Source organism: Caloramator fervidus, assembly GCF_900108045.1.
In the GTDB taxonomy this organism is placed as follows: Bacteria; Bacillota; Clostridia; order Clostridiales; family Caloramatoraceae; genus Caloramator; species Caloramator fervidus.
This window is the reverse complement of the sequence record NZ_FNUK01000001.1, coordinates 1-115343: the sequence shown is the minus strand read 5'-3', so window position 1 is coordinate 115343 and position 115343 is coordinate 1. Positions and strand designations below refer to the sequence as shown.

Sequence of the window (115343 nt, the reverse complement as noted above, 5' to 3'; positions counted from 1 at the left end):
TTTCATAAAATTTTCTTAAAGTTGCATCATCAAGGCCTCCAGTTGCTTCCTTTCTATATCTTGCAATAAAGGGAATAGTATTCCCATCATCAATAAGTTTAATAGTATTTTTTACTTGAATCTCTCCTATGTTTAGCTCATTACATAAAATTTTAACAATGTCCATGCAATCACCTCAGATTTAATTATATTTATAATATTGCTTTATAACAATCCCCTCTTAAACTTTTGTTCTAATTAACAAACTAAATGAATAAATACAAACTAGGAGGTGAAATTTATGTTTCCATGCATGTGTTAAACTAGTTGAAGAATATTTACCTGATGCATTTATTTTTGCTATTTTACTAACTATAATTGTTTATATTTTAGCAATCTTTAAAACAGATAAAACTGCTATTGAACTTATTAACTGCTGGGGAAAAGGATTTTGTAGCTAAAACCCCAGCATTAGCTATTATCGGACTTTTAGCTAAGGAACTTGCTCGCAAAGTAAAGGGACTTGATTACAGGCTTAAATGTAAAAACTTTTCCCCTTTTTACTTTCTTAAGTGCAGGATTAATTAATTTATTCATACCATCAGGTGGTGGGCAATGGGTAGCACAAGGTCCTATCGTAGTTAAAGCAGCTCAATCCCTAAACATTCCTTTAGGTAAAGCTGTTATGGCTCTTGCTTGGGGAGATGCTTGGACAAATATGATTCAACCCTTTTGGGCACTACCTATATTAGGCCTTGCTAAACTTAGTGCAAAGGATATAATGGGTTATTGTTTGATTGACCTAATTTATTCAGGAATAATAATAGCTCTAGTTTTCCTTATATTATAAAATATCTACATGAATTCACATAAAACCCACAATATTATCAACAGAGTTATTCACAATCTGTTGATAATATTGTGGATAATGGAATATAATGGTAATATATTTTAAATTTTGGAGTGGTATTTTTGAAAAAAATAGTAGGATTCATCGTTGTTATTTTAATGTTTTTACAAAACATTGCTTTAGCTTATTTTAATCCACAAAATGTGTATAACTTCATAAAAGAACTTTCCAGTGAAAAATATAGAGGAAGACTTTGTGGAGATGTTGGAAACGAACTTGCCTGCGATTTTGTTGCAAAGAAATTTAAAGATGCAAAATTAAATCCTTTAGGAGATAATAACACCTTTTTTCAACACTTTTATGCTTATGTTCCATATATAGAGGGAGAAACTTATTTTAGGGTATACGATAACAATAAACTAATAAAAGAATACAAATACGGAATTGATTTTAAAGAAGTCCCCTTTGGACTTTCAAAAGGAGGATATATAAAGGGTAAAATTTACTCTGATGAAAAAAAGGGAGATATTTTTATATCAATAAATTATCCCTCTGAAACAATCTCTGAATATAATTTTGATAAAAATCTTTTATCTAAAGGCATCAAAGCAGTAATATATATGTATAATTTAAATCCTAACTTTAAAAGCACATATAAATTACAAAATGAATATAAAAAAGGTTTAATTAAAATAGCCCTAAACAGCAAATACTTAGACGAAATAATTAACTTTCAAAAAAAAGGCTATACATTTGAAATAAAAAGTTCTATGGAATTTAAAAAAGTTAAAACTAAAAACGTTATAGCCTATAAAAAAGCTAAAGAAAAAAAATATCCACCAATAATATTTTCAGCCCATATAGACCACGTAGGATATGATGCTAATAAAATTTACCCCGGTGCTTTAGATAATGCTTCTGGCGTATCTTTTTTAATTGAACTTGCAAATCATCTTAAAAATAAACAAACTAATAGGAATATTATATTCATAGCCTTTAATGCTGAAGAAGAAGGACTTTTAGGATCCTATTATTTTGTAAACAACCCTCCGATTTCATTAGAGGGTGCTGAATGTATAAACTTTGATATGATAGGTTCAAAAAAAGAAATACCTTTAACTGCTCTAAAATCCAGCTTGTCTTTAAATAGGCAAGATTCGATAGATGCCTTTTTAAATTCCCATAACCTTAAAAGAAGCTATGAAGATAACAGCGACCACGTTCCCTTTACTTTAAAAGGGATAAGTTCTGTAACCTTAATTCACGATGACCTAGATAAAATCCACACCCCTTATGATACAATAGAAAACATAGATATTAAAAACATTATAAAAGTTTATAAAATAGTTGAAGACTATTTAAGCAAAAAAAATGTTTTTATAGAAGATAATGCCCCTATACTTTACTATGTTATATCTTCAACTTTTATATTAATAATAATTTTTACAATTTATAACAAAAAGTAGATCCGCTTATGGATCTACTTTTTGTTTTCCATCTTTAGATATGCATTTATAAACTCATCTATTTCTCCATCCATAACCGCTTGAATGTTTCCAATTTCAACCCCAGTTCTGTGATCCTTAACAAGGGTATATGGCTGGAATACATACGTTCTTATTTGGTTTCCCCAGCCTATTTCCTTTTGTTCCCCTGTCAAGTCCTCTATTTTTTCCTTTCTTTCTCTTTCCTTAAGTTCTATGAGTTTTGCTTTAAGCATTTTCATTGCCATTTCCCTGTTGGCATGCTGGCTTCTTTCACTTTGGCAGGATACAACAATTCCTGTTGGAATATGGGTAATTCTAACAGCTGATTCTGTTTTATTTACATACTGTCCTCCTGCACCACCTGAACGGAAGGTATCTATTTTTAAATCCTCATCCCTTATCTCTATGTCTTGATTATCCTCAAGTTCTGGTAAAACTTCCACAGAAGCAAAGGATGTATGCCTTTTTCCTGCAGCATCAAAGGGTGAAATTCTAATTAACCTGTGAACTCCCTTTTCTGCTTTTAAATATCCGTAGGCATACTCTCCTTTAATTTCTAAAGTTACGCTTTTTACACCTGCTTCATCTCCGGGTAAAAAGTCAACAGTTTCAACCTTATACCCCTTTGATTCTGCCCATCTTGTATACATTCTAAGAAGCATAGATGCCCAATCACAAGCCTCTGTTCCACCTGCTCCTGCGTGTATGCTTAAAATAGCGTTATTTTTATCATACTCTCCAGAAAGCATAGTCTCAATTCTAAAGGCTTCTATTTTCTTTTCAAGGTCATACCTTTCATTTGCTATTTCATCAAGATGAGAATAATCTTCTTCTTCATCACAAAGCTCAATTAGAACCTGAAGGTCATCCAATCTCTTTAAAAGATTCTCATACTTTTCAATCTTATCCTTTAAGGCCTTTGCCCTTTGAACTATTTTTTGAGCCTTTTCAATATCATTCCAAAAGTCAGGTTCCTGCATTTTATTTTCTAAATCTTCTACTTCCTTTTTAAGCTTAGGGATGTCAAAGAGAAGCCCCCACTTCACTTAATATTTTCTTCATAGGTTCAATGGCTGAGTAATGCTCTTCAAATTGAAGATGCATATTATCCCCTCCTTATGCATTTTTTCCACAACAATTTTTATACTTTTTGCCACTTCCACAAGGACAAGGCTCATTTCTTCCTATTTTTTCTCCTTTTTTTATAGGCTGCTTTTTAGAAGACTCATCATAATTTGTAGATACAGGTTCTGCAACCCTTTCCCTTTCAACCTTGTTTTCTGGTTTTACTCTAAATAAAAGCCTTAAAGTATCTTCTTTTATACTATAAATCATCTCATCAAACATATTCATTCCTTCAATTTGATATTCTTGAACAGGATCTCTATGCCTATAAGCTCTAAGACCTATACCCTGCTTTAGATGTTCCATTGCATCTATATGGTCTATCCACTTAGTATCAACAGTTCTTAAAAGAACTACTCTTTCTATTTCTCTTAAAGTTCCTTCCTCAAATTCTTTTTCTTTATCTTCATATATCCTATCTATTTCATTTATTAAGGTTTCTAATATTTCATCCCTTGATAAAGATTCTAATTTATTTTCATCAGCTTTATACATAAATACATCTTCTATATATCTTACAAGTCCTTTTAAGTCCCACTCTTCTCTATGTCTGTCATCGCTTATGTGGGCATTAACTATAGATGTTACAACATCCTTTATCATCGCCTTTATATTTTCCTTTAAGTTTTCACCTTCTAGTACCTTTCTTCTTTGGCTATATATTATTTCTCTTTGCCTGTTTAAAACATCATCAAATTGAAGTAACATTTTTCTTATTTCAAAATTGTGGGCTTCAACCCTCTTTTGGGCCTGCTCTATAGCATTTGTAACCATCTTGCTTTCAATTGGCTCATCATCTGGAAGTCCAAGCCTTGTTACTATTTCCTTTATCCTATCCGAGCCAAAAAGCCTCATTAAATCATCCTCAAGGGATACATAAAATCTTGAACATCCAGGATCCCCTTGACGTCCTGCACGACCTCTTAACTGGTTATCTATTCTTCTTGACTCATGCCTTTCAGTTCCTATTATCTTAAGTCCCCCAAGCTCTGCAACACCCTCGCCAAGCTTTATATCTGTACCACGGCCTGCCATGTTTGTCGCTATGGTTACCATTCCCTTTTCACCAGCATGAGCAACTATTTCTGCTTCCTTTTCGTGGTACTTTGCATTTAACACCTGATGAGGAATTCCTCTCTTTTTTAGCATATCTGAAAGCATCTCTGATTTTTCAATACTTATGGTTCCAACAAGGACAGGCTGCCCTGTTTTATAAGTTTCAACTATTTCCTCAACTATTGCATTAAATTTTGCCTTTTCAGTTTTATATACAACATCTGGGTAATCTATTCTTCTTACTGGCTTATTTGTAGGAATAACTATAACATCAAGGCCATATATCTCTCTAAACTCTTCCTCTTCTGTTTGGGCTGTTCCTGTCATTCCGGCAATTTTTTCATAAAGCCTAAAATAATTTTGGAAAGTTATTGTAGCTAATGTTTTAGATTCCCTTTCAATCTTTACTCCTTCTTTAGCTTCTATAGCTTGATGCAATCCATCTGAATATCTTCTTCCATACATCAACCTTCCTGTAAATTCATCAACTATTATAACCTCTCCATCTTTAACAACATAATCTATATCCCTTCTCATCAAGGCATGGGCCTTTAAAGCCTGTATTACGTGGTGTTGTATTTCTATATTTTCAGGATCAGCATAATTTTCAAGGTTAAAAAACTTTTCAGCTTTGTCTATACCGCTTTGGGTTAAAGTTACAGCATGTTGTTTTTCATCAACTTCGTAGTCTTCTCCCTTTTTTAAAGTTCTTACAAACTTATCTGCAATTTCATAAAGCTTTGTTGATTTTTCTCCAACTCCTGAAATTATAAGAGGTGTTCTTGCTTCATCTATAAGGATTGAATCCACCTCATCGATTATTGCATAATGGAGACCTCTTTGAACCATCTCCTCTTTGTATATAACCATATTATCCCTTAGATAATCAAAACCAAACTCGTTATTAGTTCCGTAGGTTATGTCGCAATTATACGCCTTTCTTCTTTCTTCAGCATCTAAATCATGGGTAATAACTCCTACAGTAAGGCCTAAAAATTCATAAATCTTTCCCATCCACTCCCTATCACGCTTTGCAAGATAGTCATTAACCGTAACAACATGAACGCCTTTTCCTGTTAAGGCGTTTAAATAAGCAGGCAAAGTTGCAACAAGGGTTTTTCCTTCCCCCGTTTTCATTTCAGCAATTCTTCCCTGATGAAGAACAATTCCACCAAGAAGCTGAACTCTAAAATGTTTCATACCAAGAGTTCTATAGGCGGCTTCCCTTACAACCGCAAAAGCCTCTGGCAAAATATCATCAAGGGTTTCACCTTTTTTTAATCTTTCTTTAAATTCAAAGGTCTTATTTCTCAATTCCTCATCGGAAAGACTTTGCATAACTTTATCTAAGCTTTCTATTTTATCTACTATAGGCATAAGCTTTTTTATTTCTCTTTCGCTATGAGTCCCAAATATTTTTTCTAAAAGTTTCATGCTACCACCTTCCCTTAAGCAATACTAATATATTTTAACATATTTTAATTTATTTAACAACAAAACAATAAGGCACGTTAAAACGTGCCTTAAAATTCAGGTTCTATTATACCATAATTTCCATCTTTTCTTTTATAAACTACGTTAACCTCCTCGGTTTCTGAGTTTCTAAATACAAAGAAGTTATGTCCTAAAAGTTCCATCTCAAGTATAGCTTCTTCAACATCCATAGGCTTTATCGAAAATCTTTTTCTTTTTACTATCTTTCCTTCTTCTTCCTCTTCGTTATATTCTGGAATATCTAAAAGCCTTAAGGTCTCTCCGTTATGAATTCTCTTTTGAAGTTTTGTTTTATGTTTAATTATTTGCTTTTCTATCTTTTCAACAACATTATCTATAGCTGAATACATATCATCCGTTGCTTCTTCCCCTCTTAATATCATTCCATTAAAAGGAATGGTAACTTCAATTATATGCCTATTTTTTTGAACCGATAAAGTTACGTGGGCTTCTTGTTCTTTGTTAAAATACTTTTCAAGTTTGCTTAACTTTTTTTCAACTATATCCTTTAAGGCATCAGTTAAAACAATGTTTTTTCCTGTAATCATGTACTTCATATAAACCTACCCCTTTCAAGTAAGCTAAGGGAAATTCTTATATTAATTTTAATATTTTCTGAAAATTTAATCAAGTATTTTTTGTCAAAATGTGAAAATGTTAATATGTTAATATCTAGTTGTGGATAATGTGGATAAATTTGTGCATAAATTGAAATTCAAGGTTTTTAAATCAACATATGGTGTTAATATCTTTATTTAGTTTATGCAAAAACACAAAAAAAATACAAAAGGATATAGCAGGTTAGCTGACCTGGTCTTTGCCCCCACACTCGCCTGCTGGGAGTTTTGCTTAAGGTGTATACCTCTCACTAATCCTCCTCTCGGTTTTACCGGCAGGACTTACTTCTAAGCCGCACCATGCTCATCAGACTTTTGTCTGACTTACGTGGGTCGTTTCGCCTGCGGCTAGCATCGACTTTCAACCACAGACCTAACCATGCCATATCCTTATGATGCAAAAGTTAAAACTATTACCTTTTTTGCATTACACTCCTTTAATGCACAGGAAACATAATGGGCTGTTGCCCCTGTTGTAAATACATCATCAACAAGTAAAACTGTTTTACCTGTCAAATCCTTTTTACATTTAAAAACTTCCTTTACATTATACCATCTATCAAAGTCATTGAATAGGGTCTGAGACTTTGTATTTTTTATTTTTTCTACACAATCTAAAACAGGAACAAAAGTTAATCTTGATAAATTATCAGCTATAGCTAAGGCTTGATTAAATCCCCTTTTGCTTTTTTTACTTTTAAAAATAGGAACGGGAACTATACAGTCAAATTTTAAATTTAACTCATCTAAAAGCTCCTTCATAAAATATGCAATAACTAAAGAAAGTTCAATTTTTTCTTTATATTTAAGTTTTATTATAATATCCCTTGCCATTTTTTCATATCTAAACACAGAATAAGCTTCATCAAAAGAAACCTTTAAAGGATACTGCCTTAAAATTTTGTTAGTCATCTTATTTTTTAAAACTTCAGCATAACAAAAATTACAAAGCCCAAATCTATATTCTTCAAGTTTTCCACAATATAGGCAAAATTTTTTATCTGGAAATAAAACTTCAATTAAGCAGTTTAAAGCCTCACATATCCTCTTTCCCAAGCCACTTTGTTTAAATTTCTTATAAGTTTTCTTGCTAAAGAAATTCCTTCAGTTTCATAACTTGAAATAAATAAAACCTCCCCTAATTTTTTATCCTTATGAAGAGCTGAAAAGGCTGAAATATAGATTAAAACTTCTTCATTGTAAACATCGCTATTAGCATTTAAAACTATAACGTTTATATTTTCAAATATGTTTTGAGATATCTTAAAATTATCAGTTATATAAATACTTTTATCGCTTTTTAAAAAAGTTAAAAAATCACTACTATCCTCAATATAATTTCTTTTAATACCATTTTTTATAATTTGATTTTTAATACTCCTAATATAAGCTTTATCAACAAAAATCACCGTTTTGGCTCCATCTTGAATTGACCACCTTATCATATCAAGAGCAAGAGAAGTTAAAAAAGGCTCCTCTACTATTCTTTCTACTTCAACCCTTGGTTCAGGAATTAAATAACTTCCATAAACGTAGGGAAGATACATTAAATCACAATTTAAATCTTTATATCCTTCCGGATTTACTGTTACTATTAAAAACTTTGCCTTATCTTTGCAAGCCTTTTTAGCTACTATATTTATAGGTTTTTCTTTGTTAAAAACTTTATACAAATCATTTAATATTACAAAATCAAAAGATTTATAAAACCTTATAAACCTAGATTTATAAGAAATAACAATATCATAATCTCTAAAATCCTCAAATTTATCGTTAATTACACATATTTTGTTTTCTGGAAATAAATCCTTTAAAACCTCTAAAGATTTATAAACATCATGAAAACTAGTTATATATAATATTTTTCCCCCATTTTTTAAAATCTCCATCATAGAAGAATAAAGAATATCTATACTAAAAGAATGCGGTGCACAAAATAATATTGCATTGTTTTTTTTAGATTTTATAAAGTTAAATATATCCCTTGCTACATCCTCTTTAATCTTATCAAGTTTAATCTTTTTATAATTATATCCTCTCTTAAAAGAAAAATTATAATTATCTGCAGCATAAATTAGCAAATCATCTTGATTAAAATCAAACTGACATTCTTTACAAGAGTATTTTTTACAAAAATAGCAGTAATTTTTATCATCAAACACAGGAGTAATCTGAATTCTTCTTTCACAGTATAAAAGCTGAAGTATGTCTAAAAGATAACTAAAATCCATATCCTTAAAAAAATCAAATATCTCAGATAAGGTAAAAACTTTTCCTATGATCTTTCCCTCTACAAGTTCAATATCGTTTTTTAAAGGTAAAACATAATCCTCAAAAACTCTTTTTAACTTCATTTTTATGCCGTGTTTTTTAAATACCCTATTTATTATAGAATCATCATTTTTTATAAGCCTTTTTATAAATACATTAGAATTTACAGACTGAACTATTGATTTTGCTTTTTTTATATCTGTTTTTCCTAATATAGTAAAATTTTCTATATTCCTTGTCCTTTTAAGTATTTCATAATCTACATAAGGGTTAAAAGAAAAATCATATATAACCCCGCCCTTCCCCTTTGCTTTATATATATAAACCTCCATTATATCACCTCTATTTTAAATCAGATATAAACCTTATTATCCTTTCCTTAAGCCCTGAATATCTATCTGAAACTTTATCATTTGAAATCATATAGCCTAAAGCCTGTTTCATTCCTACCAAAACCACAAGTTTTTTAGCCCTTGTAATTGCCGTATAGATTAAATTTCTTGTCATAAGCATAGGTGGTCCAAAACAAACAGGAACAACTATAACAGGAAACTCACTTCCCTGACTTTTATGTATGGTTATAGCATAGGCAAGATCCAGCTCATCTAAGTTTGAAAAATCATAAACAACCTTTTTATCTTCAAAAGCAACAATTACTTTTTGCTCTTCATTATCTATCTTTTCTATATATCCAATATCTCCATTAAAAACTCCAAAGCCCTGTTCAAAAGCTCCAGTCCATTCTAAACTGTAATTGTTTTTAATCTGCATAACCTTATCGCCTTCTCTAAATACAATATCCCTAACTTCCTTTTCAGCTTTAAGGCTTGATGGTGGATTTAGTATCCTTTGAAGCTCTCTGTTAAGGTTTAAAACGCCATTTTCACCTTTTCTCATAGGAGATAAAACCTGTATATCCCTTAAAGGGTCAAAGCCTTCTTTAAAACTTGGAAGACGCCTATCTACAAGATTTAGTATTTCTTCTAAAACGTCCTTAGGGTTGCTTTTTTGTATAAAGAAAAAGTCCTTATCCTTTTCATTAAGATATGGCATTTCCCCTTTATTTATCCTATGAGCATTTATGGCAATAAGACTTTCATTTTTTTGTCTAAAAATTTTATTTAACTTTACAACAGGAACTGATTTACTTTCTATTATATCCCTTAAAACATTACCCGGCCCCACTGATGGAAGCTGGTCAACATCTCCCACGATTATAAGCCTTTTTCCAAAGTCTATTGCCTTTAAAAGACTATTCATAAGAAGAATATCCACCATAGAGGCCTCATCTACTATTATCACATCCTCCTCTAATGGATTATCTTCATTTCTTGCAAAGGAGGGGCCATTTTCTGATTCTAAAAATTCTATTTCAAGGAGCCTGTGAATAGTTTTAGCTTCACTTTGAGTAGCCTCAGTAATCCTTTTTGCTGCCCTTCCTGTTGGAGCACACAAAGCTACCTGTAATCCTTTTTTCTTAAATATTCTAATAATACACTTTATTATAGTCGTCTTTCCCGTTCCAGGACCTCCTGTTATCACACAAACCCCACTGGTTATAGCCTTTATTACAGCTTCCTTTTGCTCTTTTGCAAGCTCTATATTATTTTCCTTTTCAAATTCAGCTATATTTTCTTCAATCCAATTTATATCTTCATTTATAGTTTGAAGGGAAAGCTCTATAAGTTTTGCTGCAACTTTTGTTTCTGCAAAATAATATGGTGCAAGATAATAAGCCTCTTGACCTTCTATCTTATCACATACAACTTCCTTTGATTTGATTAAAGATAAAATTTCATTTTCAATAAGCTCCTTAGGAACGTTTAAAAGATTATAAACCTCCTCTAAAAGTTCAAGTTTTGGAAGATATACATGGCCATTAGATATGCAATTTGCAAGAACATATTTTATTCCTGCTCTAATTCTATAATTTGAATTCAAATCAACTCCTAAACTTCTTGCTATTTTATCTGCCGTTTTAAAGCCTATACCATTTACTTCATCACAAAGCCTATAAGGGTTTTCCTTTACAACTTTTATAGTTTCATTTCCATACCTTTTAAAAATCTTAACCCCAATATTAGTGGAAATACCATAACTTTGAAGAAATATTAAAACATTTCTAAGTTCCCTTTGCTCTATAAAAGCCTCTGCTATCCTTTGAGCTTTTTTTTCTCCTATTCCATCAACCTCTGTAAGCCTTTCAGGATTCATTTCAATTATTTCAAAGGTGTCTTTTCCAAACTTTTCAACTATCTTTTTGGCAGTAACAGGACCTATTCCTGGAATAAGACCAGAGGCCAAATACTTTTCTATGCCATCTGCTGTATTTGGAGTAACTTCTTCATAAGATATAAGCTTTATTTGCTGACCAAAGGTGGGATGTAAAACCCACTGTCCAAATACTTTTATCTTTATGTTTTCGCTTATATAAGGCATTATACCAACAACAGATATTATATCGTTATTATGCCTTAGTTTTATAACGGTATATCCATTTTCTTCATTCCTAAAAATTATGTTTTCTACAACTCCTTCTATTTCTATCATTTCCATCACCTATCTAAAAGTCTTTTAATATCAATTATTTCTTTTAAAAGAAACATTATATCTCCCTTTGTAGCAGGGTCATCTAAATTAAAATAATTTGATTTAATTTTATCACAAAACTCTCTTTCTAAAAGGCTTACCATCTTAATCCTTCTAGAAAGACATCTTTTGCTTTCTAAATAATTAATAACTTGACCATCCTTTAAAATAATCTGTCCATCTTCTATTTTATCAATAAAATAAAAATTAACATAGCCATAAACTTCATCCCTTAAAACTTTAGGTCTTCTTACCTTTACAGGCAAAAGTATTTCCCCATCTCCTATGTAAAGTGGAATTATATTTCTTTGGTTTAAAATTCTCTTGCTTTTTCTTTTAACCTCTCTAAAATCAAGCATCCTTTCCTTTAAAATGCTTTTTAAAAGGTTTGTAATTTTTACACTAACAATTCTTTCTCCCTTTTCATCTTTTATCTTACATCCATCTCCTAAATTTTCTATATAATAGGGTAAAATGTATATCAACATTCTCCCATCCCCTTCCATTAAATTACAAAAAAATTATAATACGAACATTTGTTCGGTGTCAAAGGGTTATTTTTATGTTATAATTTTTCTAGGATGGGGGTGTTATTTTGAAATTTAAAAACAATTTCTTTTTAAATAATCTAAACGGAATTTTACAGGTTATATCAGTAAACCTTGCCACTTCCTTTGCAGGCCTTTTCTTAAAAAGACTTAATGCAAATGATGAACTAGTGTCCCTTTTTAACTCTCTGCCAGCATTTTTTAGTATACTAGCTATATTTTTAGGGGGGATCATTTTAACAAACACAAAGAACAAAAAAAGAACAACCTCCTTATGTTTTCTTGCAACAAGATTTTTTTATCTTACCATGGCTCTTGTCCCTTTTTTGCCTAAAAACACAAGGCCCTTAGCCTTTGTAATACTTTACAGCGCTATGAACTTTCCAAACTCTATAGCAATTTTTCTTTGGCAGTCCTTGATAGCGGATATTTTTCCTCCTGGAGATAGGGAAGCAAGCTTATCTTCAAGAAACAGCATTGCCACATTAGTTGGAACAATAACCACATTAACTACAGGATTTTTGCTTTATAGCATTTCAAAAACAAAATCTCAACTTATATCCCTATACCAAATAGCTTTTATAGTAGCCTTTATATTTGGTGTTTTAGAAGTTATTGTTCTTATTATGCATAGAATACCCAAAAATTTAAAACATGCAGAAGTTTCCAATGAAAACAACAAAATATCAATAGATTTTATTAAAAATCTTCCAAAACATAAAAACTATTTAATATTTATAATCACTATATTTATCTTTCATTTTACATGGCAAATGGCTTGGCCTTTATTTTTAACCTATGAAGTTGACTACCTTAAAACAAATGAGATGTGGACATCAATAATTTCAGCAATAAACGGTCTTGCAATGGCCTTTGGATATAAATTTTGGGGACATTTTTCTAAAAATAAGGGAAATTCCCTTGCTATAACAATAGCATCCCTTGGAATGGCAGTAGCCCCCTTTGCTTATTCAATATCAAATAAAATATACCAAGTTACATATTTTGTCCCGCTAACAGGCCTTAGCACTTCAGGGGTTATGTTACTTCTTTTAAACTCTTTATACGAAGTTTGCCCAAGAGAAAACAGAACATCTTTTATAGCCTTTTACAATCTTATTACCAATATAACCTTAGTAATTTCACCTTGGGTTGGCATGAGACTATATAAAATAACAGATATAAAAACAGCCCTTGTAATAATAGGATTTTTAAGAATATTTTCAGGCCTTATGTTTGTAATAAGACATAAAATAAGTTAAGGCAGGATAACCTGCCTTAACCTTTAAAAGAAGCAATAACCTTAGATAGCTCATTTATGCTTTCAGAAAGTTTTTCTAATTTACCTTCCACCCTAACAAGAAGGTAAATAGATAAAACTATCGGAAAGCCTAAATTGGCTATCTGATTTAAAAGATTATCCATAAAATCCCCCTTACTTTACATCATAATCAGTAACATCCCTTGAAATTACGCTTGCTCCCATTATCCTTACAAGGTCTCCTCCTTGAGAATCAAATATGTTTTTAGATATTATAAGGTTCATAACATTTTTTATATCCTCTGCTGTAATCCCATCTTTAACATAAGGTATGTTTATTGAGACGTTTTTACCTTCACTGTTTTGAAAAACCATCTGTAAAGTTTTCATCTAGATCCCCCCTATGCATTAATCAATTGGGATATATCCTGTCTTGTAACGCTTTGAACTGGTCCTTCTAGAAGGTTGCTTAAGGCTAAAACAACATCAAAAACATCTTGATCCTGTGCATTTGCCTTTATTCTTTTTAAAGTTACGTTTTTTTCAATGTCGTTTCCGTTTTGGTCAACCCCAACCTTAACTTTAAAAATAACATTTGATGTAACCTTTACTGATGTAACTGCCATTTTACCACCCCCTTCACCATATAATTAGGGGAAAATACTAGTTTTTTATACAAAAAAAACTTAGGTGCAAGCACCTAAGTTTACATCATTTCAGCAACTACTTTCTTTATTTCTTCTACCTTATCAAGTCTTTCCCATGGAAGATCAAGATCTGTTCTTCCAAAGTGGCCATATGCTGCAACTTGTCTGTAAATTGGTCTTCTTAGATCAAGTTGCTTTATTATAGCAGCTGGTCTTAAATCAAATACTCTATTTATTATTTCAACAATCTTATCATCTGGAAGTTTTCCTGTTCCAAATGTTTCAACTGTTATTGAAACTGGCTTTGCAACCCCTATAGCATAAGCTATTTCAACTTCAAGCTTATCTGCAAGTCCTGCTGCAACTAAGTTCTTTGCTACCCATCTTGCAGCATAAGCAGCTGAACGGTCAACCTTTGTTGGGTCCTTTCCTGAGAAAGCTCCACCACCGTGTCTTCCATATCCACCGTATGTATCAACTATTATCTTTCTTCCTGTTAATCCTGAGTCTCCATGTGGTCCACCAATTACAAATCTTCCTGTTGGGTTTATAAAATATTTTGTATTTTCATCTAAAAGATGAGCTGGAACAACTTTTCTTATAACATGTTCTATTATATCCCTTTCAATTTGTTCCCTTGTAACTTCTGGGCTGTGTTGTGCTGAAACAACTATTGTATCTATTCTAACTGGCTTATCATCATGATATTCAACAGTAACTTGAGTTTTTCCATCTGGTCTTAAATAATCTAAAGTTCCATTCTTTCTAACTTCAGCAAGCCTTCTTGCAAGTTTGTGGGCAAGGGATATCGGTAGTGGCATATATTCTGGTGTTTCGTTGCATGCAAAACCAAACATCATTCCTTGGTCTCCAGCACCTATAGCTTCTATTGGATCCATTTCTCCTTTTCTTGCTTCTAAAGCTTTATCAACACCCATTGCTATATCTGGTGATTGTTCATCTATTGAAGTTATAACTGCACAGGTATCTGCATCAAAGCCATATTTTGCTCTTGTATATCCTATTTCTTCTATAGTTTTTCTTACTATCTTTGGAATATCAACATAACAATTTGTTGAAATTTCTCCCATAACCAAAACCATACCAGTTGTAACAGCAGTTTCGCAAGCAACCCTTGCGTATGGGTCCTGAGCTAGTATAGCATCAAGTATAGCATCTGAAATTTGGTCGCAAACCTTATCTGGATGTCCTTCTGTTACTGATTCTGATGTAAAAAGCCTTTTAACCATTCTAAACCCTCCTTCATAATATATGATATCCTACATCAGGATTTTATATAAAAACTTTTTTAACTAAACTATAAAAAAAGCCTCTTCTGACAAGAAGAGGCTTAAAATAGTCCTCATCTCCCAGAATGTTTCCATTCTGCAGGAATTGGCACCTTGCTTTCCGCAGGTTGCCGGGTTTCATCGGGCCCGTCCCTCCACCTCTCTTGATAAGGATAACCTTATCGTATTCAATTTTTACTCGTCTAATATTATCATACTATAATTTAATTGTCAATATCTTTATTTTTATATATGAATTTATCTAAACTATCGTTAAGAATTACTATAAGCTTTTCTAAATCGTTTGATATATTTAAAAGCTTTCTTCCTATCTCCTCTTGGTTTTGTATAGCAGATGAACCTTCCTGTGAAGATGCTGAAAGCTGCTCAGCTGCTGCAGATATATTTTGTATTGAAGCATTAAGCTGCTGTATTGCATCCGACTGCTGATGTATTGCTTTGTTTATCTGTTCTGATACTTCTGCTATTTCATATGTCTTATCCATTATATCAGATAAAGCCTTTTCGCTCTTTTGTATAAGATCTACTCCCTCTGTAACTATAGTTTCATTTTCTTTTATTTCACTAGCAAGTTTTTCAATATTTTCGTTTATGCTTTCTACAACTTCAATTATATTTTTAGAAGAACTTTGAGTTTGTTCAGAAAGCGTCCTTATCTCTGAAGCAACTACTGCAAATCCCCTTCCTGCTTCTCCTGCCCTTGCAGCTTCAATTGCAGCGTTTAAAGCTAATAAATTTACCTGATTAGATATGTTTAAAATAATATCTACAATTCCATTTATCTCCTTTGCGTTTTTCTTTAAAGTTTCAATTGATGCAGCTATATTTTTTATAGATTCGTTTATCCTATACATATTTTTCAAAGAGTTATTAACCGCATCAACGCCATTTCTTGATACCGATATTGAAAACTCTGCATTTTCCTTTGCGCTTTGGCTATTTGCACTTATCTCTTCTATTGAAGCTGTTATCTCCTCTAAAGTTGCAGAAGCCTCCTGAATTGTCGCAGACAACTCCTGAGATGCCGATGCAACTTCCTGTATCATAGAAGATATGTTATCTGTATTTTGTGATGAGTAATTTGCTATATCGTTTAACTCCTTTGATTTTTCCTCAACATTGTCAAAGGCCACATTTATGTTAGTTAAAAGTTCCCTCATTAATTTAAACATCCCATTTAACTTATCTATTAAAGTATCCATTCTCTTGTCACTTGTATATTCTACATCCTTTGAAATATCTCCCTTTACAACCATCTCAAGATGATTTTTAACATCCTCTATTGAATTTATAAAACTTCCTATTGAAATCTTATCCTGAACAATGGCATAAACTTCAAACAACGCTAACAATAAAATTGAATATAATAACTTAACCTTCATAAAATACAGAAAAATTCCCATAATCAATAAAAACAAAAGATTAAAAAATAAAAACCTTGTTCTCATCTAAATACCTCCTGTTTTATTTTTTTATTTATAAGCTTTTCAAAGTCCTTTTTAGGCAAAGGCCTACTAAAGTAAAAACCTTGAAAAGCATCACATCCTAATTTTTTTAAAACTTCAAATTGATATTCATTTTCCACCCCCTCTGCTATAACGCTATAACCAAAAGAGTGAGACAGATCTATTATCGTCTTTACAATAATCCTATCTTTATAATCAAACATTAGTGATTCTATAAACTCCCTATCTATTTTAATTGAGTCTAAAGCTAACTTTTTAAAGTAATTTAAAGAAGAATAGCCTGTCCCAAAATCGTCTAAGGATACTGTAATTCCAAGCCCTTTATATAAGTTTAAATTGGTTACCGCCTTTTCAAAGTTTTCTATAATCATATTTTCAGTTATCTCAAACTCAAGCCACCTTGAATCTACACTTTTGCTTTTTATAACTTCAACAACCTCATTAGCCTTACTGTAGGATACAACCTGATTTTCCGTTAAATTTATGGCAATTCTTATAGGCTTATAATTTTTTAACCTCCATTCGTTTATACTTTCACAAACACTTTCTATAACATATAAGTTTATCTTATCTATTAAATTGTTTGCCTTTGCAAAAGTTAGAAACTTTATAGTATCAACCATTTTCCCATTTTTAAACCACCTTATTAAAGCTTCAGCCCCAGCTATTTCACCATCTCCATAGTATTTTGGCTGGTAAAAAACCTCTATTTCTTCATTTTCTATTGCTTTTATTATCTCTTTTTTATACTCATGATTTTTTAAAGTTAAGGATTCAACATTGCTTTCATAAATTTTAAAGTTGTTTCTACCATGACTTTTTATATATAACGCATTGCATCATCTGCCATTTTTACAGCTTCCTCTAAAGAATTTTCAACAAAGGCTATCCCAAGGCTTCCTGATATTATATCAATGTTTACATCAAAAACCTTAAAAGGTTTACTTAGCTCTTTTAAAATCCGTTTTGCTAAGCTTTCAATTTGTCTTTTTTGCCTTTTTTCTCTTAAAAGGATTATAAACTCATCTCCACCTATGTGAATTATAAGCTCTTCCTTTAAAATCTTTAAAAGCTTTTTTGAAACTTTTAAAAGAAGCTCATTTCCCACATTAAAGCCATAGTTGTTATTTACAACCCTAAAGTTGTCAAGGTTTAATACCATCACAGCAAAAAATTCCTTAAAATTTTTAACATAATCATTAAAATAATTAATGTTTGGAAGGCCCGTAATATAGTTTAAAAATTTATTTTCATCCACTCTGTGGCACCTCCACAACCGCAAGTTTAAAAAAAAAAAAAAAGTTAAATTTAATTTTCAATTTAAAATTATAATAACTTTTCACCAAATTTCAACATATTTTTAATGAAAAATTTTGTATTTTTTACTTGATATGCCTAATGCAAAAAATAAAAAAGCGAACGCTTCTGCGTCCGCTTTGGTGGAGCGGGGTGGATTCGAACCACCGAAGGCGTCTGCCAACAGATTTACAGTCTGCCCCCTTTGGCCACTTGGGTACCGCTCCATGTGGAGCCGGCTATAGGACTCGAACCTACAACCTACTGATTACAAGTCAGTTGCTCTACCAATTGAGCTAAGCCGGCACGCTTGGTGGGCACCACAGGGCTCGAACCTGTGACCCTCTGCTTGTAAGGCAGATGCTCTCCCAGCTGAGCTAGGCGCCCACATTTTTTATTTTGTTTTTTCCGTCGCTCACCAGCGACATTATTAAGTATACATAAGAACCTTATTTTTTTCAAAGCCTGTTATAACTTGTATAACTAAATTATCTTAATAATTCTAACTAAATCTTGTTTTTTCTTTTTATATCTTCTTAATTCATCTTATTAAAAATAATTTATTCTTCATAAAATATATGATATATTCTACTAAGAGGTGATACTATGCAAAGAATACTTGGAAGACTTAGAAAATGCATTCAGGAATTTAACATGATTAAAGATAAAGATAAAATAGCTGTAGGATTATCTGGAGGAAAAGACAGCACCCTTCTTTTATATGCACTAGCTTTATATAAAAGGTTTAGTCCTCAAAAATTTGAACTTGGCGCTATAACAATAGATATGGGATTTTACGACACAGACCTTACCCCTTTGATTGAGTTTACTAAAAATATAGAAATTCCTTATAAAATAGTTAAAACAGATATTGCCAAAATAGTTTTTGATATTAAAAAAGAAAAAAATCCCTGCTCTTTATGCGCAAAGCTAAGAAGGGGTGCGCTTTATAATACTGCAAAGGAGCTTGGATATAACAAAGTAGCCCTTGCTCATCACCTAGATGACCTAGTTGAAACTTTTCTTCTTTCTTTGTTTTTTGAAGGTAGAATACACACCTTCTCCCCTGTAACTTATTTTGAAGATAAAGATATGTATGTAATAAGACCCTTTATATATACCTATGAAAAGGAAATAAGAAGCGCCATAAAGAAAAACAATATACCTGTAATTGAAAATCCATGCCCTGCAAACAAAAAAACTCAAAGACAAAAGATGAAGGATTTAATAAAACAGCTTCAAAGGGAAATTCCAGATGTTAAGGATAATTTGTTTAGAGCAATTTATAATGAAAAATTAAAGTAGGGTTATAACCCTACTTAAAATTAATATTTACATTGTAATAATCATCAAATATGTACCCTACATCTTCTTGAATATTGTTATATTCATCATATACGGCTGTATTAACTTTTTTGGTCTTAAAACTAAATATAGCTACAAGCGTCATAAATGTAACTAAAATTACAATTACCATATTTAAATTCTTCCTCAAAATATCACCCCTTAATTTTTTTCTTTTATATTCTTCCTTAAAATAAAAAAAATTATTCAAAGGTTATAAATAAAGTCCCCCTTCTGTATATATGAATTAAGGGGGGTGATTTATTGAAATCTGAGACAATAGGAAAAATTGTAAACTACAAAGATCCTAATGCAAAAAAAATTTTAGCAGAATATATTTCTAGTTTTTTAAGGGAAAATACATTAGTAGTATGTATAGGAACTGATAAATGTATAGGGGATAGTTTAGGTCCACTGGTTGGAACATTTTTAAAAGAAAGTTCTTTTCCTTTACCTGTAATTGGGAACCTACAATCCCCTGCCCATGCTATAAACTTAGAGAAAATAATAAACAATATAAAAAACCAATATCCAAATCACTTTATAATAGCAATCGATGCATGTTTAGGATTTGAAGAAAATATAGGAGATATACAAGTAAAGCTAGGTCCTGTTCACCCTGGAAAGGGAGTTGGAAAAACTCTCCCGTCAATTGGAGATATATCAATTGTTGGAGTTGTAGACTCAATAGATATAAATGAAGGATATTGGCTTAATAATATAAGACTAAGTTTTGTATGGGATATGGCAAGGATAATTTCAGAAAGTTTAATACTTGCTGCAAAACAAAAAGGCATGTAAATCATGCCTTTTTAAATGTTTTTTTATTCTTTTCCTTGTTTAAATAATCCAGATAATCAAGAGATATTCCTGTTCCCTTTGCAACACAAGATATAGGGTCTTCAGCAATTCTTACTGGAACTTTTGTCCTTTCTTCAATATACTTATCAAGCCCCCAAAGCAAAGAGCCTCCCCCTGTCATTAATATCCCATTATCGCTTATATCTGCAGCAAGCTCAGGAGGAGTGTTTTCAAGAACACGATGGGCTGCAGTTGCTATTGCGTCAACAGGTTCCATAAGGGCTTCCCTAATTTCCTCTGACGTTACAAGAATATTTTTAGGAAGACCGCTTATAAGGTCCCTTCCTTTTATCTCCATAGAAAGATCTTCATCCCTTTTATAGGCACATCCTATGTTTATTTTTAAATCCTCAGCAGTTCTTTCGCCTATCATAAGCTTATACTTTTTCTTTAAATACGCCATTATAGCTTCGTCAAACTTATCCCCAGCAACCTTTATAGAGGATCTTACAACTATACCGCTTAAAGATATTACCGCAATATCAGTAGTTCCTCCTCCAATGTCTATAACCATACAACCATTGGGCTTTGATATATCAACTCCTGCACCTAAAGCAGCTGCTATAGGCTCTTCAATTAAATAAACTTCCCTTGCTCCTGCACTATAGGCCGCATCCTTTACAGCTCTTTTTTCAACTTCTGTTGCCTCACAAGGAATACAAACTACAACCCTTGGCCTTATAAGCCTTTTATTCCCATAGGCCTTTTTTATAAAATGTTTCAACATTTTTTCTGTGGTGTCATAATCAGATATAACTCCATCTCTAAGGGGTCTTACTGCTACGATGTTCCCTGGAGTTCTTCCTATCATTTGTCTTGCTTCTTCCCCAACAGCTAATATTTTGTTTGTATTTTTGTCAATGGCTACAACTGAAGGCTCCCTTAAAACTACACCTTTTCCTTTTACATAAACCAATACGCTAGCTGTTCCTAAATCTATCCCTATATCAGTTCCTTTAAACCAAAACATACTTTCACTCCCTACCTTAATTATTGCAATTTAATATATTCGATAAAAATCTACAAAATCCTTCTTGGTAGGGAAAATTTCTACACATTTGCTGATTTATATTTCATTTTGGTAGCTTTTCCACCCCTTATATGTCTTTCAGCCTTATTTATCTCTAAAACCTGCTTAGCTTCCTTAGCAATTTGAGGATTTATCTTAGGAAGTCTTTCGGTTATATCTTTATGGACTGTACTTTTACTAACTCCAAAGGCCTTTGCTGCCTTCCTTATAGTAGACCTTGTTTCTATTATATATCTTGCAACTTCCAAAACCCTTTCTTCTATATAATCCCTCATCTATTAACCTCCCTTTTACAACTTAGTTAAATATATGTCCCATAAAACCTATTTATTTCTAAAAAAAGAGGGCTTGCAAAAGCAATGGCATTCTGCAAAGCCCTTTTTGATTACTTTATAAAATCTAGCGGATTAACTGTTACATATTCTTTTCCTTCCTTTTTAAGAACAGCAAAATGTAGGTGGCTTCCTTCTATGCTGCTTGATTCTCTTATTGAAGTGTCTCCAACAAATCCTATTACATCACCTTTTTTAACCTTATCTCCCTTTTTAACCTTTACATCTTGTGCCAAGTTTCCATAAACTGATTGAATACCATTGCCATGGTCTATTATTACAGTAATTCCATATCCTGTTTTAAGATTTAGCCCTTCAATTATCCTATCATCAGTAATAACATCAACAACTTTACCATCAGCTGCAGCCTTTACTTCTGTTCCTACATCTGCTGCTATGTCTATTCCTTCATGTGTTTCCCATTGTTGTAGTGTTGCTGAATACTGAAGATTTTCCTTGTCAAATGTTTTTGTAACTTCACCATCAACAGGCATAATCATTTTAAAAGCTGCTGTAGAATTGCTGGACTTTGAAGTTGATTTGTCTTGCTTTGCCTGCTCTTTATCTGTTTGCTTACCTTTGTCATTATTTTGAAGGTTGGATTTTGGAAGTTGTGAAACTGGAGTTTCTAAGTTATCTTCCTCAACCAATGTAGGTTCATTGTTAGGTTGAGTAATTCTCTCTTGAGGAGCTTTAGCTAAATCCTTTCCGATTTGAGAATTATTTCTTGAAACATAAACTGCTGCAACTGCAACTAAACACAAACAGACAAAGAGCACAACATAAAATGCCTCTCTTTGAAAAATTCTTTTTAAGTTATCTTTAAATCCCATAACCACACCTCCTGTAAAATAGTTTTGTCCAAATAATCCCATTTTATACATTCAAAAAATAAAAAAATTAGGGCCAAAGCCCTAATTTTTTAAAACTTCATCTATATTTTTTATTTCAACTCCTTTAAAATAATGTTTTATTATCTGATTATAAGTATAGCCTCTTTTACCCATTTCATTAGCTCCCCATTGGCTCATGCCAACACCATGACCATAACCTTTTACAGTAAAAGTAACATTCTTAGAATCTATTTTTATACTAAAAGCTGCACTTTTAAGCCCCATAGCCCATCTTATATCTATCCCTGTAAATTCTTGATCTCCTATTTTTATTTTGTTTACTCTTCCTCCTTCAGTCCAATCTAAAATCTTTATTTGGTTTGCAAGCTTTTTTTCATCTATTTTTATGCTAGGGCTTAATTGTTTTATCCTCCTTACAAACTCTTGTTTAGTCATAACAACCGTTGTTATATAATTTGGTGCCTCTTCTTCATAAGGACTCTCTACACTAACAAGATATGGCTCTTGATATCCAAATACATATCTGCTATCCTCCGTTTTCCCTCCGCTTGTTGAGTGATACTTTACATGCTTTGCTATCTGTCCGTTATAGGTAATTACTAAACCCTTTGTAGAATTTACAGCCTCCATTATTTTATTCCAATTTGAAAGGGCTACTTCAGGGGCCCATAATTTTAATCTTTCTTCTTTAGACAACCACGCTTGACAGTGAACGTCGCTGCAAACATCTGCCCCTTTACATTTTGAACATCCACTTCCTCCCTGCGATATCATATTAGCCAAAACAAAAGTTCTTGCAGCTATGGCCTGAGCCTTTAAAGCTTCTATATGAAAGGATACGGGCATTTCAGCTGAAACAACCCCTGCAACATAATCCTCAAGATTTAGTTCAATTATTTTCCCTTTTTTCACATCATAAACTTTTACTTTTATATCAGAATCTACTTTTTTTACATCCTCCGGCTGATTTAAAAAACTAGGAATCCTATTTATTATAACAGGAAGTTTAAGGCCCTCCCCTACTCCTCCTAAAACAACAACAGGTATAAAAATTATTAAAAAAAATATTAAAAAAATATAATATCCTATGTGTTTCAATTTTCTCCCCCCAAAGCAAACCTAATATATTTTATTTTGGTTAATTAAATTTTATTCAAAAAAATAAACTGCCCTAAGGCAGTTAAATCCTTTCTATTTCAGCTCCTAATTTTTTTAATTTTCCAACCATATCAACATAACCTCTATCTATATGATAAACATCCGAAACTTCAGTAACTCCTTCGGCCGAAAGCCCTGCAAGAACAAGAGCAGCCCCAGCTCTAAGATCTGTTGCCTTAACCTGAGCTCCTGTAAGCTTTTCCACTCCTTCAACTATTGCGCTTCTTCCATCTATTTTTATGTTTGCTCCCATTCTTTTTAACTCGTTTACATGCATAAACCTGTTTTCAAAAACAGTTTCTGTAATTATAGAAACTCCATGAGCTATACTTAAAAGGGCCATAAACTGTGCCTGCATATCCGTTGGAAAACCTGGATAAGGCATAGTTTTTATATCAACCGCATTTATTATTTGACTACCTTTAACCTTTACTTTGTTTTGCTCCTCCTTTACATATATTCCTGCCTCTTGAAGCTTTGCTATTATTGACCTTATATGCTCTGTAATGACGTTTTCTACCGTAACCTCCCCTCCAGTTATTGCTGCTGCTATCATGTAGGTTCCTGCTTCAATCCTATCTGGTATCACCTGATGATTTGTCCCTTTAAGCTCCTTTACCCCTTCTATTTTAATAATATCTGTTCCAGCACCTATTATCCTTGCTCCTAATTTATTTAAAAAGTTTGCAAGATCAACTATCTCCGGCTCCTCTGCCGCATTTTCTATTATAGTTTCTCCTTCTGCTAAAACTGCAGCCATCATTATGTTTTCGGTTGCACCAACTGATGGAAAATCAAGATAAATCTTCGTCCCTTTAAGTTTTTTACACCTTGCCTCAACATATCCATGGCCTAAATTTATATCAGCTCCAAGTTGACTAAGTCCTTTTAAATGCAAATCTATAGGCCTTGAACCTATGTTACAACCTCCCGGCATTGAAATTTTAACTATCCCAAACCTTGCAAGAATAGGCCCCATAACCAAAAAAGATGCCCTCATCCTTCTTACAAGTTCATAGGAAGGTTCAAAGGACTTCAAATCTTCTGCTTTAATATACAAATTCCCTTTATTTTTATCTATAAAAATATTAACTCCTAATGAATCCAAAACGCTTAAAATAACATTTACATCCTCTAAAAAAGGGATATCCTCAAGAATACATTCGTATCCTGTCAGCAGCGATGCTGCAATAATAGGTAAAACTGAATTTTTTGCAGCGCTAATTCTAACTTTTCCACTAAGCTTCCTACCACCTTTTATAATTATTCTGCTCATAATACTCCTCCATTCATTAATACTCAACTGTAATTATAGGATTACCTATAAGAACATATGTACAGCCATCGCTGCCATCCCTTATTGCTATGTTTATATTAAAATTCCTTCCATTTATAGTAAGACTATCTTTAAAATATCTAGAATATCCAATCAAACTTACATATCTTTCATCTTCAATTAAATTTATTTTTTTACCATAAAAAACCTTTAAAATTTTAAAAGCAAGCTCTTTTTTTTCTTGTTTTGATAATTTTCTATTAATCTTTCCTTGTATTAATGTATAAGCAAAGTAATTTCCCAAGGTCTTATCTAATACATCCTTTATATTATCTATAATATTCACATCCTTTAAATGCTGTGAAAAAATATTTAAAACCACTGCATCTTGTTTGTAATAAATCTTTAAATCTGCTTTGTCCTTTATAATATTTTTAATATCCTCCATATTTATTTTTGACTTTAAACTTATATTGTATTCTAAATTAGTTCCTATATATTCTATTTTATTCTCATTAAAAAATCTAATAAGATTAGACATTGCATCAGTATTCTTTGGAAAGTATAAAAAATAAATTGAAATAAAAAATAAAAATAACGCAAAAAATTTTTTCATAATATCACCCCTTATCCTTTAAGTATTACCTTTTAAAACTTGTTTATTCAAAAGAAATAAAAAAAGTGGAGGTTAATCCTCCACTTTTTGGGCAAAAGAAACAAATATTTTACAGTTGTTTTTTTGAAATTCTAATATCCCCTCTGAAACTTTTACTTTTAAAGTTTCATCCTCTGTGTTTATTTTCATTATGCAGGGTTTTATTCCCACAACCGTTTGTATGTGCCTTGGAAGTATTTGAAGACTTCCTGATAATGTGTTTAAAGATATGGAATTTACATTACCTTCAAAAAACTTTTCATAAGGTGTATAAATTTCTAACTTAAAAGCCACCATATCACCTCTTATAATTTCTTTGCCTTTTCTACAGCCTCATCGATAGTTCCAACCATATAAAAGGCAAGTTCTGGAAGGTCATCATGAAGACCATCTAATATTTCCTTAAATCCCCTTACTGTTTCCTTTATTGGAACATATTTACCCTTCATTCCTGTAAATTGTTCCGCAACATGAAGAGGTTGAGATAAAAACTTTTGTATCTTTCTTGCCCTTGAAACAATCAGCTTATCCTCTTCAGAAAGTTCGTCAATTCCAAGGATTGCAATAATATCCTGAAGTTCTTTATATCTTTGAAGTATTCCTTTTACCCTTTGAGCAACTTCATAATGTTCTTCTCCTACAATCCTTGGATCAAGAATTCTAGATGAAGATTCCAGTGGATCAACAGCAGGATAAATACCAAGTTCAGCAATAGATCTTGATAAAACTGTCATTGCATCAAGGTGAGTAAATGTAGTTGCTGGAGCAGGGTCAGTTAAATCGTCTGCAGGAACATAAACTGCTTGAACTGAAGTTATTGAGCCATGTTTTGTTGATGTTATTCTTTCCTGCAAAGCTCCCATTTCATTTGCAAGGGTTGGCTGATATCCCACTGCTGATGGAATTCTTCCAAGAAGCGCTGAAACTTCAGAACCTGCTTGAGAAAATCTAAATATATTGTCTATAAACAAAAGAACGTCATTTCCTTTATCTCTAAAATACTCCGCCATAGTAAGCCCAGTTAATGCAACCCTCATTCTTGCTCCTGGAGGCTCGTTCATCTGTCCAAATACAAGAACAGTTTTATCAAGAACTTTAGATTCAGCCATTTCATAGTAAAGATCGTTTCCTTCCCTTGTTCTTTCTCCAACTCCAACAAATACTGAAAGCCCTCCATGTTCCTTTGCAATATTATTTATAAGCTCTTGAATAAGAACTGTTTTTCCAACTCCTGCTCCTCCAAATAAACCTATCTTCCCACCTTTTTGATATGGACACATAAGGTCTATTACTTTGATACCTGTTTCGAATATTTCAGGTTCCACCGCCTGTTCTTCAAATTTTGGAGCAGGCCTGTGAATTGGATAAAATTCCTTTGCTAAAACTTCTCCTTTGTTATCTATCGGCTGTCCTAAAACATTAAATAATCTTCCTAAAGTTTCTTCTCCTACAGGGACTTTAATAGGTCCTCCTGTATCTATTGCCTCCATCCCTCTTACAAGTCCATCGGTTGAATCCATTGCTACAGTTCTTACAACTTCATCCCCAAGATGTTGCATAACCTCAGCAACTAATATTTTATCCCCTTTTGGAATATGAATGGCGTTATAAATATCAGGAAGTTTCCCAGGTTGAAATCTTATATCTATAACTGGTCCAATTATTTGAACTATTCTCCCTTTATTCATATTTTCACCTTCCGTTAATTTGAATTTAATGCTTCTGCACCGCTTACTATTTCAGTTACCTCTTGAGTTATTATGCTTTGTCTTATTCTGTTAAACTTTATTTGTAGCTTATCTAAAAGCTCTTGTGAATTTCTAGTTGCACTATCCATTGCACTCATTCTAATAGCAAACTCAGAGGCAAGAGAGTTAGATATAGAGTTATATAATAAAACTTCTAAATATATTTTTAAACAAAACTCAAAAACGTTTATTTTACTAGGTTCAAGCAAAATATCAGATTTTGTTTTATTTTTTTTACAAGGAAGTAATTTTAAACATTCAACTTCCTGCTTTACTGAACTTATAAATTTTGTATAAATTAAATAAACATTTTTTACTCTTTGACTTAAATAGTATTCATTTATAACATTCACTATATTCTTTGCATCTTCATAACTTGGAAACTTTGAAGATGGAAGGTTTAAAACTATTTCATATCCTCTTTTTTTAAAAAAATTATATCCTTTATCTCCTATTACAATCAAATAGTCATCCTTTTTTATCTTTTCTTTTGCAAAGTTTATAATATTTGAATTATAACTTCCACAAAGCCCTGTATTTGAAGTAATTATTATATATAAATCCCTGTCCGAATTATTTTCTTTAAAATATACAGAATCAAAAACCTCTTCTAAATAAAGCTTTTCTAAAGTGTTAGAAACCTCTTTAAAATATTCATTAGTATATTCTTGTATCTCCCTTAACCTTTTAAACCTTGCTGTAGCAACAAGTCCCATAGCCTTTGTAATTTTTTGGGTGTTTTTTATGGATTTTATCCTCCTTTTTATTTCTAAAAGTTCCCCTTTAGACATTTAAATCACTCCTCATATTTGAAAGAAGCCAAAAAATCGCTTATAACTTTATCTAATCTACTTTTTACCTCTTCATCAATTTCCTTTTTATCTATTATCATCTTTCTTAGTTCAGCCTCATGGGTTCTTACATATTCTAATAATTCCTTTTCAAATCTTTTTATGTGTTCAACAGGAATATTATTTAAATAGTCATTTACAGCAGCATATAATATTATTATTTGATCCTCAACAGGCATAGGACTGTATTGATCCTGTTTTAAAACCTCCATAAGTCTTTTTCCCTTTTCAATCTTTCGTCTTGTTTCCTTATCAAGATCTGAACTAAATTGTGCAAAGGCTGCAAGCTCTCTATACTGTGCAAGTTCCAATCTAAGCATTCCTGCAACCTGCTTCATAGCTTTAATTTGAGCAGAACCTCCAACTCTTGATACTGAAATACCAGGGTTTATTGCAGGCCTTACCCCTGATGCAAAAAGATCTGCTTCTAAGAAAATTTGCCCATCTGTTATAGAAATAACATTAGTTGGAATGTATGCCGTAACATCACCTGCAAGAGTTTCTATTATAGGAAGAGCTGTCATAGAACCTCCACCAAGCTCATCTGAAAGCTTTGCCGCTCTTTCTAAAAGCTTTGAATGGATATAAAATATATCTCCTGGATAAGCTTCTCTTCCTGGAGGCCTTCTTAAAAGCAAAGACATTGTTCTATAAGCTACTGCATGTTTTGATAAATCATCATAAACTATCAAAACATGTTTGCCATTTTCCATAAATTCTTCTCCCATTGCACATCCAGCATAAGGTGCTAGATATTGAAGCGGAGCTGGATCTGATGCAGTAGCTGATACTACAATCGTATAGTCCATAGCTCCAAACTTTTCAAGGGTATTTACGATTTGTGCAACAGTTGACTGCTTTTGTCCTATGGCAACATATATACAAATCATGTCTTTTCCTTTTTGGTTGATTATAGCATCTATTGCTATTGCTGTCTTTCCTGTTTGTCTATCACCTATTATAAGCTCTCTTTGTCCTTTTCCTATTGGAACCATTGAATCTATTGCCTTTATACCTGTTTGCATAGGTTCTTTAACAGATTTTCTTTCAATAACCCCTGGAGCAACCCTCTCTACCGGTCTTGTCTTTTTAGCATTTATAGGACCTTTACCGTCTATTGGCTGTCCTAAAGGATTTACAACTCTTCCTATAAGTTCTTCTCCTACAGGAACTTCAACTACCCTTTTTGTTCTTACAACTATATCTCCTTCTTTTATACCTTGATCTGGTCCAAATAAAACTGCACCAACGTTATTTTCCTCAAGGTTTAAAGCCATTCCATATATGTTATTTGGAAACTCCAAAAGCTCTCCAGCCATAACATTATAAAGTCCGTATATTCTTGCTATTCCGTCTCCTACTTGAACTACTGTTCCTGTGTCTGCAAGATGGATTTCATTTTTATACTTAGAAAGTTGAGCTTTTATTATTGAACTTATTTCATCTACCTTAACCATGTTATCACCTCTCAGTTAAAGAAGCTTTTTTCATCATATCAAGCTTTGTCTTTAAAGTTCCGTCTAAAACCTCATCCTTTACCCTTACCCAAACTCCCCCTATTATTTCTTTATCTATAACCTCATCAAGTTCTATTTCGCTACCATATCTTTTGGAAAGTTTTTCTATTAAAAGTCTTCTTTCTTCATCTGTAAGTTCAACAGCTGTTTTAACAAGGGCAATCTTTATCCCTTTATGTTCAAGGGCAAGCTTTCTATAATCCTTATAAACATGCCTAAAATCTTCTATCCTGTCATGTTTAACAAGTAAATTTAAAAGCTTTATAATTTCCTCATTTATTCTTCCCCTAAAAACATTGCTTATAAGACTAGTTTTGTTCTGAAAGGGTATTTCAGGATGTTTCAAAAATTCCAAAAGGTCGTAAGAAGTTTTAAAAACTTCTAAAACGCCCTTTAAATCTTCAAGATACTCATCAAGCTTATCTTCCTTTAATGCAACTTCATATAAAGCATAGGCATATTTTAAAGAAGCTATATCCCTCATATTAACTACCTACCTTATCTATAAATTCCATTATTAATTTATGATGAGTTTTTTCATCCAGCTCTTTTTCTAATATTTTTGAAGCTGCCAAGAAAGACAAATCAACAATTTGCCTTTTAATCTCATCCCTTGCCCTTTCTATTTCAAGCTTTGCATCCTTTCTTGCCCTTTCTTTTATAAGTTCAGCTTCCTTTTTAGCTTCGGCTAAAATACTTTCATAAAGCTCATTTGCCCTTCTTTTATAATCCTCCATAAGTTTTTTGCCTTCTTTTTCAATTTCCTTTAATTTTTCTTCATATTCTTTTAAAAGTTCCCTTGATTTTTCTAAATTTAGATTAGCCTCGTTTATTTTATTTTCTATAGAAATCCTTCTATTTTCCATAAAATTGGTAAATCTATCAAAGAAATACTTTTTAAGGACAGCATATAAAATGAGCGTATTTAAAATAGTAAAAAATACTGTCCAAAACTCTATATTCACAATATCACTCCTTTTTTAAAGGCTTGCAAATGCAAGCCTTTAAATTATTTTGCAAATACAAATAGAAGTATTATTGCCACTAAAAGACCGTAAATTGCTGTAGCTTCTGAAAAAGCACAACCAATTATAAGAGTTGATATTATATCGTTTTTAGCTTCTGGTTGCCTTGAAACTGCTTCAACAGCTTTTCCTGTAGCAATACCTGTTCCAATTCCTGCACCAATTCCTGTTAACGCTGCAATTCCAGCGCCGATTGCAATAAGAGCCATTGACATTGACATACAAATTCCTCCTTTTAATGTTCTGATGTTGTTTTAATAAATATCATTGTAAGCATGATAAATATAAGCATTTGTATTAAACCATCAAATATAGAAAAATATATATGGAAAGGAATAGGTAAACCTATTTGTAAGATAGGAATGGATATATTTAAAATTTTTGTTACGTAACCTAAGGCTTTATATAAAAGTTCAACTATAATAACTGCAGCTAAAACATTTCCAAAAAGTCTTAAACTTAAAGATATTGGAACTACTAGTCTTTCAATTATGTTTAAAGGAAGCATAAAACTAAACGGCTTTGCAAAGGCTTTAAAGTAATGTTTTAGCCCATTTTCTTTTATTGCATTAGCTTGAATTAAAACAAAGGACATAATAGCTAAACCTAATGCTACAGAATAATCGGAAGTTGGTGGCCTAAATCCAAATAAATCAAATAAATTCATAAAAGTAAGAAATATAGCTAACGTTCCAATAAAAGGAGCAAACTTAATATACTTTTTACCCATGTTTTCTAAAACTAAATTATTTATAGTCTCAACAACAATCTCCCCAAAAGATTGTAAATTATTGGGGACAGTTCTCAACTTTTTAAACAATACCAAAACAAAGCTTATTATAAAAAGCATTATAATCCATTGGAGGACTATTACCTCATGTATTGGAATTTTTATTCCAAACAGTACAATCTCAAACAATGGTTTTGCATTTTCCATTTCCATCACCCTTTTTTATGCTGTCTATTATGATTGAAACGTAAATAACAGTTATTCCAATAAAAATGCCTATTACATTTGCATTAAATTCTTTAATGTAAATAAATAGTAAAAATGCAATGATAAAATATTTTAAAAAAAAGAAAACATAATATAACTTTATAATTTTTTTACTAAATAATAAATTAATTATAAAAATCTGATTAAAAAAATTAAACAAACCTAAAAAATACCCAAATAAGAAATCCTTTGCAAAGCTTTTTTTAATAAAGTAAATTAGTATAAATAAAAATAAAGCTATAAAAACAGAAAACTTAATTTTTTGTTTTATCAATCACACCACCACTTTAAAAAAATTTAATACCGATATCATAACGATATCGGTATTACATAAACTTATTTTAGCACTTTAATTTTATAATACAAACTTAAAAAAACAATATAATATACAATTTATAATGTTGAACTATAATTTAAGAAAACAAAAGTCATATTTCTTTTATTTCATTAAAAAATCTTTAATTTACACTAAAAGCTTTTATATTCCTCTGGACGTTTTTTAAATATACCAAAGTGATAAAGTATAGAATTTGCAATTCTTTCAGAAGCCTTGCCATCCCCATACGGGTTTATGGCATTGGACATCTTTTTATATTCATCTTTATCGGTTAACAAAGTTTTAATATTCTGATATACATTTTCTGTCTCTGTTCCAATTATTTTTGATGTTCCAGCTTTTACTGCCTCTGGTCTTTCTGTAACATCCCTTAAAACCAAAACTGGTTTTCCAAGATGCGGAGCTTCCTCTTGAAGTCCACCTGAGTCTGTAACCACCATATAGCATCTATCCATTAAATTATGGGTTTCCTTTGTATCTAATGGTGGCAGAAGATGAACCCTTTCAACATCTGAAAGAACTCTATAGGCAACTTCTCTAACAGCTGGATTTAAATGAACAAGATAAACTATTTCAACATCCTCAAATTCTAAAGCAATTCTTTTTAAAGCTTGACAAATATTTTCAAGGGGCTGCCCCCAATTTTCCCTCCTGTGAGCTGTAACCATTATAACTTTTTTATTTTTAAAATCTATAAAATTAAGCTCCTCTGTATAAAAATTATAGTTTTTATCTATTGTAGTTTTCATAGCATCTATTACAGTATTTCCTGTAACAAATATATCTTCTTCTCTTATACCTTCCCTTAGAAGATTTTCTTTTGCTGTTTTTGTAGGAGCAAAATGTAAATCTGCAAGAGCTCCTGTTAATTTTCTATTCATCTCCTCAGGAAATGGAAAATATTTATTAAAAGACCTTAATCCTGCTTCAACATGGCCTATTTTTATTTGATTGTAAAAAGCAGCAAGACTTCCTGCAAAAGTCGTTGTTGTATCCCCATGAACAAGAACTATATCCGGCTGCGCTTTTTTAAATATATTTTCTAAACCTTCCAAAACTCTAGTTGTAATACCTGTTAAAGATTGCCTTTCCTTCATTATATTTAAATCATAATCTGGATTTATTTTAAATAAATCTAAAACCTGATCAAGCATTTCCCTATGCTGAGCAGTAACACAAACTATTGATTCAAATTCTTCTCTTTTTTCAAACTCCTTAACAAGAGGCGCCATTTTTATCGCTTCAGGCCTTGTTCCAAATATCGTCATAACTTTAATCTTTTTCAAATAAATCACCTCATTCCTTACTTAATAATCCAAATTCAATTGCAAAAGCTAAACTTACTGAAAAAATAATTATAAAAACAGATAAAGATTTCCTCGGTGTCAAAATCATAACAAGAACAGATGCTATTCCAAATATAAAGCTTATAAAATACATAACAAGAACAGCTTGTTTTTGACTTAACCCCATATCAAGAAGCTTATGGTGAATATGCCCCTTATCAGCTTCGCTTATAGGCCTTTTATTTATCTTTCTTCTTATAATAGCAAATAATGTATCATATATAGGAAGTGCAAGAATCAATATAGGAACAATTATAACAAAAGCAACAGATTTAATTGCTCCTTGTATAGATATTGCAGAAAGCAAAAAACCCAAAAGCTGAGCACCGCAATCCCCAAGAAATATAGAAGCAGGATTAAAATTATACGGTAAAAAACCAAGGCTTGATCCAGCAAGTATTAACGTTAAAAAAATAGCCGTATATCTTTTGCTAATTATTGATATAAAAAACAAAAACATAGAAGATATAAAACAAATCCCAGCAGCAAGGCCATCAAGCCCATCTATTAAATTCATTGCATTTGTTACCCCAACAACCCAAATAATAGTAAGTAATATCCCAAACTTTCCTATGAATAAAGATTCATTTAAATCAAAAGGAATAGTTATATATTTTATACTAACATCAAAGGCTATCAAAATTAATGCTGCTATAATTTGAAATAATATTTTCTGTTTTGGTGTTAAACTATATAAATCATCTAAAAATCCACCTAAAAATATTATAAAGGCGCCAACTGATATACCTATGATTTGTTTTTGAAACAAAGAAAATATAAATATACAAGCAATAAAAGAAATTAATATAGCCAATCCACCAATCCTTGGAATAGGCTCTTTATGAATCCTTCTCTCATCCTTTGGAATGTCTATTGCATTTATTTTAAAAGCAAACTTCCTTACAAAGGGAGTTAGTATAAATGAAAAAATAAAAGATAGTAAAAATACTAAAAAATATATAATCATAATTTCACTTCCCCTACGTTTTTACACAAATTATATTTTACCAAATAAATTAAAAATAGGCTATCCCATCTAGATAGCCTATTTAATATTTACAATTTCTATACCAGATTCCTTTATCATATCAAGAGAAAATTCATCTGGATATTCTCCTTTATATACTATTCTTTTTATTCCCGAAGCTATTATAAGTTTTGCACAAATTATGCATGGTTGATGAGTTATATAGATTGTTGCCCCCTCTATTGATATTCCATATTTTGCTACTTGAACTATTGCATTTTGCTCTGCATGAAGAGCTCTGCAAAGCTCATGCCTTTGTCCTGAAGGGATATTTAGCTTTTGCCTTAAACACCCTACTTCATCACAATGCTTCATCTTTGGTGGAACGCCATTATAACCTGTTGTAAGTATCCTATTATCTTTAACTATTATAGCGCCAACCTGCCTTCTTAAGCAGGTCGAACGCTTTTTTACTGTTTCTGCAATTTCCATGAAATATTCATCCCATGAAGGCCTCATTGTAACACCTACTTTGTTCCAAAAATTCTATCTCCAGCATCTCCAAGGCCTGGAACTATATATCCATGTTCATTTAACCTTTCATCAACTGCAGCAACAAATATTTCAACATCAGGATGGCTACTTTGAACTGCTTCTATTCCCTCTGGAGCTGCTATAAGACACATAAGTTTTATATTTTTCGCTCCCTTTTCCTTTAAAAGATGTATTGCATCGCAGGCAGAACCTCCTGTTGCAAGCATAGGATCAACTAAAATTATTTCCCTTTCTGAAATATCTGAAGGAAGTTTGCAATAATATTCAACAGGTTTTAAAGTTTCAGGATCTCTATAAAGCCCAATATGTCCAACTTTAGCTGCAGGTATAAGCTTTAAGATTCCATCAACCATTCCAAGCCCTGCTCTTAAAATAGGAACTATAGCAACCTTCTTTCCTGTAAGCATTTTTGCTTTTGTTTTACATATAGGAGTTTCAATTTCAACCTCTTCTAATTGAAAACTTCTTGTAATTTCATAGGTCATAAGCATTGCAATTTCCTCTAAAAGCTCTCTAAAATCCTTTGAACCTGTGTTTTTATCTCTCATTATAGAAAGTTTATGTAAAATTAACGGGTGGTCTATAACTACAACTTTTTTCATAAGTATCCCCCTTATTTCATATATCTATTTTCTATTTCCATTATCTTGTCTATTCTTCTTTGATGCCTTCCTCCTTGGAATTTGGCGCTTAAAAATTCCTCTATTATATCAATTGCAACGCCAGGACCTGTTATTCTCTCGCCAAGCGTTATTATATTTGCATTGTTATGCTCAACACATGCCCTTGCTGAAAAAGTATCAGTAACATGAGCAGCTCTTATTCCTTTAACTTTATTTGCTGCAATTGACATTCCAATTCCTGTTCCACAAACCAATATTCCTTTATCAAATTCTCCTTTTGCTACTGCCTCTGCAACTAAAAGAGCAAAATCTGTATAATCACAAGATTCTTCACTAAATGTTCCAAAATCCTTTACTTCTATTTTTCTCGCTTCAAGATGTTTCTTTATAATATCTTTTAGTTTAAATCCACCATGATCTGATGCTATTGCTATTTTCATATTAACCCTCCTTTGTCTTTATATACAAAAAAGGAAAGCTAAGGCACCAAAAAGTGCCTAACTTTCCTTTATTTTTTCTAATAACCTTTCAATAGCTTGTTTTATTTGATTTGCTGAAAGCCTATAAACCTCTAAGTCCCCTCCAAAGGGATCTTCAATATCTCCGTTATCACCAATATATTCCATCAAAGTGAAAACTTTTTCTGAAAATTGAGGATATTTTGAAAGAATAGCATCTTTGTGTCCTCTAGTCATAGTTAAAACGATATCTGCCTCCTCAAGAAGTTCCTTAGTAAGAGGCCTTGAAAGATGACTTGATATATCAATTTCCAACTCCTTCAAAGCTAATATAGCATTTTCAGAGGCTGCCATACCAAAGGGTGCAAAAACCCCCGCAGATGATATGTCTAAATTTAAGCCTTCCTTCTCAGCTAAGCTCTTTGCAATTCCTTCTGCCATTGCGCTTCTACAGGTGTTACCTGTGCAAACAAATAATATTTTCATGGCAAACCTCCTAAACTTCTACATAGTTATTTCCTGAAGCTTTTTTTAGCCTGTTCATTATAGCAGAAAAAAGCCCATCTTCCTTAAAACCAATTGATAAAATCAAATCAACATTAGTTTTATCAAATTCCCTAAGTTTATCAAAAAGATTAGCAGCAATTATTCCAGGGCTTTTTATAGTTCCTAAGGATATTTTTATATCAGCATCAATTTCATTGATTACCTCATCTACAAGTAAAACTCCAACGGTTTTTCCCTGTCTTTTCATATTATACACGTTTTCCTTTATATATTCAACAACCTTTTCTAAATCACCTATTATAACCTTTAAAGGAGCTTTAGGCGCATAATGTCTATATTTCATGCCAGGAGATTTTGGCTTAAAATTCTCGCTTTTTATAGCAGGATCTAAATATACATTACCTATAACTTCTTGAATATCTTCTTTAGTTATAAAACCTGGTCTTAATATAGTTACAGCATCCTCCGTTACATCAACAACAGTTGATTCAATTCCTACTTTACACCTTTCCCCTCCTATTATCATGTCCACTTTGCCATAAAGATCCTCAATGCAATGCTCAATAGAAGTTGGACTTGGCCTTCCTGATATATTAGCACTTGGGGCTGCAATTGGAACATTTGAAAACTCAATAAGCTTTCTTGCAAGTTTATTCTCTGGCATTCTTATTGCAACGCTGTCAAGCCCTGCAGTAACAAGATCAGGAATTAAATTAGATTTTGGCATTATTATAGTAAGAGGCCCTGGCCAAAAAGCTTCCATAAGCTTTTTAGCATTTTTAGGAATATACTTTACATATTTTGATATATCAAAATCAGCAACATGAACTATTAAAGGATTATCCTGCGGTCTTCCTTTTGCCTCAAATATTTTTTTGCAGGCATTTTCATCAAGGGCATTTGCACCAAGACCATAAACCGTTTCAGTTGGGAAAACCACAAGACCTCCTTTTTTTATAACCTGTGCAGCTTCTTTTATTTTTTCTTCATCCTTTTCATCTATTATATAAACCTTTGTATCCATATATATCCTCCTTAAAAATAAGAAACAAGTAAAAGCCCTAGTATAATGCCTATTAAGGTTGATATAGTTGAAAATATACCCTTAAAAAGCTCCTTGCTCTCTGGAATAAGCTCTCCAACTATTATATAAAGCATAGTTCCTGAAGCAAAACCAAGGCATATGGAAGTAAATATATTAGATATATTCCCAAGTACTGCTCCAAAGAAAGCCCCAAAAGCCGTTGGAAGAGCTGTAAAAGCAGTTAATAAAAGAATTTTCCAAGGCTTTATATTGCTTTGAATCAAGGGCGCTGCAACTGCAGCCCCTTCTGGAATATCATGAAAAGCAATAACTATAGCAAGCTCCATCCCAAATTTTATTTCCTTTGTAAAACCTACTCCTATTGCAAGACCTTCAGGAAAATTATGAGCCGAAAGAGCTAATATAAGCAATATAGCTGTTTTTATATGTTTTCCATATTTTTTAACTATTTCAAAATTAGAAAGAAATGAATCTAAAATAATTGTAAAAACTATACCAATTAAAGTTCCAAAAAGGGCTAAAAAAAGCCCACCAGTCTCTATGGCCTCTGGAATAAGATCAAAAGTTACAACAGAAAGCATAAGACCTGCAGCAACTCCTATTATACCAGCCATTAATATATTATTTGTTTTTTTAAAATTTATTATTATAAAAGCCCCAAGAGTTGTTCCTAAAGCACAAACTAAAGTTCCAATTAAAGTTATGGATAAAATATCCATTATCTCATCCCCTTAAAATATTTTTCTTTAAAAATTTATTTTAAGGAGATGAGATATATTACGATAAATTATACTCTTGTAAAAAAAGTTTAACATACTCCATGGCTTTTCTTGAAAACTCTGCTTCAAAACAATTTTTATAAAGTTTATAAAGATAAAAATACTTTTTAGCTCCTCCATTTTTAACTATATAATAGCAAAATTCATCTTCTCCATATTTTTGATATAAAAAATCATAAGCTTTTTTAAACATTTCATCTTCTTTAGTAAGCCTTATAAAGCGCTTTGCCCTCTTAGATTTTAAAAATATTACTAAATCAAAGCTGTCCTTTTTGCTTAAAACATCAACATATACAACCTTTGAAGTTTGAAAGGTTATAGTTCCTTTAAAGGGTTGATAAATTTTTACTTTATCTAGATCCACTTGAATGGAAAATTTAGATTCAGAATACATCTTTAATATATTTATAAATAGAATAACTTCAATTATAAAAGCATAAAAAATTGTAAAATAAACTTTCCACCCTTCAACAAGATTTAAATTTACAGCAACATAAGTTAAGTATAGAATAAGAATCATTAAAAAATAAGATACAAAATAATTTCTATTTAACTTTGCCTTTTCTTTTTTTAAAGCTTTTTTAATAGAATACATAAAACGGGATTACTCCCCAACCTCCTTTAACTTCTCAGCCTGATCAGCTGTGATTAAAGCATCTATAACTTCATCTATCTCTCCATCTAAAAATGCGTCAAGTTTATAAAGAGTAAGTCCTATTCTATGATCTGTAACCCTTCCTTGAGGGAAATTATATGTTCTAATTCTTTCGCTTCTATCTCCTGTTCCAACTTGGCTTTTTCTTTCAGCTGCTATTTGACTTCTTTGTTTTTCAAGTTCCATTTCATAAATCTTTGCCTTTAATATTTTCATAGCCTTTTCTTTGTTTTTAAGCTGAGACTTTTCATCCTGACAGGATACAACTATTCCTGTTGGAATATGAGTTATTCTAACAGCTGAGTCTGTGGTATTAACATGCTGTCCACCGTGGCCTGATGCTCTAAAAACGTCTATTCTAAGATCATTTGGATTGATTTCAACTTCAATATCTTCAACTTCTGGTAAAACAGCAACAGTTGCTGTAGATGTGTGAATTCTACCTCCAGCTTCAGTTACAGGAACTCTTTGAACTCTGTGAACTCCACTTTCATATTTTAATCTTGAATATGCCCCATGTCCCTTTACCATGAATATAACTTCTTTATAACCTCCAAGATCATTAGGGCTTGCAGAAACAAGCTCTGTTTTAAAATTGTGTCTTTCTGCATATCTTGTATACATTCTATAAAGGTCTGCAGCAAATAAAGCAGCCTCATCTCCTCCTGCTCCTGCTCTTATTTCAATAAATACGTTCTTTTCATCATTAGGATCCTTAGGAAGCAGTAAAAGCTTAAGCTCTTTTTCAACTTTTTCTTTTTGCTCTGCAAGTTCCTTTAGCTCTTCTTCAACTAACTCCTTCATTTCTTTATCTATATCATCTTCTAATAATTCTTTATCTTCTTTAATTCTTTTTAATATTGTTTTATATTCCCTATATTTTAAAACTATTTCTTCAAGATTGCTATGTTCTTTACATAATTTTTGAAACAAAGCGTTATCTGCAATTACTTCAGGATCGCTTATTTTTTTTGAAAGCTCTTCGTACTTTTCCTCAATAAAATCTAGCTTCTCTAGCATATTTCAACCCTCCATAAATAGAATCATGAATTATTATAACAATTTAATTTAAGCATTATCAACTTTTTTTGCTATTACTACTCTATCAAGCCCTGAAAGATCCTTATATATTTTTATATCGTCAAAACCATTGTCAATAAGTATTTTTTTTACATCTTCAGCTTGATTATACCCAATTTCAAAAGCTATAAAACCTCCACTTTTTAAATAAGGTTTAGACTGAAAAGATATTTGCCTATAAAAATAAAGACCATCTTCCCCTCCAGAAAGGGCAAGCCTTGGTTCAAAATCCTTAACTTCAACCATTAAAGATTCAATTTCATCTTCCTTAATATAAGGTGGATTTGAAACTATAATATCAGCTTTACCTAAAAATTCTTCTCCTAAGTTTTTTAATATATCCGATTTTTTTACAATAACTCTATCAGAAACACCATTTATTTTAGCATTTAATTTTGTAATTTCTAAAGGAATATCGTCTATATCAAGAGCTAAAACAGTTGCATCTTCCTTATATTTAGCAATTGAAATTGAAATTGCTCCACTTCCACATCCTATATCAATAACTTTAGGATTTGGAATATTTTTTAAAAGCTCAAGGCATTTTTCAACTAAAATTTCTGTATCTGGCCTTGGTATTAAAACTCCTTCCTTTACTTTAAACTTTAAACCATAAAACTCCCATTCTCCTATAATATACTGAAGGGGCCTTCCCTTAATCCTTTGATTTATAAAATTTAAAAACTCATTCTTAAAATCATCATCAACCTCTAAATCCATATGTGCATGTATATACGTTCTATCTTTTTTTAACATATAAGCTAAAAGTATTTCAGCATCATTTAAAGGCTTATTATACTTTTTCAACTCATCCTTTGCCTTCTTTAAAATCTCAAAAATTTTCATATTATCACCAACCTTTGGGACAGTTCTCAACTATTTTAACTTTACCAACAACTCATAGGCTTGTCCGATTTTACAAATCACAAATATTATAATATAACTTTTTTTGTTTAAAAAGCTTAAACTAAACAACTTTTTCGTTTAAAAATTTTTTAACTAAATTCTTATAAGTCGAATTACAATTTACTAACTCAAACCCAATATTAAACAAAACTGCGACTCTAGATAACGTTATATCACCTAGTACTTTGCAAATTTCGCTATAAGTATATCCACAAAAACATCTTAATAAGTAAACTATTATAGCCCTATATTCTTTAGCTTTTCTACTATGTTTAAGATATATCAAGCTTGTATCTATATCTAAATTCTCTTCAACAAATTTAAAAATCTCCTGCGGAGAACATTGCCTTTTTAAAACTATCCTGTTACTTCTATATTCTCCTTGATAGTCTTCAAATTCAATAAATTTTTTAACCTTAACATCACTACAGGTAAGCACAAACTTATAATACCTCTCCCTTGCTTTTTTAACATTTCTGCTAAACATTGCCATTATAAATCCTTCATCAAGAATTCCAAAGGGATCTTTTCTAATTCCTAAATAAACTGCTAAGCTTGAATATTTATACTTTTCAGGGCATTCCCTATATTCTTTCATAGCTATTGGATTGTTGTGAATATATGCAGATAAAGTAACAAGATATCTATCATCTTTTACTACTATACTTTTAAATCTATCATGAAACAAATGGCCTTTTCTTTTATATTTTCTATTAAAATATTGAGCATAACTTTGATTCACACCATGCATTATTTTAGAAATATCAAATCCGTTGGAATCAATAATGAGGTGAACATGATTTGTCATAAGACAATATGCATAAACTTTAAATTGATATTTTTGTTGATACTTTTTAATATATGCTAAAAACATATCTTTATCGGTATCATTTCTAAAAAGAGGTGTATCACTAATACTTTTGCACATAACATGATAAATTGCATCATTTGTTTTTACTCTTGCACATCTTGGCATACTACTTACCCCTCCTTTTGGTAAGTAGTATGCTCAAGACATGTTTTATCTATACAAATTAATCTTCCCACAAATCCAAGTATTTATCCATTTTATGTTTTCTTAACAAAGTATCTTCTTTATCTATATAAACTTTATCCTTATCAAAAACTACTACATCCCCTTCCTTTGCATCAAGAGGAAGATAATCTTTTTTTATATTTTTAATTTTCCCATCATCAAGAACTATAACAGCATATTCCTCTTCAAATCTATCTATAACGCCTTTCATATAAATCCCTTCTAAGAAGAAAATAGTTGAGAACTGTCCCTACTAATATAAAACTATATGACACTTTCTGCAGCGGGCTTCATAAGCTTCTTTTGCTCCTACCAAAACAACAGGATCAGAATATCTTGCTGGCTTTCCATTTATAAGCCTTTGAGTTCTTGTTGCAGGGTTGCCACAAACAACACAAATAGCTTGAATCTTATCAACAAATTCCGCTACCGCCAAAAGTTTTGGAACAGGTCCAAAAGGCTCTCCTTTAAAATCTAGATCTAATCCTGCACATATAACTCTTTTCCCTTTATCAGCTAGCCTTTTGCATACATCAACAATCTCATCATCAAAAAATTGAACTTCGTCTATAGCAATAACATCAGTATCTTCCTCAACTAAACTTAAAATATCTTTAGCACAATCTACTGAATAAGCTTTTTCCTTTTCTCCATTATGGGAAACGACATCTGTTATACTATATCTATTATCTATGGAAGGCTTAAAAACCTGAACCTTTTGACGCGCTATTTTTGCCCTTTTTATCCTTCTTATTAATTCTTCACTTTTCCCACTATACATAGGACCTACGATCATCTCTATCCAACCATGATCCTTTGGGCCATACATTTTAAAACCTCCCTAAAAGAAAAAGACCGGCATACCGGTCAAAAAAATTATTCTTCTGACATATTGTACTTTTTCATGAACTTTTCTAATCTTCCACCTGCTTCTACTATCATCTTTTGCTTTCCTGTGAAGAATGGGTGGCACTTTGAGCAAATTTCTACCTTAATTTCCTTTTTAACAGAACCTGTTATAAATGTGTTACCGCAAGCACACTTAACAACTGCTTCATGAGTGTATTCTGGATGAATTCCTGGTTTCATTTGTTTCACCTCTTTCTATATTATTTTTATTATTTTCTATTTAACCTTTAAAATTATAACACAGTCAAAATTAAATAGCAACTATTTATTTACATCAGCAATAAGCTTTGGAAATAATTGAACAAATTCTTTATTGTTTTTAGTCTTTAAAAGTGCATGTATAAGCTTTTCTGTTGCCTCTTGAGTGCTTTCAAGAGCTAAAGCTCTCCTTATTGCCATAACTGCATTATACTCTTCCGGCGTTAAAAGCAAATCTTCCCTTCTTGTTCCAGATTTATTTATATCTATAGCAGGGAATATTCTTCTTTCTTGAAGCCTTCTATCTAAATGAATTTCCATGTTTCCTGTTCCTTTAAATTCTTCAAATATTACATCATCCATACGGCTTCCTGTTTCTATTAAAGCAGTTGCAAGTATGGTAAGACTTCCGCCTTCCTCAATATTTCTTGCAGCACCAAAGAATTTTTTAGGCTGAATTAATGCTCCGGGATCTAATCCTCCTGATAATGTTCTACCTGTTGGAGAAATAGTTAAGTTATATGCCCTTGCTAACCTAGTTAAGCTATCAAGAAGTATAACTACATCCTTTTTAAGCTCCACTAATCTTTTTGCCCTTTCAAGAACAAGCTCTGCTACCCTTGTATGATTTTCTGGTTCTTCATCAAAAGTAGAATAAACGACTTCCCCTTGAATTGATCTTTGCATGTCAGTAACTTCTTCAGGACGCTCATCTATTAATAAAACAATTAACTCAACATCTGGATGATTCTTAGTTATAGCATTTGCAATCTTTTTTAAAAGAACCGTTTTTCCTGCTTTAGGCGGTGCAACAATAAGACCTCTTTGTCCTCTTCCTATAGGGGCTAGTATATCTATAAGCCTTGTAGCTAATTCATTTCCTGTTGTCTCTAAAGTCAACCTTTTGGTAGGATATATAGGAGTTAAACTTTCAAAGGACTTTCTTCCTTGAACCTTTTCTGGTGGAAGATCATTTATCTCTTGAAGATATAAAAGAGCTCTATATTTTTCTGACTCGTTTGGAATTCTAGCTTTGCCCTTTACTTTATCCCCTGTTTTTAAATTAAATTTTCTAATTTGTGATGGTGAAACGTATACATCCCTTGGACCTTGTTGATAATTATCTAGTCTTAAAAAGCCATATGATTGATTTTCCACAAGCTCAAATATACCTTCTACAGTATCTGAATCAGCTAAAAGTTCTTGAAGTTTATTTCTTTTTTCCTCATCAACATCATGAAGCTTAATCTCTTCTAGCTCTTTTTCAACCTCTGGAGAAACTGGAGGAACATTATTTTCCTTATCCCTTTCCTCTTGTAACTTAAGTATCTCTTCTATAAGCTCGCTTTTTCTATATTTTGTAACAGACTTAATACCTAGATTTTTCCCAAGCTCTCTTAACTCTTCCAAGGTCCTTGCTTTTAATTCTTCAAAATCCATAAAATACCTCCTAGTATAAAATTTTGCTTTTAAAAGGGGAATTAAAAATTCGAAGTGAAAAATTAAGATGAAATAAAGAAGATGAAGCTTGTGGTAAGTATTATTTTATATAAAAAAAAATTATTTGTAAAGTGTGAAAATACGTAAAAAAGTTGAGAACTGTCCCTAAAAATAAAAAGCTGCAAAAGCAGCTTTTTATTTTTTAGGAACTTTTTCCCAATCTTTTAAGAATCTTTCTATTCCTATATCAGTCAATGGATGTTTTGTCATCTGTTCTAAAACCTTAAATGGAACGGTAGCAATGTGTGCACCAGCAAGGGCAGCCTTTTCCACATGAATAGGATGTCTTATGCTTGCTGCTATAATTTCTGTTTCAATCGCATAATTTTCAAAAATCCTTACTATCTCTTCTATTAGATACATTCCATCATGTCCTATATCGTCCAATCTTCCAAGGAATGGGCTTACGTAAGTTGCTCCTGCTTTTGCCGCAAGAAGAGCCTGAGCTGAAGAGAAAATTAAAGTAACATTTGTTTTTATTCCTTCCTTTGAAAGAACATTAACAGCTTTTAATCCTTCAATTGTCATAGGAATTTTTATAACTATATTCTTATGTATCTTAGCAAGTTCTCTTGCTTCTTTAATCATGCCTTCATGATCAAGGCTTATAACTTCTGCACTTATTGGTCCATCCACTATTTGTGTAATCTCCTTAACAACTTCTACAAAATCCCTTCCTTCCTTTGCTATCAAAGAAGGGTTAGTAGTAACTCCAGAAATTATTCCCCAAGAATTTGCTTCTCTTATTTCATTTACATTAGCTGTATCAATAAAAATCTTCATATCAAAACCTCCTTAAATTAACTTGAATATCAAAACCTAAAAGTTTTAAAAGCTCAATCATATCGCTTTCATACTTACTTATTATATCATCAACACTATTATTTTTTCCAGCAAAAATTATTTCAAAATCTGTAAAAGGACAGTTAATTATTTTTAAAGGTTTTTCAATTATATCTCTTACTTTAAATTTTAATCTATGCTTTTTATTACAAAACACGCAATCGGCTTCTAATATAATATTTGCTCCCTTAATACCATAATTTAAAATATTATTTTTGCAATCACAGTGAAAACTTCCCAATTTTTCCTTAAAAAGATCTATGTCAAATACTTTAAATTTTCCACATTCCTTACACTTTAAAGCAATTTTAAACTTAGGATCTATAAACAACCTAAACACCTCCTTTTAAAAAATATTCAACATAAAATTTAAAAATCCTCTTTAAAAAAATAAAGCGTGCTTTATTTTGCACGCTTATTTTCCAATGCTGCCTTTACAAAATCCCTAAAAAGAGGATGTGGTCTATTTGGTCTTGATTTAAACTCAGGATGGAATTGAACTCCAACAAACCATTTATGATTTTTAATCTCTACTATCTCAACAAGCCTATCATCTGGAGATGTTCCTGCAATAACCAATCCCTTTTCCATAAGCTTTGTTCTATATTCGTTATTAAATTCATATCTATGTCTATGTCTCTCATATATAACTTCATCCTTATAAGCTTCATATGCAAAGGTTCCTTCCTTTACCTTACAAGGATATAAACCAAGCCTCATTGTTCCACCCTTTTCATCTACATCCCTTTGCTCTGGCATAAGGTCTATTACAGGATGCTTAGTTTCAGGATCTATCTCCGAGCTATTTGCATCCTCAAGCCCTAAAACGTTTCTTGCAAATTCAACAACTGCAAGCTGCATTCCAAGGCATATTCCAAGGAATGGAACATTATTTTCCCTTGCATATTTTATAGCTAAAATCTTACCTTCTATTCCTCTATCTCCAAATCCTCCAGGAACAAGTATTCCATCTGCATCCTTTAAATAATCCTTATAATTGTCTAAATCAACATAAGCCGCATTTACCCAATCTATTTCAACTTCACAATCATTAGCAATCCCTGCATGTCTTAAGCTTTCAACAACAGACATGTAAGCATCCTTAAGTTCCACATACTTTCCAACAAGGGCTATTTTAACCTTTTCCTTTGGGGTTTTTAATTTTTCAACCATTGCCCTCCATTCTTTAAGGTCTGCCTCAAGGCATTTTAAATTAAGCTTTTTAACAACAAGCTCATCCAAACCTTCCTCATGTAAAAGTAAAGGCACTTCATATATGCTATCTGCATCTAAATTTTGAATAACAGCATCAGCAGAAACATTACAGAATAACCCTATCTTTTCTTTAAGCTCTAACGTTAGAGGTTTTTCCGTTCTACAAACTATTATATCCGGCTGAATACCAATGCTTCTTAACTCTTTTACGGAATGTTGAGTAGGCTTTGTTTTTAATTCTCCTGACTTACTAAGATATGGCACTAAAGTAACGTGGATAAATAAGACGTTTTCCCTACCTACTTCATATTTAATCTGTCTTATAGCTTCTAAGAAAGGCAAACTTTCAATATCTCCAACAGTTCCTCCAATTTCAGTAATAACAACATCTACTTCTCTTTCCTTTGCAACTCTATAAACCCTTTGTTTTATTTCATTTGTAATGTGGGGAATAACTTGAACTGTTCCTCCAAGATAGTCTCCTCTTCTCTCCTTTTGTATAACAGACCAATATATTTTTCCTGTTGTGACGTTGCTATTTTTAGACAAGTTTTCATCTATGAATCTTTCATAGTGTCCAAGATCAAGATCAGTTTCAGCTCCATCGTCGGTTACGAAAACCTCGCCATGCTGATATGGACTCATAGTCCCTGGATCTATGTTTATATAAGGATCAAACTTTTGAATAGATACCTTAAGCCCTCTAGATTTTAATAACCTTCCTAAGGACGCGGCGGTTATTCCCTTTCCAAGAGATGATGTAACTCCTCCAGTTATGAATATGTATTTTGTTGCCATAATGCCCCTCCTTTGTATTATTAACTTTTTTATTTTACATTAAAATTCAAAATTTATCAACAAAAAATAAAGGCGTAAACCGCCTTTATTTATAATTTAAAACCACAACTTTTAATTCATCTTTATTTAAATCTTCATTTTTTACTTCAAGGACAGGAACCCTTAACCTTTCTACATTTGAATACTTATCTAGAAACTTTTCAACAGAATCTAAATTAAATTTCAAAACATCCGTCTTAAAATGCATAGGAATTACTATCTTAGGATTTAAAAGCTTTACAACAGCATGAGCACCTTCAGCATCTATAGTATAAGTTCCTCCAACAGGAACTAAAAGAACATCAACCCTTCCTATCATTTCAACCTGAGCAGGAGTTAAAATATGCCCTAGATCTCCCAAATGGCAAACTCTAATTCCATCTACATCAAAAACATAAACTATGTTATCTCCTCTTTTTTGTCCTTTTTCCTCATCATGATATGTATGAACTCCAGTTATATTTATGTCTTTTATGTAAAAATTTCCGACTTTATTTAAAACTTCAAAATTTCCTTTAACGCAGTCTATGAAATTATGATCATAATGATTATGGCTTATTGTAACTATATCAGCCTCAACTTGAGGAAGTGGATACCCAACGTTATCATCAAAGGGATCTGTAAGTATTCTAATTCCTTTTGAAGATGTTATTTTAAAACATGCATGGCCAAGCCATTTTATTCTCATACTACCCCTCCTAAAATTAACTTAATATTATTCATATGCCATATTTTTTAATTTTATACTGCAAAGTTTGCCTTGGAATTTTTAAAAAATTAGCAGCTTTTGTTATATTTCCATCATAAATTAAAAGAGCTTCCTTTATTAAATTCTTTTCAAATTCATTAACCATTTCCTCAAGGCCCTTTTTTTCTTTTTTAATGTGCTCTGGAATATCATCTAAAGTAATAAAACCTTCCTCCTTTAAATTTACAACAGCCTCTATTAAATTTTTAAGCTCCCTTATATTTCCAGGCCAATCATAATTTAAAAAATACTCCATAACTTCCTTAGATATTCCCTTTATGTTCTTGTTTAATTTTTTATTAAATAAATCGATAAAATAACTACAAAGCTCCTTTATGTCCTCTTTTCTATCTTTAAGTTCAGGAAGCTTTATGTAAAAAACGCTTAATCTGTAGAAAAGATCCTTCCTTAAAATCCCTTTTTCGATACACTTTTTAGGTTCGACATTAACTGAGGCTATAACTTTAACATCAACTTTAACTTCACTTAAAGAACCTATTCTCCTTACAATTCCATCTTCTAAAACCCTAAGCAGCTTTCCTTGAAGCTCAATTGGCATAGAATTTAATTCATCAAGGTATAAAATACCCCCATCTGCAATTTCAAAAAGCCCCTTTTTATCAGCAGCCTCAGTAAAAGCCCCCTTTACTGTTCCAAACAAAATACTTTCTAAAAGATTCGAAGGAACAGCAGCACAGTTTTGAATTACAAGGGGTTTATTTTTTCTATTTCCTACCTTATGAATATACTTAACCAAAACTTCCTTTCCTGTTCCAGTCTCTCCATATATAAGCAAAGGAGAAGAAGAATTTGCAACAATTTGTGCTAATCTTTTTACCTCTTCAATTTTGCTGCTGCTTCCAACAAAATATTCCATAAATCCCCCTCTTTTTTTCCAATGTTTTTCAAATTATATATTAGCATTATCTTTAAAATTAAACAATGTTAACTTTTGTAGAAAAACATAAAAATATAAATCCTTTATTTTTTTACAAAATATCCTGTTGAAGTAATAAATTGTTAATTATTGTAATAAACTTCAACTTAAACTTTAACTTTAATATAACTTTAAGATAAAAAAATTAAAACACCCAAAAGGGTGTTTTAATTTTTAGGAGTTATCTTAAGTTCTAAAACATTTTCGATAAATCCAGAGTTATTAGTATTTACTTGATACTCAAGTTTTACATTTCCACCATTTTCATCAACGTTGATTTGAACTAAAATAGGCTTTATTGTAATATTTAAAACCCCAAAAGGTGTACTATACAAGCTAAAGGTGGTTTCTCCCTTTTTAAATTCAAGATCGGAATTAGTAGTCCCTCTTCTTATAATACTTACTTTATCCTTTTCAATTTTAAGGGTTGTTTTTGTTCCTTCCATTCCTGATATTTCTGTCTCATCATATTCAGCAATAAAATCCTCTCCAAGTCTATAAAAATCCCCTTCAGTAACAAGCTCTATAACTTCCCTTTCTCCATCTATGTCTTGAACTGTTTTAACTGAAATAATTGCCTTCTTTTTAGTCATGCTATCACCTACTAGTATTTTTCTATGTCTATCTTTTTAATATTAATTATATCATGCTCTAAGAAGTTTCCTCCAACCCTTTTAAATTTTTCAGGATTATCGCTTACATAATATTCATACTGTCCTAAAGCATCCTCTTTGTTTTCAATCCCATTTTGAATTAAAATATTTTTCAATTCTATAGCTGTCTCCCTTGCAGGATTTATAAGCTTAACCTTATGATCTAAAACATCATCAACAACTTTAGTCAAAAGAGGATAATGAGTACATCCCATAACCAAAGAATCAATTAAAGAAGCCTTAAGGGGTTTTAAATATTCCTCAGCAACCATATATGAAACTTTAGTATTAGCCCAACCTTCTTCAACTATTGGAACAAACAAAGGACAAGGATATGCAAAAATTTCTGCATCCGGCAAAAGCCTCTTTATCTCCTTTTCATAGGCTCTGCTGTTTATAGTCCCTTCTGTTCCTATAATACCTATTTTTTTATTTTTTGTAGCTTTAACTGCAGCATTAGCACCAGGGCTTATAACTCCAATTATAGGAACATCAAAGGATTCTTGAAGCATTTTAAGAGCTACTGCAGAAGCTGTATTACAAGCAACAACAATAGCCTTTACATCTTTAGTAAGTAAAAACCTAGTATTTTGAAAAGCAAACCTTATTACAGTTTCTGCTGATTTTGAACCATAAGGAACCCTTGCTGTATCTCCAAAATATACTATATTTTCATTTGGAAGAAATTCCATTATTTCCTTTACTACCGTTAATCCTCCTATTCCAGAATCAAAAACTCCTATAGGCCTTGGATCCAATCTCATCCCCTACCTTTAAATTTTCTATAATAATTATATTCTTTTATAACAAGTAAATAATAAAACAACATAAGGTATTTGTAAAGTAAAAATTAAGCGGGTGCAAAGGCACCCGCTTATCTTTTTTCCTCAACTAACCTTGAGGCATATCTTATCGCTGCCGCAACTAAATTACCACAATCCCTTGAAGTTACTGAACCCCAACCTTCTCTTTGGACTATGTCATAAACTCCAAGTTCTTTTGCAAGCTCGTATTTTAAAGCCTCTGACATAATCCCATGTCTTCTTGACATTTTCATCCCCCCTGTTTTGTTCCTACAATTATGTTTCCCTAAGATTTAAATATTAATCATGTAATATTTTACATTGTAAGCTCACCATTTGGAGTATCTATAATCTTTAAAATTCTTTCTTCTGTTCCATCTATTGCATTTATGTAAACCAAGAATTTTTCTCCCCTGTATGTTCCATAAAACTCATAACAATAAACTTCCCTTAAAGATTCCATAGGTATTATACAAAGCCTTACATTTTTTATATCTAGTTTTTTACTTACATTTTGTCTTGCCTCTTCTACTGAAATCCTAGGCTTTTTTATATCCCTTTGAGTATGGGAAGTTAAATAATGCATAGCCTCTATTCCAACTATATCACCATTATCAAGGGCAACTTTAAGCTTTATTTGATCAGGATAAACAACAACCCTATCCTGAACGTAAACATAATTTATAACAGCTACATTATCATATTTTAAAACATATGTAGGAATCATAGATTTATATCCAATTCTTTCTAAAAACTTAAGTCCTATATCAACTGCTTTATTAATTTTTATAGTTTGTTTTGAAACATCCCTAGGGTCAATCATATAAACTACATTTCCTCCATTTTTGCTAATGTCAATGCTTATGCTATCCTTTCTACCCTTTACCTTTACAGAAAAAGCATAGGTTGGTATTTTATCACTGGTCTTATCGCTGTATATTGATATAGATTCTACCCTATTTTCTCCAATTATTTTTGCTGCTATCTTTTTTGCTTCATCCTGTGAAACTTCCCTTTCATTTAAAATTCTAGGTTTTATATTTAAAACATTTTCAGAAAAAGGTCCATCATATATTAACGTCGGATATTGCTGAAGTTCTTTAGCAATTCTTTCAAATTTCATATCGACAGTTTCAGAAAGATTTCTTCTAAACATAGAAGATCCCTGATTTTTAATTTCAGTCCAATCTATATTTCCTTGGCTTATATCCCTCTCTAAATTGTGAAGTTCCACATTTAAATATCCTGCAAAGTCTGTAAGCTTTTCTATAGTATTAATATCTGCTTCTGAAAGGCTTTGCCCAGAATTTATAGTTTTTAAAAGTGAGTAACAAAAATCTCCAACTTGAGTTAAAAATTTAGTAGTTTGACTAATCGCATTGTGAGGAATTGGTAGAGAATTAAGCTTATCCTGTGCAATACTTGCCTGCCTCCAAATATCGCTAAAAAGTATAAGGGCCTGCTTTGGAGAAGATGTAACTCTAGCCTTTGATAAAGAAACTTGAATTCCTTCAACGCTTGAAATAAGATCATACAAGCTTCTTTGATATTGTCCTTGAAGATAATTTCTAAATTCCTTTCTATCAAGATATAGCAAAAAACTATATGTTGATGTTCCAACAACTATAATTGAAACTATTATAGCAAGAAAAGATCTTTTGTTAAACATAATATCCCTCCTACTTACAAAAAACATGTTTTCCTATTCTTTTTATAACAGGTCTTGACCATATCCATTTATTAGTTGTTTTTGCAGGATTATAATAATAAAGTGCTCCACCTGAAGGATCCCAGCCGTTTAACGCATCGTTAGCAGCTCTTACAGGAGTTTTTTCAAGCTTTGCATTTATCTGACCATCAGATACTGCTGTAAAGGCGCCTGGCTGATAAATAACTCCAGCTATTGTATTTGGAAATCTTGGATCCCTTGTTCTGTTTATTATAACAGCACCAACTGCAACCTGTCCTATATAAGGCTCCCCTCTTGCTTCTCCATTTATAGCCCTTGCAAGAAGGTTGACATCACTTCTTTGAATTTTTGATTTTTTAAAAGATTTATATGATACAGCTTCAGTAGAATTAAATTGCATAATTACTTGAAATATAAAAAATAATATTAAGGACGGAAGGAATATTTGAACTATTCTTTTCATATAATCCCTCCTTTAAAACAACTCTAAAGATATTTTTTACATTTTTTTCATTAATATGTATTTAAATTAAAATTTTTTTAAAGTTTATGTTAATCCTTTGTAATATAAACACTTTATACTTTAAATTAGTATATAATTTAACCTAAGAGGTGATAATATTGAAAATAATTGCCCTTACAGTTTCAGCAGGAAAAGGTCATGAAAAAGCTGCAGAGGCTATAAAAAGATATTATGAAGAAAATAACATAGATGTTGATTTTGAAATAATAGATACTTTAAAATATATAAACCCTATAGTAGATAAGTTAATAATCGGAGGATATTTAAAATCATTAAAAAAGACTCCCAAACTTTATGGGAAGCTTTACTACTATTCCGAAAACGAAGATGCTATATCAGCTATTTCAAACCTAGTCCACGACCTTTTTTCAATAAAACTTAAAAATTTATTAGATGAAAAAAAACCTGATGTGGTTCTTTGCACCCACCCTTTCCCTATAGAAATTATGTCTATATTAAAAAGAAAAGGCAAAACAAACATACCAGCAATTGCAATATTGACAGACTATGCACCGCACCCTTTTTGGATTCACGAACGCATAGATGCATATATAATACCCAATGAAGATTTTGTAGAAGACCTTTTAAATTTTGGCGTAACTAAAGAAAAAATATATCCAATAGGAATTCCTGTATCCCCTGAATTTTTAAATCATATAGACAAATCCTATGCTAGAAAAACCTTGGATCTTGAAGATAAGCTAACCCTTCTTTTAATGGGGGGAGGCCTTGGAATAGGAAATATAAAGGAAATATTTGAAAGATTAATATATAGCGATTTAGATGTTCAAATAATAGCAGTTGCTGGCCACAACACCTTTTTAAAAAATCAACTTATAAATTTAGCAAATAAATCAAATAAAAAAACAAAAATACTAGGCTATACAGAGAATATAAATCTTTTAATGTCAGCAAGCGATATATTAATAACAAAACCCGGAGGCCTTACAATAAGCGAAGCCTTAGTAAAAGGCCTTCCAATTATATTATCAAATCCAATACCCGGCCAAGAGGAAAAAAATACAGAATACCTTTTAAACTGCGGAATAGCAGCCTACGCAAGAAAAGTAGAAAACATACCAATTTTGATAAATCAAATAATCTCAAGCAAAACAAGATTAAAATATATGCAGGATATGGCAAGAGAAAAGGCAAAGCCAAACGCCTCTAAAGATATTGCAAATCTTCTATTAAAAATGGCAAAGAATGAGGCTATCTAGCCCCAATCTTTGCCCTTTTTATAGCCTTTGATATTATTTCTAAACTTTTTAATCTAAACTCTATCTTACTCTTTTTATTTGTTTTAAAAACATCTATGCTGTCTTCATAAAGAGCCTTTTTAAGAATTTCCTCGCTTTCTTTATCAATTTTTCCTCTTGTTATGTCTATAAAACAAAGAGGGGGGAACATTACACACCACCAATTCTTACCTTCTCCTTTTCCAAGAACTACTCTAAGGGCCATATATTCTCCTGGAGGAACTACTAAATCTCCATATTGCTTAGCAGGAAAATTAAACTTTCCAATGTATGCTTTGGCGGTATAATTAAATCCATTTTCCTTTAAAACGCTGTTTGCTATGTCTTCAACCTTTGATATATCCTCCTTTAAAATTTTTAAACTCTCATCATAATCTTTTACATCCTTTAACATAGGGTAAAATTCCTTTAATATTCTATCCCTAACCTTAAGCTTTACGCTTTGATCCTCTATGCTGTCGCTGTTTGCTATGACATGAAATCTTATAATATCCTCCTTATCTTTAAAGCTTCCTATTCCAAATATAAAAACAAACAACACTAAAGATGTTAAAAAAGCTATTATTCTTCTCATACTTTGTCCCCCTCATTTTTATCTTTAGCTTAAAGTATTCCCAAAATTTATTTTTTTATTCATCTTACAACCCCTACTCTTCTTATTTTAACTTCAAAATCAAAATTAAACTTTGCCGTTTTAAAAGCCTCATCCCAATTTTTTTCATATTTTTTATAAAGACTATACTGATGCTTTTTAGTCCAATCCTTTAATTTAAGATAATCATATCCTGTATCTTGAAAATACCTTACCGTCTCATAAAGTTCGTTTTCAAACTGCTCTTTAATGCTTTTTTCGATATTATGAACAATATCAGCCTTTAATAAATCTTCGTTTAAAATAAAATCCTCAATATCTCCCTCCATTTTAACCTTGACATTAAAATTTATTTTGCCATCTTCCTCCTTTGCCTCTAGGCTAGCATGAGAATTTGATATAAGATAAGATAAAACATGATCTTTGTATTTAAATAGTTTTCTTCCTCCCTTTAAAGAATTAGTTAATATAGAATATCCTCTTATATATCTATCATCAACTTCCTTTAAGAGCTTATAATCCTTTATTAAAAACACATTCTTTATAACCCCTTCATCCTTTACTTTATTTATAATAGGTAAAATAGCAACTCCGTTAACCTTAAAATTTGATACAAAACCATTAAAATCAATATTCAATAATGTTGAAACTTCCTCTTGATTTTTTAAGGTTCCAATTATATAAGGAACTAAAAGTTTTTCAAGCTTTGGAGTAATATTTATAATACCTTTTACATCCTTTGTTGCAACAACAAAGCTAGATCTATTTTTTTGAGGATCCCTATCTATCCAATCTACAATTTCTTTTAAGATCTTATCATCCCTTAAAACTGCCTCTCCAAGTATTAAAAGCTTTTCATGACCAAAGAAAAGGTGCCTATTTTGCTTTTTAAAAACCTTTTCTATAGCCTCCGGAATACTTCCTGCCCTTACAGTTATGTTTTCAAAAACATTCTGTTCTCCTGATACAACCTTAGAAGGATTGGGGATTAAAAAAGTAACCTCTATGTTTTCATTTACATATTCATAAAAGGGGCCTTTAGATTTATTCAATTCATTTGAAACCTTATCAATTGCAATCCCATATACAAATATTCTATCTTCAATTTCAATTTTATCCCAGCAACCTGCAAAAATTAGCATAGCCAAAAAAACAAACATCAATCTTTTCATGCTCTCTCCCCCTTTATTTTGGATACTATAAACATAAGGGTAGGGAGGATTAATATAACAAAATAACCTAAGGATTTTATAAGTTTATCAACCAATTCAAAGGTAGATGCAATATTATCCGGCAAAAGCGAAACTATATAAACTGCAGGTAAAAATAAAATTACAATATGTTTTGCTTCTTTTTGTTTTAATAAATCTCCTGCAATCACACTATAAGCAAAAATAAACATAGCAAGCGTAGTAAAAATCAAAACTATCCAAAGGGAAAACAAAAGACCTTCAATTCCCTCTATAAAAGCTCCTGGAACATCTGAAGATTTTATAAGGGATAAAGTTGGATAAAGTAAAGTCTTAGTATAATCAACTCCAAATCTTGCTATACATTGAACAAATATTACAACATAGATAAAAGTAATTAACATGATAGAAATAGCTGAAACTTTAAAAGACTTTTTAGAATCCCTCATAAAAGGAAAAAGCAGTAACAAAACTTCAAAACCAGAAAAGGAAAAGAAGCTGTCCTCAACTCCCTTTAAAAGTTTTAAAGGATGTATTCTTAAAACAGGTAAAAGGTTTGAATAATCGCTTTTTGGAAGGTATAAAAGAAAAACCAAAATAAACGTAATTGCAACTAAATATATAACGGCTTCAAAAAACCTTGCTATAGGCTCTATGCCACACCTTGCTAAAATAATCCCAAGGAAAAGAAATGGAATAATTATATATTCCAAAGGTGTTTTATATAACAAATACATTTTTGTTGTCTCTGCAAATAACCTAACCTCTAAGGCAGAAAAAATTAAAAAATAGATAAAAATTATAACAGCAAAAATAGTTCCTAAAAATTTTCCAAAAAGCTGTTTTAAAACATCTGTAAATTTAGCTGGAGAATATTTTTTAGCGATGCAACATATAAAATAAATTTCCAAAAGACAAACAAGCCCCCCTAATATAAGGCTTAACCAGCCATTTGTTTCAACATCTTTTGCAAGGGTGGAGGGAAGTGTAAATATTCCAACTCCTATAGGAGTTAAAAATACTATAAGGGCTACCTGAAATTGTGATATTTTATCATCATTTGGAACCATCTTCATCACCCTGCCTTATTATATCTTGAGGATCAAAATGTAAAGGCCTTGTTTTTAAGTATTTTAAAGGCAATTTAAAAATAGAATCCTTCATGTCGGTAATATAAAAAGGAGATAAAGGCGCAAGATATGGTGTTCCAAAACTTTTTAAGTTAACAACATATATTAAAGTTCCAATATAAGAAAGAACTATTCCATATAGTCCATAGATTGATGCTGCAATCATAAATATAAACCTTAAAAGCCTTAAAGCAGTTGCAAGCTCATAATTTGTTATGCTAAAACTTGATATAGCAGTTATAGCAACCACTATAACCATAATAGGACTTACTATTCCTGCAGCTACTGCCGCCTGACCTATTACAAGACCTCCAACTATACCTATAGTAGAGCCTATAGGCCTTGGCAGCCTAACTCCAGCCTCCCTTAAAAGTTCAAAGGTAGCCTCCATTATTATTGCCTCAACAAAGGCAGGGAAAGGAACTCCCTCCCTTGTTGCTGCAATTGATAGGGCAAGCTTTGCAGGAATTATTTGAGGATGAAAGGAAGTTATCGCTATATAAAGGGATGGTGCCAATATAGAAAGGGCTCCTGCAATAATTCTTAAAAATCTTATAAAAGTAGAAATCACAGGCCTTGAATAATAATCCTCTCCGGATTGAAAAAAAGCATTTATTGTGACAGGAACAATCAAGGCAAATGGAGAATTATCTACAAGTATCCCAACCCTTCCCTCATAAACTGCAGCTGCAACAACATCAGGCCTTTCGGTTGTTTGGGCTTGGGGAAATATAGAAAACACTTTATCTTCAATAAGCTGCTGAATATATCCGCTGTCTATTATTGCATCTATGTTTATCTTATCAAGCTTTGAATAAAGCTGGTCTAAAACTCTTTTGTCAACTATATCCTCTATGTACATTATTGCAATGTCGGTTTTTGACCTTACTCCTATTCTTTTTTGTTTTATCTTAAACCTTGGATCCCTTATTCTTCTTCTTATCAAAGCAGTGTTTATTCTTATGGTTTCTGTAAATCCATCCCTTGGCCCTCTTATTACTATCTCTGCAGAAGGTTCTGAAACACTCCTTGTTGGAAAAGCTTTTGTGGCTATTAAAAGGACTTTATCAGTATTGCTTATAAAAAGGGCCGTATCACCGCTTAAAACCTCCATAACTATATCTTCTATGATGTCCATTTCTTTAAAGTCAGTTACCACCATGGCATTATCCTTTGTAACCTCATAAAGTTTGTTTTTTATCTGATTAAAATCAGGTGCAACTTCCCTTGATGAAATCATAAGAGGCATTAAAACAAACTCATCTAATAAAAGCTTATCTGCCATTCCATCTACGTAAAATAAAAACATCTTTTCTCCGCCATCTCCACCAACCTCAAATTCCCTAAAAACAACATCATCACAATCTTTAAGCATTGTCTTTATAATTTCTATATTTTCCTCAATGTCTTTGCTAACTTTAGTCTTAGAAGAGGGACTATATGTATATGTAACTTCTTTTTTTCTCTTTAACATAAGCACCACCCTTAAAGTATCTTTACTACGATATAAATAATTATTGTTAAAGCCACTAAAACATAACAGCAAATATTTGAAAACCTTGCTTCAGAGGTTAAACCTTTATTCTTATAATAAAGGCCATCAAAATATAAAAACACAGTTGAAATTATAAAAAGTATAAAGGCATTGGTATTAAAAACATCCTTGATAAAACCAAAAACCTCACTCATGTTACCATCTCCCAACTTTATTTTCCCCAAATTATAAAAAAATATGTAAGCTGAAAATCAGCTTACATATCTTTTTACAAATTCTATATCTTCCGGTTTATCCACATCATTCCCTATCTCTGGGTATTTTGTTAGTATGGCTTTTCCTTTTACTTTAAACATATCACAAATCTTTTTTTCAACTGCATCTAAGCTTAAAATCCCAAGGGCTAATTTTACTAAAAAGTTGACTCCTAGAACCCTTGCCATTTTTAAAGGTTTTTTCCTATAAGCTATAAGCTCCTCTACCTTTTTAGTTGCCCTATCTATAACCTTAGGATTTATGTATGCTAAATTACCTCCTGTAAAGGTTCCTTCCTTTAATTTTACATAAGTTCTTCTAACATCTGGATATTTTTCATCATTAAGTCTTTTATCTATTATAGGATATCCTACATCTAAATTTAGTTTTTGACACTCTAAAACAAACTCTTTAACAGCCTCACCCTTAACTAAAGGAATATCTGACGTACAGGCTAAAACAGGAGTTTCAAAGTCCCCTATAACTTTTATTCCAAATCTTAGATTCTCAAACATCTCACCCTTTGATTTTATAAACCCATCTACTAAATGCCCTATTTTATTATTTAAAATCTCATCTCCTACTACATAAATATTTTTAACAACCCCTGAACTTTTTAAAGCTTCTATAAGAAACTCTATCATATACCTATCTTTTATCTTTATTAATGCCTTAGGAGTTCCATCCTTTCCCCTATCCCCCGCAAGTATTAAAGCATTTACCATAAATTACACCCCTTCATTTACTGTTTTAACTAAAAAAACATCCTTTAAATAATCTCTTAATCTATTATAACAAATTTCAGCTTGTTTTTTGTCTTGAAAAACTCCTATTATGGCTGAACCACTTCCTGTCATTATGCTTCCCTCAGCATTAAACTCAAGCATTATATTTTTAATTTCATTTAATATAGGATACTCAACTAAAGTTACTGTTTCTAAAACATTTACCATATTAGATGCAAGCATTTTATAATTTTTAGCCTTTATATAATTTAAAAGTTTATCTATATCAGGTCTTTTATTTATCTCATCAAGTTTTAATTTAGAATAAACTTCTTTAGTAGATATATTTACTTTAGGCTTTGCAATAACTATATACAAATCCTCTATTTTTTCAATTGGAGTTACCACCTCTCCTATGCCTTCCACAAGGCTTGTTCTATTTACTATACAATAAGGAACATCTGCCCCAACTAAAACTCCTATATTCATCATATCTTCAAGGGACATATTAAGATTAAAAAGTTCCTTCATAGCCTTTATAACGCCTGCCGCATCTGAACTTCCTCCTCCAAGACCAGCACCATAGGGTATATTCTTTTCTATATGTATTTTAACCCCTGAGTCTATTTGAAATTTTTCTAATATACACTTTGCGGCTTTATAACATGTATTTGAAGAATCTAGAGGGATATCATATTTATTTGATGTTACAACTATTCCTTTTTTAAATTTCTCTACCTTAATGTAATCATATAAAGAAACGCTTTGATTTATCATTCTTAAAAGATGATATCCATCCTCTCTTTTTCCTACAACATCTAAAGATAAATTTACTTTTGCAGGACATTTTAAACTTATGCTTTCCACACTATCACCTCTTTCGATTTTAAAAAATTATATATCATTTTATAAGTATATTCAACACAGTTAAAAAGACACCCAAAAGGGTGTCTTATTTCATAAATGTTTTTTTAGGAATTATAAGTTTCATTCCTGGTTCAATGTAATCTGGATTTTCAATATCATTAAGTTTTATTATATCCTCAATCTTAGTTCCATACTTTTTAGCAATCTTCCATAAAGTATCATGGGGTTGAACAGTATATATGACAAGACTTGGCATGTTCTTTATTATATCTGATATATCAACTTCAAATATTGACTTTAGTATTTCTAAATTATCTTTTTTGTATAACTTAACGTGACAAACAATACTTACTTTTAAATCCACTTCTTTGTCAGAAAACTTTTCATAATCTAAAGTTTCAATATCTACATAGCACTTTGAAATCATGTCTATTCTAGCGCCTTCTATATCAAGGGAAAACTTAAAAGGCAATTCATCTTCAAATCCTTCAAGAGCATCTTCTTTATTTAAATAAACAAGCGCATACCTTAAAACTCCTTCACAGGATACTTTATCTTCAAATACTTTAACTTCTGTAATATAAGGCTTTATGCTTACATATTTAACATCTTTTATGTTTTCATCGTCTATAATTATCTTTTCCTTCAAAACTTGTGATTCATAAACTTCATTAAAATATGCAAAACATCTTAAGTTTGACTTTTCAAATTCATATCTAGTATCTGAAGAATATGCATCCTGTATGCTTTGAATTTGTCTTTTAGAATAAACCTTTATATAAACATCTATATTAGCTTCAAGTAAAACCTTCTTTCTCTCTCCCTGATCATTTTCGATTACATCAATATAAACATCTTTAACTTTACAGCTTAAATCTAATTTCATGTTAGGCTTTAAATCTTCAACCTCAATCTCATGACTAAATGGAACATCCTGTTCTAATACTAAATACTTTTCATCTTTTCCTAAAGCTAAAATTCTTACCTTTGCTACTGCATTTAAAAGAACCTTATCATCTACTATTTGAAGCTCTTTTTTATATACAAACACATCTGTTTTTACTATATCCTCAATTTCCTCTAAAGAATCAATCTCTGATTTTACAATAATTCCATCTTTGACTTCCTTTAAGTATTCATCAAAATCCAAATTTTCCCTAAGCATTTGAATGTCTTGACCCTTTATATCAACAATTGTTTCTGCACTTTGCTTTCTAGTTGCATATCCTTTTATGTTTACAACTGCATTTGCCTTTATCTTTTTATTAGTTAATATTTGATAATCTAAATGCTCTACTTGTGCCTCAACATAAGCACTATCCTCATTCCCTACCCCGGGGATTTGAAGATTATGAGTAAAATTAGAAACGCTCTCTGCTTTAAAAATGCTTCTTAAATCATTTGAAGCATAATAAATTCTAAAATTTACCTTTCCCTCTACTATAACCTTATCCTCCACAACTTGACTGTTTAATATATATACATCAGAATCTGCATAAAGAACCTTTGAAACATCTGCCTCCCTTTCAGATATAACTATATCCCCATTAACCATAGTTTGGCTTTGGCCTTCCCCTATAAAATCTTCGTAGTTTATTATATCCTTTACAAACTCAACTGCCAATTTAATCCCTCCCCCTAATTTACCTAATACAGTATATATTCACAAAATTAAAAATATTACTTTTTACTTAAAATATATTGACATACATCTTATTTTTCTTATAATAATTACTTGTTGAAATCCTTGTTTATCCCCCTAAAAATAGCTGCCAAACCCATAACCCCACAGAAAAGCCACCCTAACGGGTGGCTTTTCTGTATAAAAAAAAAGCCCTTTCGGGCCTTTACATTGCTACGTTTTTATTCTTGAATATTATTTGAACGCTTTGCGTCAATATATCTGAATAGCTGTAGGATATCGTCCTTGCTGTGTTGTCGCTGCCTTCTACTCTAACTGTAAAAATATGAGGATAAGTCTTTTCAAGAATGCCTTCTTTTACTATAAACCTTTTTCGACCACTATTGGCTTTAATTACAACCCTTTCACCAACATGCGCATCAATATTTTTTTTGATGGCATTTAAAAGATCTTTTCCCCTCATAAAAACACCCTCTTTCCATTACAATATTTTACACTACAGAGGGTGTTTCGTCAACAAATAATTTAAATATTTTAACAACTATTTTACAAAATGTCAATATATAATTTATATATTAAAATTTACTCCAAAATAGCTACAGATTGCCTTATAAATACTGTTTGCAACCCTCTTATATCCTTCCTCGTTTATAAATTTTTTATCTTCATTTCCTGTTATATAAAAACACTCTAATATAACTCCACTTACTTTAGCTTCTCTTAAAATAAAATAGTCCCCTATCCTTACCCCTCTATTTTTTATATTTAAATCCTTGTTAAGATTCTCAAGAATTAAATTAGAAAGTTCAATAGATTCTTCATCATTTTTGTAACAATAGCTTTCTGCCCCATTTATTGTCTCATTTAAAAATGCATTTTGATGAATTGATATAAAAAAGTCTGGCCTTTCTTTGTTTATAATATTTATTCTATCTTGCAAAGATAAATATTTATCCTCTTCCCTTGTCAGCAATACATTACAAGCCTTATTTTGCAAAAGCTTTTTAAGATATAAGGCTATCTTTAGACTAATATTTTTTTCACACTCAAGTCCTAAATTGCCAAAATCATCTCCTCCATGCCCTGGATCTATTATTATTTTTTTGTTGTTAAAGTAATTTAAAAGATATTGTTTATCTATTTTAACTATATCTATTCCTGTATAATAATATTTTAAAATTTCCTCATAGTTTTTTCCTAATCTTGCCATTTCGTTTGCCCCATCCAAACAAATTCCAAGCCCTAAACCTTCCCCTATCTGCTTTATCCCTACTATATTTTGAATAAAATAAACCCTATTGCTGTTTAAATTTAAAAACTCCACAAAATCTTTTCCACTTAGCTTTTTATCCCTTATAAATAAACTTTTTATCCTTCCTGTCTCGTCCCTTTCGACTTTTTCAAAAATTCCTTGCACATCGTTTTTGTAGGATATATTCATTCCATTTAATTTAAGGTCTAAATAACTTTCTGTTGTCTTTCTTTTGCAAAACTTACATATAACCTTTCTTAAATATCCTATTTTATATCCTAAAACATCTTCCGAGTTTGCTGTCCCTCCTGAACAATTTTTGGTAACATAAAAATCCACTAACTTTTCATTATACTTTGCAATAATTCCTTCTGTTTCATACACAGCCTTTTCTAATTTTTCTTTCTTGTTGCTGTCAAGATTTAAAAAACTTGAATCATCAAGATAAAAATCTAATTTTTCATCTTTTCCTAAATTCCTATTTCCTTTTAGCATTTTGCTTCTTGCAAGGACAGAAAGCGCCTTTAAAACTTCCATCTCATAGTTTAAAATGTCCATACTACTTAAAAAATATAAAGTCGCCTTTTCAAGCTCATAATATTTGTCTTTTATTTTAACCTTTAGATCCATAACATCACCTCTAAATTTTATGGGAAGTTTCCCTAAACTTCCCCCTTGTTTCCAATCCTCCTATTCCTTTATCTCCTGTTATAGTGCTTTTTAAAACCTCTGAAGGAGATAAAAACTTAGTTATGCTTGAAAAGGCTATTTTTTCACAAATAAAAACAGGATCTAAAGCGTGTATTAAAACCCTTGATGGAGAACTTGCAAAATTTGCTCCAGCATCTATTAAAGCCTCATAAAAGGATTGACAGGCTCCTGCAAATATAACTAAATCATCAAAGGAAGGCTCATATTCCCTTGCTCTTTTTACAGCTTCTATAAAATACCTTGAGTTTCTGTAGCTGTTTAAATCCTTTATATCTTTTCCTTTTATTATACCATCGTGCCCTGTAAGAACTAAAATATCAGGCCTTACCTCCCTTAAAAAATCTATGACAACACCAGGCTGGTCCTCCTCTTTTACAAATTTTCCAACAACATTTATGCCAAGTTTTTTATATCCCTTTAAACAAATATTTAAATACTCCTCATCTCCATCTATATGCAAAACCTTGCCTGCTCTCCCCAAAATACTATCCTCGCCCCTATCTTTTTTTATAGGGACTTTTCTGTTTAAAAGTATCTTTTTAATCCTTGCATTGATTTTTCTGTTGAAAATCTCGTTATATTCATTAACTTTATTTAAATCAATCCTTTCTAAATCCTCTCCCTTTGCATCTGCAATTATTCTAAGTTCAATTCCTTTTAAAATGTATATATTTTCCCCATCTTCCCCTTTTATTATTTCGGTTATTTTAAAATAAACATCTTTTCCATAAGATTTCCTTACAACTACATCCCCCACCTTTAATTCTTCCATAATACCATCCTTTGATATTTCTATATTACATAATATGTAGTCAAATAAAATATTGACAAAAAAATCCGGGAAATCCCGGATTAAAAACTTTCTATGAAATTCATATAATTTTCTTTCTCTGCTAATATTTCCTTTATCTTTTTAGTAAAGCTTTGTTCATTCCAGCCTGGCTCTTTATAATAATACCTATTAGCCACTCTCCAAAATCTCTGAGGGAAGGTTAAAAGGGCCTTTAAAACATTCATCTCATCCTTTGTAAGAGGCTTTATTAAATTATAGCTTTCAACTATCAACCTTCCTTTTTCAACATCCCAGTCCACCCTCTTTAACGCCTTTACCATAAGAGTGGATAAATCATAAACCTGTATTTCTTCCTTGCAATAATCAAAATCTACTATATAAACCTCTCCATTTTCCTTTATTAATATATTATGATAAGTAAAATCATGGTGGCAAAGAACCTTATCTTGTAAATCCTTTTGACACACCCTATTATAAGCCTCAAGATCCAAAATTTTTATAGCCCTTTTTGCAAGATCTATATAAAAATCAACGTTTTCAAGATAAAGCATATCAAATTCAGTTTTCTTTTTATTCTTCCTTGCAAGATCCCTCATTTTATTTAAAGTTGAAAGCCTTTTTTCAAAGGTATAAGGAAGTTTACCTATATCGTTCCTTGCCTTTAGATTATCTTCAGGAACAAAATTCCTTGCAGATAAATGAAATCTTGCTAAAGTCTTTGCTGCAGTTTCTAAATCCTTTTCATCCCTAAAATCACATTCTCTTCCATCTATCCATTCTGTAACAACATATATATCATCATTAACAAAAGCATACGGCACTCCATTTAAAGATAACTCATTTTTATCTATCCATGGAAAACCATTGTTTATTATATGCTCTTTAGCTTTATATATATACATTAACTTATGAGGCCCATAATTTACCTTTTTCAAACATTTATTTCCCTTATCAGTTTTTGCAAGATATACTCCTCTTTTAGGTATAAGCTCTTTTATTTCAAATCCAAACTGTGTTGAAATTTCTGTTTCTCTAACCATTCTACCACCCCCTAATAATTTTTATGTTTTCTTAATTTGTTTTATGAGTATTCACAAATCAAAAGTTTTTTTCATATTATAAACTGTATACATTTTAAAAGGTGATTTTATGAATATAGGTATAGACTCAAGGGCAGCGGTTTGGTATAGAGGAACAGGGATAGGAACTTATACCTATCAGCTTATTAAAAACATATCTCTTCTAGATAAAGAGAATAAGTATCTTCTCTTTCTTGAAGGAAGCCTTGACTTTGAGCTTGATGAAAACTTTAAAGTAAAAAATATAGAAAAATACAACAAGGAAACTTTTTGGGAAGAAGTCGATATACCAAACATATTAACAGATACAGGAATTGAAATATACCACGTTCCTCAAAATGGTATCGGACTTCCTTGTGAAAAAAATTGTAAATTCATAATAACCCTTCACGATGTTATACCATATAAAATGCCTGAAACAGTAGGTCCTCAATATCTTAAAATATATCTTCAAGAAGTTCCAAAAATAGTTCCAATGTGCGATGCTATAATAACCGTATCAGAATACTCAAAAAAAGACATAGCAAAAACTTTAGGATATCCTGAAGAAAAAATATATGTAACTTATCTTGCAGCAGAAGATATTTATAAACCCATGAATAAAAATTTATGTAAAGCTAAATTAAAAGAAAAATATGGTATAGAAGATGACTTTATACTTTATGTTGGGGGATTTAGCCCAAGAAAAAACATAAAAGGACTAATACAAGCCTTTAGCATTATTAAAAATAAAATAGGAAACTTCAAACTTGTGATACTTGGAAAAAAAGGGCGTTCTTACTATGATTATAGAGACCTTGCATACAACTTAGGCCTTAAAAACGATGTATTATTCCCTGGATTTATTGAAGTTGAGGATTTACCTTTATTTTACAATGCCGCCTACATGCTTGTGTATCCATCCTTTTATGAAGGATTTGGTCTGCCTCCTCTTGAAGCTATGGCCTGTGGAACTCCAGTTATAGCATCCTTTTCTACATCAATACCTGAGATATTAAAGGAAGATGCTTTATATATAGATCCTAAAAACCCCTATGATATCTCAGAAAAAATGCTTATGCTTATCGAAGATAAAAAACTTTACGAAAATCTTAAACTAAAAGGCCTTTTAAGAAGCTCTTACTATTCATGGAGAAAAACGGCAATAGAAACTATTATGATATATAAACTTTTAAAAAATTAGGTCCCAATAGGGACCTATAACCATATCTTTTTAAAATCCTTTAAAAACTTGTCTATATCCTCTTTATACCCTGCTTTTCTTATAAGCTTATCTAGATATTCTTCCTCATCCCAAAGTTTGGTTTTGAAATAATAATCCCTTGATATATCGTAAAAATCTTTAGGGAAAAGCAAAAGCCCATATAATATGTTTATCTCGTGTTTAGAAAGTTTGTATTCTTTACAATAATTATCTAAAATAATGTTTGCTGTATCAACGGTAAAATTATTGTCCTTTAAAGCTTTGTTTATAATATTTGCAAGATCATGAATTCTTGAATCTAAAATACAAAAGTCAAAATCCACAAAATATACATTATCTTGTTCATCTATCATAACATTATGATGAGCAAGGTCATGATGGCAAAAAACACAATCTTTTAAATTCTTATAATCTGCCCTTTCAAGAAAATCCACAGCTTCCTTTATTTTTTCAATATAATAATCCACATTTTGTAGAAAAATCTCATCAAATCTTGTTTTATTAACATGCATATCTGCAATGTCTTTAAATTTTTCTAAATTTTTTATTCTTAAAGCTAACCTTTCTATCATCTTACCTTTTAAATTTCTTCTTTCATAACTTTCTATATTTTCTCCTGCTTTATGAAATCTTGCAAGGTTAATTGAAACCTTTTTCAAGTCCAAAGGATTTTCAAATAAGGCTTCCCTTGCATTAATGCAATCTAAAACTACATAAACTTCATCATTATAAATCAAATAAGGTTTTTCATCTTTTGTAAGTCTAAAGTTTACAACATAAGCATAATTTTCTCTTATTTTATTTAATGAATTATATATAAACATAAGATCTTCTATATCATATTTTACCCTTTTTAATATCTTAACCCCTTTATCCGTTTCAAGAATAAAAACAGATCTTACAGGAACAGCCTCGGAAACCTTTAAATTAAAAGCATCAAACAATTTATCATCAAGGTAAAAGCAGGAAAGCTCTCTTCTATCTTTGGACATAAAGTCCACCCCTTACACCCCCAAATTACATATATCATCTTTATAGACAGCCTTTTTAAGCTTCTTTAAATCAACTTCTTCACCCTTTAGATATTTTGAAATAATTTTTAGTGTATCATAAGGAAAAGATACATGAGCTTTTATATATTCAACAGAACTTTGACTTAAAGGCCTTACTTTATTATATTCAGATATTATAACATCAAACATATCCTTTTTGCCTGTTTTTTCTATTACCTTTTTTACAAGCTTTGCAATATCCTCCTCTATCATGTTATATCCTGAATTAAATATATCTATGATAATTATTCCTCTTTTAGTTTTTAAAGCTGTATTTTTTGATATTTTATTTAAACATATTTCTTTTCTTTTCATGCTATCTTCAAGGGCCATAAGATAATTTATGCTTCTGAAAATCTTCATTATATCCTTACTTCTTTTCAAAAGACTGTCAACATAAGGTTCTACAGTCTTTTCAAATTCAGTTAAATCTTTTTTGTCCTTTATAATATCTTTAAATTTTTCGAGACTTTTAACAAGTTTCTTATACTTTTCTAAAGTTTTTCCCCATTTTACATTCATCTTAACCCCAGGGGGCTTTGAAAAACCTTCAGAAGCATTATGAAACTCAGCTAAAACCCTTACAAATTCCTTTATGTTTTTATCATTATAAAGCCCCAAAGGTTTTCCATCTATTTTTTCAATTTGTATAAAAAGTTTATTTTGCTTTATAGTATAAAGCTTTCCTTCTTTGTTATACTTTATTTCAATAACTTTTCTAAAACCTCTTTGATACAAATAATCCTGAAGATATTTTGCATAAACTACCTTCCATTCTTTACAATCAATTTCCTTTAACATAACCCCACCCCTAATTCTTTATAAAACTCATCTAAAAAATTAAACCTTTCTTTATGATCCTCCGTAACCCTAAAAAGCCTTTTTAGAAAAACATCTTCCTCCCAAGGCTGATTTTCTACATAATACTGAAGCCCTACCTGCCAAAAATCCTGTGGAAATTCCATAAAGCAGTATATAAGGTAAACTTCTTGATCTTCTATAGGAATAATTCTTGAATAAATCGAAAGTATATACTTTAAAGTATCTATACTCCAATTTCCATATCTTAAACTTCTTATGATTATGCTGGCTAAATCATGAAGATGAGAATCTAAAACACAATAGTCAAAGTCTATTAAATATACGTTTAAAAGATCATCTACTAAAAAATTGTGATTTGCGCTATCGTGATGACAAAATTCATTTAATCTTTTATGCTTTTCAACTATCTCAAAGTATCTTGATTGCTTAAGCTTTTTAATAGAATCTAAACCTTGCTTATAATGAATATCTATGTGCTTTAAATATACTTTATCAAATTCTGTTTTTTCATCCTTTGAAACTATAATTGATTTAAATATCAAAAGTTGATTTAATCTTTTTTCAAACTTATCTATCCATTTTCCATAAAGATTTCGTCCCTTTACTTTTTTATATTGAAAATTTCTAGAGGCTAGATGAAGATTTGCTAAAGTTTCAACCGCCATTTTAAGTTCAACAGGATTTTTAAAATCTAAATGCCTTGATTCAACCCAATCCGTTAAAAAAGCAAAGGAATCATTAAGTTCTATAAAATCCTCACCATCACAAGTTTTAATAATAGGTAGAACATTTTTAAATCCCTTTTTTAAAAGGTGATTTATACAAGCTAAAATAAATTCAAACTCCTCCCTTTGATATCTTGAAACTTTAAGACAGTAATTTTTATCTGAATATATTTTGTAAACATTTTTGTGCTTTTCTATGTTTAAAACTTTAATATTATATTTATTTTCAATTAAACTAATTAATTCCCTCATAGTCTCACTTTTAAAAGCATTCTAATTTATAATATGTAAATCTTTAAATTGTGTGATCAATATGCACAAAAAAGAAATTAAAGTAATATAAATAGAATATAATCAATTTAGGAGTGATAAAATGAAAATTGCTATAGACGCAAGGGGCTTTAATTGGTATTCAGGAACTGGAATTGGAACATATATTCAAAATATACTAAAATATATATCCCTTTTAGATGACGAAAACCAATATCTTCTTTACTGGCAAGGAGACAACTATGATAAAATTGTAAAAAGCAACATAAAGGTATGCATTACATCAAGAAAACATCATAGATTTTTTGAAGAATACTTTATACCTAAAAACCTTGAAAAAAATAAAATAGATTTATATCACCTTCCCCAAAACGGAATAGGTTTCCCTAAAGATAAAAAATGCAAGATGATAACAACAATCCACGATCTTATACCCTATGTTATGCCAGAAACTGTTGGAAAAGGATATTTAAAAAAATTTTTATCCCAAATGCCAAGCATAATCGAAAACTCTGATTTAATAATTACAGTTTCAAATTATTCAAAAAACGATATAATAAGATTTTTTAATGTAGATGAATCAAAAATAAAAGTAACATACCTTGCAGCAGAAAAATATTTTAGACCTCTTGATAAAGAAATATGCAAATTTATATTAAAGAAAAAATATAACATAGATTTTGACTTTCTTCTTTATCTTGGGGGATTTAGCTCAAGAAAAAACGTAAAATCAATAATACTTGCCTATTCAAAATTGATAAAAAATCTAACCAAAGATATAAGGCTTGTTATAGTAGGTCAGATAAAAGATGAAAAAGAAGAGCTTGAAAAAATGTGCCAAAAATTTAATCTAGAAGGAAAGATTATATTTACAGGATATGTCCCCTATGAGATGCTTCCTATATTTTACAACGCCTGCTTAATTTTTATATATCCTTCCCTTTATGAGGGTTTTGGACTTCCTCCTCTTGAAGCTATGTCCTGTAAAACCGCCGTAATAACTTCAAATGTAACATCAATCCCAGAAATAGTTAAAGACGGAGCTATACTTATAGACCCTAAAGATACAGATAAGCTTAAAAACTCAATTGAAGAGCTTATTTCAAATGATAAGCTTAGGGAGGATATTGCAAATAAAGGATATGAAAGAAGTAAATTTTTTTCATGGGAAAAAACAGCAAAAGAAACTCTAGACATATATAAACTTATCCCCCACTTATAAAGGCGGGGGATAAGTTTATTTTTTTTCTAAAATATTTTTTGCATCAAAAATTCCTGACTTTATAACTTTAAACAAAATATCAGAACGATATTCTATTATATCCTCAAGTTTGTCTGCAACCTTCCTCATATCAAAAACTATGTCCAAAAATTCCTCCACTTCATGGGTTTCATTTATAGTGATATTCTTTATTATACTTGCAGTATTGGCAAAATTAACGGATATATATGAAATTTTTAAAAGAATATCCATCAAAGGAGTTAATTCACACTCTAAAAGATTTTTTAAATTATCATATTTTAAAACAAAGCCTGCTTTTTCTAAATTATCTCCCATAATATGCCCCTTATAAATTTTTTATTATATTATATTCAAATATTATATAAATCTTTCTAGTTCTTCTACATTCGAAATCTTTTTTACAAGATCCTTTATACTTTGGCTTCTATCTTTAGGGCATATAAGAACAACATCATCGGTATCAACAATAAGCATATCCTTAACTCCTATTGCTGCAACAAGCCTTTTTTCCCCTATTATCGTAGTATTTTTAACATCCAAAACTGCTGCTTCACAATTTGATATTACATTCCCGTTTTCATCTTTATTTAAAAATCTTTCAAGGGATGTAAAACTTCCTATATCATCCCAAACAAAATTAGTTGGTATTACAACTGCCCTATGGGTCCTTTGCATAACTCCAAAATCTATTGAAATTCCATCTATCTTTTCATACTCTTCTCTAATAACTCTTTCCTCATCAGGAGTTCCTATATATTCATAGATTCTCATAAGGTTCTTATAAAGATCTGGAAGATACTTTTTAATCTCCCTAAGAAGTCTGTCTGCCCTCCATACAAACATTCCGCTATTCCACAAAAAATTTCCCTTTTCTATTAAAGAAGCCGCAACATCAACGTTAGGCTTCTCTATAAAGCGCTTTACCTTATAAACCCCCTCTTCTATGCTATCACCAACTTCTATATATCCATATCCCGACTCTGGCCTTGTTGGAGTAATTCCAAAGGTTACAAGATAGTCTCCATCTTGAGCAACATCTATTGCCTTTATTATAGCTTTTTCAAACTCCTCTTGACCTTGTATAAAATGATCTGAAGGCAAAACAACCATAGTAGCTTCAAAATCCCTTTTTAAAAGTTTAATAGCTGCAAGACCTATGCAGGATGCCGTCTCTCTATTTAAAGGCTCTTTAAATATGTTAGAACTTTTAATTTTTAATATTTCATTTATCTTGTCAACGTAAATATTATTTGTAACAACGCATATCCTATCGTTTGGGATTATATTTGAAATTCTTTCAACAGTGTTTTCAATCATAGTCTTTTCTCCAAGAACCCTTAAAAATTGTTTAGGTAAATTCTTTCTTGACTTTGGCCAAAATCTAAGGCCTAATCCACCGGATAATATAACCGCATATATCATAAAAATCCCCCCGCATATTTTTATAATATGCAGAAGGGATTTTTATGCTACAATTTTTAAGGCCTTATGAACATTTGCGTCCAATAAATCCTCCCTCTTGAATCTTTTGCCGCACCAACTCCTATTTGAGTAAAATTAGGATTTAATATATTTCTTCTGTGGCCTTGTGAATTCATCCACGCAGTTACAACTTCTTTTGGAGTTTTTTGACCCATAGCGATATTCTCCCCTGCTAATGTATATTTTATTCCAAACTTTTTCATCATATCAAAGGGGGAGCCATAGGTTGGAGAATAATGCGAAAAATAACCTTTGCTTGCCATATCCTGAGATTTTAATCTTGCAATTTTGCTAAGCTGTAAGTTTTCCGTCAAAGGCTTTAAACCAACCTTAGCCCTCTCAATATTAACAAGCCTTATTACTTCCTTTTCAAAAGCCCTAAGGTCATTAGGAATAACTATCTTTTGTCCTACATAAATCATAGAAGGATTTTTTATGCCGGGATTAGCTTTTAAAATTTCTGCAATGGATATACCGTATTGCTGAGATATTTTATATAAAGTATCTCCTAATTTTACAGTATAAATTTGATTAGCAAAAGCTTTTTGATTTAAAATCACTAAAACAAGTAAAGCTAATATAAGCCTTTTAAATTTCAAAAAAATCACCTCCACACTTATTTTGTGTAGAGGCATAATTTTTATGCCGACTTTGTAAAGCCTACTCTTTTTATCTTTCCCCAGTTGTGCTTTAATTTTCTATATTTGAATATCCCTTCAAACCTATACAAGCTTGTAAGCTGTCTATAACCAAAGTTTTCAAAAATAGCATAAAGCGTAAGCTTCATAACTTGTCTTAAAGATGGGTATTTATTAAACGTATATTCTTCTAAAAGGATTGCTCCTATTGATAAAATTATTCCATAAAGTATAGACGCTATTAAAAACAGAGTAAAATATTTTAAATTTAAAATTCCAAAAACATAAGACAAAGGAACAAATATATATCCTATTATCTCAATGATAGGCCCCAACATCTCAAAGAATAAAAAGTAAGGGTATGCATAAAGACCTATTATCCCATATTTTGGATTAAAAAGCATGTCCTTGTGTTTAAAAAGAGAATCCATAAGACCTATCTGCCATCTCCTTCTTTGACTTCTCAAGTCTTTAAGACTTTCTGGAGCTTGAGTCCAACAAACAGGATCTGGAATAAACTTTATTTTATATCTTTTTTTGTGCTTCCTCATATGTTTATGAATCCTTACTATTATTTCCATATCCTCTCCAACAGTTCCATTTGCATATCCTCCAATTTCAACTGCCACATCCTTTTTAAAAGCTCCAAAGGCACCAGAGACTATTAAAAGCGAGTTTAAAGCATCCCATCCCATTCTTCCTGTTAAAAAGGCCCTTAAATACTCAACTATTTGAAACATGGCAATTCTATTTTTTGGAAGTTCAACCTTTTTTATTAATCCTCTTTTTATAAAAGATCCATTGGCTATCCTTACTATGCCTCCAACTGCTACAGTTTCTTTATCCTCTATAAAAGGCATTATAACCCTAACTAAAGAATCGCTCTCTAATATAGAATCTGCATCTATTGAAACAAATATAGGATATCTTGAAACATTTATTCCGGCATTTAAAGCATCTGCCTTTCCTCCATTTTCTTTATCTACTACAACAAGGTTTGGTATATCTACATTTTTATATATACCTTTTATATTTTTTGTTTTAATAAGATACCTTACAGGCTGATCTATTTTTTTAAGTGAAAAAGCGTCTATAAGCTTTTTTAGCGTGTTATCCTTAGAGCCGTCGTTTATAACTATTATTTCAAATTCCGGATAGTTAATATATAAAAGATTTCTCACATTATCAACAATAGTTTCTTCCTCATTATGAGCAGGAACTAAAATAGAAACAGGAACCATATTATAAGAAGTTGTGTAATTTTGATAATCAGAATAGCGAACTTTTCTTATATACCCATAAAGGCTTAAAGCTGATAATATAAGTTGAACAAAGTATATAAAATTTATAGCTACAACATAGTAGATTACAAACAAATTAAATTTTAATATTATATCCTTTAAAATTTCCATAACATCACCTTTTATACTTTTTTATAATTTCCTTTATCTTTTCCCTGTTATCTTCTGTAACTTCCAAAAGCTCTATATTTTGAACAGCATAAAGTATTATATCTTTAGCAAATTTATCATTTCCCTGCATTACAATATCTATAGCATCTATACCCTTTGGAATCTTTATAAGGGATGATGCCGCATTATACCTTACAAACCAAACCTTGTCCGACAAAGCCTTAACAAGAGGCATAACAGCCCTTTCATCTTGAAACCTTTCTAAAACCTTTGCTGCAACCGCCCTAACTTCCCAATCTTCATCCTGCAACCTTTCTATTATGTCATCTAAATATCTAACATCAGATAAGTTTCCTATGAACTTTATAGCAGCAATCCTTTTTTCCTTATTAGGATCTTTTAAAAAATTTGCCACAATATCTGAGAGGGAAACATCCATATAGTTTGCGGCAGACTTCATAAATACAGAAGCTAAAAAACTGTTATTTGAATTAAACATTCTTTTATACACTTTAATCTTATCACCTTCAAAATCATCTATTATCTCTATAAGACTTCTTTCAGATAATAAAATCTTATCTTCAAGCTTTTCAAAAGCCTCTATAAAAGCATCTTCATCTCCTATCTTAGAAAGCGCCAAAAGAACATTATACTTAACATCATTGGAATTTATATTCAAAGCCTTTAACAAAGGCTCTATTGCTTTTTTGCTTCTAAACTCTCCAAGCCTTCTTGCTGCTAGAGAAACTATATATAGATTGTCTGATTTTAAATTTCGAATCTCAAAGTCAACAAGACCTACTTCTTCAACAAGTTTTGTAAGCTTTTTTATTATATCCCCGCTGTAGATCATAAAATAATATATTAATCTTTCTTCCACCAATTCTCTTTTTATTCCGCTTTTTATAACTTCCTTTATTTTTATTACATCCTCATCTTTTAAACTTTCCTCTTCTAATTTTAAAATTATCTCATCTATTAACTTAAAAACTGCATCCTCGTTAACTTCTCTAATTTTGCTTTTAATAGCTTCCAACATTTTTTCAACCAAAAGGTAAACATAAAGGGTTAAAATAACAGCTGTAAAAAACACAATAGATGTGTAAACAAACTTTTCCATAATACCACCACTAACCAATTAACTTTTTAATCCTAATATCAAGCTCAACAGGTGAAAAGGGCTTTGTTATATAGTCATCCGCCCCAGCATTTAAAGCCTTTTTAACGTGTTCCTCCGATTTGTGGGCAGATAAAACTATTATCTTTACCTTTTTATTTAAACTTTTTACTTCCTTTGTAAATTCATCTCCCGTCATCCCCGGCATATAAAAGTCTGATATTATTAAATCTATATCTGTATTTTCTTTAAAAACTTCTACTCCTTCTTCTGCATTTGACGCTGTAAACACCATATAGCCTTTATTTGAATATCTCTTGCTTAATATAGAAAGAATTATCTTATCATCATCAACTATTAAGATTTTCTTTTTTGCATCCTTCAAAACCTGTTTTGATGTGTATATTTTTCTTCCCCCTTCTGCTTTTGCTTTTTTTAAGCTTAAATCTGCAAGTTTTACTAAATCCTCTACGCTTTTCATGTTATTATCAAACTCTGCAACACCTGCTGAAAAGCTTAAACTTATTCCATATTTTTTTGAAAGATTTTCAAGTTCTTTTTGCATTTTCTCTGCCAAAGCTAAAACTTCAATTATACTTTTATTAAAGAATAAAATAGCAAACTCATCACCATTTAGCCTATATATTACATCGCTTTCAGGTATTATATTTCTAAAAAGCGCTGCACTTTCTTTTAATACATCATTCCCTTTGCTTTTGCCCAATTTAAGATTTATATTTGCCATTCCATCAAAATCTAAAAGCATATATATTAATTTTATTCCATCATTTTTAGCTTTTAAAAATTCTTTTTTAACTATTAGGTCCCCATAAAACCTTGAATATACGCCTGTAAATATGTCATATATGTTATTTTTAATATAAATATTAGAAAGCCTGTATATATTTTTAAGCTTTAAAACAACCTCATCTAAATCAAAAGGCTTTTGAATATAGTCTATGGCCCCTAAAGAAAGTGCCTTTATTTTATCATCTTTAGATGAACCTAAAACAATAACAGGCATCTTTTTGGCTATTTCCTCATCATCTATTATTTTCATAATAAAAAAACCATGATTTTTAGAATCATTATCTATAAGCAAAGCTTCAGGCCTTTTTGAATAAACATAATCAATTATGTCCCCACTATATCCTTCAATTGCAACTTTAAAACCTTCTAAAGTTAAAACTTTTATAAGGTCATAAAAATCCTCTTTATTTTCTGTTATTAAAAGAAAATTATCCTCTTTTAAAAAGAATTTTGTAATTAAAATTTTTATTTCCTTTAAAACTTCTAAAACCTTTTCTTTGCTGAAATTTTCAAGTAAATTCAAAAGAGGAAAATAAGCTTCAAATATGTTATTATCCTCAAACTCCTTTAAAAATCTATTTAACCTCTCTTTTAAGTTTTGTAAATCTAAACTTTCAAAATGATTTATCAAATAATCTATTTCCTTTAAAACCTCATTAATTTTCATGCTACCACCTTAAAAATAATTTTAATAAATATTATACCCTTAAAAAACAAAAAAGTATAGGAAAATTTCCTATACTTTTACAAAGTCTCAGGATCCTTTTTAAAGTAAACTCTCTTCTCAGGTGCTGCACATTCGTGTATTTTTTCCCTTACCTTTTCTATTTCCTTTGAAATTTCATCAAAAACCTCTTCGTCAACTATATAGTATAAGAATAGATCCTCTAGGTTCCTTGCTGTATCTAATATTTTTTTATTAAGTTCTAAAAATTTTTCAAACTTACCGCTTTCTATTACATTTTTAAACTGTTCAACATCTATTTGTATCATGTTGACAACATCTCTAAGATCTTCAAAAACCCCTGCAATCATAGGATAAGGCTTTACCCTTTGAAGAAAATATTTTTCCTTTGCATTTATATTGTAAGCATAGCTTACTTCATAGCCGTTTATATTAAATTTTACAAAACACTGTTTACCTAAAAAGCAAACAACGTTTGCCCCCATTTGCCTTAAAAGCATTTCATGCATTGTCTCTTTAACATTTATTTGCTTCATACCCACCCCTCTTTTCTACTTTAGCTTAAATATAATAAGATAAATAGATGAAATTAAAATAGAAATAATCATTATTGGAAAACCTACTTTAATAAAATCTTTAAAGGTTATTTTATACCCTTCCTTTTCCATAACCCCTGCAGTAACTACATTAGCAGAAGCTCCTACTAAAGTTCCATTTCCCCCAAGGCAGGCTCCTAAAGAAAGCGCCCACCAAAGAGGCTCTATATTAACTCCTGCTAAAGCTTTAAGACCTTTAATAAGAGGAATCATTGTTGCAACAAAAGGTATATTGTCAAGAAAAGCTGAAAGAAGAGCTGACGCCCAAAGGATAATAATAGTCGTTAAAACTAAATTGCCCTTTGTAAAATCTATAACAAGCTTTGCAAGCATTTTTATTACTCCAACCTTTTCTAAGGTTCCAACTATTATAAACAAAGATATAAAGAAAAATATCGTAGGCCATTCTATTTCAACTAAAATTTCATCAATATCTTCTTTGCTTATAAGAAGAAGAACCGCAGCTCCAGAAAGAGCAACCGTTGAAGATTCATAACCTAAGTGTTCATGTAGGAAAAAACCTAATATTATAAAAAACAAAACTGTTAAACTTTTAACTAATAACTCTTTATCTACTATTGCATTTTTTTCTTCTAATTCCATTATATACTTTTTTAAGTCTTTTTCAACATGCAATTCTTTTCTATATATAAATCTTATTAAAAAAACAGTTACAAAAAGTATAACAAGAATAACAGGTCCTAAATTAAGCAAAAAATCTAAGAATCCAAGTCCTGCTTCTGAACCTATCATAATGTTTGGTGGGTCTCCTATTAAAGTAGCTGTTCCTCCTATATTTGAAGATAAAACCTCTGCCATAATAAAAGGAATAGGGCTTATCTTTAAAAGTTTTGATATAACTAAGGTAACTGGAATCATAAGAAGAACTGTTGTAACGTTATCTAAAAATGCTGATAAAACCGCCGTCATAATTCCAAATAAAATTATTATTTTTGAAGGATCCCCCTTTACCATTTTAGCTACTTTTATAGCAAGGTATTGGAAAAGCCCTGTTCTTTTTATTATAGCAACGACTATCATCATTCCAACCAATACTCCAATGGTAGTATAATCTATAAATTCAGTAGCATTTCCCTGGTCTATTATCCTAACTATAAGAAGCAACATAGCCCCAAGCATTGCAGCAATAGTCCTGTTTATTTTTTCGGTTACTATAAATATAAAAGTAACTAAAAATACAAGTATAGATATTATCTGAACTAAATTCATATAAAATCCTCCCTTTAACATAGATCTCCCTTTACATTATTTTTAACACCTTTGCAAGCCATTTTGCCGAACTTGCTTGTAAAGTTAATGTTATTATAATAGTTGCAAAAGTTACTGCTGAAATTATGTCAGCATGAGGTACTTTCATAGTAAGTAGCATTCCTGAAAGGGCAGCAGGAATAACCCCAGTTTCTCTTACCCACATCATATATATTATCTCCTTAAAATTCCATTCAGCATTTTTATCAAAAATTATAGAGAAAAATACCGAAACCGGCCTTGCAATAAAAATTAAGACCGCAACGACAAGCAAAGCTTCTTTCCAATATTTTAAAAGAAGTGCAAAATTTATATGCGTTCCAAGAAGTATAAAAATCATCATTCTAAGTATAAGCGTCGTAACTTCTTTAAATCTTGTGTGGGTTACATAATATTCATCAGGTATATAAAGGTCAAACATTCTCTTATTTCCACATATCATTCCTATAACAAACACTGCCATAAAACCGCTTACGCCAAGTTTAGTTGCAATAACATAGGCTCCCGCAACAGCCGCAATAGCTATCTCTGATGGGTGTTCTTCAAAATATGCATATTTTTTATGCCCTACAAGGAAAGTTGCTATATATCCTATTATAGCTCCAATTATTATTCCACCCAAAGAGGTTTTTATAAGTTCAAAGGCGCTATGGCCTAAACTAAAAGTGCCCTTTGTAATAATATTTAAAACTGCAAAAGTTATAATAGCTCCTGCTGCATCGTTAAAAGCAGACTCTGAAATTATCGTCTGTTTTAACTTGTCACTTACGTTTAAACTTTTAAATAATGGCACAAGAACAGAAGGGTCAGTTGAAGATATAACAGAACCTAACAATAAAGCATAAATAAAGTCAATTTTAAATATCTTCATTGCAAAAAATCCTGTTAAAAACGCAGAAATGATAACACCGATAGTAGCTAAAGATATTACTGACCACTTAACCTTTCTTAAAACTTTAAAATCTATCTCTCTTCCTCCATCATAAAGTATATATGCCGCTCCAAAGGTTAATATTAATTCGTTACCTAAAGGATACTTATCGATATTAATCAAATTAAGTCCATAAGGCCCTAATATAATTCCAGCCAAAATAAACATAACAACATCGGGCAAATTAACAATTCTACTTAATTTTGTAAAAATAAGTCCTGCAAATATAATGGCTGCAAACATCCCTATAAGGTTTACCGCTTCCATTTTTCTACCCTCCATTTATGTATTACCTTTAACCCTAGGTATTATAACACCTTAAACTTTCCTCATTGTTAATTTTGTGTAAAAAAAATATAAATATTCCATAGCCCAATAAAAATAGGTAGGCCTTGCCTACCTAAACATTTGAACTGTCCAAAATTTCACCATCTATACCAATTGTAACTACCTTTATAGGAATTTTAACACCTGCTCTATCCCTTGCAACCTTTGCTGCCATTGAAATCCCACTGCAGCAGGGAACCTCCATCTTTACAACGGTTATGGATTTTAAATCATTATTTTTAATAATCTCCGTCAGCTTTTCTATATAATAGTCGTTATCATCAAGCTTTGGACACCCAACAACAACAGTTCTATCTTTTATAAAGTCGTTGTGGAAGTTGTCATAGGCATAGGCTGTGCAATCTGCAGCTATTAAAAGGTCTGACCTATATAGATATGGTGCAGATGGTGACACAAGTGCAAGCTGCACAGGCCATTGTCTATTTATTTGCCTAATCATGCTTCCAGGGCATCCCCCTATGTTATGATTTTCATTTTCCATTCTGCTTAGATGTTCTTGAACCGCCTTTTCATCGAATTCATCAGCTTCCCTTTCAATAATCGTTATAGCCCCCTGTGGACAGTAGCCAATGCATGCTCCAAGTCCATCACAAAGGCTTTCTTTAACAAGCTTTGCCTTTCCATCTATTATTTTTAAAGCTCCCTCTGCACAATTTGGAATACAAAGTCCACATCCATTGCACTTTTCCTCGTCTATATGAACTATCTTTCTTATCATTTTCATCCCTCCTTTAGTTAGATTATAATAAACAATTTCAAAAACTTAAGTGATATAAATCACAAAAAATAAAAAATAGCACCAAAGGTGCTATAAAATTTCAAATAAAATCACAATAACAGCAAGAAGTATTCTATAATAAGCAAAAGGTCTTAAGTCTTTTCTTTTTATATATCCCATAAAGAACTTTATAACAAGAAGAGCAACTATAAAGGATACTAAAGTTCCTATAAAAAGCGTAGTCCATTCCACTAAACTAAATGAAAGGCTTGATTTTAAAAGCTTTAAAAAAGATGCTCCAATAAGGGTTGGTATTGCAAGGAAAAAGGAAAATTCCGCTGAAACTTCCCTTGAAAGCCCAATCAAAAGTCCTCCTATTATTGTAGAGGCGGATCTTGACATTCCCGGCCATAAGGCAAGGCATTGAAATATTCCAACTAATAAAGCATCCATATAAGTCATATCATCGGTATCAAAAACCCTAACCCTTTTTAGCTTACTTTCAGCTATTAAAAGAAGAATAGCTCCAAAAATAAGGGCAATGGAAACAGATAAAGGATTAAAAAGATATTTATCTATTTTATCCTCAAATAAAAAACCCAAAACAGCCGCAGGTAAAAATCCTAAAACAACCTTTACCCAAAGATAATAAACCTTCTTTGCCTTTTGTTTGTTGTTAAAACTTGGAAATATCTTATCCCAAAAATAAAATATAACAGCCAAAATAGCTCCAACCTGAATTACAACATCAAATACATTAGCAAACTCCCCAGTAAAATTTATATATTTATTTGCTATTATAAGATGTCCTGTTGAAGATATTGGCAAAAACTCAGTAAGTCCTTCTATTATTCCAAGTATTATAGCTTTTAATATCATAATTATGCCCCTTTCTTTAAGGCTGTATAATACCTTATAACATAAGAATACCCTTTTTTAGTCTTTACCCTTTCAACATAAGCCTTACCGGTTGCAAGTTTTTCTATAATGCTTTTTTTCATTGCAATCCTTACGTATTTTTGATTTGTTCCATCATAGTATTCCTTTATATAGTTATTATTTAAAAGATAAATAAATGCATCATAATACTTTTTATTTTTTAAAAGATTTTTATCTATCTCATAATAGCTATCTCCTATTTTAACCATACAAAAACCTTTTTTAATTTTACTTGACTTTCCTAAAAGCATGTAAGCTATATCAAACTGCATTTGAGAATCCTTAACAAAGATATCAGGCTGTATTCCAACTTTATTTATTTTATTCCCTTTTGGAGAATAAAACCTTTGAATAGTAAGCTTTAAAACTCCTCCATCAGAAAGGCCTAAAAAGGTTTGAACTGTTCCTTTTCCAAAGGTTTTATTTCCTATTATAAGTCCTCTTTTATAATCCTGTATAGCTCCTGTCAAAACCTCTGATGCCGAAGCGCTGTTTTCATTAACTAAAAACACAACCTTCTTGCCCTTTAATATTTCATCATTATCTGATTCATACTCCTGCGTAAAATCTTTTCCCTTTAATAAAACTATAGGTTTTTGCCCAACAAAATATCCCCCTAAATTAACAGCTGTTTGCAAATACCCTCCCGGATTGTTTCTAAGGTCTATTATAAACCCATCTAAAGTTTTATTCTTTTCAACATAGTTTTTAAAATCAACATCCGTAGTCTCACCAAAGCTTAATATCCTAATATAGCCTATATTATTAATCTTTTTAAATTCAACAGTAGGAAACTGTATTTTTTTTCTTGTTACTAAAACTTCAAAGGTAGAATCTCCTCTTTTTATCTTTAAATTAACAGATGTCCCTTCAGCACCCCTTATAAGCTTTATTGCCTTTTCAAGCTGTAAATCCTTAAGGCTTGTCCCATCAGCTTCTATTATAATATCCCCTGCCTTTAAACCTGCCTCCTTTGCAGGCGATGAATCAAAAACCGTCATTATTTTTATTCCCTCAGAAACCTTCTCTATTTGAACTCCAATCCCTGAAAAAGAATTATTTATGCTATTTAAAAAGTCATTAAACTCTTCCCTTGTAAAATACTGAGTATAGGGGTCGTTTAAAGCCTTTAAGGCTTCATCTATGCTATTTGCATCTAAAACCTTCTGAGGAACATCATCAACATAATAATTTTTAAGAATAAATTTTACATCATCAAGGGCATCTGCATAAACATTTAAATTTATACTAAAAATAAAAACAATAAAAAGCAAAAACGCAAAAAACCTTTTTTTCATACAACCATCCCCTTTTGTAAAACTCTATTTTATTTTAGCAAAAATAAAACACATCAGCAATAAAAATAGCCGCAAAAGAGGAAATATCCTCAGCGGCTATTTATAATTTTCAATATCTGCCTCTGGATAAAGAGTTATTACGCTATTTTCATCTCCTGCTCCAATATAAAGTTTGTTTTGTTCATACTTATAATAAAAATCATATAAACTATTCATCTTAGGCTTTAATGAAGAAAAGTTTTCAATATAGTTGTTAAGAAAGCTGATATTTTGAACTTTTGACCAAGAATTTGTCTCTTCTATGCTTTTCCCATCAAGAATAGCTTCTTGAATGGCTACTGCAATATTTTTAGCAGATATTACATCTGCCATTGCTTTTGACTTTTTAATAGACTTTGCAAAATAGGGCGTAGCTATGCTAATAATAAAAGCTATGATACCCATTACAATAATCATCTCTAAAAGGGTAAAGCCCCTTTTTTTCATAATGTCCCTCCTTTAAATCTTTTCCCTTTTAGTATAATGGGTATGTAAAAGTTTATGGGCCTTTTCTCCTCCAATTTCCCCTATATATTCCTTATACATTTGAATAACAGCAGGGTTTTCATGAGATTTTCTCAAGGGCTTACTTTTATCCAATTTATATAAAGCTTCAAGCCTTGCCTTTACTATGTCAAGATTTCCATGATGGTAAGGCTGGCCTCCACCATTTATGCATCCTCCCGGACAAGCCATTATTTCTATAGCATGATAAAACCTTTTCCCATCCCTTATATCCTCAAGAAGTTTCCTTGCATTTCCAAGTCCATTTGCAACACCTATTTTTATGTCCATATCCTTTATTTTTACTGTAGCTTCTTTAAAACCTTTAAGTCCCCTTACCTCATTAAATTCAACATTTCCTAAGCTTTCTCCTGTTATCCACTCGTAAGCTGTTCTTAAAGCTGCCTCTATAACACCACCGGTTGCTCCAAATATAACCGCCGCTCCTGTTGATTCCCCAAGGGGATTGTCAAAATCCTCATCAGGAAGCTTTGTAAAATCTAATCCAGCTTCTCTTATCATCCTTGCAAATTCCCTTGTGGTTATTACATAATCTACATCCTGAAGGTTGCCGTGCTTGAATTCCTTTCTTTGAATTTCATACTTTTTAGCAATGCAGGGCATTATAGATACAACAACTATTTTTTCAGGATCAATATTAAACTTTTCAGCAAAATAAGTCTTAGCAATGGCCCCAAACATCATATGAGGAGATTTGCAGGTGGATGGAATATCTAAAAGCTCTGGGAACTGATGCTCTATAAACTTTACCCAGCTAGGACAACAGCTTGTTAATATTGGAAGTCTTCCTTTTCCATTTAGTCTATCTATAAACTCCTTTGCTTCCTCAACTATTGTCACATCGGCTGCAAAATTAGTGTCAAATACCTTTTTAAACCCTAACCTTCTTAAAGCTGCTACCATCTTTCCTGTTACATTATCTCCAGGATTTAATCCAAATTCTTCACCTAAAGCCACCCTTATTGCAGGAGCTGTTTGAGCTATAACATACTTTTCAGAATCAAAAAGAGCCTCCCAAACTTTGTCAACATAACTTACCTCAGTTAAAGCAGCAGTTGGACAAACTGACACACACTGCCCACAAAACGTGCATTGAGTATCTATCATTGGAAGATTAAAGGCTGGGGCAACAACCGTTTCAAATCCCCTATCAACAGCAGAATAAATGCCACAGGTTTGAACCTCATTACACATGGTCTCACAGCGCCTACACATTATACATTTATCTGGATTTCTATATAATGCTCCGCTTGAGCTATCCTTTGTATACGTTGACTTTTCCCCTTCATAACGAATCTTTCTTATTCCAAGCTCTGCGGCAAGCCTTTGAAGATCACAATTCCCGTTTTTCTCACAAACCAAACAGTCAGTAGGATGGTCAGAAAGCAAAAGCTCAACCATAGTCCTTCTTGCTCTTATTGCCCTTTCTGTATTAGTTTTTACAACCATTCCTTCAAAGCATTCAGTGGCACAAGCTGGTGCAAGATTTCTTCTTCCTTCAACTTCAACAAGACATACCCTACAGGATGCCGTCCTGTTTACCATATTAATATCATGAAGGTTAAGATGACAAAGGGTAGGAATATGTATATTAGCCATCTTGGCAGCATCTAAAATCGTAGTCCCATAAGGAACCTGAAGCTTTATATCGTTTATAGTAATATTAATCATTCTATCCCTCCTTATTAAGTTATTTTCTTGTTATTGCTCCAAACCTACACGTTCTAAAACATTCTCCACACTTTATACATCCTTCCCTATCTATAACATGAACTTTTCTTGGCTCGCCATGTATAACATTTACAGGACAAACTTTAGCACAAGCAGTGCACCCTACACATTTTTCTGGGATTATATAGTATTTAAGCAATGCTGTACAAACTCCAGCAGGACAGGTTTTATCCTTAACATGAGCAACATATTCATCGTAAAAAAACTTCATTGTAGATAAAACTGGATTTGGAGAGGTTTGACCAAGTCCGCACAAAGATGAATCTTTAATAGTCTCTGCAAGCTCCCTTAAAGTTTCTAAATCTTCCATCTCTCCCTTACCTTCTGTTATCTTATTTAAAATCTCAAGCATTCTCTTGTTTCCTATTCTACAAGCTGTGCATCTTCCACAGGATTCATCACAGCTAAACTCAAGATAGAACTTAGCAATATTAACCATACAATCATTTTCATCCATAACAATCATTCCACCAGATCCCATCATAGACCCTAGGGCATTTAAATTGTCATAATCTATTGGTGTATCAAGATATTCATAAGGAATACATCCTCCAGATGGTCCTCCTGTTTGAACTGCCTTAAATTTTTTGCCTCCCTTTATTCCTCCTCCAAGGTCATATATAATCTCCCTTAAGGTTATTCCCATAGGAACTTCAACAAGCCCAACATTATTTACCTTTCCTGCAAGGGCAAATACCTTTGTTCCCTTGCTTTTTTCTGTTCCAATTGAGCTAAACCAATCTGGACCGTTTAAAATAATAGGAGGAATATTAGCAAAGGTTTCTACGTTGTTTATATTAGTTGGCTTTTTCCAAAGTCCAACCTGAGCAGGATATGGAGGTTTTACAGTTGGTTCTCCGCGTCCTCCCTCAATTGAATTTATAAGGGCAGTCTCTTCTCCACAAATAAAAGCACCTGCTCCTATTTTTAAATCAACGTCAAAGGAAAAGTCAGTCCCAAGTATATTTTCCCCTAAAAATCCCCTCTGCCTTGCTTGGGATATGGCAATCTTTAATCTATGTATTGCAAGGGGATACTCTGCTCTTACGTATATATACCCTTGCTTTGCCCCTATTGCATAACCTGCTATTGCCATGCCCTCTAAAACAGAATGGGGGTCCCCCTCTAATATGCTTCTATCCATAAATGCTCCAGGGTCTCCCTCATCGGCATTGCATATTACATACTTTACATCCCCCTTTGACTTTCTTGTAGCCTCCCATTTTAAACCTGTTGGGAATCCTCCACCCCCTCTTCCCCTAAGCCCGCTTCTTTTTACAATATCTATAACCTCCTCTGGGGCCATTTCCTTTAAAACCTTTGCAAGGGCCATATATCCATCAGAAGCTATATACTCATTTATATTTTCTGGATCAATCTTTCCACAGTTTCTCAAAGCAATCCTAATTTGCTTTTTATAAAACGGAATGCTGCTTTGCTCAGGTATTTTTTCTAAAGTTTTTGGATCTTTATATATTTTTTCTTCTACAATCCTTCCCTTTAATACATGTTCTTTAACTATCTTTCTTGCCGAAGCTTCATCTACTTCAACATAAAAAACATTGTCAGGCATTACTTTAACTATGGGGCCTTTTTCACAAAACCCAAAACAGCCTGTCATTATAACCTTAACCTGTTTATCTAAATTTTCTGCCTTCACCTCTTCCTTTAAAACCTCAAAAACCCTATTGCTTTCTGAGGCTTGGCATCCCGTCCCTCCACAAACTAAAATCTCTTTTAACTTTTCTATTGAATTTATCATCTTTAACCCTCCCTTTTTCTGTATTCATCTAGTATTCCCTTAACATCTTCTACCTTAACCCTTCCGTAAACTTTTCCATCCACCATAACAACAGGAGCAAGTCCACAAGCCCCAACACACCTTAAAGTATCAACGCTAAACATTCCATCCTTTGACATATTTCCTTCTTTTATATCAAGCTCCTTTTTAATCTCTTCTAAAATTTTATCCGCACCCTTTACAAAACAAGCAGTTCCCATGCATATGTTTATTACATGCTTTCCGCGAGGCTGCATTGTAAAATAAGAATAAAAGGTTGTAACGCCATAAACCTTTGCAGCAAAAATTCCAAGCTTTCTTGCAATAAAAAGCTGAACATCTTTAGGTAAATATCCAAAAATCTCCTGAGCCTTATAAAGAACAGGGATTAAAGCACCTTCTTTATTAGAAAGGGAATCTATATATTCCTCAAGCTGCCTTAACTTAGCTTCATCAACCTCATATTTTGGCATTTTAACCCTCCTTTAGCTGTAAAATTTACCTAGCTATTATTTTTAACTAAAAATCAAAAATTAATACAAAAAATAAGTGCCAGCCGTTTAAAACATAAATTGGCTGGCACTCATTATTAAATTCGCTACAATTCCTGCAACAAGACCACCTATTGTATGGGCTAAAATTGCTTTATTTGTAAGGTCCCTAGCTTCCAAAGCATCCATCATGGCAACATGGGTTGAAAGATATCCGCTCCAACACATACCCATGGCTGTAAATACTGCAATTTCCCTTGCTCCAATAAGCCCCTGCTGTAAAAGTTTTGGAACAAGCCCAATTGCAGCTCCAACCGCCCCAAGGGCAGTTATAGGAAAGGCTATTGACTCTGGGCTTTTAAATCCTAAAAGGGGTTTTAATATAAAGCTTAACTTTTCTCCTATCCAAGTTAAAACTGGAACTCCTTCATAGGCTGCTCCTGTATATACCCCATCCTTTGGTCCGTTTATAAGCATCATAACAAGGGTGCATATTACTATAACCCCCGGAATTATTGAAAGTCCCATTTCAACTCCTGCTTTTCCACCATCTAAAACAGCTTCAAGGGCCCTTTGGAAGGTGCTTCCACTTCTTATTTCCCTATACTCCGTTATATCAAACTCTGCTTCACCCTCTAAGGCTTTTTCTTCTATGCCATATTTTTTCTTTGTAAAATACATCATAATTCTAACACTTACTATACTTCCTATTATAGCACCTATATTACCAACTATTGCAGCAAAAACAAAACTTTGCCCCTTTGGAGCCTGAGCTATCATAAAGGTTGTTACTATAAGCCCCATACCAAAGGCTGTTCCAAGGTTTGTAAGGGCAGGTACTTGATATTTTTTAAAATATCTTCTAAATCCCTTGTCCTTTGCAAGGGTAATTATAGCAGGATTATCGGAAAGATATGTAGTTAAAACCCCTATGCTTGCTGCACCAGGCATATCATATAAAGGCTTCATAAGGGGAGATAATATTCTGTTTATAAGCGCCACAACTCCAAACTCTGTAAGCAAAGCCCCAAAGGCCCCAGCTAAAACTGCAATGGCCATTATGAAAAATACCGTATTTAATAAAAGGTCGTGGGCTGTCTTCATCATAGTGCTAAACATATTAGCAAGCCCCATAGTTTTTGCTAAAAAGCCAAAAAATAAAATTATGATTCCAAGAAAAATAAAGGACTCCTTATTTATAGCCTTTACCACCTTCTTTTGCATGCTATCCCTCCTATCCATTTTAAAAACTAGTTAGGGTAGGATACCCTACCCTAACTAAATTAATAGCTTAAGTTTATTCTGTAAACTTTTTCTACAACAGCACCATTTTCTTTTCTCTTTACTATAAATCTTAACCTATAGCTTCCAGGAAGGTTGATAACTGATCCATTTGTAATTTCAACTTCCTGTCCACCATTTCTTGATATAAAGGCTTTAACTTCGTTATCATCGTTCCAAGTTAAATTTATAGAATTACTTGCAACATATTCTGTGTTAGTATCAAGGGTATCGCTATTAGCATAAGCTTCAAAGCTTGGAAGAGTTCTATCAATTTCAAATTCTATTTCTTCTGTTTTAGACTTTCCAGTTGACTTTTTAGTGGTTGTAACTTTTATTTTATAGGTTCCATTTAACTTTCTATCATCTGTTATATTTGTAGCACTCTTTATATACTCAACCACATTCATCCCCATAAAGTATGGTATAGGAATTCCTCCATCCTTTATTATAACAGCACTTCTTGTAAATTTATTGCTATCAAAACCATCCCACGTTACCTTGGCTTCATAATATTTTTGAAGGCCTGTATCTCCCCATGGCGTTGCAATCTTTATGTTGGCTGAAGGAATCTCTGAATTATCTATTGTAAACTTAAACTCTTTTGTAATCTTTGCTCCTTCAACTGTAGCTTCAACATAAACAGTGTGTAATCCTTCTTCGGAAATAGCAATATTATTATAATTGCTCTTAATTATTCCATCTACTTTTACTGAAGAAATTTTAGCACTGCTTGGTAAATTGTTATTTAATGCTACACTAATATTAACAACTCCTTCAACAACGCTTCCTTCAGAGATTGTATTTCCATTATTAGTAGCAGTAACAATTATAGGATTTTCCACAAATGGCACAAAGGTATATTTGCTTGGAAGCTTATTTGCATAGGCTTTATACCTTACATATACACCTACTTTACCACTTGTTGCTACATCAGTATAAGGCGCAGAACACATCCTCCAGCTGTCTGTATTTGGATCATAAGTATATTCCATAACTGCATCGGTTCCTAAAATCCTTCTTGAATTAACATCAAAGGCTAAATTTAAAGGCATATCCTGTTTATATAAATACGCTGGTTTTGATAGGCTAGTTCCATCTTGATATTTTACATAAAGCCTTGCTACAGTATCATTTGCATTTACCTTTCCAATAACTCCCATAAAATCATCATATGAAACAGTAAACTTATATAAGTTAGTCTCTCCTTCAACTTGATCTGCTGTAGCCTCATTCCAACTTATTCTACTATCAAGTTCTTTATTATCAAGGCTTATTGTTAAATAAGGCGCAAATCCAAATTTTATATTACTTGAATTTCCTTTATAAACAACCTCAAACTTCTTATCTGCTTCATTATATCCAACGCTTACAATAATTGGAGCTTCAGATGGGTAGTTAATAACCGTTGCCCTGCTTTCTGCCCTATTCGCCCTTTTAACCGTTAAGGCTAAAGTTCCTCCATTGCTATTAAGTTCAAACTTTATGGTTGCAATTCCATTCTTATCAGCCGTTGCCTTTGTAAGGGCTTTTGTCATGTTTTGAGGATCATAAAGGTAAACTATATCTCCACTTTTTAATCCTGTTACCCTTATAAAATCCTGACCCTTATCAGTAGAATTTTCAACATAAATATTCTTTGGATTTATAGACTCTGAATTTAACGCCGCTGCAAAGGATACGCTATTTCCATATCCTACAATTTTACCTTTATATTGATAAATACCATTTTTAACAGAAACTTTATTTAAATCCCAGTTAACCAAAAGCTCCCTTATAGTATTGTCGCTCATTATAGCAGAAACCTTATCCGGCAATACTATACCTGAAGGATCTGATACATTTAAAACAGGCAGAGGATCTATTAAAACAACCTTATCATCAAACTTAATCTTTGCAACAGCCTCTGGCTTTTGATTGTTTGAATTATTCATAGGAATTCTATAAAGCCTGTTTCCTTTTGTATAGTAAATCGAATCCCCTGCTATATTAATATATCCTATGCTATCCTCCACAACCCTTGTTCCATAACCATACATATCAGCCTTATAAAGCCTTCCACCATCATAATAACTTTTATAATAAATTTCATTTAAACTATAAACGTTTACAACAGAAATCTTGTCCCTTACTGGCTTTGTTGAATTTCCACCTTTTTGAGGTATATAGCTTGTTATAGGAATCTCCGATAAGTTTCCACTTTGAATAGAATACTTATAAAGCTTTCCATCTGTTCCTGAGAAAAACAAAGTTCCATCTGATAAAAGGTTTATATACCTTGCGCCAACCCTTGAAAGGGCAGTTTTATTTTTGCCATTTACATCTATTCTATAAAGCCTTCCTTTATCTGAATTGTTAACATAATAAATATAATTTCCAAAAACAGTTAAAAACGAAGCCGAATCACTAGTTATAACCTGTTTTGCTCCAAGCCTTAACCTGCAAATCTTTGCTTTATCGGAATTATTTATATAATAAATATCATCTCCTACAACGTTTATATAAGAGGACATATCGTTGTTCAATCTTTGTCTTCCTGTTCCATCAGTTTTTACCCTATATATTTTTCCTCCATCTGAATAATTGCTGTAATATATATAGTCATCCTGTATGTTTAAATATTTAGCATTATCTTCAACAAGGGGATATTCATCAATTCCTGTTATGCTCTTTTTATATATCTTTCCACCATCTGCAAGATTGCTATAATATATAAAATCATCATCCTGAACAGCAAGCCCTGCATTGCTTAAATTTCCAGGTGTATTGCCTAAAAAACCTGTTGAAGAATAGGATTTTAAAGTAACTGTAAAGGGGATGCTAAAATATGTTTGAGAAGCTAACTTATCTTTAGGAATAGTTACACTACCAGAGCCTAACTCAAGCCCTGCTGCTGTAAATAAATAAATTGTCATATTTAAATTTTCGTTTAAATTTAAAGGTGATATATAAGTATAAGACTCAGTTAGCTTCCTTATATTAGCTTCATTATTTACAGCAAAAGAATAAGCATTTTTAACCCCTTTTATATCTTTAACCCTTACGCTAATAACTTTATACTCAGAAGTTAAACTGCTGCTTATTGTAATATCAGCTACAGCATATCCATAAGAAGTAACATCCTCATTAGCAACATCTTTATAAATTCCTGTGCTATCTGAAATATAAACTTTAACGTTTCCAGATGAATCATAATAAGTCAACTTACTTCCTAATACTTTAGATAGTTGATCCTCTGAAATTACATTTCCACTTTCCATATTTACTATTTTACCTTCATTATCTATAAAATAAATATAGCCTGCATTTTTTATAATCTCTTGATTTACTTCATCAGTATGAGTCTTTACGTATTCAACATCATAAATTTTATTTCCAACTATAATTGAATTTGCAGGAAGCGCAGCTGACACTAAAGGCGTAAAACATAAAAATAAAACTAATAGGGCACTTAAAATCCTTTTCATATACCTAATCCCTCCCCCTTTTAGTTATCGTAAAAAAACAACAAAAATTTATACTTAATTTTTACTTAAAGCTAATTTATAATATAATTAAAAAAGCGAGGGGATACAATGAAAAAGTTAATCATATTAATTTTACTTTTTATAAATTCTACCGTATATGCCTCCTATTTTAAAACTTTTACAAACATAAGTCCAAACAAAATATGGACATTAAAATTTAACACTCAAATTAAATTCTCTAAAGATAGCATAGTTGTAAAAGAAGATAACGGTAAAATAATAAACTGCACCTTTAAAAAAGGTAGCGATGGAAAAAGCATTATAATTTATCCTCCAGATGGGGGGTATGAGCTTAACAAAAAATATATAATAGAAACCAAAAAAAATATAAAATCCCTAGCCGGTAGACCTATAAAACAAGAATATAGAATATTTTTTACAACAATTCCAAAACATAAAGCCATAGTAGACATTAAAATAGGTCAAACCCCTTGGTATAAGGAGATAAAAATAAAGCAAACCTCAATAAATGGAGCTGTAAAGTTTAAATTTGAAAATAGCTCGATTTATTTTAACCTTAATGAAACTGTAAAAATAATAATGCCAGAAGATAACCCAAAAATATACTTTTATAACTCAAAAAACCAACTTTTATACACAGGATATATAAACTTAAAAGAAGAAGCAGAAAATAAAGAAATAGAAATATAAGGTGGGAAAATCCCACCTTATTCTACATCTAAAAGCTCAACATCAACTAAAAATTCTTCAAAATAAGGGTCCTCTAAAATGGAATTTAAAGCTTTAATTTGAGCTATTTGAATATCTTCATAAAACTTTTCATTTTCAAACATATCTGGCAAAATCTTTTTTAAAGTTTCAACCCCTTCATTAAATTTTAATAAAGCTTCAGGGCTATAAAAAGACAAATCATAAAGCCCAAACAATACAAACATATGACTGCTTAAAGTATATTTAGAATTCCTATCAAACATATCATATACACTTTTATTTAAAAGAGGCTTTAAAGAAAGTTTTGCAGCGTTTAAATATTTTTCATCTAACGTTTCTTTATAAAGCCTTATAAATAAAGATATTGCCATCCCTTGAGTCAAGTCGCTTTTCCATTTTTCTTTCATTTCTATATTACCTTCTTTATAATTAAAATCATTTATAAAACTTCCATCCTTTTGCTGATGCAAAATAAGATAATCTGCAGCTGATTTTGCCCCTTTAAAAGCTTCTAAATCTCCATTTTTATAAAACGTAAACTCCTGAAGACCATACTCAGCGCAAAGCAAAGGATTAAACTTTTTTTGGTTTCCTTCATAAACAAAGGGAATACCCTCCATCTTTACATAATTTAAATTTTTAATCCTTTTTATATAATCAAAAAACAAATACTCACCACCGCTATCATAATTAAAATCTTTATCGCTAAAATCAACGTTTGGCATAATCAAACTAAAGGGGCTGTTTAAATAAGTTTTAGCTATCAGCTGCTTAGTTTTAAAGCTGAAACTATATCCTAAAAACTTATTATTAGAATAATCCAAAAAAGCTTCCTTAGGAATATAAACTGTATAAACAGAATCTGGTTTTAAACTTGCCTTTAAAACAACCTCATTTTTAGATAAAGCTATACTAAACCTTTCCCCTTCATTTCCCCTTTTTAAATATATTTTGCTAAAATTTACCCCTTTTCTTATATTTTCACTAAATTTTATCCTTATAGAAACATTTAAATCAACGTTATTTGCTTCATTTGAAGGATAGGTATAGACAACTTTAGGAGGAACTTTATCTTTTATACTACTTAAAATTCTTGTATTCCTTGATTTTGCATTCTTATAATTTTTCCCCTTGCCAAGTAAATCGTATATAGATTTAGTTTTAACATCTTTAGGATAGGCATACTTTAAAAGGTATTCCCTTCCTGCAAATACATCTTGGGTAAAACAAAGCATTATAATTAAAAAAGCCAAAAATCTTTTCACATAAACTCCCCCTATGGTTTGCTACATATATTATATCGTAATTTTTATTTAAAAATAAAGTTTTCCCTAAGCTTATCTAAAGCCCTATCCTTTAGCCTTACAACAGCCATATAGTGGCACCTTTTGTTTTTTGCAATTTCAACTAATGGTTTTCCTTTGAAAAAATGCTCTATTATAACCTCCCTTTGCTTTTTGGTAAGCTTTTTTAAAGCATCATAAAGCCTCTTTATATCCTCCTTTTTAAAATAATCCCCTTCAAGGTCAAAATCCGAAGCAATTATCTCATAAAAGTTTTCCCCATCCTCTGTTACTGCCTCATCTAAACTTTCCATATCTTTAATCTTTCTTGAAAAATCCCTTATAGTGTTTATAACCGCCCTTTTTACATAGGCCTCAAAGGGGACCTTTAAATTTTCATTATAGTTTTCAATACACTTTAAAATAGCAATCCTCCCCTCCTGCATTGCATCTTCAAAATCAGAAAAATTTTTTAAATATATACCGCAGCACTTTTTCAAAAGAGGTTCAAAGGATTTTAAAACCTTCTCCTTATCCATAACATCCCCCTCCCCCTTAAAATTCTAAACAAGGAAGGGGAAAAAACAAAAAGCGGAAAAGCTTTATCCCCTACACTTTTCCGCTTTGAAAAATATTTTTTGGAAGCTGAATGTTATTTTTTCATAAGGAAAATTTTTAAAAGCCAACTGATGTAAAAATCCTTTATAAATTAGCAAGGGCGGGCATCCTAAAATTTGCCCGCCCTAACTATTGACATTGAGTCTTATTTTTTATCTATGATGAATTTCATCATAGCCCAGTTTTTTGGTTGTTTTGGATATTTAAGCTAATTAATATGATATAACAAAAAGTTAAATTTTTCAAGGGGAATTCTTACAATGTATTTTTTTCTAACAATTCCTTTTTGCACTAAAATAGACGATTGTTTCTATGAAAAAGTTCCACAGTTTTAAAAAATTTTTATCAAATTTTTCTTTCCACATATAAAGACTAGAAAGTTATATAAAATGTTCCGAGTTTTTTAGAAAATTTTTCCGACAAATTTAGACAAAAATATTCAGCCTAGGTTGTATATTGCCAATGCACAACCTAGGCTGAATATTACTTAAAACTTATAAAAAACTCCCATTTGTCTTTATAATTTCCTTCAAGCTTATATAAAACCTTTGTGCCTTTATTATCCACAACTGTAATTTCTGCCTCTACTCTATTTCCTGAATATTTTTTTGTGTCTAGTATCATTAAATAGTCATAATTTTTTGTGCTATCTTTCAAAACAACCTTTACTCCATTTTTGTTTATTCCTTCAAATATTTCTTTTATATCAACTGAAGTTAAGTATCTTAAGGTCATGACTTCTTTTTTAAGGTCAACGGCAATTACTGAATCCTTTGCTCCTATTTTTTCTATGATAAGGTTTATAGCTGAAACATAATATTCTGGAACATTTTCATTTTTAGAAACCTTTAAAAGCCTTTTTATAAATTCATCTTCAATGGTGGTTGAAACATTATATAGGTTTCCTTTTTCATCTATTAAGTTTGCAACCTCTTTGTCGTTTATTTTTGCAATATATTTAAAACTAGCAACCCTTTTGTTTCCTGAATAAAAATCAAACACAAAGTCGGGATCAAGATTTGAGTTTATACTTGCCTTATTTGCCCTTATTATTTTATTTTTAAACCTTAAAATTGCTTTTTTATCTATTATGGTATATCTTCCAGCATAGCGGGTGTTTGTTATAACTATTCTTTCTATGTTTTCACTAAGCTCACCTTTTATATCAGGGTTTACCCTCCCACAAGAAGTTAGAAAAAACAAGGATAAAAGTATTAAAAAGCGTCTCACTTAATCCCGTTACAGAAAACTTACAAAACTTTATAAGGTATATATAAAACCTTATAAAGTTTATGTTTCCTTCCTTGTTCATCGTGCCCACTTTCGGTTAACCCTACTTGTGTTTATTTGACACTCCGAAGGCTTAAATTCCCCACTAACGTATGGGTACATAGTGTTATGCTATTGATTTGCCATAATTTTTAAGATTTATACTTGCATTTAAGTCCCTATCTATTTCATATCCACAGTTATCACATACAAAAACCCTTTCTGATAACGATAGATTATCTTTTACACTACTACATCTACTACAAATTTTGCTTGAAGGATAGAATCTATCTGCAAGTATAAACTTAATTCCATTTAAGGCACATTTATATTCCATCTGTCTTTTAAATTCATGGAAAGCTTGTTCTTGTATTGCCTTTGAGAGTTTTCTATTTTTAAGCATTCCACAAGTATTTAAGCTTTCCATTACTACATACTTTGGCTTGGCTCTCACCAAAGATGTAGTTATTTGATGGATATAATTGTGCCTTATATTTTTAAGCCTTCTTCGTGTCTTTAGAACAAGGAATTCTAACTTTTTAATGTTTTTAGTTTTTCTGTAACGGTATTCACCTCCTTCTATTTTAATTTTATTTAGTTCATATTTTTTAGACAATTTCCTTTGCAGTCGTTTAAGCCTCTTTTCAAGTTTTTTTACCTTGCTTGATTTGTTTATATTCTTAAACTTTTGTCCTGTGCTAACTACTGCTAAATCCTTTACTCCTAAATCTATACCAATTCCTTCTGAATATTGGGTATTACCTTGCTGTGTTTCTTCTTCTACTCCTATTGATAACCACCAATTTAAACCATCAAAAGTTATGCGTGGATTAGAGTATTTTATATTTTTACCTATTGGTATTCTTCCTTTTTCAGCCAGTTTAATCCAATTAAATTTTTGTTTATTCTTCTTTTTAGAAGTAGTTAGTTTCTCTAATTTAACATGAGTATCTGTCATAACAATTTTATCTGTGTCTTGATAAAAACTTGGTTTGCTTCTTTTTTTAGACTTAAACTTTGGAAATTTTGCTCTACCTTCAAAGAAATTTTTATATGCTTGACAGGCATCCTTTATCGCTTGTTTTGTAATATTATTTGAATAATCATTAAGCCACTTGTATTCTTCTGTTTGTTTAAGTTGCGTTAATCTCTTTCGTAATGTTTTGTCATCTAAAAATTTTCCACCATTTTTATAGTTATTTTGTTGTTGCTCCAGTGCCCAATTATATGCCCACCTTGCAACACCGGCACATTCAAAGAGTTTTGTTCTTTGTTTATTGTTTGGTAAAAGCATAACTTTGTATGTTTTAATCATTTTCAGTCAGCCCCTTAATCATCTTCTTGGCTTTTGACCTATTAATTTGGCAAACTCAACAATTTTATAATAGTTTTAATAAATATTTTTTAACTGTCTCTTACCCCCCTTAGTCTCTCATAGTTCAATAAAAGTAGTGATAATAAAAATACTATTATGCTTATAAACTGAGAAGTTGAAAAGGGGCCTACATTTCCTCTAAAATCTCCCCTTAAAAATTCTATTAAAAATCTTCCTATGCTGTATAAAAGCATATAAAGGGCTGCAACTTTGCCTTGTTTTCTTTCTTTTTTGGAATAAAGGATTAATATAGTAAAAATTATAAAGTTACCTATGCTGGATATAAGCTGGGTTGGGATAAGTTTTACTCCATTTGGAGCAAAGGGGGAGTTTTTAAAAACAACCCCTATTGGAAGGTCTGTAGGTTTTCCATAGCAACATCCTGCAAAAAAACATCCTAATCTTCCTACACCTTGGGCAAAGGCCATTGATGGAGCTAAAAGGTCAAACATTTTTAAAAAGTTTATTCCTTTAACTTTACAGTATATATACCCTGTTAAAACTCCTCCAATTAAAGCTCCATATACTACAAAACCGCTTGTTAGCATGTATAAAATTTCCTTTGGATTTTTAAATATAGTTTTTGCTTCAGCTATAAAGTAAAGAAGCTTTGCCCCTATAAGCCCTCCTAAAATTCCATAGAAAGATAAATCATATATTATATCTTTTTTTATTCCTATTTTCTCTCCTCTATAAGAAGCTATAATTATTCCTGAAATTATAGCAACCGCCATTAAAAAGCCGTAGGTGTAAATAGTTATAGGACCTATTTTAAAAAGTATGGGATGCATAATTTACCTCCTTAGTAATAAATTTTTTCAACTAAAACAGCAAAAATAAGAATTAATATAGAATAAAGAACTATAAAAACTCCTATCCAAAATCCTTCCCCTTTAAACTCCTCTATGGATTCAAGCTCTGCCCTTTCCGCATAGGGATTGTCAAATATGCTGTAAAATCCAAATAAAGGGTTTTTTCTTCTATACAGGGCAATTTTAGGGTCCTCATCCTTTTTAAAAAAGTAGGGAACAGAAAATATGGAAGAAAAAGCCCCTAAAGCATAAAGAAGGGTATAGGAAAGCTTTAAAAAACTTGTGCCCTTTATAAAAGAAAAGATAAGGGAAACTACTAAAATCAAAACTAAAGATACAAGGCTGTAGATAAAACTTTTCTTTATTCCCTGTAATATAAACCTTCTCATAACCCACCTCTTTTGCAATTTTTCTACCTATAAGTATATATTACAAAACAAAAGGGCACAAGCTTGTGCCCTAAATTATCATTCCAGTCCAAGGATTGTAAACCATAACCCACATGCCTTTATCTTGAAATCCTACCCATCTTCTAAATCCTGTAGCTCCAAAGAAAGGTTGATCCTTTGGGTTGTTTTCTCCTTCTATTCCATAAATAACATAGTCTATTTCTCCATCGTCATCATATTTTATTCCAAAGTAGTAGTATCCACTTTTTCTTGTCCATGTTAGATAATTTATATAAGGATAAGCAAGCAAAAGGTGGTAAATTATGCAGTAATAAGGCATGTATTTAGGTTCAAAATAAGGCCTTTCAAGAGGAATTTTCCACCATCTTGTGTTTTCAAATTCAGTTTCTATTTTAACTTCTTCAAGGTCCTTTAATATATTATGAAATACCTTTGCAAAATCCCCTTCTTTTATTTGTCTTGAAGGTTTTATGTCTTCATCTTCATTTTTAATATCCTCTTTATGCTCTTTTTCTATGTTTTTTATAGCCTCCTTTATGGCTTTTTCGTATTCTTCAAATTTTTTAGCCTCTTGTGTATCTTCTTTTTCCTCCTTCTCCTCTTCTTTTTGTTCTGATTCTTCTCTTTCTAAGTTTAATAATTTTTCCTTCCAGTTTGTATTTTCCCTTCCAACCTGACCTGAAAGTGGGAAAAGGTTTTCTTGTGTTAAAACACAGGCTACGTTAAACCTGTCTATATGGTGCCCGGTATTTGCAATATCATCTTCTCTAAATTCCCACCAAGTCTCTCCCATCCCGTTTTCATTTATGTTTATGTTTCCAAGCTTTGCAACAACAGGAGGATTTTTAGTTGCATCAATAAGGCAAGCAGTATAGGGCCCTTTTTCTACTAAAAGGTTTTGAACATAAAAGGTTACCTTTGACCTTCCATTTTTATTTTCTATTTTTGCATATCCTGTAGGAGGCTTGTCAGATTCAATGGCAAATCCTTTGTCATCTTCTTGGAATATTATAAAATATCTTGAATATGACTTTTTATTAGTCACCCTTTCCCCTCCTAAAAAATTCATCAATATATTATATGCATCATTCCCCTTTTAATTTACTTATATTATTTGCAAGGAGGGCAAATTCTTCTATTGTCAAGGTCTCTCCCCTTCTTTTTGGGTCTATGTTTGACTTATTTAATACATCTAAAAGAAGATTTTCATCTCCTACAACAGGCTTTAAAGCGTTGTATAAGGTTTTTCTTCTCATGTTAAAGGCAGCCTTTATAACGTTAAAAAATAATGTCTCGTCTAAAACATCAACCCTTTTTTTGTCCATAACATCAAGCCTTATAACCATAGATTCTACTTTAGGAGGGGGAACAAAACAGTTAGGGGACACTTTGCATATTTTTTTAACCTCACAGTGATACTGACAAAGGAGGGATAAACTTCCGTATTCATCGGTATTTGGTTTTGCAACTATCCTTTCTGCAACTTCTTTTTGAATCATTATTATCATAGAGCTTACTTTTACTTTTTCATTTAAAAGCTTTGTTATTATTGGAGTTGTTACATAATATGGAAGGTTTGCAACCACCTTTACATTTTCTAAATTTTCCTCTTCAATTATTTTGTTAAAATCAACCTTTAAAGCATCAGCATGGATTATCTTTATGTTGTCAAAGTTTGCTAGGGTTTCATTTAAAATAGGTATAAGGTTTTTATCTATTTCAATTGCAACAACCTTTTTAGCCTTCCTTGCCATCTCTTGAGTTAAAGTTCCAATTCCAGGGCCTATTTCAATTACACAGGTGTTTTCATCAAGCTCTGCTGCATCTATTATTTTCTTTAATATATTTTCATCAACAAGAAAGTTTTGGCCAAGGTTTTTGTTAAACTTAAATTCAAAATATTTAACTATGTCCATTGTTTTACTTCTAAGTCCCATTTACTTTCACCTCTATCTTCTTTAGTGCTTTTTCAAATTCTTCCCTTGTAATTCCATATCTGTTTAATCTCTTTAAGAAGGTTTTAGCATTGCAATAACCTATTCCAAGCTCCCTTCCTAAAAGATCCCTTAAAAGGGATGAATTTTCAAAACCTGTAAGTTTATTTTTATAAAGATCCTCATAGGTAAATTCGCATCTGTCCTCAAAATACTCGGTTTTTACCTTTGAAAGAGCTTCTATTATTGCTTCCTTTGAAGCATTTTCAATCCCTATATCCCCATCCTTTTCAGCGGACTCCCTTGGCAAAAAAGCGTGCTTTGCCTTTGGAAAAAGCTTTGTAAGTTTTTCCCTTATTTTTTCCCCTGAAAAATCTGGGTCTGTAAATATTATTATACCCCTTTTTTCATAGGCATTTTTTATATCTTCAATTATTTTTTTATTAAGCCCAAATCCACTTGTTACTATACAGTCGGCATCAACCGCCCTTTTTACTGCAAGAAGATCTCCTTTTCCTTCTACAATGATTACTTCCTTTATCATCCTTTCCCTCCCTGATAATTAGCTTTATTATAATCTTAATACAAAAGTTTAAATTTTAAAATAATAAAATATAAGGCAGCAAAGCTGCCTTATCTTAGAATATAAACATCAACATATTTTGTTCTCCAGTTTCTAAATTCTTCTGTCCCGGGCTCAAAGTAAAGGTCTATCATATATCCCTTTACTGCTCCCCCTGTATCCTCTGCTATGGCAAAACCATAATCTTCTATATAAAGCCTTGTTCCAAGGGGAATAACATCAGGGTCAACGGCAACAGTTGAAAACCCATTTTTATTTCTTCTTGCTATTGTTCCTGTTGCAGTCCTTCCAAATCCTCTATCCCCCGGGCGCTTGCCGGTACATTCATAGCTTGATGTGTACTTGGTTGCCTTCATGGTAAGTTTTCTTACATAAGCTATAGGTTCCCCTCCTCTTGAGGGAGTAAAAAATCCCAACGTGCCTACGTAAACTATTTTATCTACAGGGCGTTTTTTTATAACCTCTGAAATTTTCTTTGTTGAAATTACCTTTCCATCTTCAAGGACAACCTTTGTTTTTACCTCAAGGATGCCTTCCATCCCTTCTTGGATGACCTTTATACTGCCCTTTAGCATGTCGTTGTTAGGCTTTTTAATAACTTTAAACGGGATTGGTTTTGATAAAACTTCGACTTTTTCTACAACGCGGGTTATTTTAATTTCCATATTTGGCTTTACAATTGAATCTAGACTTGGGAAAACCTTATCCTTTTCGTTTAAATTTATACCTTCGCTTTTTAAAAGTTTTTCAACTGTGCCCTCAGCAGATTTTACTTTTAATACCTTCCCATCCACCTTGATGGTAACAGGAACTGCCCTTTTTATTAAAATAATCATTCCGTCTTTAACTTTAGTATCTATATTAGGTCTTATTATGTCCTTTTCTCCTATGTATATGCCATTTTCCTCAAGCAGCGTCCCTACTGTTTTTGCGCTGGTTGTAATAGTTTTTGTTTTTCCATCGCAAACAACAGTAACCCTTCTTTTAGCTGTGAAGCTTACTGACAAAATTAAAACAATAAACGCCACAGCTAAAATAACAGCCCGGGATTTTAATGTTCCCTTCATATATCTACCTCCTTTCATAGGGCATGGGACTTTTAAGATTATAATTTAATCGACAAATTTTGTCAAATTTTAACTTTTTATTAATAAAATATGAATGATTCCGCTTCCCTCCCCCTTATGAAAAGAGGCAACATATACCCTTTCTATGAATTATTCCCATTTTTTATTATAATATGCTCAAGATTAAAAAATGTTAAAAAGATTTGCTGCGTTTTCAAAAGTTTTTTGCTTTACATTTTCAAAGGTAGTCTCTTTAATTTCTGCTATCTTTTCTATTATAAACCTTAAATAAGAAGAGTCATTCCTCTCTCCCCTATGAGGATGAGGAGCCATGTATGGGCAATCTGTTTCTACTAATATATATTCAAGAGGAACATTTTTTACAACCTCAACAGTCTTTTTAGCGTTTTTAAAGGTAACAACCCCTGTAAAACCTAATAAATATCCAAGCTTTATAAACTCCTTTGCCATCTCTAGGCTGCCTGAAAAACAGTGTAAAACTCCCCTTAAACCTTTAAACTCCTTTAAAACTTTTAAAGTATCTTCATGGGCTTCTCTGTTGTGAATTACAACTGGAAGGTCAAGCTGCCTTGCAAGGTCAAGCTGCTCTTTAAAGGCCTTCATCTGGATATTTCTATCATAATCCCAATAATAATCAAGGCCTATTTCACCTATTGCAACAATCTTTTCATTTTGCGCAAGGTCCCCTATTAAGTTTATATCAACATCCTTTGAAAACTCAGGATGAACTCCTAAAGCACCATAAAAAAAGTCATACTTTTTAACAAGCTCTAAAGTTTTATAACAGGATTCTATGCTTGATGCACAATTCAAAACTGCTTCAACTTTAAAATCCTTAAGCTTTTTTATAACCTCATCCCTATCATTAGAAAAGGCTTTATCATCATAATGGGCATGGGAATCAAACATTTATATCCCTCCTTTGTAAGTAAAAGGGGCTTTTAGCCCCTTACTTTACTTGACTTCCTGTTTCTATGTCATCATCTACAGTTGCAAGAACTAGCTTTTCTTTATCCTCAGTGGATGCTGCAAGAATCATTCCAAAGGATTCTACCCCTCTTAATTTAACAGGTTTTAGATTAGCAACAAGTATAACCTTCTTTCCTATAAGTTTTTCAGGCTCATAATGTTTTGCAATTCCTGAAACTATTTGTCTTTCTTCTCCACCAAGGTCAACCTTAAGTTTTAAAAGCTTATCTGCTCCCTTTATTTTCTCAGCTTCTAAAATCTTTACAACTCTAAGGTCTATCTTGTCAAAATCCTCAATAGTTATCTCAGGCTTTATAGGAACCATCTTTTTATCCTCCTTTTTGCCATACAATCTTTCAAGCTCTTCAAGTTTCTTTTCAACATCTATTCTTGGGAATAGTATTTCTCCTCTTTTAACTTCTGTATTATCTAAAACACCAAACTCTAATATGCTGTCCCAAGTTAAAAATCTTTCTTTAAAATTAAATTGTTTGTTTATCTTTTCTGATGAATCTGGCATAAAGGATGATATAAGAACTGAAATTATTCTTATAGCTTCAGTTAAATTGTATAAAACCGCCTTTAATCTTTCCTTGTTTGCCTCATCCTTTGCTAAAGCCCAAGGCATTGTTTCATCTATGTATTTATTTGCCCTTCTTACAAGACGCCAAATCTCATCAAGGGCTTCAGAAACCTTTAAGTCATCCATGAGTTTTTCAACATTTCTTGGCACTTCAAGGGCAACATTTTTAAGGTCTTTATCATATTCATCTTCTGAAGATGTCTTTTCAATTTTTCCTCCAAAGTATTTTTCAATCATGGTAAGGGTTCTTGATACTAAGTTTCCAAGGTCATTTGCAAGGTCTGAGTTTATTCTTTTTATAAACATTTCGCTACTAAAGTTTCCATCGTTTTCAAAGGTTATTTCCTTTAAAAGATAATATCTTACAGCATCTACTCCAAAATGTTCTGTTAAAACAACAGGGTCCACCACATTCCCCTTTGACTTTGACATCTTTCCTCCATCAACTAAAAGCCAACCATGTCCATAAACCCTCTTAGGAAGAGGCAAATCAAGAGCCATAAGCATTATAGGCCAAATTATAGTGTGGAATCTTACTATATCCTTTCCAACAAGATGAACATCAGCTGGCCAATATTTTTGATAAAGGGAAGTATCGTCGCTTCCATATCCTAGAGCTGTTATATAATTTGAAAGGGCATCTATCCAAACATAAACAACGTGCTTTTCATCAAAGGTTACTGGAATACCCCAAGTAAAGGAGGTTCTTGATACACAAAGGTCTTCAAGGCCTGGTTTTATAAAGTTATTTATCATTTCATTTTTTCTTTTTTCAGGCAAAATAAAATCTGGATGTTCTTCTATATATTTTAATAATCTGTCTTGATACTTTGAAAGCCTAAAAAAGTATGCCTCTTCTTTTGTCCATTCAACTTCTCTTCCGCAGTCTGGACACTTTCCATCAACAAGCTGAGTTTCAGTAAAAAAGGATTCACAAGGAGTGCAATACCATCCTTCATAATATCCTTTATAAATATCTCCTTTTTCATAAAGCTTTTTAAATATAGTTTGAACAGCTTTTATATGATATTCATCGGTGGTTCTTATGAACTTATCATAGGATATATTCATTCTTTTCCAAAGTTCCTTTATTGAAGCTACTATATTATCAACATATTCCTTTGGAGTTACTCCCTTTTTTTCTGCTATTCTTTGAATTTTTTGTCCATGCTCATCGGTTCCTGTCAAGAAAAACACATCGTATCCAGTAAGCCTTTTAAACCTTGCAAGAGCATCTGCAAGGACGGTTGTATATGTATTACCTATATGAAGCTTATCGCTTGGGTAATAAATAGGGGTGGTTATATAATACTTCCCTTTCATTAGCTTCCCTCCTTTTAAGTGCCTAACACCTTAATTAAACCAATGGCACCCCACCCAAAGGGGCAAGGTGCCTCATACCTCCCCAAAATTTACACTTTTCACTTAAACAAAAGTTTATACAAAATATTGTTATATGTCAATAAAATCATATATTTTCAACTGCAACAACATCGTATCCCGCTTCTTCCACCAAGCTTTTTAACCTTTCATAATCTAAATTTTCTCCTTCAACAAGGGCATATTTTTTCTCTAAATTTACCTCTAAAACCTTTACTCCCCCCTCCTCCAATGCATTTTTGACATGATTTTTACAGTGATTGCAGGACATTCCTTCAATATATAACTTCTTTTTCATGATAAAACCTCCCTTTATCTAAACCTTTTAAGCCTTAAAGCATTTATTACAACTGAAACAGAGCTTAAACTCATTGCAGCTGCAGCAATCATAGGGTTTAACTTTGGCCCTCCAAACAAAGTTAAAATTCCTGCTGCAATTGGGATTCCAACTACATTGTAGAAAAAAGCCCAAAATAAATTTTGTTTTATGTTTTTTATAGTAGCTTTACTTAACCTTATGGCCTTTACAACATCTAAAGGATCGTCCTTCATTAAAACTATATCTGCAGACTCTATTGCAATATCTGTTCCCGAGCCTATTGCAATTCCAACATCAGCTTTTGCAAGGGCTGGAGCATCGTTTATTCCATCACCAACCATTGCAACTATTTTTTTATCCCTTTGAAGTTTTTCAATTTCTTTTGCTTTGTCCTTTGGAAGAACCTCTGCTATTACTTTTTCTATTCCAACCTCCTTTGCAATTTTAAGGGCAGTCCTTTTATTATCTCCAGTTATCATTATAACCTCAATTCCCAAGTTTTTAAGCTTTTCAACAGCTTCCTTACTAGTCTTTTTAGGTAAATCTATAACTGCAATAACTCCTATAAGCTTCTTACCCTTTGCAACAAACATAGGAGTTTTTCCTTGGCTTGTGTATTCTTCAAATTTTAATAATCCTTCAGATATGTCAATATTATTTTCCTCTAAAAATTTTTTATTCCCTATAATTACCTCTTTACCTTCAACTAAAGCTTTAACTCCATGTCCCGGAATAGAATAAAATTCTTGTGCATCTTTAAAAGTTAATCCCCTATCCTCTGCCCCCTTTACTATTGCCTTTGCAATAGGATGCTCCGACATTCTTTCAACAGACGCTGCAAGGGATAAAACAGTATCTTCATCTTCACCTAGTGCATATACATCTGAAAGCTTTGGTTTCCCTTCTGTAATTGTTCCTGTTTTATCAAAAACTACCGCTTGAATCTTATTAGCTATTTCTAAAGCCTCCCCTGTTTTTATGAGTATTCCATTTTCTGCCCCTTTACCTGAGGCTACCATTATTGCCGTGGGGGTTGCAAGGCCTAAGGCGCAAGGACAAGCTATTACCAAAACAGATATAAAAGTCGTAATTGAAAATATAAAACCTTTTCCTGCCACCATCCAAGATATAAAGGATATTAAGGCTATTAATATTACAACGGGAACAAAATATCCAGATATTACATCAGCAAGCCTTGCAATAGGAGCTTTGGAAGCTTGAGCTGTCTCAACTAAAGTTATTATTTGAGAAAGAACCGTATCTTTCCCAACACCTGTCGCTTTAATCTTTAAAAAACCGTTTTTATTTATAGTTGCTGCAAAAACCTTATCCCCTTCTTTCTTATCAACAGGCACGCTCTCTCCAGTTAACATGGACTCATCTACGCTAGCATAACCTTCTATAACACATCCATCAACAGGAATTTTCTCTCCGGGTTTTACTAAAACTATATCAGAAATTTGAACATCCTGAGCGGGAATTACGATTTCTTTACCATCTTTTATAACTGTTGCCATTTTAGGTTGGAGATTTAAAAGTTTTTTTATAGCTTCCTTTGTTTTCCCTTTTGTTTTTGCCTCAAGATATTTTCCAAGAAGTATTAAAGTTATTATAGTTGCTGCTGACTCAAAATAAAGATCCATAGAATATTCATGATGTCCTAAAAAAATCATTATAATAGCAAATATTCCATAAAGCATTGCAGCAGATGTTCCTACTGCAATTAAACTATCCATATTTGGCATTCCTTTTACTATATTTCTAAAACCTACTTTATAAAACTTTTTTCCTGCATACAAGGAAGGTAAAGCAAGAACAAATTGAAGCAAAGCAAAATTCAAAGGATTTTTATGGGGATTTATAAAACTAGGAAGTTTTAAACCAAACATATGACCCATAGCTATTATTAAAAGAGGAATAGAAAAAGTTGATGCTAAAATAAAATTTTTTAAAATATCTTTTCCTTGATCCTCTGTTTCCTCCTCTTTAATCTCATATCCTAACTTTTTTACAGTTTCTTTTATCTTTGATAAACTGATCTTTGAAGCATCATATTCTATATATAACTTTTCAGCTGCAAAATTAACCTGTGCCTTTAAAACTCCATCTAACTTTTTTAAAGAACGTTCTATAGCCTTTGCGCAGGCTGCACAAGTCATTCCGCTTACCTTTAAAACCTTTTCCATAACATCCTCCTTATCTTGATAATTTTTCTATAATCTCAATTATTTCTTCTATTTTTTCCTCTGCATTATTTTCAATAAAGGCTAATCTAACACAAGTGTTTAAATGTTTTTTTAAAATAATCATGTTGGCCTTTTTAAGAATAGACTGAGCTGCAAGTATTTGGTTTGAAATATCTATGCAGTATCTTCCCTCTTCTATCATTTTAATTATTCCATCTATTTGTCCCTTTGCAGTTTTTAAATATTTAATGGCCTCTTCTCTGTCCATAACATCCCTCCCTACCATAGCGGGGTATGTAATTATTATAAAAATAAGCTTAAGAAAAATCAAGAAAATCTTCTAAAAAGCTTAAAACTTTATTTAAAAAAATCCCCCACTTTGACATTTTATAAACTTCAACCATATAACCTTGGCCATAAACATCAGAGCTGCCAAAAGCCTTTAATATTATCTCCTCTTTCCCATCACCATCTATATCAACTACATCTTCAACGTTTCTTACATAAAAGGCATATAGCCTTGCCTTTCTTTTTCCAAAGTTTAATATTCTATTTAAATTTAAATCATAATATTCAAGCTTTTGTATATTTCCAATCCTTAAAGACATGTTATTTCTATAAACGCTAGAGGCCAAAAATCCATCATTAAACTTAAATATGTCGTTTATCCCGTTTTTCTTAAGATACTTTTTATACACAAAATAAAATTTTCCATCTTCAAACTTATAATGATAAAACAAGTTTTTGTCGCTAGCATTTGTAATAATATAAATTCCTTCATCAATGTAAAAACATTTAGGTATTATGTCCTCGCCTATTTTTCCACTGTAGACTAATTTTAATCCATTTTCATATTTAAAAACTTGAACATTGCCGTTTCTGTCCAGCAAAACTGCCTCATCAAATTCATCCCCATCAAGCCTTCCACATTTTAACATGAAAATGTCAAACTTAAGTTTATATCTAGATATTATTTTGCCTTTTTCATCTATTAAAACTAAATCCCCCATAGGAGATACTCCCAAAAGCTCGTATTTACCCCTGAAATTTACGCTGTTTATAAACTGCAGGGGGATGTCTACTTTGTATAAAAAATCACCTATAATTTTATCCTTATTAAAGTTTAACTTATAGATTTCACTATATCTTAACTTATTAGAAAGCCTAACAAGGGTTCTTTTTCCTTTTATATCAATGCTTGATGTATATTTTCTTCCTAAGGTTTTTAAATAAAGTTCATCGGAGGATAAGCTTAAAAGGTTATCCCCCTCAAAGCTTTGAAAGTATTCATCAGAAGAGGCTACCCTTTTAAGGCCTATAAGCCCTACATCATTAAGCAAAAATGCTGAGGAAAACTTTAAAAGGGATAAAACTAGCAAAACGTTTATAAATATACTTCCTTTATCCTTAAAATCCTTTTTTTCATATCCTACATAGGTTGAAGAGGCAATATCATGAAGACATCGTGCATCTTTATCTATAAAGGAATATAAATAGCCTAAATAGTAAAAACAAGAAGCAATTCTATAAAATTCCCTTTTTAATACGTTTTTAAAGCTGTTGTTATATATCTTAAGCTTTAAAAGTTTCATCCCAAAGGTGCCACCTAAAAAGGTTAAGGTCAATACCCTATATAAAAATAATATAACGTTAGCAATAATAAAACCTAATACTCCAAGTTTTAATAAAAAATAATATATTATGCCATATAACAAGTAATCTATAACAAAAGAGGCAAATCGGGAAAATATAATGGCTATCTTCATAACATCACCATTATTATTTTTCCCAATTTGCCCTTTTAAATTTCAGATTTTATAATACCTTTATTTTTCCATCTTCCACTAAAATAATAGGAAAGACTTAATGTCATTCCAACTAAAAAACCTATGCCTATTGCATACCAAACCCCAACAAGCCCTATCCTCTTTGATAATATATTTGCAAGGGGAATCCTAACAAACCAAAGCCCCACAAGGGTTATAAGCATTGCAACAAAGGTATCTCCAGCTCCCCTTACAACTCCATTTGCAATAAACATAAAGGTGAAAAAACAGTAAAATAAACCTAAAACTTTAAGATACTGAACTCCAAGCTCTACAACAACTTTATTTTTAGTAAACATAAGAATTAAATACCTTGGAATAAATTGAGTTATGAAAATAGTAAAAATTGAAAGAATAAATCCCATAACCATTGCAGCTTTAAATCCCCGTTTTACCCTATCTATTCTACCTGCTCCAAGGTTTTGTCCTGTAAAGGAGGATACCGATAAAGCTATGCTCATTGTAGGCATGAATATAAAGGACTCAACCCTAGATGCTGCTCCAAAGGCAGCCATAGCATCAGCACCAAACCTATTTATAATCGCATTTAAGAAAACTCCTGCAACAGAAACCAAAGTTTGTTGAATAGCCATAGGAAAACCTATTTTAAATATAAGGAGCATTATATCTTTGTCAAATTTTAGCTGATTATACTTTATTTTGAACATCTCATATCTTTTATAAAGATAAAAAAATCCCATAATAAAAGATACACCTTGAGAAATAACAGTTGCATAAGCTGCCCCTGCAACGCCAAGTTTTAAAACATATATAAATATTGGGTCAAGAATAATATTAACAAAGGTTGCAACTATTAAAAAATATAAAGGAGTTTTTGAGTCCCCCATTCCTCTTAGTATTGCACTAAGGCCATTGTAACCATACATAAAAAGCATTCCCATAAACATTATTTTAAGATAAACATCAGCATTTTCTAATATAACAGGTGGTGTATCTATAAGGATAAGAAGCCTTCTTGATAGTAAGATTCCTGCCAAGGTGGTTATAAAAGATGCCAATAAAAGCATTAAGAATGTATTATTTATAGTCCTTTTTACGTTTTCCAAATCCTTTGCACCATAATATTGAGAAATTATTATAGTAACTCCCATAGTAAGCCCCATAACAAGGGATATTAGCATGAATATTATTGGAAAGCTTACTGCAACAGCAGCAAGGCCATTGCTACCAACTATTTGACCAACCCATATGCTATCAACGGTATTATAAAGCGCTTGAAAAAGGTTCCCAATAAGCATTGGAATTGCAAACAAAAGTATGTGTTTTCCTTCGCTTCCTTTTGTCAAATCCCTCATTGTACCACCTCTTTTGTAGATCATAATTTATTTTATACCACAAACTACATAAACTGCAATTAAGGTGCTTATAAAATGAATGATTAAAGCTACCAAAAGGGTGTGTCTTATTTTTTTTATATCAACAATTCCAAAGTAAAGGCCTAAAGTATAAAATATAGTTTCCGTCGAACCCATCATAACAGAGGCTATTTTAGCCTCTTTAGAATCTATGCCATATTGCCTAGAAATATCCGTCAAAACAGCAATGGCTCCGCTTCCAGATAAAGGTTTTATTAAAAACATAGGTAAAATTTCTCTAGGAATATTAAAAAATTCAGCAAAGGGACCTAAAAGATTGATAAAAAAATCAAGGGCAGAGGAACTTCTAAATATATCTATTGCAAAAATCATAGTCAAAAGATATGGAGCTATCTTATAAACTGTTAAAAAACCGTCTTTGACTCCAAGTATAAATTCATCAAATACATTTACCCCCTTGGCGTATGCAAAAACCATAACAAGAATAAGAAAAAGACTTATAAAAAGCATAATACCTCCTAAAAGGATTACTTAAATCTTTGAAATAATTTATCTAATAAAAGAGCTATGATTATAGAAACAGAACTTGTTATAATTATAGGGGTTATTATGTCATAAGGCTCCTTTGAACCTAAGCTTGCCCTTAAAGATATCAAAGTTGTTGGAATTATTTGCAAAGAAGCTGAATTTATTATTAAAAATGTAACCATATAATCAGAGGCGGTATCCTTTTTAGGATTTATCCTTTGAAGTTCTTCCATAGCCTTAAGGCCAAAGGGAGTTGCAGCATTTGAAAGCCCAAGCATATTGCTAGTTATATTCATTATTATGTTAAAAAAAGCGGGTTTTGACCTTTCGTAAAGCCCAGGAAATATAAACCTTAAAGGGAGGCTTAAAAATCTTGAAAAAATATCAACAATACCGCTCTTTTCACATATCCTCATAACTCCTGACCAAAAGGCCATAATTCCAACAAGGGAAATTAAAAGCTCAACAGATCTTTGAGAGGATTCGGTTATAACCTTTATTAAACTATTATCCCCCTTTATTATAAAAGAAGCTATCCCAAAAATAATCATAAAAAACCAAAGCTTATTTACCATAACCCCACCTAAAAAAACTGCTATATAATTTATATTCAAAAATTAAAGCAAAATTACAAACTCAGTTCCCTTTCCTTCTTGACTGTAAACTAAAATTTCACCACCATGAAGTTTTATAATTTCCCTTGCAATTGAAAGTCCAAGGCCTCCTACTCCCTTTTCCTTTACTCTGTAAAATCTTTCAAAAATATAGGGAAGGTGTTCTTTTTGAATTCCTTCGCCATCATCCTTTATGCTAATTTTTATTTTATCACCTTTAGTAACATTGATTTCAATTTTTCCGTCATCTTTTGTATGTTTAATTGAGTTGCTTAAAATATTCAATATTGCCATTTCCATATATTCAGGATCTAAATTTATATAAAAATCAAAACAATTTAATATTATTTGCCTTTTACCTTTTATTATCTTTACTTTATCTATTACTTCCAATAAAATATCCTTTATGTTTACTTTCTGTTTATTTAATGTTACACTGCCAGATTCAATTTTAGCCAAGGTTAAGTTTTCATTAACAAGCCTATTTAACCTTTCAACTTCTTCAATAATTTCTTCAATATATTCCTTTTTTTGTCCCTGTGGAATTAAATCATCATAAAGGGCCTCAGCATAACCTTTTATTATTCCAAGAGGTGTTCTAAACTCATGGGTAACATTTGCTATAAAATCACGCCTTAATTTTTCTGTCTTTTTAAGGTTTTGTGCCATATCATTTATAGTATTTGCAAGCTCTTCAATCTCATCTTTTGAGTTTACTTCAAGCCTTATGTCATAATTACCCTTTGAAATTCTTTCTGCAGCCTCTTTTATTTTTAGTATTGGCCTTGTAAATGCACTGCTTAATATAATTGCTCCTATAATTGAAATTATTAATGCCAATATAAAAAGTATTGTAAACTGCCATTTTAATCTTGAAACATCATTTTTCAAAGTAAAGGAAGAAATATGAATGAAAATTGCACCATAGGTATTCTCTTTTTTTATAGGATAACCAAGAGTAATAAGCTGACTTTTGCTTAACATTTTTTCATCAGTTGTAAAAATCAAGTTTCCCTTTATTACTTGTTTTAAATACTTACTTTCTATTCTATATGTTCTTCCAAACATATAGTTTCCGCTTTGAAAAATCATATTCCCGTTAGAGTCAAAAATACTAACCCTTCCCCCTATAGTATTAGCTACTTTTAAAGCCTCTTTAGTCATGTTATTAATGTCTTCATAATAAAAAGCAATCTTTTTAGCATAACCAATAAGCTTATTTTTTTCATTATTAGAATAAAATCTGTCAATTAAATTTGTTTGAAGAACATAATTAGCCAGTAAAAGCACACTCAAAAGCAAACTCGTATAAACTAAAAGTTTAAACCTTATCCCTTTCATTTTTTCACCTCAAATTTATATCCTATTCCCCTTACAGTTTCTATAAAATCTCTAAAATTCCCAAGTTTTTCCCTCAAGTTTTTAATATGTGTATCAACAACTCTAAGATCCCCAAAATAATCATATCCCCAAACAGCATTCAAAATCTGCTCTCTTGAAAGGGCTATATTAGGCCTTTCATATAAATACAAAAGCAGGTCAAACTCCTTTGGAGTTAAGTCAACCTTTTTACCCATTATATAAACTTCCCTTCCAGCTTTGTCTATTTTAAGTCCCTCTACTGTTTCATTTTTCTTAACTCTTTTTAAAATAGCCTTTACCCTTGCAACAACTTCCTTTGGACTTGCAGGCTTTACAACGTAATCATCAACCCCAAGTTCAAATCCAAATATTTTATCCTCTTCCTCTCCCCTTGCTGTTAGCATAATAACAGGAACATCGCTATGTTTTCTTATTTGTCTTAATATACTCCAGCCATCTTTTTCAGGAAGCATAACATCAAGTATTAAAATATCATAAATATCTTGTAAAAACTTTTCAATAGCCTCATTTCCATCCTCAGCCTCTTCAACAAAAAAACCTTCATTTTCAAGATAAAGCTTTAAAACCTTCCTTAGCTTTTGTTCATCTTCAACTACAAGAACTTTAATCATATTATCACCTCTTAAAAATATAATAATACAAATTCTGGAACATTTGAATTATCTTCACAAAATCTACACATTAACAACATATTATCATCAAAAATTGGGATTATAATTAAAGCATAAAATAAATCAAGGAGGTTGATTTTATGAAATCAAAAAAATTGTTAATAGCAATTTCTGCTATAATGTTAATTAGCACAACAGCCTTTGCCTATGCAAAAACAAGACCAATCGACATCGCATCAAAACTTACAGGAAAAAGTATAGAGACTTTATATAAAGAAAGACAATCAGGAAAAACTTTTGGAACAATAGCAAAGGAAGCTGGAAAGCTTGAAGAATTTAAAAAAGAAATGTTAAAGGCAAGAAAAGAAATTTTAGATGAAAAGGTAAAAGCAGGAATTTTAACCCAAAAACAAGCTGATGAAATTTATAACGCTATAAAAAACAATCAGGCTTTATGTAACGGAGAAGGCTTTAGAAAATTTGGTCAAAAATATGGTTTAGGATTTTCACAAGGTAGAAGAAAATAAAAAGGGCTTATTTAAGCCCTTTTCAGATTGTTGACAAAGTATAATTTTAAAAAGAGAATCCATCACAAAAAAAGGATTCTCTTTTTTTATGTCGAAATATAATAATATACGAAGTAATAAAGGAGGATAAGTATGCTAACAATCAACAAAGATAAAATTCGTAGAGAACAAGTTGAATTTATCTCTGTTGACCAATTGGTTCCAGAAGATCATTTAGTTAGAAAAATAGAAAAAGCTATCAATTTTGATTTCATATATGATCTTGTAAAGGACATGTATTGCTTAAATAATGGGAGACCAAGCATAGATCCTGTTGTAT

General features: G+C 31.5%; 121 protein-coding genes, 3 tRNA genes, 2 pseudogenes and 1 riboswitch (1 of these 127 running past the window's edge). Of the genes and pseudogenes, 12 read left to right on the top strand and 114 right to left on the bottom strand.

Annotation, left to right across the window (positions count from 1 at the left end; all coding sequences use genetic code 11):
- Positions 1-166, bottom strand: partial view of a Tex family protein gene (locus C4R78_RS00630; protein ID WP_103895156.1) — the 5' end (the start) only. Its footprint begins 1991 nt before the window's first position; only the first 166 of its 2157 coding nucleotides appear in the window; the start codon lies at positions 164-166; its stop codon lies off the left edge, out of view.
- A 136-nt stretch (positions 167-302) separates the two neighbouring features.
- On the opposite strand from C4R78_RS00630, the pseudogene C4R78_RS09700 reads away from it, so the two are divergent.
- The 3 genes and pseudogenes from C4R78_RS09700 to C4R78_RS00615 form a co-directional block, all read left to right on the top strand.
- Positions 303-440, top strand: a pseudogene (locus C4R78_RS09700) (TIGR00366 family protein); the annotation flags it as partial.
- A gap of 62 nt (positions 441-502) precedes the next feature.
- On the top strand, positions 503-829 hold the full coding sequence (locus C4R78_RS00620) for a TIGR00366 family protein (protein ID WP_103895155.1): 327 nt from the start codon (positions 503-505) through the stop codon (positions 827-829).
- Between the two features lie 122 nt (positions 830-951).
- Positions 952-2295, top strand: coding sequence for a M28 family metallopeptidase (locus tag C4R78_RS00615; protein ID WP_103895154.1), 1344 nt, complete (start codon positions 952-954; stop codon positions 2293-2295).
- 14 nt (positions 2296-2309) lie between these two features.
- On the opposite strand, the gene prfB is transcribed toward C4R78_RS00615, so the two are convergent.
- The 7 genes from prfB to C4R78_RS00580 all read right to left on the bottom strand — a co-directional run bounded on the left by prfB (position 2310) and on the right by C4R78_RS00580 (position 11956).
- Positions 2310-3420, bottom strand: a protein-coding gene (gene prfB / locus C4R78_RS00610) for a peptide chain release factor 2 (RefSeq protein WP_341456797.1) whose coding sequence is annotated in 2 segments (ribosomal slippage) — positions 2310-3353 and positions 3355-3420 — 1110 coding nt in all. Because the reading frame shifts where the segments join, the coding sequence is not laid out codon by codon here.
- Positions 3421-3432: 12 nt separating this feature from the next.
- Positions 3433-5931, bottom strand: coding sequence for a preprotein translocase subunit SecA (secA, locus tag C4R78_RS00605; RefSeq protein WP_103895152.1), 2499 nt, complete (start codon positions 5929-5931; stop codon positions 3433-3435).
- An 89-nt stretch (positions 5932-6020) separates the two neighbouring features.
- Positions 6021-6548 carry a ribosome hibernation-promoting factor, HPF/YfiA family gene (hpf, locus tag C4R78_RS00600; protein ID WP_103895151.1) on the bottom strand — a complete coding sequence of 176 codons (528 nt, stop codon included), beginning with the start codon at positions 6546-6548 and terminating at the stop codon, positions 6021-6023.
- Between the two features lie 450 nt (positions 6549-6998).
- A complete protein-coding gene (locus tag C4R78_RS00595) occupies positions 6999-7664 on the bottom strand; it encodes a ComF family protein (protein WP_103895150.1) in 666 nt (221 codons plus the stop codon).
- Positions 7637-9211, bottom strand: coding sequence for a hypothetical protein (locus C4R78_RS00590; protein ID WP_103895149.1), 1575 nt, complete (start codon positions 9209-9211; stop codon positions 7637-7639). The genes C4R78_RS00595 and C4R78_RS00590 overlap by 28 nt, the downstream gene beginning before the upstream one ends.
- Before the next feature lie 10 nt (positions 9212-9221).
- Positions 9222-11429: an SF1B family DNA helicase RecD2 gene (gene recD2, locus C4R78_RS00585; RefSeq protein WP_103895148.1), complete on the bottom strand. Its 2208-nt coding sequence runs from the start codon at positions 11427-11429 to the stop codon at positions 9222-9224.
- Positions 11430-11434: 5 nt separating this feature from the next.
- Entirely contained in the window at positions 11435-11956 is a 522-nt protein-coding gene (locus C4R78_RS00580; protein ID WP_103895147.1) for a hypothetical protein, read from the bottom strand.
- A gap of 107 nt (positions 11957-12063) precedes the next feature.
- Here C4R78_RS00580 and C4R78_RS00575 point away from each other — a divergent pair, with 107 nt between their 5' ends.
- On the top strand, positions 12064-13278 hold the full coding sequence (locus C4R78_RS00575) for an MFS transporter (protein WP_159945759.1): 1215 nt from the start codon (positions 12064-12066) through the stop codon (positions 13276-13278).
- 16 nt (positions 13279-13294) lie between these two features.
- On the opposite strand, the gene C4R78_RS00570 is transcribed toward C4R78_RS00575, so the two are convergent.
- From C4R78_RS00570 to C4R78_RS00525, 10 genes are all read right to left on the bottom strand, one after another.
- Entirely contained in the window at positions 13295-13441 is a 147-nt protein-coding gene (locus tag C4R78_RS00570) for a YvrJ family protein (RefSeq protein WP_103895145.1), read from the bottom strand.
- Between the two features lie 10 nt (positions 13442-13451).
- Positions 13452-13667 carry a DUF2922 domain-containing protein gene (locus tag C4R78_RS00565; RefSeq protein ID WP_103895144.1) on the bottom strand — a complete coding sequence of 72 codons (216 nt, stop codon included), beginning with the start codon at positions 13665-13667 and terminating at the stop codon, positions 13452-13454.
- A gap of 11 nt (positions 13668-13678) precedes the next feature.
- Positions 13679-13903 carry a DUF1659 domain-containing protein gene (locus C4R78_RS00560; protein WP_103895143.1) on the bottom strand — a complete coding sequence of 75 codons (225 nt, stop codon included), beginning with the start codon at positions 13901-13903 and terminating at the stop codon, positions 13679-13681.
- Between the two features lie 80 nt (positions 13904-13983).
- Positions 13984-15174, bottom strand: coding sequence for a methionine adenosyltransferase (gene metK / locus C4R78_RS00555; RefSeq protein ID WP_103895142.1), 1191 nt, complete (start codon positions 15172-15174; stop codon positions 13984-13986).
- Positions 15175-15284: 110 nt separating this feature from the next.
- Positions 15285-15387: riboswitch (SAM riboswitch) on the bottom strand.
- Positions 15388-15437: 50 nt separating this feature from the next.
- Positions 15438-16682 carry a methyl-accepting chemotaxis protein gene (locus tag C4R78_RS00550; protein WP_103895141.1) on the bottom strand — a complete coding sequence of 415 codons (1245 nt, stop codon included), beginning with the start codon at positions 16680-16682 and terminating at the stop codon, positions 15438-15440.
- Positions 16679-17425, bottom strand: a complete 747-nt coding sequence (locus C4R78_RS00545) for an EAL domain-containing protein (RefSeq protein ID WP_278308547.1) — start codon at positions 17423-17425, stop codon at positions 16679-16681. The genes C4R78_RS00550 and C4R78_RS00545 overlap by 4 nt, the downstream gene beginning before the upstream one ends.
- A 95-nt stretch (positions 17426-17520) precedes the next feature.
- Entirely contained in the window at positions 17521-17958 is a 438-nt protein-coding gene (locus C4R78_RS00540; protein ID WP_159945758.1) for a diguanylate cyclase domain-containing protein, read from the bottom strand.
- Between the two features lie 179 nt (positions 17959-18137).
- Positions 18138-18223, bottom strand: a tRNA-Tyr gene (locus C4R78_RS00535).
- 3 nt (positions 18224-18226) lie between these two features.
- Positions 18227-18302, bottom strand: a tRNA-Thr gene (locus C4R78_RS00530).
- 5 nt (positions 18303-18307) lie between these two features.
- Positions 18308-18383: transfer RNA gene (locus C4R78_RS00525), tRNA-Val, on the bottom strand.
- Between the two features lie 219 nt (positions 18384-18602).
- Between C4R78_RS00525 and C4R78_RS00520 the strand changes: the two genes are divergently transcribed.
- Positions 18603-19301 carry a tRNA lysidine(34) synthetase gene (locus C4R78_RS00520; RefSeq protein WP_103895138.1) on the top strand — a complete coding sequence of 233 codons (699 nt, stop codon included), beginning with the start codon at positions 18603-18605 and terminating at the stop codon, positions 19299-19301.
- Positions 19302-19311: 10 nt separating this feature from the next.
- On the opposite strand, the gene C4R78_RS00515 is transcribed toward C4R78_RS00520, so the two are convergent.
- Complete coding sequence (locus C4R78_RS00515; protein ID WP_146057652.1) at positions 19312-19491, bottom strand: hypothetical protein; 180 nt, start codon at positions 19489-19491, stop codon at positions 19312-19314.
- A gap of 113 nt (positions 19492-19604) precedes the next feature.
- Here C4R78_RS00515 and yyaC point away from each other — a divergent pair, with 113 nt between their 5' ends.
- Positions 19605-20141 (top strand): spore protease YyaC, encoded by a 537-nt coding sequence (gene yyaC / locus C4R78_RS00510; protein ID WP_103895136.1) that lies wholly within the window; start codon positions 19605-19607, stop codon positions 20139-20141.
- A 1-nt stretch (position 20142) separates the two neighbouring features.
- Here the strand turns inward: yyaC and mreB are convergent, their stop codons facing one another.
- The 41 genes and pseudogenes from mreB to C4R78_RS00305 form a co-directional block, all read right to left on the bottom strand.
- The gene (gene mreB / locus C4R78_RS00505) at positions 20143-21171 is read right to left on the bottom strand and encodes a rod shape-determining protein (RefSeq protein WP_103895135.1); all 1029 of its coding nucleotides are present in this window, start codon (positions 21169-21171) and stop codon (positions 20143-20145) included.
- Between the two features lie 80 nt (positions 21172-21251).
- Positions 21252-21506, bottom strand: a complete 255-nt coding sequence (spoIIID, locus tag C4R78_RS00500) for a sporulation transcriptional regulator SpoIIID (protein WP_103895134.1) — start codon at positions 21504-21506, stop codon at positions 21252-21254.
- A gap of 110 nt (positions 21507-21616) precedes the next feature.
- Positions 21617-22447 carry a M23 family metallopeptidase gene (locus C4R78_RS00495; protein ID WP_103895133.1) on the bottom strand — a complete coding sequence of 277 codons (831 nt, stop codon included), beginning with the start codon at positions 22445-22447 and terminating at the stop codon, positions 21617-21619.
- 30 nt (positions 22448-22477) lie between these two features.
- Positions 22478-23515: a stage II sporulation protein D gene (gene spoIID, locus C4R78_RS00490; protein WP_103895132.1), complete on the bottom strand. Its 1038-nt coding sequence runs from the start codon at positions 23513-23515 to the stop codon at positions 22478-22480.
- An 82-nt stretch (positions 23516-23597) separates the two neighbouring features.
- Complete coding sequence (gene murA, locus C4R78_RS00485; protein WP_103895131.1) at positions 23598-24851, bottom strand: UDP-N-acetylglucosamine 1-carboxyvinyltransferase; 1254 nt, start codon at positions 24849-24851, stop codon at positions 23598-23600.
- Positions 24852-24867: 16 nt separating this feature from the next.
- Positions 24868-25467, bottom strand: a complete 600-nt coding sequence (locus C4R78_RS00480; protein WP_103895130.1) for a YwmB family TATA-box binding protein — start codon at positions 25465-25467, stop codon at positions 24868-24870.
- Positions 25468-25539: 72 nt separating this feature from the next.
- The gene (locus tag C4R78_RS00475) at positions 25540-25800 is read right to left on the bottom strand and encodes a FoF1 ATP synthase subunit delta/epsilon (protein ID WP_159945757.1); all 261 of its coding nucleotides are present in this window, start codon (positions 25798-25800) and stop codon (positions 25540-25542) included.
- Positions 25801-25811: 11 nt separating this feature from the next.
- Positions 25812-27194 carry a F0F1 ATP synthase subunit beta gene (gene atpD, locus C4R78_RS00470; protein ID WP_103895128.1) on the bottom strand — a complete coding sequence of 461 codons (1383 nt, stop codon included), beginning with the start codon at positions 27192-27194 and terminating at the stop codon, positions 25812-25814.
- A 14-nt stretch (positions 27195-27208) separates the two neighbouring features.
- The gene (gene atpG / locus C4R78_RS00465; protein ID WP_103895127.1) at positions 27209-28045 is read right to left on the bottom strand and encodes an ATP synthase F1 subunit gamma; all 837 of its coding nucleotides are present in this window, start codon (positions 28043-28045) and stop codon (positions 27209-27211) included.
- Between the two features lie 5 nt (positions 28046-28050).
- Positions 28051-29562: a F0F1 ATP synthase subunit alpha gene (gene atpA / locus C4R78_RS00460; protein WP_103895126.1), complete on the bottom strand. Its 1512-nt coding sequence runs from the start codon at positions 29560-29562 to the stop codon at positions 28051-28053.
- Between the two features lie 4 nt (positions 29563-29566).
- Positions 29567-30106, bottom strand: a complete 540-nt coding sequence (locus tag C4R78_RS00455; protein WP_103895125.1) for a F0F1 ATP synthase subunit delta — start codon at positions 30104-30106, stop codon at positions 29567-29569.
- 1 nt (position 30107) lies between these two features.
- The gene (locus tag C4R78_RS00450) at positions 30108-30587 is read right to left on the bottom strand and encodes a F0F1 ATP synthase subunit B (RefSeq protein WP_159945756.1); all 480 of its coding nucleotides are present in this window, start codon (positions 30585-30587) and stop codon (positions 30108-30110) included.
- A gap of 44 nt (positions 30588-30631) precedes the next feature.
- The gene (atpE, locus tag C4R78_RS00445; protein WP_103895123.1) at positions 30632-30868 is read right to left on the bottom strand and encodes an ATP synthase F0 subunit C; all 237 of its coding nucleotides are present in this window, start codon (positions 30866-30868) and stop codon (positions 30632-30634) included.
- Between the two features lie 14 nt (positions 30869-30882).
- Positions 30883-31584 carry a F0F1 ATP synthase subunit A gene (locus C4R78_RS00440; protein ID WP_103895122.1) on the bottom strand — a complete coding sequence of 234 codons (702 nt, stop codon included), beginning with the start codon at positions 31582-31584 and terminating at the stop codon, positions 30883-30885.
- The gene (locus C4R78_RS00435) at positions 31559-31918 is read right to left on the bottom strand and encodes an ATP synthase subunit I (RefSeq protein WP_103895121.1); all 360 of its coding nucleotides are present in this window, start codon (positions 31916-31918) and stop codon (positions 31559-31561) included. The genes C4R78_RS00440 and C4R78_RS00435 overlap by 26 nt, the downstream gene beginning before the upstream one ends.
- 194 nt (positions 31919-32112) lie before the next feature.
- Positions 32113-33267, bottom strand: coding sequence for a non-hydrolyzing UDP-N-acetylglucosamine 2-epimerase (gene wecB, locus C4R78_RS00430; RefSeq protein WP_146057651.1), 1155 nt, complete (start codon positions 33265-33267; stop codon positions 32113-32115).
- Positions 33268-33277: 10 nt separating this feature from the next.
- Positions 33278-34294, bottom strand: a complete 1017-nt coding sequence (locus C4R78_RS00425) for a glycosyltransferase family 4 protein (RefSeq protein ID WP_103895120.1) — start codon at positions 34292-34294, stop codon at positions 33278-33280.
- Positions 34295-34372: 78 nt separating this feature from the next.
- Entirely contained in the window at positions 34373-34813 is a 441-nt protein-coding gene (locus C4R78_RS00420) for a deoxycytidylate deaminase (protein ID WP_103895119.1), read from the bottom strand.
- An 8-nt stretch (positions 34814-34821) separates the two neighbouring features.
- Positions 34822-35451 carry a uracil phosphoribosyltransferase gene (upp, locus tag C4R78_RS00415; protein ID WP_103895118.1) on the bottom strand — a complete coding sequence of 210 codons (630 nt, stop codon included), beginning with the start codon at positions 35449-35451 and terminating at the stop codon, positions 34822-34824.
- A gap of 11 nt (positions 35452-35462) precedes the next feature.
- The gene (gene rpiB / locus C4R78_RS00410) at positions 35463-35912 is read right to left on the bottom strand and encodes a ribose 5-phosphate isomerase B (RefSeq protein WP_103895117.1); all 450 of its coding nucleotides are present in this window, start codon (positions 35910-35912) and stop codon (positions 35463-35465) included.
- A 57-nt stretch (positions 35913-35969) separates the two neighbouring features.
- A complete protein-coding gene (locus C4R78_RS00405; protein WP_103895116.1) occupies positions 35970-36416 on the bottom strand; it encodes a low molecular weight protein arginine phosphatase in 447 nt (148 codons plus the stop codon).
- Positions 36417-36426: 10 nt separating this feature from the next.
- Complete coding sequence (locus C4R78_RS00400) at positions 36427-37461, bottom strand: L-threonylcarbamoyladenylate synthase (protein WP_103895115.1); 1035 nt, start codon at positions 37459-37461, stop codon at positions 36427-36429.
- Positions 37462-37472: 11 nt separating this feature from the next.
- Positions 37473-38201: a ZIP family metal transporter gene (locus tag C4R78_RS00395; RefSeq protein ID WP_103895114.1), complete on the bottom strand. Its 729-nt coding sequence runs from the start codon at positions 38199-38201 to the stop codon at positions 37473-37475.
- A gap of 58 nt (positions 38202-38259) precedes the next feature.
- Positions 38260-38856 (bottom strand): hypothetical protein, encoded by a 597-nt coding sequence (locus C4R78_RS00390; protein ID WP_103895113.1) that lies wholly within the window; start codon positions 38854-38856, stop codon positions 38260-38262.
- 9 nt (positions 38857-38865) lie between these two features.
- The gene (prfA, locus tag C4R78_RS00385; RefSeq protein ID WP_103895112.1) at positions 38866-39936 is read right to left on the bottom strand and encodes a peptide chain release factor 1; all 1071 of its coding nucleotides are present in this window, start codon (positions 39934-39936) and stop codon (positions 38866-38868) included.
- A gap of 48 nt (positions 39937-39984) precedes the next feature.
- Positions 39985-40842 (bottom strand): peptide chain release factor N(5)-glutamine methyltransferase, encoded by an 858-nt coding sequence (gene prmC, locus C4R78_RS00380; RefSeq protein WP_103895111.1) that lies wholly within the window; start codon positions 40840-40842, stop codon positions 39985-39987.
- 121 nt (positions 40843-40963) lie between these two features.
- Positions 40964-41878 carry a transposase gene (locus C4R78_RS00375; protein WP_103895110.1) on the bottom strand — a complete coding sequence of 305 codons (915 nt, stop codon included), beginning with the start codon at positions 41876-41878 and terminating at the stop codon, positions 40964-40966.
- 58 nt (positions 41879-41936) lie between these two features.
- Complete coding sequence (locus C4R78_RS00370) at positions 41937-42149, bottom strand: DUF3006 domain-containing protein (RefSeq protein WP_103895109.1); 213 nt, start codon at positions 42147-42149, stop codon at positions 41937-41939.
- Between the two features lie 42 nt (positions 42150-42191).
- Positions 42192-42767: a thymidine kinase gene (locus C4R78_RS00365; RefSeq protein WP_103895108.1), complete on the bottom strand. Its 576-nt coding sequence runs from the start codon at positions 42765-42767 to the stop codon at positions 42192-42194.
- A 47-nt stretch (positions 42768-42814) separates the two neighbouring features.
- A complete protein-coding gene (gene rpmE, locus C4R78_RS00360) occupies positions 42815-43027 on the bottom strand; it encodes a 50S ribosomal protein L31 (RefSeq protein ID WP_103895107.1) in 213 nt (70 codons plus the stop codon).
- An 81-nt stretch (positions 43028-43108) separates the two neighbouring features.
- On the bottom strand, positions 43109-44485 hold the full coding sequence (gene rho / locus C4R78_RS00355) for a transcription termination factor Rho (RefSeq protein ID WP_103895106.1): 1377 nt from the start codon (positions 44483-44485) through the stop codon (positions 43109-43111).
- 195 nt (positions 44486-44680) lie between these two features.
- The gene (fsa, locus tag C4R78_RS00350; RefSeq protein WP_103895105.1) at positions 44681-45328 is read right to left on the bottom strand and encodes a fructose-6-phosphate aldolase; all 648 of its coding nucleotides are present in this window, start codon (positions 45326-45328) and stop codon (positions 44681-44683) included.
- A 1-nt stretch (position 45329) separates the two neighbouring features.
- On the bottom strand, positions 45330-45719 hold the full coding sequence (locus tag C4R78_RS00345; RefSeq protein WP_103895104.1) for a hypothetical protein: 390 nt from the start codon (positions 45717-45719) through the stop codon (positions 45330-45332).
- 71 nt (positions 45720-45790) lie between these two features.
- Entirely contained in the window at positions 45791-47401 is a 1611-nt protein-coding gene (locus C4R78_RS00340; protein ID WP_103895103.1) for a CTP synthase, read from the bottom strand.
- An 85-nt stretch (positions 47402-47486) separates the two neighbouring features.
- Positions 47487-48128 carry an MBL fold metallo-hydrolase gene (locus tag C4R78_RS00335; RefSeq protein WP_103895102.1) on the bottom strand — a complete coding sequence of 214 codons (642 nt, stop codon included), beginning with the start codon at positions 48126-48128 and terminating at the stop codon, positions 47487-47489.
- 31 nt (positions 48129-48159) lie between these two features.
- Complete coding sequence (locus C4R78_RS00330; RefSeq protein ID WP_103895101.1) at positions 48160-49065, bottom strand: sigma-54 interaction domain-containing protein; 906 nt, start codon at positions 49063-49065, stop codon at positions 48160-48162.
- A gap of 227 nt (positions 49066-49292) precedes the next feature.
- Complete coding sequence (locus C4R78_RS00325) at positions 49293-49718, bottom strand: YwiB family protein (protein ID WP_103895100.1); 426 nt, start codon at positions 49716-49718, stop codon at positions 49293-49295.
- Positions 49719-49729: 11 nt separating this feature from the next.
- Positions 49730-50542 carry a glutamate racemase gene (gene murI, locus C4R78_RS00320; RefSeq protein WP_479722857.1) on the bottom strand — a complete coding sequence of 271 codons (813 nt, stop codon included), beginning with the start codon at positions 50540-50542 and terminating at the stop codon, positions 49730-49732.
- Positions 50543-50652: 110 nt separating this feature from the next.
- Positions 50653-50829, bottom strand: coding sequence for a small, acid-soluble spore protein, alpha/beta type (locus C4R78_RS00315; protein WP_103895098.1), 177 nt, complete (start codon positions 50827-50829; stop codon positions 50653-50655).
- A 68-nt stretch (positions 50830-50897) separates the two neighbouring features.
- On the bottom strand, positions 50898-52250 hold the full coding sequence (gene ypeB / locus C4R78_RS00310) for a germination protein YpeB (protein WP_159945755.1): 1353 nt from the start codon (positions 52248-52250) through the stop codon (positions 50898-50900).
- A 10-nt stretch (positions 52251-52260) separates the two neighbouring features.
- Positions 52261-52605: pseudogene (locus C4R78_RS00305) on the bottom strand (cell wall hydrolase); the annotation flags it as partial.
- 287 nt (positions 52606-52892) lie between these two features.
- On the opposite strand from C4R78_RS00305, the gene C4R78_RS00300 reads away from it, so the two are divergent.
- Positions 52893-54014 (top strand): MGDG synthase family glycosyltransferase, encoded by a 1122-nt coding sequence (locus C4R78_RS00300; RefSeq protein ID WP_159945754.1) that lies wholly within the window; start codon positions 52893-52895, stop codon positions 54012-54014.
- Here the strand turns inward: C4R78_RS00300 and spoIIR are convergent.
- The 12 genes from spoIIR to C4R78_RS00240 all read right to left on the bottom strand — a co-directional run bounded on the left by spoIIR (position 54007) and on the right by C4R78_RS00240 (position 65745).
- Complete coding sequence (gene spoIIR / locus C4R78_RS00295; RefSeq protein WP_103895094.1) at positions 54007-54627, bottom strand: stage II sporulation protein R; 621 nt, start codon at positions 54625-54627, stop codon at positions 54007-54009. The genes C4R78_RS00300 and spoIIR overlap by 8 nt on opposite strands.
- A 59-nt stretch (positions 54628-54686) precedes the next feature.
- Positions 54687-55817, bottom strand: coding sequence for a Ger(x)C family spore germination protein (locus C4R78_RS00290; RefSeq protein ID WP_103895093.1), 1131 nt, complete (start codon positions 55815-55817; stop codon positions 54687-54689).
- Positions 55814-56905 (bottom strand): GerAB/ArcD/ProY family transporter, encoded by a 1092-nt coding sequence (locus tag C4R78_RS00285; RefSeq protein WP_159945753.1) that lies wholly within the window; start codon positions 56903-56905, stop codon positions 55814-55816. Before C4R78_RS00285 ends, C4R78_RS00290 begins: the two co-directional genes overlap by 4 nt.
- Positions 56892-58439 (bottom strand): spore germination protein, encoded by a 1548-nt coding sequence (locus C4R78_RS00280; RefSeq protein WP_103895091.1) that lies wholly within the window; start codon positions 58437-58439, stop codon positions 56892-56894. The genes C4R78_RS00285 and C4R78_RS00280 overlap by 14 nt, the downstream gene beginning before the upstream one ends.
- An 11-nt stretch (positions 58440-58450) precedes the next feature.
- Positions 58451-58654, bottom strand: a complete 204-nt coding sequence (locus C4R78_RS00275; RefSeq protein ID WP_103895090.1) for a hypothetical protein — start codon at positions 58652-58654, stop codon at positions 58451-58453.
- A gap of 57 nt (positions 58655-58711) precedes the next feature.
- Positions 58712-59440, bottom strand: a complete 729-nt coding sequence (locus tag C4R78_RS00270; RefSeq protein ID WP_103895089.1) for a nucleotidyltransferase family protein — start codon at positions 59438-59440, stop codon at positions 58712-58714.
- Between the two features lie 3 nt (positions 59441-59443).
- Complete coding sequence (ispE, locus tag C4R78_RS00265) at positions 59444-60307, bottom strand: 4-(cytidine 5'-diphospho)-2-C-methyl-D-erythritol kinase (protein WP_103895088.1); 864 nt, start codon at positions 60305-60307, stop codon at positions 59444-59446.
- A gap of 85 nt (positions 60308-60392) precedes the next feature.
- On the bottom strand, positions 60393-61931 hold the full coding sequence (locus C4R78_RS00260; protein ID WP_103895087.1) for a DUF3794 and LysM peptidoglycan-binding domain-containing protein: 1539 nt from the start codon (positions 61929-61931) through the stop codon (positions 60393-60395).
- Between the two features lie 223 nt (positions 61932-62154).
- Entirely contained in the window at positions 62155-62412 is a 258-nt protein-coding gene (locus C4R78_RS00255; protein ID WP_103895086.1) for a Veg family protein, read from the bottom strand.
- 105 nt (positions 62413-62517) lie between these two features.
- Positions 62518-63831 carry an N-acetylmuramoyl-L-alanine amidase gene (locus C4R78_RS00250; RefSeq protein WP_103895085.1) on the bottom strand — a complete coding sequence of 438 codons (1314 nt, stop codon included), beginning with the start codon at positions 63829-63831 and terminating at the stop codon, positions 62518-62520.
- Positions 63832-63841: 10 nt separating this feature from the next.
- Complete coding sequence (gene yabG / locus C4R78_RS00245) at positions 63842-64684, bottom strand: sporulation peptidase YabG (protein WP_103895084.1); 843 nt, start codon at positions 64682-64684, stop codon at positions 63842-63844.
- A gap of 80 nt (positions 64685-64764) precedes the next feature.
- On the bottom strand, positions 64765-65745 hold the full coding sequence (locus C4R78_RS00240; RefSeq protein ID WP_103895083.1) for a CotS family spore coat protein: 981 nt from the start codon (positions 65743-65745) through the stop codon (positions 64765-64767).
- Positions 65746-65854: 109 nt separating this feature from the next.
- On the opposite strand from C4R78_RS00240, the gene C4R78_RS00235 reads away from it, so the two are divergent.
- Positions 65855-66967, top strand: a complete 1113-nt coding sequence (locus C4R78_RS00235; protein WP_103895082.1) for a glycosyltransferase family 4 protein — start codon at positions 65855-65857, stop codon at positions 66965-66967.
- Positions 66968-66981: 14 nt separating this feature from the next.
- Here C4R78_RS00235 and C4R78_RS00230 read toward each other — a convergent pair whose 3' ends face one another.
- Genes C4R78_RS00230 through C4R78_RS00220 form a run of 3 tightly spaced genes read right to left on the bottom strand, consistent with a single transcriptional unit; the run spans position 66982 to position 69839 of the window.
- Positions 66982-67980: a CotS family spore coat protein gene (locus tag C4R78_RS00230; protein WP_103895081.1), complete on the bottom strand. Its 999-nt coding sequence runs from the start codon at positions 67978-67980 to the stop codon at positions 66982-66984.
- Positions 67981-67992: 12 nt separating this feature from the next.
- Complete coding sequence (locus C4R78_RS00225) at positions 67993-68841, bottom strand: protein kinase family protein (protein ID WP_103895080.1); 849 nt, start codon at positions 68839-68841, stop codon at positions 67993-67995.
- Complete coding sequence (locus C4R78_RS00220; protein ID WP_103895079.1) at positions 68835-69839, bottom strand: CotS family spore coat protein; 1005 nt, start codon at positions 69837-69839, stop codon at positions 68835-68837. Before C4R78_RS00220 ends, C4R78_RS00225 begins: the two co-directional genes overlap by 7 nt.
- A gap of 121 nt (positions 69840-69960) precedes the next feature.
- On the opposite strand from C4R78_RS00220, the gene C4R78_RS00215 reads away from it, so the two are divergent.
- Positions 69961-71079 (top strand): glycosyltransferase family 4 protein, encoded by a 1119-nt coding sequence (locus C4R78_RS00215; RefSeq protein ID WP_103895078.1) that lies wholly within the window; start codon positions 69961-69963, stop codon positions 71077-71079.
- 15 nt (positions 71080-71094) lie between these two features.
- Here C4R78_RS00215 and C4R78_RS00210 read toward each other — a convergent pair whose 3' ends face one another.
- The 18 genes from C4R78_RS00210 to C4R78_RS00125 all read right to left on the bottom strand — a co-directional run bounded on the left by C4R78_RS00210 (position 71095) and on the right by C4R78_RS00125 (position 92657).
- Positions 71095-71415, bottom strand: coding sequence for a hypothetical protein (locus C4R78_RS00210; RefSeq protein WP_103895077.1), 321 nt, complete (start codon positions 71413-71415; stop codon positions 71095-71097).
- A 42-nt stretch (positions 71416-71457) separates the two neighbouring features.
- Positions 71458-72522: a mannose-1-phosphate guanylyltransferase gene (locus tag C4R78_RS00205; protein ID WP_103895076.1), complete on the bottom strand. Its 1065-nt coding sequence runs from the start codon at positions 72520-72522 to the stop codon at positions 71458-71460.
- Positions 72523-72578: 56 nt separating this feature from the next.
- Positions 72579-73181, bottom strand: coding sequence for a CAP domain-containing protein (locus C4R78_RS00200; RefSeq protein WP_103895075.1), 603 nt, complete (start codon positions 73179-73181; stop codon positions 72579-72581).
- A 41-nt stretch (positions 73182-73222) separates the two neighbouring features.
- Complete coding sequence (locus tag C4R78_RS00195) at positions 73223-74632, bottom strand: glycosyltransferase family 2 protein (RefSeq protein WP_103895074.1); 1410 nt, start codon at positions 74630-74632, stop codon at positions 73223-73225.
- Positions 74633-74636: 4 nt separating this feature from the next.
- Positions 74637-75752 (bottom strand): HEAT repeat domain-containing protein, encoded by a 1116-nt coding sequence (locus C4R78_RS00190; protein WP_103895073.1) that lies wholly within the window; start codon positions 75750-75752, stop codon positions 74637-74639.
- Between the two features lie 10 nt (positions 75753-75762).
- A complete protein-coding gene (locus C4R78_RS00185; RefSeq protein WP_103895072.1) occupies positions 75763-77226 on the bottom strand; it encodes a response regulator in 1464 nt (487 codons plus the stop codon).
- 77 nt (positions 77227-77303) lie between these two features.
- Positions 77304-77780: a hypothetical protein gene (locus tag C4R78_RS00180; protein WP_103895071.1), complete on the bottom strand. Its 477-nt coding sequence runs from the start codon at positions 77778-77780 to the stop codon at positions 77304-77306.
- 15 nt (positions 77781-77795) lie between these two features.
- Positions 77796-79070, bottom strand: coding sequence for an ArsB/NhaD family transporter (locus C4R78_RS00175; protein WP_103895262.1), 1275 nt, complete (start codon positions 79068-79070; stop codon positions 77796-77798).
- Between the two features lie 31 nt (positions 79071-79101).
- A complete protein-coding gene (locus tag C4R78_RS00170; RefSeq protein WP_242971165.1) occupies positions 79102-80307 on the bottom strand; it encodes a cation:proton antiporter in 1206 nt (401 codons plus the stop codon).
- A gap of 133 nt (positions 80308-80440) precedes the next feature.
- Positions 80441-81106 (bottom strand): ATP-binding protein, encoded by a 666-nt coding sequence (locus C4R78_RS00165; protein ID WP_103895069.1) that lies wholly within the window; start codon positions 81104-81106, stop codon positions 80441-80443.
- 90 nt (positions 81107-81196) lie between these two features.
- Positions 81197-81985, bottom strand: a complete 789-nt coding sequence (locus C4R78_RS00160; RefSeq protein WP_207654252.1) for an undecaprenyl-diphosphate phosphatase — start codon at positions 81983-81985, stop codon at positions 81197-81199.
- 2 nt (positions 81986-81987) lie between these two features.
- A complete protein-coding gene (locus C4R78_RS00155) occupies positions 81988-83343 on the bottom strand; it encodes a S41 family peptidase (protein WP_103895067.1) in 1356 nt (451 codons plus the stop codon).
- 96 nt (positions 83344-83439) lie between these two features.
- Complete coding sequence (locus tag C4R78_RS00150) at positions 83440-83829, bottom strand: type II secretion system protein (RefSeq protein WP_103895066.1); 390 nt, start codon at positions 83827-83829, stop codon at positions 83440-83442.
- Positions 83830-83841: 12 nt separating this feature from the next.
- Entirely contained in the window at positions 83842-85578 is a 1737-nt protein-coding gene (locus tag C4R78_RS00145) for an NADH-dependent [FeFe] hydrogenase, group A6 (RefSeq protein WP_103895065.1), read from the bottom strand.
- 19 nt (positions 85579-85597) lie between these two features.
- The gene (locus C4R78_RS00140; protein ID WP_103895064.1) at positions 85598-87400 is read right to left on the bottom strand and encodes an NADH-quinone oxidoreductase subunit NuoF; all 1803 of its coding nucleotides are present in this window, start codon (positions 87398-87400) and stop codon (positions 85598-85600) included.
- Between the two features lie 2 nt (positions 87401-87402).
- Positions 87403-87891: an NADH-quinone oxidoreductase subunit NuoE family protein gene (locus tag C4R78_RS00135; protein ID WP_103895063.1), complete on the bottom strand. Its 489-nt coding sequence runs from the start codon at positions 87889-87891 to the stop codon at positions 87403-87405.
- 87 nt (positions 87892-87978) lie between these two features.
- Entirely contained in the window at positions 87979-89133 is a 1155-nt protein-coding gene (locus C4R78_RS00130) for a CD0519/CD1768 family membrane protein (protein ID WP_242971164.1), read from the bottom strand.
- A 59-nt stretch (positions 89134-89192) separates the two neighbouring features.
- A complete protein-coding gene (locus C4R78_RS00125) occupies positions 89193-92657 on the bottom strand; it encodes a DUF5050 domain-containing protein (RefSeq protein ID WP_103895061.1) in 3465 nt (1154 codons plus the stop codon).
- 108 nt (positions 92658-92765) lie between these two features.
- Here C4R78_RS00125 and C4R78_RS00120 point away from each other — a divergent pair, with 108 nt between their 5' ends.
- Positions 92766-93368 (top strand): Ig-like domain-containing domain, encoded by a 603-nt coding sequence (locus C4R78_RS00120; RefSeq protein WP_103895060.1) that lies wholly within the window; start codon positions 92766-92768, stop codon positions 93366-93368.
- Positions 93369-93385: 17 nt separating this feature from the next.
- Here C4R78_RS00120 and C4R78_RS00115 read toward each other — a convergent pair whose 3' ends face one another.
- The 21 genes from C4R78_RS00115 to C4R78_RS00015 all read right to left on the bottom strand — a co-directional run bounded on the left by C4R78_RS00115 (position 93386) and on the right by C4R78_RS00015 (position 114497).
- Entirely contained in the window at positions 93386-94654 is a 1269-nt protein-coding gene (locus C4R78_RS00115) for a D-glucuronyl C5-epimerase family protein (protein ID WP_103895059.1), read from the bottom strand.
- A 44-nt stretch (positions 94655-94698) separates the two neighbouring features.
- Positions 94699-95211 carry a sigma-70 family RNA polymerase sigma factor gene (locus C4R78_RS00110; protein WP_103895058.1) on the bottom strand — a complete coding sequence of 171 codons (513 nt, stop codon included), beginning with the start codon at positions 95209-95211 and terminating at the stop codon, positions 94699-94701.
- A 562-nt stretch (positions 95212-95773) separates the two neighbouring features.
- Positions 95774-96520, bottom strand: a complete 747-nt coding sequence (locus tag C4R78_RS00105; protein WP_103895057.1) for a hypothetical protein — start codon at positions 96518-96520, stop codon at positions 95774-95776.
- 166 nt (positions 96521-96686) lie between these two features.
- Entirely contained in the window at positions 96687-97874 is a 1188-nt protein-coding gene (locus tag C4R78_RS00100; protein WP_103895056.1) for an RNA-guided endonuclease InsQ/TnpB family protein, read from the bottom strand.
- 89 nt (positions 97875-97963) lie between these two features.
- Positions 97964-98725 carry a prolipoprotein diacylglyceryl transferase gene (lgt, locus tag C4R78_RS00095; RefSeq protein ID WP_103895055.1) on the bottom strand — a complete coding sequence of 254 codons (762 nt, stop codon included), beginning with the start codon at positions 98723-98725 and terminating at the stop codon, positions 97964-97966.
- 11 nt (positions 98726-98736) lie between these two features.
- Positions 98737-99135, bottom strand: coding sequence for a hypothetical protein (locus tag C4R78_RS00090; protein ID WP_103895054.1), 399 nt, complete (start codon positions 99133-99135; stop codon positions 98737-98739).
- 70 nt (positions 99136-99205) lie between these two features.
- Entirely contained in the window at positions 99206-100201 is a 996-nt protein-coding gene (locus C4R78_RS00085) for a hypothetical protein (protein ID WP_103895053.1), read from the bottom strand.
- 40 nt (positions 100202-100241) lie between these two features.
- A complete protein-coding gene (rsmA, locus tag C4R78_RS00080) occupies positions 100242-101093 on the bottom strand; it encodes a 16S rRNA (adenine(1518)-N(6)/adenine(1519)-N(6))-dimethyltransferase RsmA (RefSeq protein WP_103895052.1) in 852 nt (283 codons plus the stop codon).
- The gene (gene rnmV, locus C4R78_RS00075; protein WP_103895051.1) at positions 101083-101634 is read right to left on the bottom strand and encodes a ribonuclease M5; all 552 of its coding nucleotides are present in this window, start codon (positions 101632-101634) and stop codon (positions 101083-101085) included. The genes rsmA and rnmV overlap by 11 nt, the downstream gene beginning before the upstream one ends.
- 89 nt (positions 101635-101723) lie before the next feature.
- Positions 101724-102740, bottom strand: a complete 1017-nt coding sequence (locus C4R78_RS00070; RefSeq protein ID WP_159945752.1) for a ubiquitin-like domain-containing protein — start codon at positions 102738-102740, stop codon at positions 101724-101726.
- A gap of 183 nt (positions 102741-102923) precedes the next feature.
- Positions 102924-103670, bottom strand: a complete 747-nt coding sequence (locus C4R78_RS00065; RefSeq protein ID WP_103895049.1) for a TatD family hydrolase — start codon at positions 103668-103670, stop codon at positions 102924-102926.
- Positions 103671-103710: 40 nt separating this feature from the next.
- Entirely contained in the window at positions 103711-105636 is a 1926-nt protein-coding gene (gene metG / locus C4R78_RS00060) for a methionine--tRNA ligase (protein ID WP_103895048.1), read from the bottom strand.
- 145 nt (positions 105637-105781) lie between these two features.
- Positions 105782-105991: a heavy-metal-associated domain-containing protein gene (locus C4R78_RS00055; protein WP_103895047.1), complete on the bottom strand. Its 210-nt coding sequence runs from the start codon at positions 105989-105991 to the stop codon at positions 105782-105784.
- Between the two features lie 14 nt (positions 105992-106005).
- Entirely contained in the window at positions 106006-108198 is a 2193-nt protein-coding gene (locus tag C4R78_RS00050; RefSeq protein WP_103895046.1) for a heavy metal translocating P-type ATPase, read from the bottom strand.
- Between the two features lie 10 nt (positions 108199-108208).
- Positions 108209-108466 carry a metal-sensing transcriptional repressor gene (locus tag C4R78_RS00045; RefSeq protein WP_103895045.1) on the bottom strand — a complete coding sequence of 86 codons (258 nt, stop codon included), beginning with the start codon at positions 108464-108466 and terminating at the stop codon, positions 108209-108211.
- A gap of 49 nt (positions 108467-108515) precedes the next feature.
- Entirely contained in the window at positions 108516-109964 is a 1449-nt protein-coding gene (locus C4R78_RS00040) for an RDD family protein (protein WP_103895044.1), read from the bottom strand.
- 35 nt (positions 109965-109999) lie between these two features.
- Positions 110000-111340, bottom strand: a complete 1341-nt coding sequence (locus tag C4R78_RS00035) for an MATE family efflux transporter (RefSeq protein WP_103895043.1) — start codon at positions 111338-111340, stop codon at positions 110000-110002.
- Between the two features lie 27 nt (positions 111341-111367).
- The gene (locus C4R78_RS00030; protein ID WP_103895042.1) at positions 111368-111871 is read right to left on the bottom strand and encodes a spore maturation protein; all 504 of its coding nucleotides are present in this window, start codon (positions 111869-111871) and stop codon (positions 111368-111370) included.
- A gap of 17 nt (positions 111872-111888) precedes the next feature.
- Complete coding sequence (locus C4R78_RS00025; RefSeq protein ID WP_103895041.1) at positions 111889-112464, bottom strand: nucleoside recognition domain-containing protein; 576 nt, start codon at positions 112462-112464, stop codon at positions 111889-111891.
- 42 nt (positions 112465-112506) lie between these two features.
- A complete protein-coding gene (locus tag C4R78_RS00020; protein WP_103895040.1) occupies positions 112507-113844 on the bottom strand; it encodes a sensor histidine kinase in 1338 nt (445 codons plus the stop codon).
- Positions 113841-114497, bottom strand: a complete 657-nt coding sequence (locus C4R78_RS00015; RefSeq protein ID WP_173689723.1) for a response regulator transcription factor — start codon at positions 114495-114497, stop codon at positions 113841-113843. Before C4R78_RS00015 ends, C4R78_RS00020 begins: the two co-directional genes overlap by 4 nt.
- Positions 114498-114637: 140 nt before the next feature.
- On the opposite strand from C4R78_RS00015, the gene C4R78_RS00010 reads away from it, so the two are divergent.
- Together C4R78_RS00010 and C4R78_RS00005 are read left to right on the top strand one after the other, a co-directional pair.
- Complete coding sequence (locus C4R78_RS00010) at positions 114638-115024, top strand: DUF2680 domain-containing protein (protein ID WP_103895039.1); 387 nt, start codon at positions 114638-114640, stop codon at positions 115022-115024.
- Between the two features lie 132 nt (positions 115025-115156).
- Positions 115157-115343: transposase (locus C4R78_RS00005; protein WP_479722856.1), on the top strand; the 187-nt coding region annotated here is incomplete at its 3' end.

Bases quoted from the DNA above. Each gene is read 5' to 3' on its own strand.
- secA (WP_103895152.1), bottom strand. From the start codon at position 5,931: ATGAAACTTTTAGAAAAAATATTTGGGACTCATAGCGAAAGAGAAATA.
- hpf (WP_103895151.1), bottom strand. From the start codon at position 6,548: ATGAAGTACATGATTACAGGAAAAAACATTGTTTTAACTGATGCCTTA.
- C4R78_RS00590 (WP_103895149.1), bottom strand. From the start codon at position 9,211: ATGGAGGTTTATATATATAAAGCAAAGGGGAAGGGCGGGGTTATATAT.
- recD2 (WP_103895148.1), bottom strand. From the start codon at position 11,429: ATGATAGAAATAGAAGGAGTTGTAGAAAACATAATTTTTAGGAATGAA.
- C4R78_RS00580 (WP_103895147.1), bottom strand. From the start codon at position 11,956: ATGTTGATATACATTTTACCCTATTATATAGAAAATTTAGGAGATGGA.
- C4R78_RS00570 (WP_103895145.1), bottom strand. From the start codon at position 13,441: ATGGATAATCTTTTAAATCAGATAGCCAATTTAGGCTTTCCGATAGTT.
- C4R78_RS00565 (WP_103895144.1), bottom strand. From the start codon at position 13,667: ATGAAAACTTTACAGATGGTTTTTCAAAACAGTGAAGGTAAAAACGTC.
- C4R78_RS00560 (WP_103895143.1), bottom strand. From the start codon at position 13,903: ATGGCAGTTACATCAGTAAAGGTTACATCAAATGTTATTTTTAAAGTT.
- metK (WP_103895142.1), bottom strand. From the start codon at position 15,174: ATGGTTAAAAGGCTTTTTACATCAGAATCAGTAACAGAAGGACATCCA.
- C4R78_RS00550 (WP_103895141.1), bottom strand. From the start codon at position 16,682: ATGAGAACAAGGTTTTTATTTTTTAATCTTTTGTTTTTATTGATTATG.
- C4R78_RS00520 (WP_103895138.1), top strand. From the start codon at position 18,603: ATGCAAAGAATACTTGGAAGACTTAGAAAATGCATTCAGGAATTTAAC.
- mreB (WP_103895135.1), bottom strand. From the start codon at position 21,171: ATGTTTTGGTTTAAAGGAACTGATATAGGGATAGATTTAGGAACAGCT.
- spoIIID (WP_103895134.1), bottom strand. From the start codon at position 21,506: ATGAGGGATTATATAGAAGAAAGGGTTTTGGAAGTTGCAAGATATATA.
- C4R78_RS00495 (WP_103895133.1), bottom strand. From the start codon at position 22,447: ATGTATAAAATGGGATTATTTGGACAAAACTATTTTACAGGAGGTGTG.
- murA (WP_103895131.1), bottom strand. From the start codon at position 24,851: ATGAGCAGAATAATTATAAAAGGTGGTAGGAAGCTTAGTGGAAAAGTT.
- C4R78_RS00480 (WP_103895130.1), bottom strand. From the start codon at position 25,467: ATGAAAAAATTTTTTGCGTTATTTTTATTTTTTATTTCAATTTATTTT.
- atpD (WP_103895128.1), bottom strand. From the start codon at position 27,194: ATGAATAAAGGGAGAATAGTTCAAATAATTGGACCAGTTATAGATATA.
- atpG (WP_103895127.1), bottom strand. From the start codon at position 28,045: ATGTCTAAAGGGGAACTTTTAGAAATAAAAAGGAGGATAAAATCCATA.
- atpA (WP_103895126.1), bottom strand. From the start codon at position 29,562: ATGGTTAAGGTAGATGAAATAAGTTCAATAATAAAAGCTCAACTTTCT.
- C4R78_RS00455 (WP_103895125.1), bottom strand. From the start codon at position 30,106: ATGAGGGATATAGCTTCTTTAAAATATGCCTATGCTTTATATGAAGTT.
- atpE (WP_103895123.1), bottom strand. From the start codon at position 30,868: ATGTCAATGTCAATGGCTCTTATTGCAATCGGCGCTGGAATTGCAGCG.
- C4R78_RS00440 (WP_103895122.1), bottom strand. From the start codon at position 31,584: ATGGAAAATGCAAAACCATTGTTTGAGATTGTACTGTTTGGAATAAAA.
- C4R78_RS00425 (WP_103895120.1), bottom strand. From the start codon at position 34,294: ATGATTATATATTTTTTAGTATTTTTACTATCTTTTATTTTTTCATTT.
- C4R78_RS00420 (WP_103895119.1), bottom strand. From the start codon at position 34,813: ATGAGGCCTTCATGGGATGAATATTTCATGGAAATTGCAGAAACAGTA.
- upp (WP_103895118.1), bottom strand. From the start codon at position 35,451: ATGAAAAAAGTTGTAGTTATAGACCACCCGTTAATTTTACATAAACTT.
- rpiB (WP_103895117.1), bottom strand. From the start codon at position 35,912: ATGAAAATAGCAATAGCATCAGATCATGGTGGATTTAAACTAAAAGAT.
- C4R78_RS00405 (WP_103895116.1), bottom strand. From the start codon at position 36,416: ATGAAAATATTATTTGTTTGCACAGGTAACACCTGTAGAAGCGCAATG.
- C4R78_RS00400 (WP_103895115.1), bottom strand. From the start codon at position 37,461: ATGGATACAAAGGTTTATATAATAGATGAAAAGGATGAAGAAAAAATA.
- C4R78_RS00395 (WP_103895114.1), bottom strand. From the start codon at position 38,201: ATGGATATTTTATCCATAACTTTAATTGGAACTTTAGTTTGTGCTTTA.
- C4R78_RS00390 (WP_103895113.1), bottom strand. From the start codon at position 38,856: ATGTATTCTATTAAAAAAGCTTTAAAAAAAGAAAAGGCAAAGTTAAAT.
- prfA (WP_103895112.1), bottom strand. From the start codon at position 39,936: ATGCTAGAGAAGCTAGATTTTATTGAGGAAAAGTACGAAGAGCTTTCA.
- prmC (WP_103895111.1), bottom strand. From the start codon at position 40,842: ATGAAAATTTTTGAGATTTTAAAGAAGGCAAAGGATGAGTTGAAAAAG.
- C4R78_RS00375 (WP_103895110.1), bottom strand. From the start codon at position 41,878: ATGCCAAGATGTGCAAGAGTAAAAACAAATGATGCAATTTATCATGTT.
- C4R78_RS00370 (WP_103895109.1), bottom strand. From the start codon at position 42,149: ATGAAAGGCGTTATAGATAGATTTGAAGAGGAATATGCTGTTATAGTT.
- C4R78_RS00365 (WP_103895108.1), bottom strand. From the start codon at position 42,767: ATGTATGGCCCAAAGGATCATGGTTGGATAGAGATGATCGTAGGTCCT.
- rpmE (WP_103895107.1), bottom strand. From the start codon at position 43,027: ATGAAACCAGGAATTCATCCAGAATACACTCATGAAGCAGTTGTTAAG.
- rho (WP_103895106.1), bottom strand. From the start codon at position 44,485: ATGGATTTTGAAGAATTAAAAGCAAGGACCTTGGAAGAGTTAAGAGAG.
- fsa (WP_103895105.1), bottom strand. From the start codon at position 45,328: ATGAAGATTTTTATTGATACAGCTAATGTAAATGAAATAAGAGAAGCA.
- C4R78_RS00340 (WP_103895103.1), bottom strand. From the start codon at position 47,401: ATGGCAACAAAATACATATTCATAACTGGAGGAGTTACATCATCTCTT.
- C4R78_RS00335 (WP_103895102.1), bottom strand. From the start codon at position 48,128: ATGAGAATAAAATGGCTTGGCCATGCATGTTTTAAAATAACATCTTCA.
- C4R78_RS00330 (WP_103895101.1), bottom strand. From the start codon at position 49,065: ATGGAATATTTTGTTGGAAGCAGCAGCAAAATTGAAGAGGTAAAAAGA.
- C4R78_RS00325 (WP_103895100.1), bottom strand. From the start codon at position 49,718: ATGACTAAAAAGAAGGCAATTATTTCAGTTAAAACAGTTCAAGACATA.
- murI (WP_479722857.1), bottom strand. From the start codon at position 50,542: ATGAGATTGGATCCAAGGCCTATAGGAGTTTTTGATTCTGGAATAGGA.
- C4R78_RS00315 (WP_103895098.1), bottom strand. From the start codon at position 50,829: ATGTCAAGAAGACATGGGATTATGTCAGAGGCTTTAAAATACGAGCTT.
- ypeB (WP_159945755.1), bottom strand. From the start codon at position 52,250: ATGTTTAACAAAAGATCTTTTCTTGCTATAATAGTTTCAATTATAGTT.
- spoIIR (WP_103895094.1), bottom strand. From the start codon at position 54,627: ATGAGAAGAATAATAGCTTTTTTAACATCTTTAGTGTTGTTTGTTTTT.
- C4R78_RS00290 (WP_103895093.1), bottom strand. From the start codon at position 55,817: ATGAAAAGATTGATGTTTGTTTTTTTGGCTATGCTAATTTTTGCAGGT.
- C4R78_RS00285 (WP_159945753.1), bottom strand. From the start codon at position 56,905: ATGGTTCCAAATGATGATAAAATATCACAATTTCAGGTAGCCCTTATA.
- C4R78_RS00280 (WP_103895091.1), bottom strand. From the start codon at position 58,439: ATGTTAAAGAGAAAAAAAGAAGTTACATATACATATAGTCCCTCTTCT.
- C4R78_RS00275 (WP_103895090.1), bottom strand. From the start codon at position 58,654: ATGAGTGAGGTTTTTGGTTTTATCAAGGATGTTTTTAATACCAATGCC.
- C4R78_RS00270 (WP_103895089.1), bottom strand. From the start codon at position 59,440: ATGGTAAATGCTTTAATACTTGCGGGGGATAGGGGAAAGGATGGAACT.
- C4R78_RS00255 (WP_103895086.1), bottom strand. From the start codon at position 62,412: ATGAGGGGAAAAGATCTTTTAAATGCCATCAAAAAAAATATTGATGCG.
- C4R78_RS00250 (WP_103895085.1), bottom strand. From the start codon at position 63,831: ATGGATCTAAAGGTTAAAATAAAAGACAAATATTATGAGCTTGAAAAG.
- yabG (WP_103895084.1), bottom strand. From the start codon at position 64,684: ATGGAAGAATTAAAGGTGGGGGATGTAGTTGTAAGGAAATCTTATGGA.
- C4R78_RS00240 (WP_103895083.1), bottom strand. From the start codon at position 65,745: ATGGTTAGAGAAACAGAAATTTCAACACAGTTTGGATTTGAAATAAAA.
- C4R78_RS00235 (WP_103895082.1), top strand. From the start codon at position 65,855: ATGAATATAGGTATAGACTCAAGGGCAGCGGTTTGGTATAGAGGAACA.
- C4R78_RS00230 (WP_103895081.1), bottom strand. From the start codon at position 67,980: ATGTCCAAAGATAGAAGAGAGCTTTCCTGCTTTTACCTTGATGATAAA.
- C4R78_RS00225 (WP_103895080.1), bottom strand. From the start codon at position 68,841: ATGTTAAAGGAAATTGATTGTAAAGAATGGAAGGTAGTTTATGCAAAA.
- C4R78_RS00220 (WP_103895079.1), bottom strand. From the start codon at position 69,839: ATGAGGGAATTAATTAGTTTAATTGAAAATAAATATAATATTAAAGTT.
- C4R78_RS00215 (WP_103895078.1), top strand. From the start codon at position 69,961: ATGAAAATTGCTATAGACGCAAGGGGCTTTAATTGGTATTCAGGAACT.
- C4R78_RS00210 (WP_103895077.1), bottom strand. From the start codon at position 71,415: ATGGGAGATAATTTAGAAAAAGCAGGCTTTGTTTTAAAATATGATAAT.
- C4R78_RS00205 (WP_103895076.1), bottom strand. From the start codon at position 72,522: ATGATATATGCGGTTATATTATCCGGTGGATTAGGCCTTAGATTTTGG.
- C4R78_RS00195 (WP_103895074.1), bottom strand. From the start codon at position 74,632: ATGGAAATTTTAAAGGATATAATATTAAAATTTAATTTGTTTGTAATC.
- C4R78_RS00190 (WP_103895073.1), bottom strand. From the start codon at position 75,752: ATGGAAAAGTTTGTTTACACATCTATTGTGTTTTTTACAGCTGTTATT.
- C4R78_RS00185 (WP_103895072.1), bottom strand. From the start codon at position 77,226: ATGAAAATTAATGAGGTTTTAAAGGAAATAGATTATTTGATAAATCAT.
- C4R78_RS00180 (WP_103895071.1), bottom strand. From the start codon at position 77,780: ATGAAGCAAATAAATGTTAAAGAGACAATGCATGAAATGCTTTTAAGG.
- C4R78_RS00175 (WP_103895262.1), bottom strand. From the start codon at position 79,070: ATGAATTTAGTTCAGATAATATCTATACTTGTATTTTTAGTTACTTTT.
- C4R78_RS00170 (WP_242971165.1), bottom strand. From the start codon at position 80,307: ATGGAAGCGGTAAACCTTATAGGGATGTTTGCAGCCATTATATTTGCA.
- C4R78_RS00165 (WP_103895069.1), bottom strand. From the start codon at position 81,106: ATGATAAGAAAGATAGTTCATATAGACGAGGAAAAGTGCAATGGATGT.
- C4R78_RS00160 (WP_207654252.1), bottom strand. From the start codon at position 81,985: ATGATATTAAAAGCTATAATACTTGGAATAATAGAAGGACTTACTGAG.
- C4R78_RS00155 (WP_103895067.1), bottom strand. From the start codon at position 83,343: ATGAAAAAAAGGTTTTTTGCGTTTTTGCTTTTTATTGTTTTTATTTTT.
- C4R78_RS00150 (WP_103895066.1), bottom strand. From the start codon at position 83,829: ATGAAAAAAAGGGGCTTTACCCTTTTAGAGATGATTATTGTAATGGGT.
- C4R78_RS00145 (WP_103895065.1), bottom strand. From the start codon at position 85,578: ATGATTAATATTACTATAAACGATATAAAGCTTCAGGTTCCTTATGGG.
- C4R78_RS00140 (WP_103895064.1), bottom strand. From the start codon at position 87,400: ATGATAAATTCAATAGAAAAGTTAAAAGAGATTTTAGTTTGTGGAGGG.
- C4R78_RS00135 (WP_103895063.1), bottom strand. From the start codon at position 87,891: ATGCCAAAATATGAGGTTGATGAAGCTAAGTTAAGGCAGCTTGAGGAA.
- C4R78_RS00130 (WP_242971164.1), bottom strand. From the start codon at position 89,133: ATGCAAAAGAAGGTGGTAAAGGCTATAAATAAGGAGTCCTTTATTTTT.
- C4R78_RS00125 (WP_103895061.1), bottom strand. From the start codon at position 92,657: ATGAAAAGGATTTTAAGTGCCCTATTAGTTTTATTTTTATGTTTTACG.
- C4R78_RS00120 (WP_103895060.1), top strand. From the start codon at position 92,766: ATGAAAAAGTTAATCATATTAATTTTACTTTTTATAAATTCTACCGTA.
- C4R78_RS00110 (WP_103895058.1), bottom strand. From the start codon at position 95,211: ATGGATAAGGAGAAGGTTTTAAAATCCTTTGAACCTCTTTTGAAAAAG.
- C4R78_RS00100 (WP_103895056.1), bottom strand. From the start codon at position 97,874: ATGATTAAAACATACAAAGTTATGCTTTTACCAAACAATAAACAAAGA.
- lgt (WP_103895055.1), bottom strand. From the start codon at position 98,725: ATGCATCCCATACTTTTTAAAATAGGTCCTATAACTATTTACACCTAC.
- C4R78_RS00090 (WP_103895054.1), bottom strand. From the start codon at position 99,135: ATGAGAAGGTTTATATTACAGGGAATAAAGAAAAGTTTTATCTACAGC.
- rsmA (WP_103895052.1), bottom strand. From the start codon at position 101,093: ATGGGACTTAGAAGTAAAACAATGGACATAGTTAAATATTTTGAATTT.
- rnmV (WP_103895051.1), bottom strand. From the start codon at position 101,634: ATGATAAAGGAAGTAATCATTGTAGAAGGAAAAGGAGATCTTCTTGCA.
- C4R78_RS00070 (WP_159945752.1), bottom strand. From the start codon at position 102,740: ATGAAGGGAACATTAAAATCCCGGGCTGTTATTTTAGCTGTGGCGTTT.
- C4R78_RS00065 (WP_103895049.1), bottom strand. From the start codon at position 103,670: ATGTTTGATTCCCATGCCCATTATGATGATAAAGCCTTTTCTAATGAT.
- metG (WP_103895048.1), bottom strand. From the start codon at position 105,636: ATGAAAGGGAAGTATTATATAACCACCCCTATTTATTACCCAAGCGAT.
- C4R78_RS00055 (WP_103895047.1), bottom strand. From the start codon at position 105,991: ATGAAAAAGAAGTTATATATTGAAGGAATGTCCTGCAATCACTGTAAA.
- C4R78_RS00050 (WP_103895046.1), bottom strand. From the start codon at position 108,198: ATGGAAAAGGTTTTAAAGGTAAGCGGAATGACTTGTGCAGCCTGCGCA.
- C4R78_RS00045 (WP_103895045.1), bottom strand. From the start codon at position 108,466: ATGGACAGAGAAGAGGCCATTAAATATTTAAAAACTGCAAAGGGACAA.
- C4R78_RS00040 (WP_103895044.1), bottom strand. From the start codon at position 109,964: ATGAAGATAGCCATTATATTTTCCCGATTTGCCTCTTTTGTTATAGAT.
- C4R78_RS00035 (WP_103895043.1), bottom strand. From the start codon at position 111,340: ATGAGGGATTTGACAAAAGGAAGCGAAGGAAAACACATACTTTTGTTT.
- C4R78_RS00030 (WP_103895042.1), bottom strand. From the start codon at position 111,871: ATGCTTTTTATAAGTCTTTTTCTTATTCTTGTTATGGTTTTTGCATAC.
- C4R78_RS00025 (WP_103895041.1), bottom strand. From the start codon at position 112,464: ATGGTAAATAAGCTTTGGTTTTTTATGATTATTTTTGGGATAGCTTCT.
- C4R78_RS00020 (WP_103895040.1), bottom strand. From the start codon at position 113,844: ATGAAAGGGATAAGGTTTAAACTTTTAGTTTATACGAGTTTGCTTTTG.
- C4R78_RS00015 (WP_173689723.1), bottom strand. From the start codon at position 114,497: ATGATTAAAGTTCTTGTAGTTGAAGATGAACAAAAGCTAAGGAAGGTT.
- C4R78_RS00010 (WP_103895039.1), top strand. From the start codon at position 114,638: ATGAAATCAAAAAAATTGTTAATAGCAATTTCTGCTATAATGTTAATT.